Consider the following 115,343-nt stretch of genomic DNA (forward strand, 5'->3'; position numbering starts at 1 on the left):
ATTTTATCAAAGCTACGCTACTAGTAAATAATTAGAATCTATAACCATTAAGTTTGCTTCGCTTATTTTAGCTACCGATTAATCAGAAATAGAAAAGCTAGTACTACAATTAATAATGCAATAAAAACTGACATCCACCCGATCTTCACCCTTATTAATAAACGGTCAACAATAAAGAATGAGATGGCAGAAATAAGACCAAAAACTTGTAACATTGATCCGAAAACAACATGAAATAAAAAGGAAGCAATTTCACGAATTACCCCTTTTTTTGAAAGCTTCCTGCTAAACCAGTCACTAAATATGGATGTCATAACCCCGTAGGTAATAACAATCATAAAATTCATATAATATAAATTATAAAATAAATCCCCTTCAAAACCCGCTGGTATTGAAAAGATAAGGGAAAATATTAAACTACTAACAACGGCCGTTACTATTTTCCTCTTTAAAATAATCGATATTTCCCCTATTTTATCTTGTTTGCTCAAACATAGCACCCCTAAGAAAGATTAGTATTTAATATAAATATTCGATAATCCATCATCTATACCCTTTTTCATTAACGTGCCCCTTTATCTCCATAAGAGGTTTAACAAAAAAACATAAATCCTTCCTGGATCAACGGACTGATAGTAGTACAATAAAAAACTGGCTACAGGATTTTAAATCCTGTAGCGCCTCAGTAGAATATTATTTTATTCGCTTAATTTCTTAATTTGGCTTAACAGATCATTATAAACAGCGATTTCCTCCAATAAACCAATTTCCGAAAGTAATTCTGAACTTAATGTGCCTGCCTCTATATTTTCTAAATACAACTCAATACCACTTGCTAGTTCCATATTATGCTCTACCACTTGATTATGGATATCCTCTAACATAGCCGGTGCTTCAAGTATATTGAATTCTTCTAATTCATTTTGCATTTCTGTTAATAACTCTTCTAATTGAATTTTTGAATTTAAATCGTTTATTGCTGCTTCTGCTACAGTTGGTAATTCATTTGCAAATTGATTTACTTCATCGATGTAATCCGTAGCCTCCGTAACATAATTTAAAGAATTTGACACTTCCTCTATTGTCGAACAACTCGTCAGAAAAATAGTCATTGGTAAAATAAGCATTGATAATAATTTTTTCATTCTTTTTCCTCCATCCATTCCTCAGTATAAACAAAATATATATCCTAATCGACTCATACTGGCCAAGTATATTTCATACCATTATCAGTCATCCAATTTATTAATTTATGGAAGAATCACTCTACTCAATGTAAAAACAACATTTATCTTTAACAAAAGCTCTTTTAAGAATAATAACAAACCTACTGATATCTTCTAGTTTAACACACTAACCGATTACTCCATTTATTCTCGATCCAATCAAAAGCAAACATTCAACTATAACAAAACAATCTATTCCATGATTGTATATTTAATGTTAAAGAATTATTGCCCACACCCTTAATCAAACCAAATAATATACTGTCGTTAGCCTATAAAAAATTGAATTAGGAGTGTATATTAATGGAATATTATGATCGACAAATCCCCGGGCTTCCCAATCTTCCGTTTCCTATTCCAGGATGGCCTGGAACATCAACAGGATGGCCGAATACCAATACTGGAATGCCCGGCACAGGTGGTTCACCAACTGGGGGCACACCCCCACCTTCACAGAATACGATTAATATGTATCAATATCTTCTACAAAACCCGTCAAAAGGCCAAGAGGTTCTAACATCAGGTACATGGGTTGGTTCAGGAACTGGAACAACTTTTGGGGTGGGCTGTGATAGACGCTGGACAATTATGCTTTTAAATAATGGTCGTTATGTATTAATGTGGGTCCTATCAGCAAGTCCGTTTGGTAATACTACAGGAATCATTTTTCCTACTTTTACTTTTGCCTCTTTCCCTACATCTAGTATATTAGCTTATAGTTGCTAATTATTAATTATCTAGACATATGTAAATACCACGAATCTCTTAATATGACGGTAAAAAGTCAACTATCTGTCCACCGGATACTATAAGTAAATCACTTGCGGTGGATGGATATTTTCTCTCGAAGTATACATACCATCGCAATATAAGATTATCCAAACAACGAATGAACCCTAGAATCGCTTATTATCAAACTACTTAATCAAACCTAAAAACTTTCAGGTACAGAATTCTATTTATCGGACTAGTATTTGTAACGTAATGCATTTTATATGTATTTCTTTAATGATACTTTTACGAAAGATAAATGAAGGAAAGACTCCCTGTTTGACAGCTTATGAGACAATCTCCCGTTGAGATAAGTATGTTACGTATCAATGTTTTAGAAAGGCATCAAATATCAATTTTTCATAAACAGTGTCAAATAATTATAGACTTTCCTGATAGTTATTGGGATCTAAATTAAATTGTCACTGATGTTAGATAAAAAGCTAATTCATAGTATTTACATAGAAATTATTATATATTTAACAGAATAACTTATATAGGAGGAAATATACATGCAAACAATTCCTATTATTGTTTCTACAGAATGGTTATCAAGCCGACTTGATGACCCTAAATTAAGATTAATAGACGTAACTACTCTTATGAAACCCTTAGAAAATGGCAGTATCACACTCTCATCAGGTAAGGAATCATATGAACATGAACATATACCTGGGGCGGTGTATGCAGATTTAATAAATGAACTATCTGATTCCGCTTCTGATTTACCATTCACTGTTCCTGATAGAGATTATTTCATAGAAAAGGTTTCAGAATTAGGAATCGGCGATCAGGATACTTACACTGTAATCTATGACCGAGGAGCGGTTGTTGGGGCTCCATTTTTTGCTCCATATTGGGCATCTCGTTTAAGATGGCAGCTTAAATATGAGGGCTTAGACAATATTGCTATTTTGGATGGAGGTTTGCCAAAATGGATTGAAGAAGGTCGTCCTGTTACTACTGATCAGACATCCTATCCAAAAGCTTCGTTTACAAGCTATAGAAGAGATCATTTATTAGTTACAATGGATGAGGTTTTAAAATCTATAGATGATGATTCGGTTATTCTAATCAACAGTCTCTCTCCAGAGGATTTTCGCGGTGAAACTAACAGTTATCTGAGAAAAGGCCATATACCCGGCAGTGCCAATGTATTCTTCGGATGCCATACTGATTCAACAACAAAAAATGTTCTTTCTGATGAAGAATTGAAGGATAACTTTGCGGATATCGGTGTATTTGATTCCAATAAAAAAGTAATCACCTATTGCGGTGGCGGAATCGCTGCTACCTGGAATGCTTTAATACTAGAAAAATTAGGTGTGCAAAATGTCGCGGTGTATGATGGCTCCATGAATGAATGGGCCTCCAAGCCTGACCTACCATTAGTCACTGGAAGTAAAATGATAGATTAATTGATAATTAGAGATCCTCAAATCATTCGGTTTGGGGGTCTTCTATTATTTATTACAAGGTTGGGGAGTATCGGTGAATTATTGAGTGAATCGGCTGAATTATATAAGAATTCAGCTGGATTATCGGTTAAATTGAAATGTTAGGAAGGATTCTTACTCAAAGATAAAGAAATAAGTACGCAGAAAGATATTCTGAGGATGGGGTTGGGAAGTTGAATAAAGATGAGATTCTAATGAATAATGGTTCTGCAACTTCAAAAGCTACTTCTGCATATTTAGATAGGCATGGAGTTATAAAAAGAGAACTTTCTTGTTTTTCAGTCTCTCCAATCGCCATTGGCACACATTTAGGCAGTATGGATGAAACAGACTCTAGACTTTATCGAACTTCGATTGAATATGGATTGAAAAATGGTATCAATTTTGTAGATACAGCAATTAACTATCGAGGAATGAGATCAGAACGTGACATCGGCTTAGTTTTATCTCGTTTAATTGATAATGGAACAATAAATCGCGAGGAAATAGTGATTTCTACAAAAGCCGGAATTATCCCAGGAGATAATGATGCAGGGCTTGTACCTAAAGATTATTTACAGAAAATACTCCTAGATGCAGCAATAGTTGAAGAAGCCGATTTACATATCGTAGGAAATCAGCGACACGTTTTGGCTCCTTCCTATTATCAGTTCGCAATCGAACAAAGTAAGAAGCATCTCAGAATAAATACCATTGACATCCATTATATACATAATCCCGAACTCTCAATGGTGGTTTTAGGAGAAGAAGCTTTTTATCATCAGCTTGAATCACTTTTTTTATTTTATGAGGAACAAGTATCCAGGGGAAATATTCGTTATTACAGGTTTGCATCCTGGGTTGGATTATTATGTAATCCTAAAGAGAAAGGGTATGTATCATTGGAGAAAGTTATGCAAACTTTAGTAAAAGTTGTTGGAGTAAATCATCATTTCAAATTTCTACAATTCCCCTATAACAAAATCACTCACTATGCCAAAACAAGACGAAATCAACAAGTAAATCAAAAATTTCATACTGTTTTAGATGCCGCGAAGGAATTTGGGTTAACTACAGTGACCAGCCCTCCATTTAACTTAGGTAAATTAATTGATAGAGAATGTACTCCAGACGATTATTTACTCTCCATTTTGGGAGAGCAAAACATTAGCTCAGTAATGGTGGGAATGAAACATCCGAACCATGTGGTTAACAATCTTAGATTAATACAGATAAAACATTAAAAATAAAAATTAGTGAATTGAGTAGAAGGCATAAATCTGATTTATGCCTTCTTTTGTTCCAAATAATCAATGTTTTATTCTATTATTCTTTCAATAATAGTAGCATTCGCCATTCCTGCTCCCTCACAAATGGCCTGTAAACCATACCTACCCTCTATCCGTTCTAATTCATGCATTAATGTAATCATGACGCGAGCGCCACTAGCTCCTAATGGATGACCAAGTGCAATAGCTCCTCCATTAACATTTAATTTTTCTGGGTCAGCTCCAAACTCCTCCATCCAGCATAAAGGAACAGGTGCGAATGCTTCATTTACCTCATATAAATCCATATCATTAATGGTTAAACCGCTCTTTTTTAATACCATTTTAGTAGCCTCAATCGGACCTGTAAGCATTAAGGTTGGGTCAGAGCCTATTACTGTTCTGGAGATAATTTTAAAGCGCGGCTTTAATCCCAATTGGGTCGCTTTCTCTTTTGACATAATAAGAAGCGCTGCAGCACCATCACTCATTTGACTCGCGTTACCCGCATGAATGACTCCGTTTTCTTTGAAGACGGTTGGTAGTTTGGCCAGTTTCTCCATTGAGGATTCACGACGCGGTCCCTCATCCTGAGTGACTATAGTTTTAGTCCCGTCATCATTAACTACTTCTATTGGCATGATTTCTCGTTCAAAACGTCCTTCCTCCTGTGCCCGGATAGCCTTTTGATGACTTCTAATTGAAAATTCATCTAGCTGATTTCGGCTAAATCCCCATTTTTCAGCAATTCTCTCTGCAGATAACCCCTGGTTAATTAATTCATAACGCGAAGACAGTTCTTCACTTGGTTTTGCATGTAACCTATTTGACCCCATTGGCACTCGAGTCATACTTTCAACTCCACCTGCAATTACAATATCCATATCACCGCTTAAAATAGCCTGTGCAGCAAAATGAACCGCCTGTTGACTTGAGCCGCATTGACGATCAATCGTTGTGGCAGGTACATGGATTGGGAAATCGGCCATCAGTACAGCTGATCTTGCAATGTTTATGGCTTGTTCTTCAACCTGAGAAACACAACCAATAATAACATCTTCAACCAGACCACTTGAAATACCAGCTTTCTCGGTAAGTTTACGTAAAACTCCTGCAAGTAAATCATCCGGACGAACTGAACTAAATACTCCCTTTCTTTTCCCGACTGGAGTCCTGACTGCTTCCACAATAACCGCTTCTCTCATTAGAGGTTCCTCCTTTAAAATTCACCTTGAAAATCAAATAACTTTTTTTTAGATTCATAACTTAGTAGCTGCTGTTGAAGGTAATATGTCTAATGCTTTCTCATATTCCTGCTGCAAAGTTTTAATAATAGACTCTATTGGTTGAATATCTTTAATCGACCCTACTCCTTGGCCTGCAGACCAAATATCCTTCCAGGCTTTTGCTTCATTTTGTTGACGAACCACATTCATTTCGCTTTTCCCCGGTAGGTTAGCTGGATCCAAACCAGCTTTTTTGATACTTGGTGTGAGGTAATTTGCATTCACACCACTAAAGGTATTCGTATAAATAATATCGCTGGCATTCGATTCAATTAACATTTCTTTATACCCTTCTTTAGTAACCGCTTCCAAAGAAGCGATAAACCGAGTTCCCATATAAACAAAATCAGCACCCAGCACTTTTGCTGCAAGAATTTCTTGTCCGTTTGATATACAACCTGCCAAAATAATAATTCCATTCCAAAATTGTTTAACTTCAGCTATAAAGGCAAACGGATTCAACGTCCCTCCATGACCACCCGCGCCATTGCAAACAAGAATTAATCCATCTACTCCGGCCTCAGCTGCTTTTTTTGCATGCTTAATGCTTATAACATCAGAAAAAACCAGCCCGCCATATTCATGGACGATTTTAACTTCATTTACCGGTTTTCCAAGTGACGTAATTACGATAGGTGGTTGGTATTTCTTTATTAACGCTAAATCACTTTCATAACGATGATTAGTAGAATGAACAATTAAGTTTACTCCCCAGGGTGCTATTTTTTTGTTTCTATGTTCTTTCTGTAATCTTACATGTCCATCCTTTATTTCTTGAAACCATGCCTCCAATTGTTCCTCAGTTCGTGCATTTAAAGTTGGAAAAGTACCAATAACCCCGGCATTACAGCTTGCAAGTACCATTTCAGGAGTAGAAATAATAAACATTGGTGAAACAATAATCGGCAAAACGGATTGCTCCGCTAATTCTTTGACACTTTCTTTTCTCATTTGTTCTCCACCTCCAATTTTTTTATCATTTTTTGATTTTACAACTACAAATTTCTGTTTTGGAATAAATAGAATCCTGTTGTCTATTTGATTTTTGAGAAAAGATTATGTAGAGTTTTACTAAAATCTTTATATTGGCGGTCTAGTTTGGATGGTGTATAGGATGGTGAAAGTACACCTTAATTTATGATCAATTACATAAAAAGCCCAGATTCAATTCCCTAAACAAGATACACTCTATTTCAAATTAGATAAGTAAAAATCCCCTCCATCCATTTAACTTAATGTGTAATTTTTTCAATTAGAATCTTTATTCATTAGCTACTTAAAATCACTGCATATAATACTTTTTCATCAACAGTTAGATATTCCCTTTAAATTACCGATAAAATGATTGTGTTTCTGTTTTTTTAACCATCCATACACATGGTCCTGCCTTGATCAAACATGTTATTCATAAAAAATATAAAAAGAAGACTTCACTAGGAAAAATTATTCCTGGTGAAGTCTTCTGAATAGGGTGACAGATAGCGCTGACTATAAATGATTAAAACCAAGGCCTAATGTTTCCTGTTCAATCCCTTTTTCCTCTGAATCAGACCGTCCATAAATGCAAACACCAATCCATTCATTGCCCGTGCTTATTTTTTTATTTTTACCTCTTACTATGCCATAGGTTAAATCAACTTTTTTAAGTAAGTCACCTACTTGAATGGTCCCTCTGCCGACTCCTTGTACTGCCTCTAAAATGGTATGATATAACGTATTTCGTTCATTGTAGGATTCCGAATTTATAATTCCCTTTGTTTTTGCACTTGCTTCAATGACAGAGATGACTTTATTCAAGTCGATAGATCCTATACTTCCCACAGTATACCGGCAATTTTCCATGTTTAACTGCTTCTTTATCATTTCTCCCGCTTCATTGTTATGTAAGAGTACCAATAAAGAAGTTAACTTGCCCATCGTGAAATCGTGATCCTGTATGATCATCTTTAGCACCCCCTCAGTAAATAAAGCAATTGCCAAGTGAGAATAAATTGTCCTTAAACCATTTTAATAATCACAACTTAATATTTCGTTTATTAGTGCTTTTTATACTTATAAACAAACGAATTCTTGGGAGCTAACTAAATTGAACATCTTTATCCCATTACTATATATGTATTTTAATTCGAATCGATTTATTTATGTTTTTTTAATAGGAGGGATCTTTTTTCAAATTTTCATTTGCATCCCTTTAAATCATAAATACGTAAACTTAAGGTGTAATTCATTCTATACATGCAAAACAGACCGACTTGCTATGCAAATCAGTCTGCCTGTTGAAACCTAATTTTATTTTGCTATTTATTTAGAATCCTGACCCTTATATTTTCTTAACTGGACCAAAATGATCCTCTAAAGCAACCTGCAGTATGCCGATTGAACGTTCCAGCTCTTTTTTCATTAACTTTCGGTAAATTTCTAATTCTTCTTTCCCTTTATCCGTTAAATAATAAATAAAAACTTCTTGAACATTTTCTTGCGGATCGCCGAGTATTTCGGTTCTTTTTTTTACGAATCCGGCTTTATACAATTCTTTATAGGTTTTATAAATTTCCGTATGGGTTGGCGAATAGCCAAATGGTTTAAATTTTTCTCTTAAATCATTTAACACCATGGAACCATAGTCCCTTGGATGAGAAGCAATCTCCAGTAGATAAAGCTTTAAAAATGCTTTTTGTTTTAATAAGAATCCTCTGTTCATTCCCCTCACCTCTTACATTAGACATCACTTTTAATCTTATATTATCAAATTTTTTCTTTCTTGGTGGGTTTTGTGATTTTTTCTTGGTGGCTGGGTTTTTAGAAAAAAACTATGAAGATTTGGAACATAGTTTGTTTAGTTCTTATTAATAAAAACATATGTTATTTTCTCTCATAAAAAGTAATTTTAAATGTTACCGGAGTTATTATACTTTTAGTGTTAATTCATTGAAGTTTATTATCTTAAAGTTAGAATGAACCATTAAAAAAGCGGACCCGCATGCTTAAAGCATGTAGATCCGCATGTTTTTCGTGGACTGAATATAATTTCAATATATCAATGACCGTATATTATAGTCTTGTATCCCACTTATTACACCAAACGTTTTCATTTGGTGTACCATGGAATTCTGATTCACCCATGATCTTGTCAATAACCGCTTTAATTGTGATTTCAGTATCTTTGTATGCATTAATATAGCATTTTACCATTGGCACATCAGTTAAGTGTGTTGTGAAGTTCAATGATACGAATACGGTTGGAACTTCATGTACATACCAAGGGATCTCGTTTGCCATAGCCGTTTTCCATCTGATACGGTAGTTGTTTTCTGCACCATAACCGATGACATTGGCAAATACAAGAGCTGCATCTACTTCTTCACGATATTTTAATGTTGGGCCTTTAACACGAGTGTCACCTTCGTTAACGGTTACTTCAAAGCCTCTGCTTTCAAGCTCTTTCACAATATAGTTAAGAGTTTTGTCATCGCCTTCATAAATGCCGCCTTTTTCTCCTTCTAAGAAATACAGACGAATACGTTTATGTGTTTCTGGGCGAATTGGCAATTGATCCAATGTGTTTTTAACAAGCGTAATTCCTTTATCTGCAGCTTGTTTAGCACGCTCGATATGATCTTCACAGCCAATTACTTTTAAGTCTTCTTCATTGCGGAAGATGGAACCGTCTTTTTGCGCTTTGTGCAAGCCTAGTGTCGCTTTAAAGCCCAGGATTCTTTCTAATGCATCTTGAAGTCGTTCTTCTGTAATGATTCCATTTTTGTAACCATTTAACATGAAGTTGTAGTCTTCATCAATATCGTTGAAGAACAAGAACATATCACAGCCTGCTGCAATGGATTGCGGTACATATTCTTCACGTCTCATCGCTGCTGTCATACCAAGCATATGAGATGCATCAGTCAAGACTAGACCGTTGAAGCCTAATTTGCCTTTTAGGAGACCATTAATTAATTCTGGCGCTAACGTAGCTGGCAAGATATCACGGTCTTCTAATTCAGGTACTAATGCTTTTTGATATTCTGGCAAAGCAATATGACCGGCCATAATAGAGTGTACACCGTTCTCAATATGATTACGGTATACTTCACCGAAGGATTTTTCCCATTCGTCTACAGATAATTCATTTACGCCCATGACTAAATGCTGGTCGCGTTCTTCTGTTCCATCACCAGGCCAGTGCTTAATGCAAACACCAACATTACTTTCTGTTAACCCTTTAATGTATGAATTTGTGTGCTTGATAACCGGTTCAGCAGTTGTACCGTAAGCACGAGTATTTACGATTGTATTTCTCCAGTTTTTTAGGATATCCACACATGGGTCGAAGTTCCAGTTAACACCAACCGCATGCGCTTCACGACCACTTACATAACCGGCATCAAAGGATAATTGTTCATCACCAGAAGCTTCACACATAGCAGCTGAGGCCACATATGTACCATCGTTTACCGCACCATTACCGCCTGCATCACAGTTCGCTGCTACTAGTAATGGAATTTTGGAATCCTTTTGAAGTTCGTTGATAAGTGCTTGTACTTTATCGGATGTAGCCCCCATATAACGAGCCCCGCCGATATGGTATTTTTCAAGCAGTTCTTTGTTTGTGAATGTATTACCGCTGAATTTATCATCACCAAAGAAGAATAGGTTAATAAATAACTGACCGATCTTCTCTTCTGTAGTCATTCCAGCGATTGTATCTTTAACCCATTTAATATCTTCATCAGATAGATTATATGGCTTTGCTTTTAGATCAACCTTTGGCATTGGGATGTTTTTAGCAATTTTTTGAATCATCTGGACTTCCTCCAAACCTTATTTTAAGTTATCGTTGAATTCCTTAATCAATTGTTTTTGGTATTCTCCTGCAAAGCTGCCGTCTAAGAATTTAGCCAAAGCTTCGTTTTGAAAACGATCCCAAGAGAATTTCTCTTTACCAACAAGAATTGGGTAATAAAGAACGTCATTTACCTCAGCAGCAGATAAATCTCCAGGAGCATCACCGATCATCAATACACGAGTGTTTTCATAACCGAATTTTTTCAATTGCTCTATGCAGTAAGCTTTAGTACCAGCTTCTTGTCCAAGCATGACATCAACATGTACGTTTAGTTCATGTCTTGTCCATTCATCAAGTACAGCTGCACCATTTGCTGATGATACAATCGCTACATCTGCTACATTATTAGCAGCTGCTAAGCCTTCTTTAGCACCTTCAACAGGTTTATCATTTCCAGCTAGTTCTTCCTCAATCGTACGATTAACCGCATGGCTCCACTCTAAAGCTTTCTTTAATTGCTCATCATTTGTTTCAGCAATCGCTCTTTCAAGTGATGGATTGGAAAGTTCATTCGTTGTTTCAGCCCATTTTTTGAAAGAAGTGATATCAGGCATTTCAATGCCTTCTTTTTCTAAAGCTTCGAAAGTAGCGACAACCCCTTTAAAGCGGTTGATTCCTCTTGTTCTTGTGTAAAGGTTGATATCATTCCATACTTTTAGGAAACGATCTTTAATGTGATGAAGCTCCCATACATCTACTGCACGCGGTCCAAATGCTTCTTCGTGTTTTACACCCATCGTATCCATTGCGCAACCATCGGAATCAACGCATACTAAAAAGTCTTTTGTTTTAACAAATTCTTTGATGTTGTCCTTCATTTCTATACTCTCCTTCTATATGAATAAGCCGATACGAATTCTTACTTGGAAGATTCGCATCGACTTATTTTAATCATTAGCGATTATTTTTATTTACTGCTTCCCATAATCCAATTAGGTAAGTAGCACCTAATGCACGATCATATAAACCGTAACCAGGCTTACCAGTTTCGCCCCAGATCATACGACCGTGGTCAGGACGGATTGGTCCTTCATAGTTGAAGTCTTTCATTGCTTTAATCACTTCATACATATCAACAGAACCATACTCAGATGGGTGAGCACTTTCTTCGAATGACATTCCGCCTGTTAATTTAACGTTGCGGGCATGTACAAAGTTTACGCGGTCTTTCTTACCAAAGTAACGAAGCATTTCTGGGAAATCGTTATTTGGGTGAGAACCAAGTGAACCGCTGCACATTGTTAAACCGTTATATGGGCTGTCATATAGGTTAACGAATCTTTCTAGGTTTTCTTTGTTTGTGATGATACGTGGTAATCCAAAGATATCAAATGGCGGATCATCTGGGTGGATTGCCATTTTTACGCCAGCTTCTTCTGCAACTGGAATAATTTCTTTAATGAAATACTCAAGGTTTTCCCAAAGTTTTTCATGATCAACATTTTTGTAGTGATCAAATAATTGTTGCAGGTCTTCTTTTTTATAGCTGGAATCCCAACCTGGTAAAGAAAGTTCACCTGTTAGTGGATCCATTTTCTTAGCTACTTCTTCTTCGAAGATAAGAGCTGTAGAACCATCTGGAAGACGGTATTCTAAATCTGTACGTGTCCAGTCAAAGATTGGCATGAAGTTGTAGCACACAACTGGGATACCAGCTTTACCAAGGTTACGTAAAGTCGTTTTGTAGTTCTCGATATATTTGTCACGAGTTGGCAAACCAATTTTGATATCTTCATGAACCGGTACGCTCTCGATAACAGAGATGTGCATACCAGCATCTTCTACAGTCTTTTTCAATTCTTCGATTTTATCCATCGGCCAAGCTTCACCAACCGGGATATCATAAATAGCTGTTACAATTCCTTTCATACCTGGAATTTGACGGATGTATTCCAAAGGAATACTATCAGTTTTTCCATACCAACGGAATGACATTTCCATAGTAAGTTTCCTCCTAAAAATTATTGAAGATCTATATTAAAATAGTTCTTAGCGTTATTAAAGCAGATGTTTTCAATTAAGTTTTGCAGCAATGCCGGATCATTTGGAATTTCGCCAGATTCTACCCAAGTACCTATTAAGTTACATAGAATGCGGCGGAAGTATTCATGTCTGCTATAAGAGATAAAGCTACGTGAATCTGTCAGCATCCCTACAAAGTGACTTAATAATCCTTGATCAGCTAAAGCTGTCATTTGGCGAATCATGCCTGGTTTAGTGTCATTGAACCACCAACCAGAACCAAATTGGATTTTACCCGCGATTCCTTCTTCGTTTGTTTGGAAGTTTTGAATCGTTGTACCAATCAGTTCGTTATAAACAGGATTCAAATTATACACAATTGTTCTAGGCAGGGAATCCCTGATTTCTAACGCGTCTAGCAGCGCATTTAATGGTGCGGCTACTTCGCCTTGATCACTGATGGAGTCAAAGCCTGCATCAGGTCCTAATCTTTTGAACATTTTTGTGTTGTTATTGCGGATTGCACCAAAGTGAAGCTGCATTGCCCAGCCTCTTTCTGTGTAGGCCTTTGCAAGAGCAATCATGATGGCTGTCTTGAATTTATTTTCATCCTCTAGGCTTACAGCTTTACCGCTACGACCAGATTGATAAATTCCATCTAATTCGCTTTCATCGAATTCAGCAAATGGAACCTCTGATAGGCCATGGTCAGAAATTCTGCAGCCTTTTTCGTGGAAATATTGAACTCGATCCAATAGAGCCGCAATATAATCCGCATAAGTTGCTAATGATTTGTCAGCAACCTTTTCAAGAGTCTCCACGAATGGAACGAATGTAGCTTTATTGATTTCCAATCCTTTGTCAGGTCGGAATGAAGGAAGAACCTTCACTGGGAAATCAGGCAATTCAGCGATTTGCGCATGATACATAAGATCATCCGTCGGATCATCTGTCGTGCCAATTACTTTTACATTTGAGCGTTTGATGAGTTCGCGAACAGAAAAATCATCTTGCTGCAACAATTCATTACAACGGTTCCAAATGCTTTCCCATGTTTGTTCGTTTAATAATTCTTCAATACCGAAGTAGTTTTTTAACTCAATATGAGTCCAGTGATACAAAGCGTTTCCAACTGTATATGGAACAGTTTTAGCCCAAGCCTCAAACTTCTCCTTCGGATCGGCATCACCAGTAACATACTTTTCAGGAATCCCATGTGCTCTCATTGCTCTCCATTTATAATGGTCACCTTCGAGCCATAGTTCAGTTATATTTTTAAATTTACGATTCTCTGCAATATCCTTTGGGGATAAATGGCAGTGGTAATCATAAATAGGCATATTCTTAGCGTATTCATGATACAACTTCACAGCTGTTTCATTTTGCAATATAAAGTTTTCATGTATAAATGAACTCATCCGCTTTACCCTCCTTTATGTAGCAGGTCTTGATTATTTATTTTGAAGTGTTGCTAAATGGTCCATAAACTCTCTTGCAACTGCTTGGACAGAGCTGTAATCTCCATCTTTCACATTCTTCGTTAAGGCACTTCCGATACCTACTGCAAATGCACCAACTTCGATCCAGTCAGCCAAGTTATCCTTGCTAACACCGCCTGAAGGCATCATTTGAACATGTGGAAGTGGTCCGTGTACATCCTTAATGAAGGATTTGCCAAGAAGGCTTCCAGGGAACATTTTGATAACATCAGAACCGTATGTAACAGCCTCCATTACTTCAGTTACGGATCCGCAACCTGGTAAGTAAGGAACACAATAACGATTACACATTAATGAAATGTTTTTATCAAAGTGTGGACTCACGATATAGCGTGCACCCTTCATAATAGCAAGACGAGCTGTAGCTTCATCTAATACTGTTCCAGCACCAATGATCATGTTGTCATCATTCATGCTTGCAAGTTCAGCAATAACGTCACCTGCATCAGGTGTTGTAAATGTAATTTCTAAAGAACGAATACCGCCTGCATATGCTTGTTTAGCAATTTCAACAGCTTCTTCTTTTGTCTTACCGCGAACAACTGCTACAACATAGCCTTTGCGCATTTCATTTAATACTTCAAATTTTGGTAACATAACATTCACACTCCAGTTTTCGAGTCGATATCAACAAAACAAATAGCGATAGATTAATCGCTATTTGTTTTCAATTTTTTAGCCCTAATTAAACACCAGAATATGCAGAGAACGCACCATCAACTGGGATGATTACGCCATTAACAAAGCTGGATGCTTCATGGCTTGCAAGGTATAACATTGTTCCAACAAGCTCTTCCGCTTCACCAAAACGATCCATCGGCGTATTGCGAAGGATTTTCTCAGAACGCTCAGTGTAAGAGCCATCTTCGTTTTTCAACAATTTTTCATTTTGTGCTGTAACGAAGAATCCTGGAGCAATTGCATTAACACGGATTCCAACTTTAGACATGTGAACCGCTAACCATTGTGTAAAGTTACTTACTGCAGCTTTCGCACCGCTGTAAGCAGGAATTTTTGTTAATGGTGTGTATGCATTCATAGAAGATACATTGATGATTGTTGCACCTTTACGATTTACCATATCACTTGCAAATTCTTGAGAAGGTAATAAAGTACCTAAGAAATTCAAGTTGAATACGAATTGAACTCCTTCTGGATCTAAATCGAAGAAAGTGATTGTATCTTTCAATTGACCATTCAAATCTTCTGGGAATAAATATTCTTTAGTAGTAGTTCCAAGTGGATGGTTACCACCAGCACCGTTGATTAAGATATCGCAAAGACCTAATTTTTCTTTTACAACTGCGTGTGCAGCTTTTAGGCTTTCTTTGTCTAATACGTTTGCTTCAACACCAATCGCAATTCCGCCTTTTTGGCGAACTTCTTCAGCTTTCTTTTCAGCATTTTCTAAAGCGCGGTCAAGAATGGCAACTTTCGCTCCACATGCAGCCAAAGCATCAACAAATGCTCCGCAAAGGATTCCAGCGCCGCCTGTAACAACCGCAACTTTATCTGTTAAATCAACTTTAAAAGGTAAAGTAGTCATTTCGTCATACCTCCATATATTTGCATTGAAATTTTCATAAACACTATGTATACGTGTTATTGCATGCTTGTATACTAGCATACTTGACGAGTTATATCAATAATTTATTTTTCTAAATTTGAACATAACTCATACATTAAATGCCCATTACTTATCATGCTCTACCAGATTCAAAGTATGTACGTAATTCATTAAATACTCTTCCTTTTACATCCTTTTCTTCTTTTTACAAATTCCCCAATAACAAAAAAAGATAGCCCATTTAAGAGCTATCTCTTTACTAATTATTTTTTACGTCTTTCAGCAATATCAATTGCAAGTTGCTCTGTACGTTTCTTGTTTAATGGGTACAAGAACATTAGGATTAAGAAAATAACTGCATAGAACAACGCTGGTGCTAATGTACCAAGTGCATGAATTCCATTTAACGTACCTTCTGTTTGTGTTTCAAGTGCTGCATTGTAACCAACTGCAGCGATCAAGAAACCGCCAAGACCACCAGCAACGGCTTGACCTACTTTACGAGCGAAGGAGTAAACTGAATAAATCGTTGCATCTTCACGTAAACCAGTTAAGAACTCATGATAATCAATAACATCCGTTACAAACGCCCAAATAACAACGTTTAAGAATGCTGTACCAAACATACCAAGTGCTGCAATCCATACAAATGTCATTGCATCAATATCTTTCAGCATGAATAGTACGAAGTAAATGATAGCCGCAAATCCCATACCAATAGAAGCAATTTCTTTTTTACCGAAACGAGCAACTAATGGTTTAACCAACGGCATTGCTATAAATGCTGTAACTGTAGTCATAACACCAACAAGACTTAACGCTGCAGTGCTAGTGAAATAATCTTTAAATAGGTATACGTTCACTGCTCCCATAAGCATGCTGTTTGTCATGAATAATAAAGATGCAGTTAAAATCCAAATAAGTGGTTTGTTTTGACCGATCGCTTTAAGCGTTTTACGAAGATCCATTTTTTCTGCATCATTTGTTTCAGGAACGATACGTTCAGTTGTTAATTTGTAGCAACCGATGTAACAAGAAATTGCCAACACACCAAAGATACAAGCAGCCATAAACATACGATTTGCATCGATTTTGTTATCAACAAAGACAATCATTGGTCCGACTGCATTGATGATCAAGCTCGCAAGCATCATGCCAGCTGTTCTGTAAGTAGATAAAGAAGTACGTTCAACTGGATTATCTGTCATAACAGAAGCCATAGATCCGTAAGGAATATTAACTGTACTGTACAAAGTACCCCAAACGATATATGTTACGAACGCCCATGCCAAGTAGAAACCATCACCCATACCAGGAATCGTAACGAACATTAAAACCCCTGAGAAAACTAATGGGAATGACATTCTTAGTACCCATGGTCTAAATTTACCATTTTTAGTTGGTTTTCTAGTGTCAATAAAACGTCCCCAAGTTACGTCTGCTACTGCGTCCCATAAACGAGCAGCCATGAAGAGCGCACCAACTGTCGCTGCATTGATGCCAAAAATATCGGTATAGAATACCATTAAGTAAGCACTTACCAATAAGAAAAAGAAATCGTTTCCAAAGTCACCTAATAGATATCCAATTTTGTCCCTCATGCCGAAAGGACGAACATTAGGAGTAGGGTTTTCTTTTGGTGAGCCTTGTTTTTTCAAAGCTTCTGCACTCATTTAATTACCTCCAAATACTATAATAGTTATAAATGACGAAAATACCGCCAAGCAGGTTCAAACACTTACACTCCATACTTCCATCAATCTTTTGTAAACAGTAAAGGCTTCTTAACTGGTAGTATATACTTACTCCTAAATTTTATTTACATTTCATTTTGCTCATTATTTCACAAAGAAAAGTAAAATAAAATGCAGGAGGTAAAATTGTTCTAAAACTGATCATTAATATTTCGTGTAAAAATAAATTATAATTACTATTGCTCATTATTTCACAAACAAGAGTAAAATAAATGTTTGAAACTTCTTCTTGGTTCAAACTATGTTTCGTTCATTTACACTAGTATACTAGCATGCGCATGATCAGATTAAAAGACCTTTTTTTAATTTTTTAGGAGGTAAAATAAACCAAACAAGAATCCTCACTAATTTTTCTGTTTCCGTTTTCATACGGGAAGCTTTAAAAAGATACTGGCCGGACATATACGGAATTACGTTTTTCTAGATTGTAAAGCTTTAAATTACTCCTCACCCTCTTTTTATCCTCTTATCTTTGCTTAAATTAGAAGCAATAATTAGAAAAGCTAAACAACAGAGCCTCTGATTTAACAGGATTCAAAAAGCTAATAAGATGTACTAGCTAAAGTACAAGTGCAATTTCCATAAAGTGCAAATTGTTTGACTTGTCAGAAGGGAAGCGTAATATCAAATTATCATTTAAATTTGGAGGTGAAGGTTACTTTCACTCTATAGTAGCCAATACGTTCATGAAACATTTAGTCATATGCTCGCAAATCGTTGTTCTTTTTCTTTTTTATTATATCGGCGTATTCATACAAGAGCTGTTTAGCATTCCCATCCCTGCAAGTATCATCGGGTTATTATTACTGTTAGTTTGCTTGAAATTCAAAGTGATTCCAGTTGAATACATTAATCGCGGAGCTGGTTTTTTAATTGGTTTCTTACCTTTGTTATTTGTTCCAATCTGTATCGGTGTTATAAAGTATCCCGAGCTATTCTCCTCTAAAGGTTTCATCATTATGTTTGTCGTATTTATTAGTACAATCTTTACCCTGCTGATATCCGGAGGAACCAGTCAGATACTCGAAAATTCAGTGAACAAACGAAAGGATCAAAATAAATGGGGAAATTACTGATTGCCATTACAATTATTATTATAACTGTCATCATATTTCTTTTATTAAATAAACTCTATATCCGATTTTCCTATCCCTTTCTTTTGCCAATCTTAACAACAACCATTTTAATTGTTTGCATCCTTTCAGTTTTTAATATTTCTTATGATACATACATGATTGGCGGAGAATGGATTAATCAATTACTTGGTCCGGCAGTAGTTGCACTTGCTTTTCCGCTTTATAAACAATGGAGAATGTTAAAAGATCATATATTCGTCATTTTAGGAGGTGTCTTTCTTGGGGTATTGGCAGGAATGGTTAGTGGACTTCTATTTAGTAAGCTGGCTGGTATAGCCGAGGAGACTGCCGTTTCCATATTGCCAAAATCATTAACTACCCCGGTTGCTGTACAGATCTCCGAGGAATTAGGCGGGGTTCCAGCATTAACAGCTATTTTTGTCATGATAGCAGGTCTAACCGGAGCTATTTTAGGGCCGCTTATTTTAAATCTATTCCACATAACAAATCCCGTTAGTAAAGGGATTGCTTTGGGCAGCGCATCCCATGCAATTGGTACCTCAAAGGCATTTGAATTCGGTGAATTAACCTTTTCCATGAGTTCTATCTCCATGACATTAAGCGCTGTTTTTGGTTCCATTATAGGACCAATTATCATGAACCTCTTTATTAACTAGGGGTAAAAAAAGTCCGTTTTTGCTGAAACGGACTTTTCATATACTTTGCGCTACCTCTTTAATCCCGTAATTTTCGTTCTCAATTTGTTTCACCTTATCGCTGCATTCCTGTAATTGTTGATTCAGTTTGATAAGCTCCTTTTCATATTTACTTTTAATCTTATTCTCCGTTTCAATCATGAAATCAATATCCGTTAATTCCTTCTGTATTTGTTTAATCCCAATTCGATCAGCCCGTTTAAAGTCACTATCCGAATCTAAAATATCTCGGACTAAGCTCTCAAGAAGCTCATCCACTTTTTTCTCTTTACCAAGCTGATCAAGTGTCACTGACATATTCAGCAATTTATTAGTAAATTGTTTGATTAAACTGGTTTCCAATATTTCATTGCTTTTGGATGCAGCTAATTGGTTTAATTTTTTTTGGATGTGAATGTACTCAGTACGATGTTTTTCAAAACTTTGATTTATCTTCAACTCATTTATATCCATAAAAAGGAGTGTTGATTTAAGCTTGTACATTTCGATATTCAATCGTTCCTGAATATGTTTTTTTTGATTTGCAAATTCGTTTATCCGCTGCCGGGATTTATGGACAGATGAACTCATTTCGATATGTTTCATTTCTAATAAATCAGAATGATACTCCAATTGACGGTATTCCTCTACCCTTCTTTTCCATTCATTCAGGAATAAAACTGGACTGGATACAGAATTTTCATCGCATAAATACGCTAAAGTTATCTGCATTAGGATAAAAGGCATTAGCCTTTTTTTTATGGCATGATGCTGATAGTTTATTTGAAGGACTCTGCCTCCAAGGACATAGGGTGTAATAAAATATGGAGAAGTTAATAATTTTGTCGTAGGGGAAATATTTTCTTGATTGATTAATGGGATATTCATTGGAAGCTTTTCATTGTAGTTCATTAAAAGCTTTGTAAACATATCAAAAAATGAAGGAAGACTGATATTTGATACCTGAATAAGTAAAGTGGATAATTCTATTTCTTTAAAAACCTCAATTGACAAATAATTTGCAGGCAATTGTTGAAGAAGGATCCATTTTTCATCCTCTGAGAGCTGAATTATAAATTCATATATAGTGTTTAAAAAATCCTGCTGATCCTCAACTGAAAGATTTTGAAAGCGATATTCCACCTCATAAAATAGCTGTCTGAGCTGATAGTGAATAATGTGATGGATCCTTGTAAACTCAATTTGTTCCGTGTTTTGAAGGAATGATTTTTCCTGATTTATATATATTTGATATACTTTTTCAACAATTTCTTCACATTGATTATCCACATGGAAAGCTTCACTATAATAAACACCTTCTAGTTCAAGTGTTTTATTCATTTCCTGAAACAAACTGACCTGCAATGCCTCATCTGAGAGATGAATATATTCATCGGTTTTTTCAAGAAGACAGTTTACATAATCAGTGTTATGTTTCCTAGAAATGATTTTGTTAAAATTAAATGGGATTAGTTCTTTTAGATTTAAATTCGTTAATAAACTATAAATGATTCGTAAATCGGCTCCTTTCAACGAATAGATACTGTTAGATAATAAAGTTCCATCCATATAACTCACTCTCCCGACCTTAACAGATAGAAACATTTTAACATGGAAATAGTTGTTAATATACGTGTGAGTGTAAATCTTTTTCAATTTAATTAAGATTGATAAAAGTGTAATTCATAAAAAGCGGGACAAAGAATGGTTTAACTACACCATGAATAATCACTGCATAAAAAACAGCATCCATATCCCTAAAAGGTAAAATGGATGCTGCATTATTTTCGTTTCTAGTAAACTTCATCATTCATTTTCTTTGATTGTTCAGCACAAACCTCCATCGCTTTAATGACAGAACTTCTGAATCCTTGTGCCTCCAGTTCTGTGATGGCAGCAATCGTTGCACCACCTGGGGAGCAAACTTGATCCTTCAGTTCTGCTGGATGAATCCCTGTTTCCAAAGCGAGTTTTGCCGATCCCATAATGGTTTGTTCAGCCATTCGATAGGCTTTTTTACGATCTATCCCTAATTTCACAGCTGCATCTGCCATTGCTTCAATTAATACGAAAATATAGGCTGGAGAAGAACCGCATAAAGCAATAAACGCTTCGAAATCATCTTCTTTAAGAATTTCATATTCTCCAAACACACTAAATAACTGGCAGATTTCCTCTAACTCTTCTCCTGTGACATGGTCATTTGGACAAATAGCCGTCATCCCTGCATTCACCAGGACAGGAGTATTAGGCATAGACAATATAAATTTTGATTCTGCTCCAATCCAGTCATCCATTTGCTTTATTTTAACTCCGGCAGCAATCGAAATAAGAATCTTCTTATCAGTAACATATTCTCTTATTTCTTTAATAACTTCTTCATATTGGTTTGGATTAACTGCTAAAAAGATTATATCTGAATTTAGGACAACTTCTTTATTATCCAGAGTTGTATGAATCGGCCACTTTTCCGAAATAGCAACTTTTGATTCTTCTGAGCGCACAGATACCAACAATTGATCAGCGAGTTTTTGATTACTGTTAATCAAAGAACCAACCATCGCTTTTCCCATATTTCCACAGCCAATAAAACCTATTCTTTTATTCATGTTTCAACACCTATTCTTCCTCATTTGCCACTATTCTAACATAAAACAAGTAAAAAATAGAAAATTAGGATTAGCGCGCTCATTCCCATGTAGCTATGTATGGTCAGTAATCAGTTTCTTTTCATAATGACCCAGTGCTAACAGAGGAAAAATATAATTATAGCTTTCATAAATGATATAAAAACCACCCCGTAAACCGAGACCTGTTGGATACCTGTTTGCATTAGGATGGTATAACTCTTCATTTATTAAAAAGTTAACCCCTTTCTGAATGGTTGGTGAAGTTGCCCGCTTAACTGCTAAGAGAGCATCCAATGCCCAGGCTGTCTGGGATGGAGTACTGTAGGTCAATGGGATATAACGTTCTTTATCTGCACTCATACAGGATTCTCCCCATCCTCCATCTTTCAGCTGGATAGACTCCAGCCATCTGATTGCTTTTTGGATAGAAGGGTGCTCAGGCTTGATTCCGATTGCACATAGTCCAGTCACCGCTGCCCACGTTCCATAAATATAACAAACACCCCATTTTCCATACCAGCTACCATCTGATAATTGTTCTTTCAGAAGCCAGGCAGCTGCTCTTTTAATAAAGGAATGGTCATGTGTTAATCCAGCATAATTACCCATGAATTCTAAAACACGACCTGTCAGGTCTGCGGTAGAATCGTCAATGATGGCATCCTTTGCATTTTCGATTGGTAGATAAGCAAATAAAGAATTATAGGCATCTTTTTCAAAGGCTCCCCATCCTCCATCCTTATTTTGCATGCCCTTCAAATACGAGAAACCTTTTTTCCAAGCAAGATTTGCTTGTTGGTTCAATTTACTTTGCTTTGTTAATGCTCGTAAAACCGCACTTGTATCATCATTATCCGGTATATAATGATTGCTGTCAGAAAATCCCCATCCCCCAGGAATCACATCTGGAGCATGTACTGTCCAATCCCCTCTCGTGCTTTGTTGTTTTTTCAGCAAATACGCATTTGCTCGATCGATAACAGGATGGGTTGCCTTAACCCCCGCTTCTTGTAAGGAATAGCTTAATAAAGCTGTATCCCACACCAGGGAGGGTGAATTTTGCAAATGAAGGCCATAAGGTGTATCCGTTAAATAGCTCTTCATTCCTTCCACCGCCTTAAGAATAATCGCTGAGTTTCGTTTATACCCTAAGGCAAGTAAAGCATAAATCATATAACAGGTAGCCGAACTATAACTATACAGTGTCCCATTCTTCTCAATCCGGTCAATCATTAGCTTTTCTGCAGATTGATAGCCTGCTTTTTGCCAAGAGGATGGAGAAAAATTGAGGATCTTTAGTTGATTAATCAATTGTTCTGTCTGAAAAAAACGTTCCTCTCTAAACCATCCACCTTCTTGTCCATCAAGGAAACTCTTATCTATCCCCTTGTGTTCATACATAAATCGTTTATTAATGCAGATGGTCATAGGAGTTAAATGCACTCTAGCATAGTTACTGCATTGATACATGTTAAAAGGTACATGGGGCGGGAGCATAAAATAACTCATCGGAAATTTAAAAAAGCTTGGATAATTATACATTCCATTGACTGCGAGCATCATTTTAGTCATAAAGTGAGATTTTGATACTCCACCATGCTTAATTATAAATTGTTCAGCTCGCTTCATCTCCTCATCCATCCGAGTAAATTTGCCTGACACAAGCAGGGCTGTATAAGATTGAACGGTGGCAGATAAATTACCATCCTTCTCATCCGGATAGATACTCCAAGACCCATTATCATTTTGAGTGCGCAGCAGCCGTTTCACTAGTTGATGCATTAATTCTTCTTCATCTATTCCTAAGGTCCGTATAAGTAAGATCATAAAACAATCCGTTAATGAAGATCCTTCAAAGTTGAATGTCCATGAACCTGATTGATTTTGTGTTTTTTCCAGCCTTTCTAGCTTGGAGGCTATATACTTCTCAACGTTAGATTTTGTCATAACTATCTTATCACCCCAAAAAACTATTTGGATTTTCCTATCTCGCTAAAATTACTAAGGGGTATCACAATCGATTCATTTTTGATTGAAAAGTCTCGATAATATCTCATGCATCCTGCGTAGGCTGCTGCACTTTGTTCATCTATCTGATAACCTCTCATAAAAAGCGCTTTACTGGCTTGAATGATTTCAGTTTTCGTAATGGTCTGTAAGTATCCATCTGTCTCTTTAATCATTTTTATCAATTCTTTATATAGGGGTTGAGGGATAGATACCGCTTTACTTTTTACAGGCAGAGAAGTTGATTGAATGTCGACAATGATAAATCTGGGGAGTTTTCCTATTAAATGATGTTCTAAAAGATCCTTAAATCCATAATAAGTACCTACTGCTAACATACTGGTTTCAACCGAGAACGTAACGATATCAGGATGACGGTGTCCCAACTGCTCCCATATCTCATATGCATATGTTTTTGCTCCCTCAATCATATAGGGGTGAAAGTCGGGTAAAATAAAATTATTTGCAGCAGATTCTTGATCAGAAACGAAATCGCTTACTCTGACTCCTTCATTTCTGTGTGCATCCACCAGCTGACAGGCTGTATTTTCAGGTAAAGCTAACTCACAGGCAATTTGAGCATGTTTTGCATATTTAGCAACAGAAAGACTCATACAAGTGGCTTCCGTTATAAGGATGTTTTGTATCTTTTTCTCTAGTAACTTAGTCACTAATAATGCTGAGCATCTATCTATATAAGATCGGCTTGGTAAAGTGTTTTCTAATTTTAAGTAGATGTGCTGATTGTCCGAGTCCAATTTATCGAGCACGGTATTCCCCTCACCTAGTGATACCTTCTCCCATGCACGTTTGTTTGCTTGTACTGATACTACTAGATAGTACTTCCACATCGTCTGGTTCTCACCAACAATCCAATTATCCTTAAAAATGCTTTTACTTGTTTTGATTATTAACAGACCGCCGCATGTACAACAATTTTTATCCGTTTCCTCCATGAATAGCTCCTGGCAATCTACACAAATAAATTGAATTTCACTCATTCCTGCTCCTCTCGTTAATCAGTTAATCAACATATTAAGATGGAAAAGTTTACGTTTTTCATTTATGATGATGGTATTAATAAAAATATGGAGGCGATTAGATGATTGATGTATTTCATGGAACCTCTACTACCAATTATGAAAAAATTCTCGATAAAGGCCTTACACTACGGACCTCTTTCAGTCATGGAAAAAAGCATGGTGATGCTATTTATGCCACGACACGTAAACATTGGGCTAAAAAGTTTGGACCAAACATCATAGAGTTTCGCGTCAATACGGAACACTTCTTATTTATTGAAGATGAGGACTATGCTAAATTATATGATTCATTTACCAATGAATTCGTACAACCTTACGAAACGATAAGTGCATATATATACCATAAACAATTCGATAAAATTCGTAATTTATCTGGAGTTAATAACAGAACAAACATTAAATTATTTATTAGAGATACCGAATTTAAAATAGGCAGCTTGCTTCGCGAAATGCTCACCTCTAACGGCTACAAAGGTATTGTTATCTCATCAGAAGACAGTAAAGGTCCATTTTATGATCTGACAATTTATGACCTTAGCTGTATTAGCATGTAAACCACCTCCTTTTTACTTATTCGAGAAACCTCACCACTATCCTCATGGCGTTTTTTTAAAACTGTTTCCTGCTGAATAATAAGTTTATAGATACTAAATGGTTAAATAAGGTTAATTTCAAGAATATGTATATATTCTGCAAATTAAAGTTGTTATAATATTAACCAGAATACATAAACTTTCGAAAAAGATTGGAGGAGATTTGTTGGCTAAACAGCATTCACTAACTGAATACCTTATTCCAGGCAGTCTGTTAACTGGCCTTGGAATTGGACTATCCATTGGGTCTCCAGGTGTAGGGTGTCTTGTTGGTTTGGGCGGTGGCTTCCTATTAACGTCAATATGCAATATTTTTTTGGATGGACAATCCAAACTATTAGGGATAGAAGAACTCGAACAAAGAATCAGTAAACTTGAAGAGAACGCAAAAAAGAACGGATGAATGGTGAATAGTCGCACCATCTTCGTTCTTTTTTCTTTGTGATTATTTAAGTTTTAACCTTACTTGATTTAAATAATTTCCCCTTATATGATCATGTGATTCTTGTTCAAACAATTGATCATATACCTATTCGAAACTTTCCTTTTTCAACTCTCGGTTATACACTTCGAACAATTTTTCCACTGAAATACCATTTTTTTCATTCCTGTTATCTTACTTTCCGTGATTTCCAGATTACTTAGGTCACAATTCCTAATCTTTGATTCCTGGAGGTCACATCTTTCAAAGGATATCGGATTTTTGTCATCTCCAAGATTTGTGTCCATAAATTCGATTCCTGCAAGGGTAACTAATCTCATTTTAGAAAAGGATAGGTTTAAATCTGCAAAATAGGAGTGTTTTAAATTTATGTTTTGGAATTTTGACTGACTAAGATTACAGTTACTGAAATGAGTACTTCTCAAGTTACTGTTACTAAAAGAACTCTCTTCTAAGTTGACTTGGTACCATTCTGTATATGCCATATCACAATTTTCATATGGTTTATTTGAAATATCATGATTTTCTACCAAATTATCAGATTTTGTCAAACTCTCTTTCCTCTTTATGTAGCAAAACTCATCTTCCGACTTAAAGATCGTTTTATAGCCCAATTTCTCGTAAAAATGGTGATTATTAAGCTGTCTGCTGGATGTCTCAAGGTCCCATTGTCTTACGCTTGGAAATTTCTCCTCTATTAATTCCATTACTCTGGAACCGATTTTGAGATTCTGAAAATCTGGATCAACGTATATACGGTCTATTCTTCCATATGACTTACCGGTAATCGTCACGATAACTCCACCAACTATAGCCTCTTTATAGATGATTTTGTAATAGGATAATTCTTCGATCATATATTAAGTCATTTCAACTGAAGTATAGCCAGGAGGCTGGATATTGCAATCCACAATCTCTTGATCTATAAGCCATCTTTTTGCTTCTTCATCAAATGTTTTCTTCATTAGTTCTGTTAATTTTTCAGCGTCACAAAAGATTGCTTTTTCAATTGTTAACAAGTTGTAATCTCCTTTTTCAAAATTCGTATGGATAAACTGATGAATAGTTCTAAATTTTGTAACTATCAAGTGAATTCTACCATAATTTACAAGTTGCACGTCATTTATTTAGTTATTTGTTTAAGAATACAAACAATATAAACTGAAGTATTTATAGTCGGGTATAACCATCTCTATATTGCACAAAATGTAAAATAGAATATAACAAGGAGTCTAATATATGCAAAAAATTTTGTATCGTATAATATGGGTATTGATTTTATTAGGCATAAATCTTTGTGCCCTTCCCATTTCGATTTATTCGATCTTCGCAGTTGAAAAAGGGACAAACATTACCACAATGGACTATACTTTGGCAATTACCATTATGGTTATCAGTAATTTCATTACACTCCAGCTCTTCATTGCCATAAAAAAGAATCAAAAACAGAACGCAATTTATGGAATAATCATTGCTGTCACTCAAATAATTGCCTTCATTTTATTCATGCATTTGTATGAGATTGCAGGCATAATCATCTTTTTACTTTCACTCATTGCATCTGTTACCATGATCATAAAAACCTGGAGAAACAAAAACCCAGCCTTGATGTAAGGCTGGGTTAATTGTTTAAGCTTGTTGTAACACTGCTACAATTTCATTAATTTTTTTAGCTCCAAAGACTACTTGTTCATCATTAATAATCATGGCTGGAACACTCATTACTTTATATTTCTTTTTAATATCTTGGAAGTTGCTGATATCAATCATTTCTGCTTCGACATTTGGGTTTTCAATTGCAATTCTTTGAGCACCGACAACAACATCAGGGCAGTAGTGGCATGATAAAGATACCATAATCTTAATATTTGCTTTTTTATCGATTGCCTGAATAGACTGCTTGATTGAGGAATCTAACGCTTGTCCAGGACCTGCCAGGTTATAAATGGCCAAGATAAAGGAATTAAGCTCATGTCCTCCCGGTACACCATGGAACTTCACGCCACTGTAATTCCCTTTATGATCAAGCAACGAAACAACCGGGAATTTATCAGCATTGATTTTCGTTTCCATTTCAGTATTTTCGCCTTTTGGATAAACTTCCAGATGAAGTTTATCGCCAAGTTCAGCAACATCGATCAAGAAATCACGTAATTCTACAGATTTAGGCATACTTTCATCCACAATACTTACTAATGTTACATCATTCTCCATTTTGGCAAAAATACCTTTTAGTTGTCCTTTGATGGCATCGCTTAGTAAGCTGCTCTTACCACTTTTAGCTGTTTCTTTTGGTGCAGATTCTTTTTTCTCTGCCGGTTTTTCTTCTTTTGGCTCATCTACAATGCCAAGACGCTCTTTTTCTTCAGCAACATATTTCTGTACGTCTGTTCCGGCAATCGCCCCATCGGCAACAGCTGTAATAACTTGACGTAAAGATTTTGGACGAAGATCTCCAACAGCATATACACCTTTAATATTTGTTCTCATTTCTTCATCTGTAATAATGTAACCACGTTCATCCATTTCTACATGACCTTTAAAGATCTCTGTCTTAGGCTGATATCCCACGAAAACAAATACACCGAATGCGCCATCTTCTTCTTTCGCTGTGTATTCCCATTCTTCCTTCGTTACATTATTAATAAATCGGGCATGCTGAACCATCTCCACCCCTGAAACCTCAAGCAATTCCGTATTAAATTTAACTTCTATATGTTCGTTGGCAAAAACCTTATCTGCGATAGAAGGAGCACAAGTAAACTCAGGTTCACGAGCAATAATGGTAACCTTGCTGGCAAAACGGGTTAAATACATCGCTTCTTCAGCTGCGGCAAATCCTGCTCCAATGACAAACACTTCTAATCCTTCGAAGAATTCACCATCGCATGTTGAACAGTAGGCAACACCACGGCCCGTGAATTCTGCTTCTCCAGGGAATCCAAGTTTACGAGGACCTGCACCTGCTGCAATGATTACAGATCTTGCCTGATACTCGCCATTGATCGTTTTAATTATTTTAACTTCTCCGGATAGGTCAACATCCGTAACATCTGTTTTGGTAAATTTAACACCAAAATCTTCACATTGTTTTTTCATTTCTTCTATTAATAAAGGTCCAGTCGTCTTACGAACACCCGGATAGTTAACAATTTCATTTGTCGTTGCAGCTTGGCCACCCATATTTCCTTTTTCAATAATAAGAGTGTTTAATTTTCCACGTCCGGCATAAATACCCGCTGACAATCCAGCAGGACCTCCGCCAATGATAATTAAATCTAAAATTCCTTTTGTCAAAATACTCACCTAATTTAGTAAACTTTTTAATAAAAAAGGTACTTATCATTTTAAGTACCTCATTTGATCATCTGATAGAAAAAACATTCAAAAACTGGACAAGCAGCTGTCAGTCCTTAAGATAAAATTTGCACTCATCTTCCATTAAGAAAGATAAATGCAAATGATTAATAATTATATTTTACCTACTAGGTCCAGGCTTGGCTCAAGTGTTTCTTCACCAGGAGTCCATTTTGCTGGACATACTTTATCACCGTGTTCTGCAACAAACTGAGCAGCTTGTACTTTACGCACAACTTCTTCAGCATTACGGCCAATACCTAGGTCGTGAATTTCATATGCTTTAATTTCACCCTCAGGATTCACAATGAATGTTCCACGAAGCGCTTGACCAGCTTCTTCAATTAATACTTCAAATTGACGAGAAAGAACATGCGCCGGATCTGCAAGCATAGGATATTTAATTTTGCCGATTGTATCTGTAGCGTCTGCCCATGCTTTATGTACAAAATGAGAGTCCGTAGATACGGAGTACACTTCGCAGTTAATTTCTTTAAGGGCATCATAATTATCTTGCAGGTCAGCTAATTCAGTTGGGCACACAAAAGTGAAATCAGCTGGATAGAAGAAAAAGATTGACCATTTACCTTGAACATCTGAAAGACTTACTTCTTTAAACTCTCCATCATGGTAAGCCTGTACTGTAAAATCCTCTAATTTTTTATTAATAAGTGACATATCGTATATCCTCCTAAACAATATCATCATCTAAGTGATGTTTAATACTATATTATAATAATTATTAAAAAGAAATTTGTCAATTGCTTATTTATAATTATTATCATATTCCTTTAAAATTTTCCGCTCTTTCCATTAGGTAAACTCAATAAAAACTCTCTATATAAACGGTAATCAGGATCAAACATAATTACTGTCGATACAGTAAATTTATCAATTGAATTGTATTTTAATGATAAAACGTGAGGGAAATCACCGAATTATATTATATAAATATAATTTGTTTTGCTTTTTTCTTTCACTTGCTAGTATGCCCAAAAACGTTCATTTTTTTCATCTGTTTATGTTTCAATACAATCTATTTATCAAGGTACTTTTTATCTTCATTTGAAGGTTTTGTTTTATAAAAAGAAGAGCCACACTGGCTGTAATAGTCCCTTTGCAGCCAATAATCATCAACGAAAAAAACGTGTGATTAGTCACACGTCCTGTTGTTGATTATAAAATTTTCTCCATATACAACCGATCCTCACCGTCTCCGAATTCACCATACCTTAATTCATTTACAGTAAAACCGATGTTTTTATATAATTTAACAGCAGCCGTGTTTGCTTCGCTTACAGTTAAACTGACTTTATGAAAACCATCATCCCGCAAAATGCTCAGAACCTCATGTAAAAATTGTGTCCCCAATCCTTTCCCATGCTGATCTGACCGTACATAGTAGCCAAATATATAAGCTTTATCCGGCTGATTATAATCTCTCATACATTCACAAACCGCAACTGGTCGTTCATCCCCCTGTTGTCTATAAAGGATTAGTTTTCCGTATCTCGCCAAAGGAACCAGTGTTTGTTCATCTACCGCTCCCAACCCAGGAAATGCATCCTTTTCGAGCTCCATCATCATGTTCTGCTGTGCAGGCGTTAGGGATTCGGGTATTTCAATGTAATACATCGAATTCGTTTGTGTCATGATTTTTTCCTCTCTTCTACCTTTAGAAATTCTATATTTTTTAAGGGCCATGTTTGTTCCGGGATATTTTTATAGGGTAGCTGTGCGATGTTATTAGTGGCCGCGCCCGGTGCATCAACATAAATGACTTCACTTATCAACGGATCAAAAGCTGCCCTGAAATGATTTTTAGCTTTCAATATCAAATACCTGTACGCACTTGGTTCTATCCCAATATGACGAAAAAGTTCAGGATCATTAGCAGACATAGGTCTTCCAATTAGGAGAATATCTATATTTCCTACTCGAATCCAACAAGCACCCTTAACATCTACTTTCAAATCTTTATTAAATGGTCCACTATTATAAAATACACCATCAGTTAACCTGATAACAGTCGCTTGCACATTAACCGGTAATCCAAACTCAGGATAGATTTTCCCGCCAAGTGACAGTTGGACGGTTCCACCAACTCCCACACTCCTGCATATATCAATTGCCTTAGAATCCGTTAATGCTCCAAAAAGCGTTTTCTCTCTATTGTATTCTATACATTCTCTCAAAAGCTTCGTTGTATCTCCACTGCCACCGCTCAACGGATTATCAGAAATATCAGCTAATGCGATTGGTTTATTTTTCTTCATTGCTAACGCAAGCTGAAATGCTTCTTTAACATCAGGCAATTTGACGATAAATTCTTCCCTTAGTTTCCAAAATATTTTGGCCAAGTCACTGGCAGTACGTTCGGCCAACAACTGATTTTTAGCAATTACTATCACACTTGCACCTGCGCTCGGTACATCTGAATATGGAAATCCACCAAATACGGAAATGTTTAAAATACCATCTTCCTCTTCATAACGGTGAGCAAGCTTCATCATTTTTGCCATTGGACCTTCCATTGTCTTCATATTGATTGAGGGAAGCAGCATGGGAATTTTAACACATCTCGCTACATAATCTACACCAAGCGAAAGATGATTCATTAATGCATTCGCGGCATTTACTCCTTGCTCATACATATCAATATGCGGATAGGTTTTAAATCCAAAATGATAGGGTGTAATTCCAACGATGGCCGGACTAATATTGGCATGTAGATCCAGGGTCGTTGCAATCGGGATATCTACCCCAAGTTTTGCTCTAATCTTTAAAAGTAAATATTCTTCTGCATCATTAATTCCCTCAATGACCATTGCTCCATGCAGGGCAATCAATAATCCATCAAGCTTTCCTGCCGCTTCCATTAAACCCATAAGCTCTGTTTCAATTTCTTCGTATGTTTCATAGGTTACCGGACCCGAAGGAACAGCTGCTGCACAAAGAAGGGGGACTATCTCTACCTCTTCAAGTTTCCTCAGAACATCAATAAACCCGCCAACCTCTGTCCTTGTATTTGTATAAACGTCAAAAATTTGGTTCCCTTTAAAATAACCCTCATTCTTAAAATCCTGAATAGTCGTCTTAGTTCTAGAGAAACTATGGGATTCATGATAAAAAAAAGCTATTCCAATCCTCATTTGTTTCACAAGGGAATCCCTCCTATAGATAAGTCATATACACTGATTTCCATTCCGTCATACTATCCAAAGCATGATGGGATACTTCACGATGGCCATTCCCTGAATACTTCATCCCGCCAAACGCAACACCAATTTCAGCATTAGCAGTTCCGTTATTCACATAAACCAATCCACTTTCAATTTCAGCAGCAGCTCGGTTGGCAATAGACAAACTGCTTGTGAAAATGGATGTCGACAGTCCATATTTCGTATCATTATTAACCTCAATCGCCTCTTCATAGCTGTCCACTTCAATAAAGGCAAGAACAGGTCCAAATATTTCTTCTTTAGCAATCGTATGTTCCTTTTTCACATCACTGAAAATAGTTGGTTCAAAAAAACACCCTTCTTCGTTAGCTAATTTCTTTCCTCCACACTCCAATAAGGCTCCTTCTTCTGTTGCTATCCTTACGTATTTCTCAACCACCTTCATTTGCTGCTCATTTACCAAAGGACCTAAGTCAATATTTTCACTAAGACCATTACCTAGTTTCAATTCCTTCGTTAACTTTACGACCCTTTTCAATAAATCCTCTTTAATCGATTGTTCAACAATAACCCGGCTTGTCGCCGTACATTTTTGGCCAGTTGTTCCATATGCACCTTTAACAATACACTCTGCTGCATAATCTAAATTAGCGTCCTGTAGAACAATTGCTGCATTTTTCCCACCTAGCTCAAGGGAAACCCTTTTTAATTGTTTGGCACCTACCTGTGAAAGCAGCAAGCCTACTTCAGTAGAGCCTGTAAAAGAGATCACTTTGACATCTTCATGTTCAGCAAGCTGCATTCCCACCTGACTGCCGCTCCCTGTAATGAGATTTAAAACCCCATTTGGGAGACCAATTTCATGAAAGACTTGCATAAATATACCTGCTGAGAGTGCAACCTCAGAAGCTGGTTTCCACACAATCGTATTCCCACTGATTAAAGCAGCACAAATTTTATAAGCGGCAAGCGCTACCGGAAAATTCCATGGAGTGATACATGCAACTACACCAAGCGGCTCACGATTCATCGTAATCGTTCGATTGTTGTTGCCGGAAGCAATGGTTTCACCATACATTCTGCGACCTTCCCCAGCCATATAGCGGCATGTTTCTATGACGACATTCACTTCCCCGCGTGTTTCCGCCAGAACTTTCCCCATTTCTTTGGTCATAACTTCGGCTAATTGATCTCTTTTTCGTTCAAATAATTCTGCTGCCTTCCATAAAAATACAGCACGTTCCGGCGCGGGTGTTCGTCTCCAGCTTTTAAAGGCAAGGTGAGCATGCTGTACAGCCTGGTCTACCTGGCTTGAAGTTGCGATTGCATACATACCCACCGCTTCATTCGTTGCAGGATTCTTGCTTTCCCGATAATTCTGATTTAAATCGTGAGTCCAATGACCATTCATGTAAAGTAGCTGTTTTGTAAATTCTTTGGACATTTACTAAATACCCTCCTTTACCACGTCTCCAATAACGGTTTCGAGAATGGTTAACCCAGCATCCAATTCTTCTGTTGATATATTTAATGGCAGCATGAGCCTGATGGTTTGCCCGTTAACTCCGCAGTTCATGATTAGTAAATGCTTATCCAGGCATCTTGCTTTGATAAGCGGCACAATGGACTTTTTATCGGATTCATTGAATTCAATGCCAATCATCATACCGATTCCGCGGACTTCTTTTATTGGCTCGTATCCTAGCAAACTATTTTGCAGCCTATTAACAATTTGCTCACCGAGTTCTTTACTCCTCTTTACCAGATTCTCTTCTTCAATCACCTGTATACTTGCTAGGGCAGCTGCACATGAGATTGGGTTGCCTCCAAACGTGGAGCCATGCCCCCCTACAGGCCATTTATTATGTAAATCCCTATTTGCCACAATTGCACCAAGAGGCAGTCCGCCTGATAAAGCCTTTGCTAAAACGAGAATATCTGGAGTTACTCCCGAGTGTTCCGAAGCAAACATCCGCCCAGTTCTGCCAAATCCTGTTTGAACCTCATCAAATATTAATAAAATACCATGCTCATCAGCAATACTCCTTAATTCCTGTAAAAACAATGGAGGTGCGGGATAGTAACCGCCTTCCCCCAAAACCGGTTCAACAAGTATAGCAGCCACTCTCGATGGGTCAATATGTAAATCAAATAACGAACGTAATTGGTTAATACAATAATTTGTCAAATCAGCATTATCGATATTTTTTACTAAACCGGGATATGGATAAGGTGTATGGTAAACCTCTCCTACCAGCGGTTCGTAGTACTTTTTATATTTACTGCTTGATCCTGTTACAGTAGTAGCACCTAACGTACGTCCATGAAAGGACCCATTGAAAGCGATAATTCCCGGGCGGTCAGTAGCCGCACGTGCCAGCTTCAATGCTCCATCAATGGCTTCACCGCCTGAATTTGAGAAGAATACAGTATCTAAATTACCTGGCGTGATTTGTGCCAGCTTTTCAGCCAAGCCGATCACAGTCTCGTAATAGCCATAATTCAAACCAAAATGAACGAGTCGCTCCGCCTGTGTTTTTATAGCGTTAACGATTCTTTCATGAGAATGGCCGAGTGCATTAACTGCTACCCCTGAAACAAAATCAATATACTCTTCTCCATCCTTCGTCCAAAAACGTGCTCCCTTACCTCGATCTATAATTAATTCCGTCACTCTTGTGCTAACTGGAGATATATGTTTTCTCGCTTTCTCTGTTAATTCAGTAACTTTTTCAGAATGACTCATGATTTACTTCCCCCTCGAATACATAAATTGTTGCAGAGCAAGTTCTAATATATTTATGATTGCATCGATTTCTTCCCTGGAGACTGTTAAAGGCGGAGCAATTAACAAATGATCACCTTCATAGCCATTGATTGATCCACTTCCAGGATAAAAGACAGCTCCAATTTGCATGGCAATCCGATTAATCACTTCAGATGTTGAGCTAGAGGGAGGGAATGGGTCTCCTTTCGGACTGGAAGCAAATTCAATGCCTATCAAAAGGCCTTTACCCCTTATATCCCAAATGACAGGGTAACGTTCCTGAAGCAGTTTAAGTTGTTTAATTAAATATTCACCCTGCATAACTACGTTGGGAAGGATTTTATTGTGAGCTAATTTTTTCAGAACTGCCAATCCGGCAGCGACAGAGACCGGATGGCCACTGTATGTATATCCATGCGCAAATTTCCCCTTGCTGTTTTGAATAATCCCTTTAATTAATCGATCGTGAACAATCATACCGCCAAGAGGCGAATAGCCGGCTGATACTCCCTTGCCAAACGTAATAATATCCGGTATGAAATCAAAATGCTCTACAGCAAAATAGGTCCCTGTTCTCCCAAAACCCGTCATCACTTCATCTGCAATCAAAAGAATATTATAATCGTCACATAACTTTCTGACCTCTTTAAAATACGAGTCTGGCGGACTTACACTTCCCAATTGGCTCCCGACGATTGGCTCAGCTATGAAGCAAGAAATTTGTTCCGGACCTATCTCAATAATCAACTTTTCTATATCCTTAATGCATGACCAATTGTGTTGTTGATTGCAATCATCGAGCTTTCTTTGGTATGGGCATCGTTTACAATGAGGGGAATAAACATGTTTAAAATCAAGTAGATTTTGAGTGTATACCTGCCTTCTTTTAATATCGCCTCCAGCAGACAAGGATCCTAAAGTATTCCCATGATAAGATTGCCATCTGCCAATCACAATATGTTTTTCCGGATTTCCTGCACCTTTATGATATTGCTTTGCAAGTTTAATAGCACTTTCATTCGCCTCCGAGCCGCCACAGGTGAAATAAACCTTGTTTAATGGAACGGGAGCAATCTCCGCAATTCTCTCTGCCAGAAGATGCAATACCTCGGTTTCAAAACGCATCGAATGTACAAAGGCTGCTTTTTTTGCCTGTTCAGCCATCGCTTCAGCAATTTTCACATCCCCGTGACCTAAATTTGCGGCAACAGCACCGGAGCATGCATCAATATATTGCTTGCCATCCTGATCGTATAAATAAATCCCTTGCCCATGCGTTATGATTGGGTATTTATTCGTAAAATCACGATGAAATACATGGTCAGCCATTTGCGTCTCTCCATTTCATAGAGATGTTCTATCATTTTTCTACATACAAGATATGCTTAAAAAGCAAGTTCAAGACTTTTTTATGCTACATATCAAAGCCAACAAATTCACTGTTTAATTGAATTCTGAAATCCGCTTCCGTTTTTTCTTTAACAGTTTCCACTGTTATTCCTGGACCAGTTTCCACTAAAATAAGCCCCCTATCATCGACTGCAAATACGGCCAATTCAGTTATAATGAAATCCACTCTGCGCTCAGATGTAAGCGGATAATTAAGATTCTTAACGAGCTTCGGCTTCCCCGCTTTTGTTGTATGTAAGGTTGTTACGATAATTCTTTTAGAGCCCTCTAATAGATCCATCGCTCCTCCTACACCCAAAACCGCTTTTCCTGGAACTGCCCAATTTGCTATCCTGCCCATTTCATCCATTTGCAGAACACCCAAAATCGAGACATCAATATGGCCCCCACGTATCATCGCAAAAGATGATGCACTATCAAAATAAGATGCACCAGTCATGACAGTTACAGGAAGCTTTCCTGCATTCACCAAATTGGGATCTGGTTCATTTAATGGGGTAGGTCCCACCCCAAGAATCCCATTCTCTGTATGTAGAAATACGGATAGATGAGGAGCGATAAAATCTGCCACCAATGTTGGAATCCCAATCCCCAAGTTGACAATATCACCATTTCCAAGGAATCGTGCAGCACGTTTGGCAATCGTCTCTTTTGCACTCACAACGACTCCTCCTTTAACACTAAGTAATCAACATACAAATGAGGTGTGATAATTTCCTCAGGATCGAGTTCTCCCGCTTCTACTATTTCATCAACTTCAGCAATCACGATATTCCCGGCCGTCGCCATAGCAGGATTAAAATTCCGGGCAGACTTTATATAAATTAAATTACCAAGTTTGTCTGCTTTATAGGCCTTAATCAGTGAAAAATCAGCCTTCAAAGAATGTTGCAATATATATTTATTATCATTGAATTTTTTTTCTTCTTTCCCATTTGATAAGTCAGTGCCTACTCCAACGGGTGTATAGAATGCTGGTATTCCAGCTCCACCCGCACGAATCGCTTCTGCCAGTGTGCCCTGCGGCAGAAGTTCAATCTCAAGCTCTCCCCCCAAATAAGCCTCCACTACATCCGGGTTGGATGTGAAATAAGAACCTATCCCCTTTCTTACCTTCTTTTTTTGAACAAGCACTCCAAGTCCCCTGCCTGGCTCACCGAGATTATTGCTGATAATTTCAAGATTATTTATCCCTTTTCGGTCAAGAGCGTGTACCAATGTTATTGGACATCCCACCAATCCAAAGCCCCCAACCATGATACGGGCTCCGCTCTTTAGCAAGGATGCTGCTGCATCAGGTAAAAGTACCGGTTTCAACCTATTCACCTCTGTCCATTTCATTTTAATAAAAACGCCAAAGAATATAGCTTTTCTTTGACGTTGAATAACTGAAATCGCTTACATATATTTTGTCTATTTGAAATAGTTTCGCTTTAATAACCTTGGTACTTTCATCAATTCTTCAAAATGTACAGTGCCTGTTAATTGTTTTGTATTAATGAGCAATAAATGGTCCTCAATCTCCTCAGTCTGTTCATCCGTTAAATATTCCATTTGGCAATTGCCACAATGGATGGCTGGTGTTTCCTTTATTTCTAGTGATTGCGTTCCATCTGGCAGCTCCCAAAATACAGTGGTATTGGTCTCAATTGCCCCATCTTGTTCACACCATTGGCATTTCATACTTTTGAATCCTCTTGATCAGTTTTAGTTGTTTTTGTTTGTTGGGCCTTGAATTTCTTTTCTTTTAGAACGTCCCGTTTATCTCGTTGATCTTTAAGTGATGTATGCTCCGGGTTTTGTTGATAGGCGCTGCGCTTATTATATCTTTCTAAACCATCCGGTGTAATATTAAACTTTTCATCATCCATAATAGACAAGATACCTGTGCTGTTGTAATCTTCATATACATTTGGGTATGTTTGTTTGAAATATTCATCTGCACGGCCGGACACATAGTTCTCAGGTTCTGGATATGATGTAATCACACCTTCAAAATTACGTAAGATCACTTTATTTGAACTTTGAGAAATGATGTAGTTCGGCTGAAGCGGTATTTTCCCACCCCCGCCTGGTGCATCAACCACAAAAGTCGGCACAGCATATCCGCTTGTATGGCCGCGCAGTCCCTCCATAATTTCTAAGCCTTTACTAATAGGAGCTCTGAAATGTCCAATTCCTTCTGATAAATCACATTGGTAAATATAATAAGGACGAACTCTTATTTTGACTAAATCATGCATTAATTTTCTCATGATTGGGACACTGTCATTAATCCCAGCCAAAATAACCGCCTGATTGCCCACAGGTACTCCCGAATCAATAAGCAGCTCGCAGGCACGCTTTGATTCTTCTGTAATTTCGATCGATGTATTAAAATGTGTATTCAGCCAAACGGGATGGTACTTTTTAAGAATGGTACATAAATCTTTAGTGATTCTTTGCGGAAACACGACCGGGGCTCTAGTTCCAATACGAATAATTTCTACATGAGGAATGGCGCGTAAGTTTTTTAATATATATTCCAGTATACTGTCATTAATGAGAAGGCCATCACCACCAGAGATTAAAACATCCCGGACTGCCGGTGTTTGGCTGATGTAATTGATTGCTTTATCCAACTGCTTCTTCGGAACTCCCATACCAATCTGACCAGAAAACCTTCTTCTTGTGCAATAACGGCAGTACATGGAGCATTGATTTGTTACTAAAAATAAGACACGGTCCGGATAACGGTGAGTTAACCCTGGAACTGGGGAATCTTCATCTTCATGTAAGGGATCCTCTAAATCATACACCGTTTTGTGGAGCTCTTTTCCTATGGGAACGGATTGCATACGGATTGGACAGCGCTCATCATCAGGATCCATTAAAGAAGCGTAATAGGGCGTTATATTCAAGGGAATCGTTTTAGTTGAGATCCGTACACCTTCTTCCTCTTCTGGTGTAAGATTAATCACCTTTTTTAAATCATCAAGTGTTTTGATGGTGTGGGTTAACTGCCAAATCCAGTCATTCCACTGATCATCCGCTACATCCTTCCATAACTCGATTTCACTCCAATGGCGTTTAGGTTTGTATAAATTATAGTCCACTATTCTCCCTCCCATGGTACGTATTCCATAACATCTCGGCTATGTGAATGGATAATTATTCGAGCTTTGCTCAGAAAAACCATATCGGTGGCTTTATTGTCATTCGATTGGTAAATTGTACTCCATCTGAATGGTAAGCTCATTCTAAATCATTCAGCTCCTGAGCTGAGCGCTGAAAAGAAGTCTCCTACGGAATGAAGATTAACATTTAATTTTGATTTACAGATACAAAATCTAATATATGAGTGAATGAAAATATGGTGTATTTAACCCAATCTCAACCTATCACCTCTAACCTTACACTGTCAATGACAAAAAATTTTGACAATTTAAGTCGAAAGATTTTCATATTTTTTATGACAAACAAATAAAGCAGTTCAGCTAAAAACTGAACTGCTTCGACAAATTTTATAGTTGGTTAAGAGCTTCCTCAATCGGGGTATCACCTGATATTAGATCAAAAGAACGATTATAGCTTGCCTCATTCGTGAGGCAAGCCAAAATAGTTCGTGCCACATCCTCACGCGGTATCGTTCCAGCCTTTATTGTATCCCCAGTACGGATTTTCCCGTTTCCAGGTTCATTCAGCAATCCACCCGGCCTTATAATCGTATATGTTAATAGGCTGTTTTCCAGAATTCGATTTGCATAATGCTTGGCAACATAATAAGGTTTAATTTCATCGCTCCAGTTTTCGCGGTTGTTAGCCTGAAGGGCACTGACCAAAATAAATCGTTTGATTCCAGCCTTTTCAGCTGATTCCATCATTTTCACTGCACCATCAAGATCAATTAAAAGCGTTTTGTCATGACCTGTGCTTCCTCCTGACCCAGCTGTGAAGCATATCGCATCTGATCCTTCAATTGCCTTCGCCAGATTTTCTACGCTATCTTCTAAATTAGCAAGAACAGTCTGTATACCACTATTTTCAAATGATTTTACCTGCTCTTCTTTTCTGATCATCGCTTTTACATTGTGTTGTCCATCTTCCTTAATGAGGTGAACCAATTGATTGCCAATTTGTCCATTTGCACCAACTACTACTATATTCATAGAAACAATCACCGTCCTATCCATACATTCAGCCTTCATTTACTGCAAAATCATGATTTTGATCCAGACAATAATCAAGAATCCACTGCCATTTTCCAAAACCGGAGTCGATATTGATATGACCTTTATTCACAACCAAAAGTTGTATAATACCCAAGTCTTTATAAAATTGACTGTCTTCAACAGAGCAATAAGAATCGTTTGTGGATTGAATTTGCAGTGTATGATCAATAGACTGTATTAATTCTTTACCCTTAACTGGAAGGGGAAAAAACCTTTGGATGATTTCATGCTTTAAATAGGGAGAGGGCGGTGCCACTAAAATAACACGGTTAACCGATTTTTTTATCTTATGAGCATTTTTGAGAGCAAAATGAAGCCATAGGACACATCCTAAACTGTGAGCAACAACGGTTATATGGTCTGAGGTAATAGTTTGAAAGGTATCTTCCAATTTTTTTATCCACTTATCTTTATAAGGATCATCATATTCAGGAAGGGTCGGATAATAAACTGTTTCACCTGCATCCACCAGCTCATTATACAGCCAGGATTGCCAATGTTCAGGTCCGCTTCCGCCAAGTCCATGTATTATGAGAAAACTTCGGTCCATATTAACCCCTCCTTTTACCGATTTTATTCCATACTAAGTTTATCAGATTAATATATTTTATGTCTACTTTTATAGTAATCAAACTTTTTCCAAAAAATAAACCGGTACAGAGTGAATATCCTCTTTGTACCGGCTTTCGTTAATTTAATTGGTTATCCATGTGGTCACTTCATCAATAGATTTTCTTGAACCTTCTTTAGGATTCATATCTGGATATCCTAAATAGATAAACCCAGTTACAGCACCATCCTCAGAGAGATTAAAAGCCTTACTCATCCGTTTATCATGGCATTGTTTCCCGGTTCTCCATACGGCACCCAGTCCAAGAGCGTGAGCTGCCAGCAGGATATTTTGTGTAGCTGCATGGACAGCAGCGTATTCTTCTTCAATCAGAACCTTTTCATTCTTCACTGGTTCAACGGCAGTCACTATGATAACAGGAGCACGATAGGGATTCTTGCTTACTTTTTCTAATCTTTTTTTACTTTCTTCTGACTCAAGATCATCTAATTCAGATTTCAGGATATCCACTAACACATCACTGAGGATTTTTCTGCCATCCTCTTTCAAAACAAAAAACTTCCATGGTTCTGTACGATGATGACATGGTGCCCATGTTCCCGCTTCAATAATTTTATGTATGAGCTCATCAGGTATCGGCTCATTTTTAACCTTGCCAATACTTCTTCTTCCTTTAATGGCTTCAAATAGTTCCATAAACATTACCTCCCTATCTATTTCTCTCTATATTTTGTAAAATTTAGTTACTACTATACTATATATCCCTATGTTAGAAAGTACAAAAATTTCTTCTTCTCAAACAAAAAAGAGCAAACCAGTAACGGCTTGCTCTTAATCATTTATACATAATTATTCAAATTTATTTTTAATTTTATAATCTTTCTTTAAATCTTCCAACCATGTGCTGTACTCAGAAGATATCTTTTCGCTTAGAGCGGCTTCTTTAGCATCCTCTTTTGATTCTTCATAAGTGGATTCTTTAGCTTCTTTATGGCCTGTAGCTTTAATAATGTGGTAGCCATATTCTGATTTAACCACATCACTTACTTCATCAACTTCTAAAGCGAATGCTGCTTTTTCAAACTCTTCTACCATTTCTCCTTCAGAAATATAGCCGAGCTCTCCACCATTTTCAGCAGATGCTGTATCAGTGGAATTTTCTTTGGCGAGTTCAGCAAAATCCTCGCCGTCTTTGATTTTTTTCAATAATTCCTTTGCTTTGTCTTCGTCTTCAACAAGGATGTGGCTAACTTCAACTTGTTCAGATTGATCATAATTTGCTTTATTCTCTTCATAATAAGCTTTTACTTCATCCTCAGTGATTTCAATATCTTCCTGCATTAACTTTTCGATTTTAATATTTACCGCTATATCCTCTTTTAAATCATCAAGAGTTAAACTGCTAGCTTCAAGTGCTGATTTTAAAGCATCCTCTCCACCATAGCTTTCTATATATGCATCTACTTCTTTATTAATTTCACTATCATTAACTTTTATATTGCGCTCATCTGCTTCCTTTTCAATAACCTTCATCGTAACTAAGCTATCTACAGCAGAAGCTCCATACACATTGGCCATTGTGTCATATAATTCACTTTTAGTAATACGGTCGCCATTGACACTGCCTACTGTTTGAGATTTAGTATAAGCATATGCCCCGCCAGCTATAGCTGCAGTTAATACGGCAGCTGCTGCAATACCAGCAATCCATTTTTTATTTTTACGTTTTTTTGTTTGATCTGTTTTTATTTCAGTAGCTTTCTCTTCTGTATCTGAAGTATTCTTTGTCTCGTTGGTCATAATATAACTCCTATCGAAATAAAATTTATGTTGTCTGTTAACAATACTATAATCATATAATGTGTCAGGAATATGTCAAATATAAAATACCCACTGTCAAATATTGTTTAGTCAATGAAACAATGAATATTATTAGCATTACTATATGTAATATTATCTAATATAGTATATAAAAATATCATAAAGTGAAAATATAACCACTAGTTGAATTTGCACTGTATGTTTTCACTCCCTAAAGGATACTGGTCTACAAAAATAGATCTTCAACCATTAATTTTCTAACATAATAATATGTTCCAACCTTGTCCTAAAGTATGGTTAGACGATTAAAAATAAAAACTCCTTTTCAACTATATTTAAGCACTTTGTGTGAATTAGATTCATTTACGCATTAAAATGAAGATAATAGTAAAATAAAGGGGACTTTATAATGGCAGAGCATCAATTTATTTTAGAGGCTGTTTGGCCTGGATTACGAAACGATATAGGAGAAATACATACTAAAAACCTTCATACTAAAGTTTCGATACCGGAGGAAATGGATGGACCTGGAATCGGAACAAATCCTGATGAAATGTTACTTGGTGCTGCAGCAACCTGTTATATTATTACGCTGGCAGCCATGATGGAACGCAGCTATTTAGAAAAAGAAGGGTTAACCTTACAGTCAGCGGGAATTGTCGATGTAACAAATGGTGTGTTTACCTATAAAAAGATCATTCATCGGCCAACGATTATACTAAAGGACTCTGCAACAAAAGAAGATATCGGACTTGTCCAAAAACTAGCCCAAAAAGCTGAAGCATCCTGCATGGTCAGCCGTGCTCTCAAAGACAATGTAGACATAGAATTAGAAATCACGGTTAAGCGTATTTCTGAATAATGGTTATATACTCTAGAAGATTTTGAGTTTATTCAATCCTAATATCCGTAATAAACAAGAAACAACCTGAGCCCATATGAACTCAGGTTTGTTTATTGTTTATTTAGAGTTGATCTGGAGTACGATCAAGTCCCTTAACAATAGGAATCTCAGTTTTAGCCAACTCTTCTTCAAGGTTTATTCTGGGACTGACGCCTGAATTTTTACCTGCAAAGCTTTCAATTAACTCTTTCATGTCGATACCGGAGGATGCTTTTAATGACTCTTGTAAAGTTGCCATTAAATTCGTCGCATATCCGGTCACTTTATTGGCGCCGCCGCCTGTACCGCCGCTCCCTGTATCAACAATCGTAATTTTATCAATACTGCTCAGCGGTTTAGCCACTTCCCTTGCATATTCCGGAAGCATTTTTAACATCATATCCATAACAGCAGCCTGACCAAATTGCTCGAAGGCTTCTGCGATTTTTTGCTTTGCTTCCGCTTCCGCCAAACCTTTTAAACGAATGATATCCGCTTCGGAAACCCCTTGTGCTCTTTGTGCTTCCGCTTTTGCAAGACCATCTAAACGTACTCTCTCTGCTTCCGCTCTCGCCATTGCTTCGATGCGATATTGATTGGCATCGGCTTCAGTTAATTGCTTTGTTTTTTCCGCAGAAGCTGCTTGTTCAACTGCGTAGCGATCTGCATCCGCCTTTTTCTTCACTTCAGAATCATATTGCTTTTCACGGCGTAAAATTTCTTTTTCTTCTAATTCAATCAGCTTCTGCCGCTCAATGATTTTAATTTGCATCTCTTGTTCCGTAACATCTTGCTTAGAACGTGCAGTCTCCAAATCATATGCCTGATCGGCTTTTGCTTTAGCAATATCCTGTTCACGTCTGAATTCAGCAATTTTCAATTGATTTAATTTTTCTGCCTCTGCGATTTCAGTTGCACGTTCAAGTTCAGCTTTTTGCGCTTCCTTGGATGCTTCAGCCCGTTTGATCCGTGTTTCTTTATCGGCTTCGGCTGTTGCGATATCCGCATCCCTTTTCACCTGAGCTATTCTCGGTTTACCAAGCGATTCCAAATATCCATTTTTATCACGTACATCTTTAATTGTAAATGAAACGATAACCAATCCCATTTTCGCTAAATCCTGTGAGGCAACCCTCTGCACTTCCTGTGAAAATTTTTCACGGTTTTTATAGATTTCCTCAACTGTCATCGAACCAAGAATGGAGCGTAGATGCCCTTCCAGTACTTCTCTTGCTTCCTGTTCACGGTCATCCTTCGTTTTCCCTAAAAATTGTTCAGCAGCCGTTGCAATTTCAGAAATGGTATTACCTATTTTAATAATGGATACACCATCGGCCATTACCGGCACACCCTGTTCGGTATATACTTCCGGTGTTGAAACCTCTAATTTACTCGATAATAAGCTCAACGGCTCAGCTTGCTGGAATACTGGAAGAACGAAGGTCCCTCCTCCGCGTACAATTTTGATTCGATTTCCGGATTCATCAATATGTACATTTTTACTGCCTAAGTAACTGCCCGTGACAATCAATGCTTCATCAGGACCAGCTGTTCTATATTTTGTAACAAAAACTCCTATAAGGGCTAATAAAATAAATACCACTGCACCAACAATACCGTAGATTAATGTCATACTACTCCCACTCTCCTATCCCAGTTCATTTAATTCTTCATGTGGACTGACATGCAGAACACCATTTTGGATATCAATGATTAATACCTTTGTCTCAGATGGTATCGCTTCTTGGTCAAAACTTACGGCCGGCTTTGAAAACGTTCCGCTTTTACTTGTTATTAATACTTCACCATACCCATTAACAGGTACTGATGTTATCACTTTTCCCAACCGTCCCTTTAGTTCATCCTCGGTTATCGTTAAAGATTCATGAGCTGCCGACAAGGGGACTAAAACGAATAGATTAATAATAGAGACAAGTATAAAAGCAATTGCGAAGGAAATAAAAAAAATGGGAAGTGCCCGCAATGAGGTTAAAGAAACAAGCACATACCCTGATCCGCTTGCAATGGTCAAAAAGCTTAGTATAAGGGTTGGGTTTAAAAAGTCAGGGAGGTCTAATCCGGCAAACAGATCATTAAATAATATGAAGAAAAACGTAAGGATACCGGATATAATCAGTGAATATAAGAAAAAATCAGCTAATTCCACCCCTAAAAATTCCATACTAATCAACCCTTTATCAGTTATTTTTCGCTATTCAATGAATCCTTTAATCTTTGTAATTCTGATTCAACTAATTTTTCGGTTTCCATCTTTTTAAACTCATTATCAATTTCAAGATGATTACTTTTAAGCTCTTTACTGACTTCCGCTTCTGCTTCATATTCCATTACTTTTTGTTCCATTCGTTCAAATCCAGCTTTGGCCGAATTTCGACTTTCTGTATGGAAAGAACGATTTACTGAAGTTTGCACTTTAGCAGAAAGCGCTCTTGCCTTTAATGTATCTCTGCGCATCACAAGTTCCTGATAATCAGCTTTCATTTCTCGCAGTCGATTTTGCAAATCCTTGACATTTTGTTTAGCCTGTTCATGCAAATTCTCCAATGAGGCAAGCTCAATCCCGAGCTGAAGTTTGTTTTCTAAAGCTTGTTTTGCAAGCGTCTCTTTACCAGCTTGAATGGCTTCCATTGCCTGAGTATTACGTTTTTCAATCAGTAATTTTAAATCGGTGATTTTTCTGTGGGTTAATTTCTCCTCAGCCATGACCTTTGCAGTTGTCTTCTCTGCTTCTTCAATTTCTTGATTCATTTCTCTTAGGTATTGGTCGGCCATTTTAATGGGATCTTCTGCTTTTTCAATGAGTGCATACAATTCTGAACTGACCACCGTCTTCATTCGTTTAAAAAACTCAAACATCTTATCAACCTCCTAGGATAATCTTACCATTTTATACGGTTGAATATCACTGAAAGTTTCAATTATTTTACAATATTATAATAATTCAAAAAAATTTATTAATGAAATACGATAGTTATTCACACCATGAATAATCTAATCATGCTTTTTGCTCAATCTTTTACTCCGCAATAGCCTTTATAGTAAGCTTAAAAAATAACAACATAGTTATTCTGAAAGGAGATTTTCATTGAATATAGAAAAACCAGAATCAATCGATGCAATTATAAGTGACTTAAATAATGAAATAAGCTACTCTTTAACTACTCTTTCACCGTTTAAAAAAACACCGGAAGAGTTAAAGGCGGCCAGCCAATTGGCTACATTAAGAGATTCAGATATAATGGCTATTTCGTCAATGGCTCGTATATTGATTTCTCAAAGTCAACACCAAACAGATCAAGAAATAGCATCCAAACTAATAAAAGAACTATCCAATTCTCATCCGAATCGTTTCATCAAAAAAATATGCAAAAAGATGGCAAAGCAAAAGTGGGGTGAAAAACATGAGACAGAATGACCTTCATCATTTATGGGAGAAAATTAAGCCAATCACATCAGATCCCATTATCCAAAAACAATTCTGGAGCATTCTTGTCAAACTAATTAAAAACGAACGAAATCTTCAAAACCAACTCCCCATTCAGAAGGAAGAAGTGTAAAAAAGGTTTCCAGAAAACCTGGAAACCTTCTAAGTACCTATTTCTTTTCTTGCACGCGGATTGTGTACGGTGACAGAGAAGCAGAACCTTGAGCATCTTTTAATTTTATATAATAGGTACCTTTTTTAAGACTGATATTTAAAACTTCTGTATCATTTCCAGCATATCGGTCAGAGCCGGCGATTTTTTTGCCATTTTGATAAACCTCAAAGGCTCCATCCAATTCTCTGCCGCCACTTAAAGTGATTTGACCGCTGAAGGCTTTATCCACTTTAAGCTTGTACCAATCTTCATCATTTTTCTTTGTATTAAATGCGTTAAATCGGCCTGTTTTCTCCCATTTTCCCTTCGATTTCTTAAAGCTGATTGGTTTTGATGGTTTATTTTTCTTAATAACAGTCCCGGCATCTTCATCTTTGTGATTCACTTGACTGAGCTTAAACGTATATTGAGTTAAAGAGAATGGTAAATATTCCCCATCACCCATAATCGCGATAAAATACGCTTTACCCTTTTGGAAATAATGTGAGCCATATGCACCTGCAGGATCATAATAGGAATCTATATATTTAATCGTATCTAAATCCGCATCATCTACATTCTTGTTATTATTTTTATCTTCCATTACGGCAATATACGAATAAACATCACCTTTAACTAGCGCAGGGAGTCCTGGTGTGCTTGGTTTATTATTATCCACCGTTAATGCATAGTTACCAGATGCTTTGGCTGTGTATCTAAACAGATCCGTATCCGATAATTTTGCGTAATCTCCTTTAACAGTAGTACCAGGAAGAGTCTTTACGTTTTTCATAGAATCGTTGTTCTCGTATTTATCAGCAGGCTTACCTACCAATCTTGATTCAAAGAAATATTTATCCGTAGAATAGGAATCAGACATCCAATCCATCTCAATCTTCATATAATAGGTTTTTCCAGCTTCAAGTGAGGCATAAAACGTATTAAGCTTTTTGCCGGTAAATGGATCATAATTATCAGCAACTGCTTCTAGTAAACGGATTTCATTTCCGTCTTCACCTTCAGATTCAACGACCTGATAAATGGAGTACGAATGTTTAGCTGTACCTAAATCAAAGGCATGGATTCCTGCTGATGTTACATTGACTTTATACCAATCTTCATCATAGCGTGACTGTAAATAACCCGATTTTTCACTTGTTAATTTATACGGAATGGCCATTTCATTCAGCATTTCAATTACTTCATCGTCGCCTTCTTCTTCCCAATATTCTTCATCATCACCAACATATTCTTCTTCTTCGTCATACTCTTCATCACGATCATAAATGGAATGAATTCCATCCTCGTCCGCTGGCATTTTGACTAGGCTGGCCTTGAAAATATAGGGATCACCGTTTTGTCTGATTGCACCAGTTATCTTGGTAGCCGATGATTCGAATCCTTCTGAAAGGATAAAAAAGTCAAAGAAACTTTCGGAATATCCTTCATATTTGTTAGAAATTTTAATGGTATAGGTTGTTTTAGGCTCAGCAGTGAATACATCCTGTTCACTTTCTCCGATGGTGCCGCTGTTAATTTCCTGTTCAAGAATATTAACATGCGTTGGCTCTTCTTCTGAGTTACCATCCTCTATGTCTCCATCTGCTTCCTTACTCATACCCTCACCTTCAGTAATTTCCTCCTTTTCTTCCAACTCCTCTTCATCTCTAATGTCTGTCAAAGCATAGACAAACATGCTGACGTCTGCACCAGGTGTACCATTTACAGAAAGCTTAATGTTTTCCTCTTTTTCACCCGTTGTAAATTGAAAATAATCATCATCTCCATTTTCGCCAACAAGATGCATTTTTTTACCGGTAGTATCATATGACAATTTTGGTATTATAATCGGGTTTTCTTTACCGGATTCATCTTTTGAAACAGTTACTTTTTTGAATACTAATTCATATTCAGATAATTTGCTTCCGGCCACATCGTAATTTCCGCTAATATCTTTAACACCAACGGTCAAAGTACCATCGTATGGTGCTTTAAAGTAATAACCCTCTGTTTTACCTTCAGTGACATCATCGATTTTTTTCGTGCTTGATTTATCCTTTCCATACATATTCACAAGTAATTGGGAATCAAACACTTTAGATCCCATTAAATTGATTTGATATGTTTCACCTTTTTTTACGGTATGCTTAATCCAGTGCTGTTCCAAAGGTTTCATAAATGTTTTTTTCACCGTATAGCTGCTGCCAACCGTTTTAGCACTTTTCATAATTGTATCCTTATTCCACACGGCAGTAGTTAAGGATGGAATTTTTTTAATATCAAAGCTTAAAGCAGATGATGGGTTGATTAGTCCATATCCATATTTCTTATCGTAGCCCTTCGTACTCAAATCGGTAGCTGTTTTCTTCAAGATGTATTCTACCTGTTCCGGTTTTAATTTAGGATATTTAGATAATAATAAAGAAACCGTACCAGTCACCATTGGAGCTGCCATCGATGTGCCGCTAAATGAAGCAAAAGTCGATTTTTTCTCATAATCATAGATTGGTGCATAAACATTATCCCCAGGTGCTACCAAATCTGTCGATACACCATAGGATGACCAGGATGTCAGTGTTTTGCTTTTATTCACAGCACCGACACTAATGACTCCTTCATATGCAGCCGGGTAACCTTTCATATCAGATCCTTCATTACCAGCCGCAGCAACAATCACAATTCCAGCCGCTTTCGCTTTTTTGATTGCGGCTTCAAGAACCGGTGAACTGAATGGGCCACCTAAGCTTAAATTAATTACCTTCGCTTTCTTTTTAATCGCATATAAAACACCTTCTGCGATATTGTAATCATACGCACCCCATTCTCTATTAAATACATCAATAGATAAAACCGAGGCATTTGGATTTATGCCATATCCGCCAATTCCATTATTCTTCTCAGCTGCAATTATGCCGGCTACATGTGTGCCATGATCCTCCGGCAATGAGGCGTTAACTGGATTATGGACATTATAGCTTGATACAATTTTGTTTTTTAATTCAGGATGATTTTTATCAATTCCCGTATCAATCACAGCCACCAATACTTTATTTTTCCCTGCTTTTTTCTGTGCAGCAGGTAAGTTTAACAGCTTGTTATAATATTGTTGACTGATCTTAGGATCGGTTTTGACAGAAGAAGTTTTATACTTTACGCTCGGCGAAATCGATGTGACCGAATTAGATTTACTTAATTCCGTGTAAGCTTGTTTAGCTGCGGATGCTGTTTTAAATTTTACAACTGAATAACCAAGGTTCCCGCCAGACTTCATCACTTTCCCCTTATATTTGGTCAGGGTTTTCTTAGATAACGATCCACTATGCTTAATAACCAAGGTGTCTGCCTGAATATATTCGTCATATTTCTTCGTTGTTGGTTTGTAAATTTTTTCGGAACTGCGGATTTCATCTCCCTTTTGGTTTATTGAACTCACCTTTGCCGCAGCAAATACCCCACTTGTACCCGACGTGAGCAGCAATGCGGTAGCGGCTATGACAGCTACTATCTTTTTCATTCTTTCTCCCCTTTTTGTCTTCACTGATTTTTAAATTGAAGACTATTACCATTTCGTTACATTTATGTAAATAACCTGCTGTTAATTATGAAAAAGATTCGACAAAATTCTTTCTCTGCTATTTTGAAATCGGCAAAAAAACTGTTCAGCATTTATGCCAAACAGCCAGTTATAATTTAAGGTGATTTTATTAATTAAACTGGGACCAAGGTAATATTTATATATTGCATCAGAAAAAATAAGCAATACAGCAGAAGTGCAGCATCATAGACGATGACTGCACTTCTTTTAATTTATCAATTGCTTCTCCGGTTCAACGCTCGTTCAATCTTCTGCCGATCCACATCTTCCACCCAATCCTTATGTTGTTCATATAGCGGGCGCAGTCGTTCAGCGTCTATAGCAATAACCTCACACCCACGGTCATCATAGACAAATAAAATAAGGTCTTTAGTGATGTTCACTAAGAAGACATCCGGATAATGAATGGCGTCCCCTCCGAATCTTGGCTTTAGAGGAAAATCTTCGTGAGTTGCTGCTTTTAATAATTCAGTTATGCGTATGTCCTTTGTTTTACACAATAAGGAAAATTGCTGCGTTTCATATTCTTCTTCATCTAACTCAAAAGGATATGGACATGTTCTCACCTGAATATGATTTAAAGAATTTCTATACTTTAGAAAAGGTTCATATACCTTCAACTTTCTCGTATGCTTTACATTAGTTTTATACGTGTACATATTCGTTACAAGGAATACGTCATCATATTGCTCAAATAATTGATTAAAGATCGTATCAAGTTGCTTGTACACTAGCCTAAATCTTTCACAATTTAGTTCACCATTTTCTTTGAACTGATAATTAGTACCACCGAGCGTAAAGTGGATTCCTATGTCCCATTGATTATATATACTTGGCATTAATTCGATAGATGGAAATTTCTCCTTCAGATAGTCTATTACTTTCAAAGATTGATTCTCTCTTTCTATTATTAAGTGTATTCGCTGATCTTACTAATTAAATAGAATTATTAATTCGGGTCTATTATGCCAGAGAAAAAAGTTTACTCACCTGTTAATCCGGTTCCTTTTACATATTGAGATGGTGTCATAGATGTAATCCGTTTAAAAATTCTACTGAAGTAATTTACATCATTAAAACCAACTAGGTAAGCAACATCAGTGATTGACATAATTCCATTTGATAAATATAACTTGGCTGCTTCGATTCTTTTTAAATTGATGAAATCAGTAATACTTTGTCCGGTCTCCATTTTAAATTTTTTTGATAAATGTGATGGATTCACATGAATAGACTCTGCTATTTCATTAAGCATCAAAGGGCTTTCCAAATTGAAATTAATATATTGCACAGCGTTTTTGACGATTGGACTAAACTTTCGTGTTGAGAACTCATTAACGAGTTCACAATATGCATCAAGCATACTCCTAATAAGCTTGTGTAAATATGGTAGATTATCTGCTCTTTCAATCAGAATAGCATATTTTTCTGATACATCATGTAAATAAACCGGATGAACTCCGCCTTTTTCAGCAGCAATTCTAAATAACGTATTCTGAACAAATGTTAGGTTTTTCGACGATCGAATTGGATTTTCCGGAACTCTATTTTTTAGATGTACATCAGTTAAACCCGTTAATTGCTTTAATGCTCCTTCCTTATCCCCTCTTGCAATAGCATCTATAACCCTTTTTTCTATTTTATAACGGTGTTCAATAATCTTTTCACGATCTTCTTCTTCATCCTGAATAGGTTTTACTGGATTACTTTGTTTATTAAAAGTCGGTGTAACCAGCTGTGATGACGAAATATAGTTGTGAGGACACAAATTTACTAATAACTCTCCAATACTTCTTATTTCTTCCTGACTTAGGATTGATAAAGTCTCGTAGAAATCTTGATATTGCTTTCTGTCACTAATGGGTAAACTTTGAGAGGAGATAATTTGGCTGATAAATAAATCTGAAGGTAAATCAGACAAAAAAGGGCCAACCATCACTGTGCCTGCATATTGATCATCTTTCCATATTCCAGCAAAAATACATTCCAATTTAGCCGAATTAATATAATGTAAATATTCATTTTTTTTGCTCGCCTTTAACAATTCCGTGATTGATTTATTTTCCTCTTCGTTATTTGCCAATCCACTTGGTATCTGGTGTTTAGCCATTAGGATAATTTTATTTCCATCCAGGTCAAGCAGTTTTACATCCAATTTAACAATTGAACTGACCAGATTACATAGCTGAGCGTATACTTTTATCTGTTCCTGATTCAATCTAATCATCCTTTAAAATTCACTTTTTTATTTTCATTATACAATGAAAACGCCATCACGAACTAAAAATAATACTAAAAAAACAAAAATTGTACGATATTTTTCTAAAATTAATACCTATAATGAAATTAATTCAGTAAACACTATATATGAAGACAATCTGTTCTTATATCCTGATTGTTTACTGAATTAATTTATAAACAGGGAGTTCAATACATGAGAAAAGTAATTAATCTGAATGACGCATGGAAATTCATTAAAGAAAACGTACAAGATGCAATGAACCAAGTTTATGATGATGCTAATTGGGAGTCCGTAAACGTCCCTCATACGTGGAATGCGATTGATGGCGCAAATGGATTTGATTTTTATAAAGGAGCATGCTGGTACAGAAAAGAATTTACTGTAGATACTATAAATGCCGGCAATAAAGTGTATATCGAATTTAATGGAAGCAATAGTGTAACAGACGTTTATGTTAATGGACAACACCTTGGCCAACATCGTGGCGGTTACTCTATTTTCAGATTCGATATTACAGATGTTGTTACTTTCGGAGGTAAAAATACGATTGCCGTAAAAGTCGACAATACAGTTGTTGAAGATGTATATCCTCAAATGGCTGACTTCACTTTCTTTGGCGGAATTTACCGTGATGTTAATTTAGTTATTGCTAGCCATGTTCATTTTGATTTAATGGATCATGGTTCCCAAGGTGTTTATATCGTTCAAGACGAAGTGACGAAGGAACAAGCATCCATTACCCTAAAAACTAGACTTACAAATGATCATGAAGAAGAGAAAAAAGTTCGTTTATGGGCTGATATGCTTGATGCAGAAGGTAAGACAGCTGCTTATGGAGCAAAAGAGATTGTTCTTCCAGCAGGACAAACTACTGTTGTTGAATTGCCAATCAAAATCGAAAAACCAATCCTTTGGAATGGCCGTAAAAATGCCTATATGTATGAAGCTAACCTATCTTTAACAAGCTATAACGATGTAATTGATGAACTTTCCATTCCATTTGGTGTCCGTTACTTTAAAGTGGACCCTGAAAAAGGCTTCTTCTTAAATGGAGAACACCTTCGTCTGAATGGGGTTTCCCGTCACCAGGATCGTAAAGATATGGGCTGGGCAATCACTAAAAAAGAGCACAAAGAAGATATGGAATTTATCAAAGAAGTGGGCGCTACTTCCATTCGTTTGGCCCACTACCAACACGATCAATATTTCTATGATTTATGTGACCGTGAAGGTATGGTTGTTTGGGCCGAGATTCCGTTTATCTCTATCATGTCCAAGACTGAGCTTGAGGGTATAAACGCTAAACAACAAATGGTTGAGTTAATCAGACAAAATTACAACCACCCTTCCATTATGTTCTGGGGTGTTCAAAATGAGATTCAAATTGGCGGTAACAGACCAGAAGTAAGAAAACTTGTTAAAGAACTTAATGAGTTAACGAAAAAAGAAGATCCAACACGTTTAACTACACAGGCCAACGTTATGTTTGTTCCTGATACAGATGAATACAACTATATCACCGACACGATTGGTTACAATAAATATTACGGATGGTATCAAGGTAAGGCAGAAGATTTTGCTGAGTGGATTGATGCTTATCATGCAACGAACCCACAAGTTAGCCTTGGTATCTCTGAGTACGGTGCAGAAGGTATTATCCAGTACCATACAAACGATCCAAAAGTAAAAGATTACACAGAAGAATACCATACTCTATATCATGAAACTGTATGGAATATATTCGCTGACCGCCCATTCCTTTGGTCAACATATGTATGGAATATGTTTGATTTCGGAGCCAACATTCGTGATGAAGGCGGTGTAAAAGGCAGAAATAATAAAGGTTTAATGACTTACGACCGTAAAATTAAAAAAGATGCATTCTATATGTACAAAGCAAATTGGTCTGATGAAAAATTCGTGCATATTACAAGCAAACGATTTGTAGACCGTGCAGACGAAAAAATTACAGTTAAAGTGTATTCTAACTGCGAGGATGTAACGTTAGTAGTAAACGGGACTACCTATACAGCAGAACGTAACCGCGCTGCCTTTACCTTTAATGATGTGGCACTGGAAGACGGCATGAATACTGTAAAGGCAATCGGTACATCCGAAGGAAATACATTCGAAGATACTGCTCACTTCAATAAAGTGGATGAGCCAAATCCAAGCTACCTAGTTCCAGAAAGTGATGCTGGCGGAGTGGTTGCTAACTGGTTTGACATGCCTGATTTAGATGAAGACATGGAAATTGAAGAACTTGTTATCACTGATGATGTATATTCTACTCGCAATACACTCGGTGAGTTATATAAAAATGAAGAAACTAAGAAAGTATTAGAGAAGTATTTAAAAGGATTCAATGAGGATAATCCAATGTTCGGTATGGCAGAAGGTATGTCAATTGATATGCTGGCATCCATGGCGGATGATATATTTACTGAAAAAATGATGTATGCCATTAACAAAGAGTTAATTAAAATTAAAAAAGCTTAATTTAAAAAATGGAAATAGCGATCTGGGTTTATACCCGGTCGCTATCTTTCCTATATTCTTAGTCAAATAAAGAAGGTGCACGTATTGAAATCAATCATGTTATTTGGTGAAATGCTGTTGCGTTTAACACCAACCAATCATCAAATGTTAATTCAGGCAAGCCAGCTGGATATGATGTATGGTGGTTCTGAAGCAAATATTGCTGTCGCTCTCAGTCATTGGGGTGAAAAAACCTCCTATGCTACTTGCTTACCAGATAATAACCTTGGACTTGCCGCTGTCACACAGTTAAGAAAATATGGTGTAAACACTAATCATATCGTCTATAAAGGCAAGAAAATGGGCTTATATTTTGTTGAACAAGGTCATTCCATCAGACCTACAGAAGTCACTTATGATCGCCAAAACTCCGCTTTTGTTGAAGCTTTGCCAAATGATTATGATTTTGAAGCGATGCTTTCCGAAGTTAAATGGCTCCATGTCAGCGGAATTAGTTTAGGTGCAAGTAAAAATGCACGTGAAACGACTATGGAATTGGTCAAGGCGGCAAAACAAAAAGGCATTAAAATCAGCTTTGACTTTAACTATCGTGCAAAATTATGGACATTAGATGAAGCAAGAAAAGCTTACATCGAAATCCTGCCATATATTGATGTTATTATCGGAAGTTACCTGGACGTTCTAACAATCAGACAGGAAAAAAGAGAAGTTAACACATTCGAAGAAAAAATCGCTTTATTAAAAGAGTTTCAAAAAGAGTATCAGTTTGACCAAATTTACACAACTGAAAGAAATATTCTTGGTAACAATGTACAAGAATTACGATGTGCCATTATAACTGAAACAGAGCACTTCACAGTTGGTCCGGTTAAAGTAAATGTTCTTGATCGAATCGGTACGGGCGATTCATTTGTAGCTGGCGTATTATATGGAATCAACAATCAATACAGTCCTCAAGAAATCATTAATTTTGCCCTATCATCATTCGCCTTAAAACATACCATTATCGGCGATTTTCAAATTGCCAGCAAGGCGGATGTTCAACAATTTGATGTTGAAAATGAAAAAGTAGTTATCAAACGCTAATGAAAGCAGGTGCTAAAAAAGCACCTGTTTTTCATTTTCTCCCCTCTTCTGCTCCCTTTCAATAAAAAGCAATTCTCGAAAAACAAGTTTGAAGATTATGCAATTATGGAGATAGGTATATATATTCTATTAACAGCTTATATAGATTTACAGAAAGTGAGTCGATTGTTCATGCCATCTGAAGTACTAACAACTGATTTTTATATTTTAATAGCAGCGATCCTATTAATCCTCGGAATTCTGTCTACCAAATTCTCAGCAAAATTAGGAGTCCCTTCACTCGTCTTTTTTATACTGGTCGGAATGGCCATGGGAAATGATACCTTCGGCGTAATTAATTTTTCGAATGCAGGATTAGCACAAACGATTGGTGTTCTGGCCTTGATTATTATTTTGTTTGAAGGTGGAATACAAACTAAATGGAAATCATTGCGGCCAATTATTCTCCCTTCCCTTTCACTGGCAACCATTGGTGTTTTGATAACCTCTGCAATAGTTACGATAGCAGCTCATTATATTCTTAATGTTGATTGGCTGATAGCTATGTTATTCGGTTCAATTGTTGGATCAACGGATGCAGCAGCAGTATTTGCTGTATTAAAAGGACAAAACATACAAGACCATTCAGGTAAAACATTAGAGGCTGAATCTGGTTCCAATGACCCGATGGCAATCTTTTTAACCGTGTCCTGTATTGAAATGATTACCTCTTCTGAAGTAAATGTGGTTAATCTAATTGGATCTTTTATTGTCCAGATGGGACTTGGTTTACTGCTTGGATGGATATTCGGGAAAATAGCCGTTGCTGTGCTTAATCGGATCAATTTGGAATCAACTGGCCTTTACCCTGTTTTCGCTGTTACATTCGCTTTATTAACATACGGTATTACTGCGAATCTAAACGGAAGTGGATTACTGGCCGTCTATGTAATGGCTATTATCATTGGAAACTCTGAGGTCGCCTATGAAAAAGCTACACAATTCTTTGCCGAAGGATTTGCCTGGATGATGCAAATTTTAATGTTCATTATATTAGGCTTACTTGTTAATCCCGACGATTTATTTTCACTTGAAATTATCTTAAAAGGCTTATTGCTTTCTGTTATTTTAATCCTGATTGCAAGGCCGGCAGCTGTATTCATTTCTACTATTAAAATGAATTTCAATTTTAAAGAGAGAGTATTTTTATCCTGGGCTGGCTTAAAAGGCTCCGTACCAATTGTCCTGGCGACATTTCCCTTACTTGCAAACATTGGAGACAGCCACCTGATTTTTAATGTTGTCTTCTTTGTTGTATTAACAAGTTGTTTAATACAAGGATCCACCATATCCTTCGTGGCTGGCAAACTTGGATTAGCCGAGCCTGCCAGTGAAACCCCTAAGCATTCACTTGAAATTGTCTCACTGGGTAAGGCCAATGCTGAAATGGTGAAATATCAAATGGAACCGGACTCTTTCTTGATTGGGAAAACACTAATTGAAATACCATTCCCTGACCATACATTGGTCAATGCAATCATAAGAGATGACAAATTGGTTACCCCTACCGGTGACACAGTGATCAAAGAAGGCGATTTTCTCTATGTATTGACACCTAAGTTAAAAAAACGCAGCGTAAAACAGTTACTGCGAAAGAAAAATACTGATAATGAAGAATAATAGTAAGATTAGAAGTTAGTATCCTATTTCAAAACTATGATAGCTTAAAGAACAAAATCTCATCAAAAAATGCCTCCTATCTCAAGGATAGGAGGCATTTTTATTAGACAGTCACTACTTTTATTTCGTTTTTGATCACTTCTGCTTTAAATGTTCTCTTGTCTGGGTGATTGAAGACACAATCCGCAATTCCATCCTCAAGTTGTTCCTGAATAACTCGACGTAATGGACGTGCTCCAAAAGCAGGATTATATCCAAGCTCAGCCAGTTTTTCTTTTACTTCATCTGTTATGGTCAGTTTAAATCCTTCATGATCAAGCATTTCATATAGTTCAGCAAGCATAATATCTACAATTTCAAGTAAGTTTTCTTTTGTTAATGATTTAAACTCAATGATGCTATCAAAACGGTTTAAAAATTCAGGCTTGAAGTAGCTGCCAAGAGATTGAAGAATAGATACTTCTTCCTCTACTCCTCCTGCTCCAAAACCAACTTTCTTAACTTTCTCACCGACTCCTGCATTACTTGTCATGATAATCACTGTGTCTTTAAAGTTTACTGTGCGTCCCTGACTGTCTGTTAAACGTCCATCTTCAAGGATTTGCAAGAACATGTGCATCACATCTGGATGAGCTTTTTCAATTTCATCCAAAAGAATGATGCTATATGGTTTACGGCGAACCTTTTCGGTTAATTGTCCGGCTTCTTCATGTCCGACATATCCCGGAGGAGAACCGATTAATTTAGACACACTGTGTTTCTCCATATATTCACTCATATCTAAACGAATCATAGAGTCTTTTGTGCCAAACAATTCTTCTGCCAATGCTTTTGATAGCTCAGTCTTCCCAACTCCAGTCGGACCTACAAATAAGAATGATCCAATTGGGCGATTTTTGGCTTTTAAGCCGGCACGGCTCCGACGAACAGCTTTCGCCACTTTTTGAACGGCCTCATCCTGACCGATTACTTTATTTTTAAGTTCCTCTTGAAGCTTATTCATTCGAACAGCTTCATCCTCTTGTAGCTTACCTACTGGTATACCTGTTTTCTGTTCGATGATTTTCTGGATATCTTCTACAGTTACCTTCGGCTTTTCACCAGTTCCTGTTTTAAGCATATTTTCAAGTTTTTCTTCTTCGTCTCGAAGTTTGGCAGCCTGTTCATAGGCTTCTGTTTTTAATGCCTGTTCTTTTTCTTTGTGAATTTGCGCCAATCTTTCTTTTACTGATTCTTCACCTTGATTTTCAATTGTCAAATTCAATTTAGAACCAGCTTCATCCATTAAGTCAATGGCTTTATCCGGCAAGAAACGATCTTGAATATAGCGGTGTGACAGTTCTACCGCTGCTTCTAATACTTCATCACTAAATTCAACGGAATGGTAGGATTCATATCTTTCTCTTAATCCTTTTAGAATATCTAACGCTTCTGCAGTTGTAGGCTCATTAACCATTACTGGTTGGAAACGTCTTTCAAGTGCCCCATCTTTTTCAATTTGACGATACTCATTTAATGTTGTTGCACCTACTAATTGTAACTCTCCACGCGCAAGCGCTGGTTTCAGAATATTCCCTGCATCCATGGAGCCTTCTGCAGATCCGGCACCTACAAGCTGATGAATTTCGTCAATAAACAGAATCACATTTTTTCTTGTTTGCAATTCTTGAATAAGCTGCTTCATCCGTTCCTCAAATTGCCCACGAATACCAGTATTGGATACTAAGGAAGCAACATCAAGCAGATATACTTCTTTATCCTTTAGTTTTAAGGGAACATTCCCTTCCGCAATTTTAAGCGCAAGTCCTTCAGCAATCGCTGTTTTACCAACCCCTGGTTCACCGATCAGGACTGGATTATTTTTCGTACGTCTGTTCAATATCTCAATTACACGTTTAACCTCTTCTTCACGTCCAATCACTGGATCAATGAGTCCTGCTTTTGCATTATAAGTTAAGTTACGACCGTATTGATCAAGTAATCCTCCACCATTAGGCGGCTGTGTTTGTGTTCTGACCTGTTTATGCTGGTTGTGATTTGTCTGGTCCATTGAGCCAGACATATCTGACATAAATGAATCTCCGTTACCCTGGTTGAAAAATGATTCTAATGTAAATGGCTTAAATGGATGTAAATTCATTCCTCCCATTTGAGCTCCTAATTTATTGCGTTCCTCTTTATAGCATGAAGAACACAAATGATGATTTTCCTGATGTCCATTCACCCTTAATTGCATCTGTACAGTTGCTTGGTTTTGTTGGCATTTTTCGCAAACCATAGATGTATCCTCCTTATAATTCTAAATTTATTTTATCGTTTTACAGTTACTAAACTCATTTGAAACTGGTCAATTTGACTTTGACTATCTTTGACCTTAATTACATTATACTCTGACCTTTTTTGACTTTCAACTATTTTATACCCCTTTGTTTATTTTTTAATCATAAAAAAAGGAAGCGCCTGATACAGCGCTTCTTAGATAAACAAATAATTAATTAGTCACGGCTTCCTTTATATCATCATATCGCAAAGTTGCCTGTGCAGCTGCCAGCCTTGCCAATGGAACACGATAAGGCGAACAGCTTACATAGTCTAAACCGGCTTTATAACAGAAGTCGATTGATATTTTTTCTCCGCCATGCTCCCCGCATATGCCAGTTTTTAATTCAGGTTTTGTTTGTCTGCCCAATTTCACTCCCATTTCGACCAGCTTACCTACACCATCTTGGTCTAACACTGCAAAAGGGTTTTCAGGCAGGACTTTTTCTTCTATATATGTTTGTAAAAACTTCCCTTCCGCATCATCACGGCTGTATCCAAAAGTTGTTTGGGTTAAATCGTTAGTACCGAATGAGAAGAAGTCTGCCTCTTTGGCAATTTGATCAGCAGTAAGTGCTGCCCTTGGGATTTCAATCATAGTACCAATCGTGTACTGGAACTTTTTGTCCGTTTCTGCCTCTACCTGAATCGCTGTATCCATCACCAATTGTCGCATTTGTTTCAATTCATTCACATGTCCAACAAGCGGAATCATGATCTCAGGCTGAACCGGAATACCGCGCTCCATTAAGTTAGCAATCGCATAGAAAATAGCTTTTGCCTGCATGCCGTATATTTCTGGATGAATCATGCCTAATCGGCAACCGCGATGTCCAAGCATAGGATTAAATTCATCCAATTGACGAACCTTTTTTAACAGTTGCTCTTTTTTCATTAATTCCTTTGAATCAGGATCAGTAATTTGAAGCTTCGTCACTTCGATGATTAATTCTTCTTTATCAGGTAAGAATTCATGTAATGGTGGATCTAATAAGCGAATAGTAACCGGATTTCCCTGCATGGCTTCAAAAATGCCTTCAAAATCCTCTTGCTGCATTGGCAATAAATATTCTAATGCTTTATTTCTTTCCGCAATGGTCTCAGAAAGAATCATTTGTTGGACAAACGGTACACGTTTTGCATCCATGAACATATGCTCTGTTCGACATAGTCCGATTCCGCCAGCCCCAAATTCGAGAGCCTTTCTTGCATCCTCTGGATTGTCGGCATTTGCACGTACCCCTAGTTTTCTAGTTTCATCCGCCCATGATAATAAAGTTAAAAATTCATCCGATAATTCTGGATCAATCATTGGAATCTCTCCAAGCATGATTTCACCTGTAGATCCATCTATCGTAATGGTATCATGATGGTTCACTACTGTATCGCCAACTCTGAATTGCTTTTCTTTTAAATCAATCTTTAATGGCTCACAGCCGCAGATACATGGCTTTCCCATACCTCTCGCTACCACGGCAGCATGGCTTGTCATTCCCCCACGGGTTGTAACAATTGCCTGGGCAGCAACTATTCCATGAATATCATCAGGTGTCGTCTCAGGACGGACAAGAATGACCTTTTGGCCGTCATTGCCCAATCTTTCTGCTTCATTCGCATCAAATACTACTTGGCCTGTAGCAGATCCTGGTGATGCTGGAAGGCCTTTAGCCAGTTGTTTTCGTTCATAAGTGTCATCAATTCGGGAGTGGAGTAGCTGATCCAATTGCTCCGGATCTACTCTTAACAGCGCTGTTTTTTTATCGATAATCCCTTCCTGCACCATTTCTACAGCAATTCTAATGGCTGCCTGTGCAGTACGTTTACCGGATCTCGTTTGAAGAATGTATAATTGTCCACGCTCAACCGTAAATTCTATATCCTGCAAATCCAAATAGTGTTTTTCAAGCTGCTTGCATGTATTTACGAATTGTTCAAAAACATCTGGCATATCATTTTCCAAGGTATGTATAGGCTGTGGTGTCCTGATTCCCGCAACTACATCTTCTCCCTGAGCATTAATTAAATATTCCCCATATAAAACATGCTCTCCGGTGGATGGGTTTCGGGTAAATGCCACTCCTGTTCCGGAATCTTCACCCATATTCCCAAAAACCATGCTTTGAATATTAACTGCTGTTCCTAAATGTCCAGGAATTTTATTTAAACGTCTGTACACTTTTGCACGCTGATTATTCCAAGAATCAAATACCGCTTTAACAGCTAAAAACATTTGCTCACGAGGGTCTTCGGGGAAACTTTGTTTCGTGTGCTTTCTAACAATATTTTTATAACCTTCTATAACTGTTTTCCAATCTTCGGCGGTTAATTCAGGATCATTTTGATACCCTTTTTGTTCACGTATATCTTCCAGCAATTGCTCAAAATAAAATCCATCAACTCCCAAAACCACATCGCTGAACATTTGAATGAAACGACGATAAGAGTCATAAGCAAACCTTGGATTTCCTGTTAACTCTGCCATGCCAACAACCGTTTTATCATTCATACCGAGATTTAAGACAGTATCCATCATACCCGGCATTGAAAAGACGGATCCTGATCTAACAGAAACTAAGAGGGGATCAGTTGGGTCGCCAAGCTTTTTACCAGTGCTCTGTTCAAGATTTTGGAGTGCCTCGAGAATTTGCTCTTCCATCTCTTCAGTAATTTGTTTTTCATTTTCATAATAAGAGTTACAGGCTTCTGTACTGATGGTGAATCCAAATGGTACAGGTAAACCGATATTCGTCATTTCAGCTAAATTAGCTCCTTTACCACCCAATAAATCTTTCATATTACTATTTCCTTCGTTAAAAAGATAAACATATTTAGTCATCATACATAGCTCCTCTCACCTTTTAAAATATCCAAAATAATACTCGCTGTTTCTTCAATAGCTTTATTGGAAACATTAATGATCGGACAGCCGACTCTTTTCATAATTTTCTCGGCATAATCCAATTCCTCTAATATTCGCTCATAACTGGCATAGTTAGACTGAGAGGTTAAACCTAATGATTTTAATCTTTCTTTACGGATTGCATTTAACTGGTCTGGAGTTATAATCAGACCAACACATTTACTCTTTTTAATTTTGAATAACTCATCAGGCGGTGAAACTTCTGGAACTAAAGGCACATTGGCTACCTTGTACCCTTTGTGTGCTAAATACATCGATAATGGAGTTTTTGAAGTCCTTGAGACTCCTATTATCACAATATCTGCATTTAAAAGACCCCTTGCATCTTTACCATCATCGTACTTGACGGCAAATTCAACTGCTTCAACCTTACGAAAATAGTCTTCATCCAATTGTCTGGTTAATCCTGAAAGATGATTGGCTGGCTTATGGAATTTTTCCTCAAATGCATTTAATAATGGAGATAACAGATCAACTGCTACTACATTCGCTTCTTTAGCCCGCAAATCCACATGCTCTTTTAAGGAAGGAATAACAAGGGTGTACGCAATAATGGAGGAGTCCTGTTTTGCTAAATTGATAATTTCATCAATATCTTCTTCACTTTTTACATATGAATTTCTTCTAATATCTACTTGTCCGCCATTAAACTGTGTGGCAACCGCCTTTACGACAAATTCTGCTGTTTCTCCTACCGAATCAGATATAACGTATACAATTTCCCTCTTGTTCATCAGCCAATTCCCTTCTATCCATAAATTAGTTATGTATTCGTAATATATAAGCAATGACTGTTATTTTTCTGTTCATCTCCCTCTCTAAATCAACCTCAATTAATTTTTTCGTTAACTTAATAGTATCACCACTTTTTTAAAATTCAAACTAATATGTTATACTTTTTACCAATTAGTATAACATAATTTACTTCTTGAAAATCATCTATTATATATAAATATATCTCAATTTTATGTATTTTCAAAAAAATAAACTATACAATTCATTACACAATAGTAAAATAAAAGATAAAGCGGAAAGGAGGTATCTATGAACGGCCTAACAAAGCGAATAATTGTAATATCTTTTGATTGCTTATCTGCATTGGATTTTCCTAAATTAACTAATTTAACGCACTTCAGGGATATAATTGAGAGAGGATCTTATGCAAACCATGTTCAAACCATCTACCCCTCTTTAACCTATCCTTGTCATACCTCCATCATCACAGGTAATTATCCGAAAAGACATGGGATTATCAACAATACGCTTATTCAGCCCGGCCGGAAATCTCCTGATTGGCAATGGTACAGATCTTCTATTAAAGGCACTACTTTATATGATCAGGCAAAAAAGGCCAACCTAACAACCGCTTCCCTTTTATGGCCTGTCACTGGCCGTGCGAACATCGATTACAATTTGCCGGAAATTTTTCCAAACAGACCCTGGCAAACTCAACTGCTTGTCTCACTCTTCAGCGGCAGTCCTCTCTACCAATGGCAGCTGAATAAAAAATTCGGCCATCTGAGGCAGGGACTGAGTCAACCACATTTAGATGACTTTGTGCTGGCCTCTTGCCTTGAAACAATCAAAACGAAGCAGCCACATTTACTTCTTGTTCATTTCACAGATTTGGATTCAAAGCGACATGACCATGGATTTGATTCCAGCGAAGCTAATGAAGCACTGACAAGGCATAATGAACGTCTTGGCCAAATTATTACCACATTGAAAGAAATACAATTATATGAAGAAACAACAGTGATTGTCCTTGGGGATCACAGTGCATTAGATGAAAATAAAGCGATACAAGTAAACACCCTATTTAAACGGGAAAATTTTATACATATTAACAAACAAGGAAAATTGATCAATTGGAAGGCTTATTGTAAATCCTGTGATGGATCAGCATATATTTACGTAAAAGATAAAGAAGATATCGGTACCTACAAGCGAGTTCAGTCATTATTGACTAAATTAATGGAGAACAAAGACAACGGGATTGAACAAATCCTGACTGGTACTGAAGCAGAAAATTTAGGGGCAGACCCAGCTTGTGCCTTCATGCTTGAAGCAAGAAAAGGGTTCTATTTCACGGAATCTTATGAAGGCGATTTCATTAAGCATATAAGCGCAGAAGATGTGAAGCGTGAACCCAAATATACATTGGCCACACATGGATATTCTCCTCAAAAACCAGATTACAGCACCGTATTTATAGCAGCAGGCAAAGGAGTCACAAGCGGACAAATCATTCCAAACATGCACCTTGTCGATATAGGTCCTACATTAGCTGCTATGCTGGGTCTCTCCCTGGGAGAAACAGATGGAAAGGTGATAGAAGCGTTTATCCAGCCAAAAGAATAAAGGAGGTAAGGTATGAGTTCACTAACAAAGCAGGAGAAAAGCTGGGCTTTTTATGACTGGGCAAATTCAGCCTATTCAATTGTAATCGTGACAGCCATCTTTCCTATTTATTTCAAAGCAGCCGCAGATGCAGCGAATATATCGAATGCTACGTCAACTGCTTATTGGGGTTATGCCAATTCTATTGGTACATTATTAATCTCTATTTTGGCACCGCTCTTGGGTACAATTGCAGATTTTAAAGGATTTAAGAAACGTTTCTTTATTTTCTTTTTTTCACTGGGGATACTCTTCACTTTCATGCTAGCAATCGTACCTTTTGATCAATGGATCATTTTATTGATTTGCTACATCATCACTTCCATTGGTTTTGCAGGCGCAAATATTTTTTATGATGCCTTTTTAGTAGATGTGACCGATGATAATAAAATGAGTAAACTCTCTGCTCACGGATATGCATTGGGGTATATAGGAAGTACCATTCCATTTATCATTGGGATTGCCCTCACCCTGCTCTCTCAACAAAAAATCATTCCACTCTCCATTACAGCAGCAATGCAAGCAGCCTTTATAATCACAGCACTATGGTGGGGATTATTTACGATTCCGCTGCTAAGAAATGTACAACAAACATATTATATTGAACGGGTTAGAAACCCAATCAGGATGAGTTTTAAACGCCTGTTTGCTACGTTCCAAAATATCAGAGCCTATCGTCATTTATTTATTTTCCTGATTGCTTATTTTTTTTATATTGATGGTGTGCATACGATTATTACGATGTCGACTGCCTATGGAACTGATTTAGGCTTTAGCTCGACTACCTTGTTAATTGTTTTATTTGTCACGCAAGTCATAGCCGCTCCATTCTCTTTGCTATATGCCAGACTGGCAGCTAAATACAATGAAAAAATCATGATTTTAGTAGGTATAGCAATCTACACATTTATTTGTATCTACGCTTATTTTATTACGTCAGCGCTTGATTTTTGGATATTGGCTATCCTGGTAGGTACGTCACAGGGTGGGATTCAAGCTTTAAGCCGCTCCTATTACGCTAAACTTGTGCCAAAAGAGTCTTCAAATGAATTTTTTGGCTTTTATAATATCTTTGGAAAATTTGCTGCTATTACCGGTCCATTTTTAATGGGAATCACAACGCAAATTACCGGCAATACAAATATTGGTGTGCTTAGTTTAGTGGTCCTATTTATCATTGGCGGGCTCTTCATGCTCCGTGTGCCAAATACTGCCCAGCATGCCCCTACTGTTACGGCAAAATTATAAATATGTTAACAAATATAATCTGTTTATTGGTAAGGTCTACTCTTGTGAATATGATATATGAACGAGGTGAAGACAATAGCTTATGTAACGGCAGGAATGATAAGAGCGTTTATACCTTTTTTAATTTTGACTAGTATATCAATTGTTCTTTATTACGGCTCTGGACCGGTTCATGAGGTAAGAAGTACGTTTATTGTGGGTATAATCAGTGCTCTAGTTGCAGGTTTTTCAGTTATATACAGTATTGATGGCTGGTCGTTGAAGAAGCAGAGTATAATTCACTTTGGTTTTATGCTTTTGACCATTTTTCCATGTCTTATTTTCAGTGGATGGTTTGAAATAAAATCTTTAATGGATATTGCAGCCTTATTGGGTATCTTTTTGATATGGGGAATTACTTTATGGAGTATCTTCTACCTCATTTTTGGTATTCTAATCAAACGGTAAACCATAAAGAGATTTACAGAATGCTTTAACAAACAAAAAGAAACACTTTCTCGAAATGCTGAAAGTGTTTCTTTGTTTTCAAATAATTTTTAGATTAATGCCTTACTTTTGAATATGGACTTCTCTATACGACTAACTAAAAATTACATCGACTCAAATTTTCATTTCCAAAGAAATTGGACAATGGTCACTACCCATAATTGACGTGTGGATTTCTGCTTCGGTAATTAGATTAGCGATTGATTCAGACACAATAAAGTAGTCAATCCGCCACCCAATATTACGTTCGCGGACTTTGCTCATATAAGACCACCAGCTATACACTTCTGTTTTATCAGGATAGAGATAACGGAAGGAATCAACAAAACCGCTAGATAATAAAGCTGTCATCTTACCTCGTTCCTCATCTGTGAAGCCAGAATTCCCTTTATTTGATTTGGGGTTTCGTAAATCTTCGGGTTTATGAGCAACATTTAAATCTCCCGTTAAAATCACTGCTTTCTCTTTATTCAATTCATGTAAGTAAGCATAAAGTAAATCTTCCCAAACCAAACGGTACCCAAGCCTTGCCAGGTCACGCTGTGAATTTGGTGTATACACATTTACAATGAAAAATTGATCAAATTCCAATGTAATGGCTCTGCCTTCCACATCATACTCATCATTCCCAATCCCGTATTTAACGGATAATGGTTTTTGACGAGTAAAAATTGCCGTGCCTGAGTATCCTTTTTTTACAGCGTAATTCCAGTATTGATAATAGCCATCCAGCTCCAGATTAATCTGGCCCTCCTGCAGTTTAGTTTCCTGCAAACAAAATATATCAGCGTTTAATTCTTTAAAAGTATCCAAAAAACCTTTTCCAACGCAAGCTCTTATCCCATTCACATTCCAAGAAACAAATTTCATAACTTCAATTTTCCCCCTGCTAAATATCTCTATCTAATTCATATAAAATTCATTATAACAAATCGAGTAGATAAAATGCGGTTTGGGCACCTTATATTTAAAGGAGACGTGATTAACGATGGCCAAACGCAGAAAAATTTTAGTACCTGAATCCAGGGAACAATTAGATCAGCTGAAAGCAAAAGTGGCGCAAGCCGACCACCCGGACAGAGCAAAATATGAAGTAGCTAAAGATCTTGGCATTCCCCTCAATGAAGGATATAATGGTCGCATTGCTGCAGCAGATGCAGGAAAAATCGGCGGTAAACTAGGTGGAAGCATGGTGAAGGAATTAACCAAATTGGCAAAGGAAAATATATTGAGGCAATAAAAAAAGCCTCTCAGGCTTCAAAAAAAGTTAAGTGAAGAATTATAAAAGCTGAAATTTATAGAGCTACAGAGTTTTTCAACTATTTTGTTAACCCCCGAAGATACAAGTTGATTGCTCGTTAACTCAATTACAGCTAATCCTGTTTTCCAAAATTACCGTTTCACTCTCAAATGATTTAATTTACTTTACTGTACTCAGACGCAACCGGAAGATCGCCAATTGCTATTGGTAAGGCCCTTACTTGTAATAATACAGCTGATTTCAACAACGCTGTCATAGAGTAAACTTCCTGATTGCTCCTTTATTCATTGACAGCTTGTTGTAATGCCTTTCTACCCATCAATTCAATGATAATACAAGCAAACCTTCTTTTTAATTTGGCAACGTTCCTACTCTTTCCAGTTTTTATTTGCCATCTTCAATATCGGTAAACCATAATCCCTTCACAGCCAATTTATTCCTCATACATTTTTATAAAATCTTCTATCAATTCCGGTGTGTAACTCGCTGCTTTCATATAATTCTACAAATTCAGCAGCCATATTCTTAACTGTCAAGGTTTTCATCAGATTATTCTGTGCAAGTAGCATTAGGAATGATACATTCATAACTTCTTCCGTTTCTTTCTGTAATAAACAAACTTGCGTTTGATGAGCCATTAGAATAGCATCTGTTGATTCTTTCAATTTTTGGTGAGCTAGGCTATAATCTCCGTGCTTCGCTGCAGCAATTGCTTCCACCGCACAGCTTCGACCGTCTCCACCATGGAGAATTAACCTGAATTTTTCTACTTCATTCATCATTTTCCCTCCATTTAGATAGATTTGATATTTTATAATATTGCAGTCCTCATCTCTGATTCTCCTGCTTTATCTTATGCTATCCATATTTTCATATCTTTTAATACGTATCAGATTGGAATTTCCAATCAATATTCCATAGTCGAAAAATCATTCATAACGTTGATAAAACAATACCCTTTTTAAAGGCTTACTAACCAGAAATTTCAAATGCAATAAATCTCATAATCATCAGCATTCACAATTAGTATTTTCATATAATATAGTACCTTCGTTTGAGTTATTTATATCTGACGATCCTAAGATTTTTATGATAGGATAATCATCCAATTAATACTGGGAACATCTGATCTTGAGTCTATATCACTCTCTGTAAACCCTGTTCAGTTTCGGAGGTATACACATGGTTAATATGAAATATCTAGAGGAGTCAGATACCATTATTTATTTTTCAGAAATAAAAAAGGGAAGGCCTCAGCCCTCCCTGTTATCATCTGTGTTAATCTCTATAATAGTAAACTAGCTCCCTCAGGTTACTGAATTCGGTCTGGATCTATGTATATGTTTTCTCTCTTCTTTGGTAGAAGTAACTCAACTATAGCTATTCATCTCTAGAAATTTCCTTCTAATTTAGGACTATTTCTTTTTAAAAAGCAGGAATAATTGAGGAGTATTAGCCGTTACAAAAATCATCATAAAACCTTGAAAAACATATTTCCAAGGCTTTGGTGACTCCCTTATTTAGATTTCTGCTTTCTCATTTTCCGTTCTTGATACTTCGCTTCAGCACGATTATACAGCTCTTTTTCAAGCTCGGTTTCAGGCAGTACTTTAGGAACTGAAGAGGGCCTTCCATCTTTATCAATCGCAATCATGGTCAAGAATGCCTCAGACGTTAGTCTTCTCTCTCCAGTCATCAGATTCTCTCCTTCAACCCTTACATACACCACCATTGAGGTATTGTGTGACCAAGTAACAAACGCCTCCAAACAGATAGCCTGCCCAGATTTAATAGGAGCATGAAAATCGAACGAATCACTTGAAGCTGTAACCACTGGTTTTCTACAATGACGCATCGCAGCAATTCCTGCAATTTTATCAACATACGCCATTACCTTACCACCAAAAATCGAATTGTACTGATTTGTATCAGCAGGTAAAACTAAATCAGTCAAATAAGCTTTTGAATTACTTGGTACTTTGCCTTCATCCAACATGGCGCTCGACCCCTAACCCAGTATATTCTATTTATCCCAATATACTACACATAGAAAAAGACTGCCAAATGACAGTCTTTTCGTTTAGCTTACTTAATTTCTCATAAAGCGTTTTGCTTACAAACACCAATAAAATGTCTTAACAATTGATCCATGCTGGCATCATGTTTACGCAATTCTTCTGGATGAAATTGTGTTGCCATAATTGAATCATCAATTCCTTCAAACGCTTCTATTAATCCATCTTCAGCCTTCGCGACTGGTTTTAAGCCTTTACCTAACTCTTTTATGCCCTGATGATGAAAACTATTCACATCCATTTTATCCTTTTTGACAATACTATATAGTTGGCTATCCTGTTCTAAAAAAACTGTATGAACTGGCTCAGGCCGCTCTACATTTGATAGATGCTCCAAATCATCAGAATTATCATCTTCTTTATCTTCTTCAACATGCTGGTAGAGACTTCCACCTGCTGCTACATTAATTAAATGTGAACCCCTGCATATTCCAAATAACGGTTTCCCTTGCTTGCGTGCTTCTTCAATGATTTGGAAATGTGATTGATCTAGCCCCTTATGTGTGTCTCCTAAATCCTCACTTGGTGGTTCATTGTAAAATATCGGATTCACATCAATACCACCCGTTAATAAAATCCCATCAACCATCGAAACCCAAATCTTAGCGAGTTCCTCATTACCCAATGGAAAAATCAATGGAATTCCACCTGTTTTTTTTATTGCTTCTGAATAACTTAAAAATACAGTTGTTGTATTGTTTCCTTCTATTTTTAATATATTACTTGTTAACCCAATAATCGGTTTATCATTTTTCATATCTAAATTCCTCCCTTAATCTCTCACTTCTATTCCCATTAAATATTATTTTTACTCTAGAAATATTTGTAATTTATTCAACTAACAAAAATAGCAGCCCAATGATGAGCTGCTATCGTATTAAATATTAGTGTATGTTTTTCTTTTCAAAGTTACCGCCCATAACATCAGAAACGTTCTGAATCGCTATAAAGGCATTTTCATCAATATCATGTACAACATCTTTTAATTTAGCCAATTCCAGACGTGTCATTACGCAATAAACCATTTGCGTATCTTCCTTTAGGTAGCCACCCTTTGCATAAATAAACGTGGTCGATCTTCCAAGGCGATCCTGAATAGCCTCTGAAATTTCTGCATATTCGTTGGAAATAATCGTTACAGATCTAGATTCATTTAAACCTTCTACTACGATATCCATAACCTTAGCGGCCATATAATACGCGAAAATAGAATACATTGCAGAATCCCATTCAAATACGAAACCTGCAGCTATAAAGATGAAAACATTTATGAACATAATGATTTGTCCAACTGGTAATCTTAATTTCTTAGATAATAAAATCGCTATGATTTCTGTACCGTCAAGGGCACCGCCAACACGAATGACAATCCCAACTCCAAGTCCAAGAATCAATCCTCCAAATAACACAGCCAGGATTTTCTCATCTGTAAATGGCTCAATATGATGCAACATTGCTGTACTAACAGAAAGGACAGCAATACCATAAATAGAGGAAATCGCAAAAGTTTTACCAATTTGTTTGTATCCAATATAAAGGAATGGCAAGTTAATAATAAAGATGAATAGTCCCAACTGTAATTTGGTTATATGTGAAAGCATAATGGATATCCCAGTTATTCCACCATCAATGACACTGTTTGGTACCAAGAAGAGTTCCAATGCAACAGCCATCATGACTGCACCAAGTGTAATGAAGAAAAATCTTGTTAGTATTTTTAATATAGATGCTTTTTTATGTGTTTTTGGCAAAACTATTCCTTCTTTCTTTATAAATATTTATTATTTTGATTGATAATCAGTAAATTTTTGAAGAATAGAATTTAATATCTTCAGTTCGTGTTCATCCAGTAAAGCTGCATACTTTTTTAAAATTTCTCGGGAGTTCTCTCTTGCCTTCTGAAGAACTTGAACCCCCTCTTCGGTAAGTGTTACTGCGACAAACCTTCTATCCTTCTCATCTTGAACTCTTGAAACAAATCCATGCTGCACCAGCCTTTCAAGCATGACGGTGATCGCGCTTGGTTTCACATTGAGGATTTTCGCTAAATGTTTAACGTTTGTCACTTTTTCTTTTTCAATTTTATTTAACAAATGAAATTGCGATCCGGTAATCCCCAAATCCTGATGCTGCGTAATCTCCGACATGATTGTTCTAATTGTTGAAATCAATATACTTTCAAATTCTTCTATTTGATTTTCTTTACCATCCATCCTATATTGTCCTCTCTTACATCGAGAATAATTTTAATTTTTTTGCTTAATTATTATACCATATTATAATTAAATAGTTTAACTATCTTATATATACACTTTCCAAATTAGTATCCACCAAACAAAAAAATGCAAAAAAAAACCGTGGTTACCCACGATTTTCTTTAAAAACTTATTATTTATACGCATGTATCTGGCTTTCTTCTTTGACTTCCTTTATCCAATTGAATGGATCTTCTACTTTACCATTTTGTATCCCTGTGATGGTATCATATAATTTTTGCGTTAACGTTCCTATTTTCCCTTTGTTGATGGTTAAAATTTCATTATCCCATAATAATTCACCAATTGGCGAAACTACTGCTGCTGTTCCTGTCCCAAAGGCTTCTTCCAATTTCCCATTTTTATTAGCCTCAATAATCTCCTGCATAGAAACTCGACGTTCTGTAACTGGGATGTTCCAATGTTGTAATAGCTGAATAATTGATTGACGAGTCACACCATCCAATACACTGCCGTTTAATGCAGGCGTGACAACCTCACCATTTATTTTAAAGAAGACGTTCATGCTTCCGACTTCTTCGATATACTTTTTCTCAATTCCATCAAGCCAAAGCACCTGTGAACAGCCAAGTGCTTCTGCCAATTCCTGTGCTTTAAGACTGGATGAATAATTACCGCCTGTTTTGGCCATCCCTGTACCGCCCTTTACAGATCGTACGTAATCTTTCTCAACACCAATTCGAACGGGATTGATTCCCTCTTTATAATACGCTCCCACTGGTGACAAAATGATTATGAACTGATAATGCTTGGACGGTGCAACACCCAAATAAGGTTCTGTTGCAATAATAAACGGCCGTACGTATAAAGAAGTACCTTCCCGGTCCGGAATCCATTCACGATCAATATCGATTAGGATTTCCAATGCCTTGATAACAAACGACTCATCTATATGGGGGATGCATAAACGATCATTAGATTTGTTCATCCGTTCAAAATTCTTTTCTGGTCTAAACAGAAAAACCCGATTATCGTGAGTACGATATGCTTTTAGCCCTTCAAAAACCGTTTGTCCATAGTGAAAAGTCATACAGGAAGGCTCTAGTGTAATAGGTTGATAGGGAATAATCCTCGGATCATGCCACCCACCCAATTCTTCATCATAATCCATAATAAACATATGATCCGTAAAAATTCTTCCGAAGCCAAGTGTTTCAGGATTGGGCTTTTCTTTTTTATAATTGGTTTTTGTGATAGAAATTAGTTGAGTATCCATGTGATGTCCCCTTTAAATTGTCAGAATAATTAATAAAATTAATTGTACTCCTCAAATAGGGAACCTGCAAGTAGCAAACTTAAAATTAATAAAAAAACTCCAATTCATCGACTATTTCTCATTAAAGTTTAGTACTAGAGCTCATAATAATATATGGATGTATACGACCCGTACCATCTTTCCCTAACTTTTCAATTTGCCAGCTATGATAATTAGCTTCATTAACATTAATCATTTGAAATGCATCAGCTTGATTGGAGCTGGATATTACATATTCCTCATGTGAGTTCGACTTTCTTTTAATATGGAAGAGATAGAGAGGTTGTTTAATTAAATTCTTTAATCCCAATAATTCTTCCATTTTTCTTTCAAAGGCATCCAATTTTTTCAATGTATGCTTACTATTATCACAAGCAGCATCCTCGTCACCCAAATCATGTACCACTGTCTTATGTTCGCCAAATTGATATACCAATCGGGTAACACAAGTCGGGCTATCCGGCACAATTTGTGCAGTAGTATTATAAATGAAGTTTTTGTAATCGAATGATAGCAAGAGATCTTCAATTTTTTTAACTCTTTGCTTAGAAACCGTAAAGTTCTTAACGCCTATATATGAAACATACTTCTCACCCTGCCAACTTACATGCCCTTCACTTGTGATGGTTGCCTGATAAATCGGGGATTTGCCAAGACATGATGTCCGCGAGATGGAAAATTCTTTAAACAACTTTATACTTCCTCCTATTAGTACAAACTGATTCTTTAGAGTGCTAGATATCTATATATTTATCACTGCGCTCACTTTTCAAACATTTTCCAAATTATAATAGGTCTACCATATATACTATGAAAGACCAATACCATTTATAATAAGCCAACTGACACATTAATTAAAGACCAAAAGTATCTATTTAAGGCTGGCTGCTACAAGTATAATATGAGTTAAATTTCCTAAATTAATATAGTTTTAAAAAAATATAACATACCTCTTTAGATGTTAGTTATCATTTTGCGGGAGAGTGTATTTTACATGGTGAAGAAATTGAAAAGAGAACAAGCTGATCTTTCTTGACAATATCGAGGAATGTTTCTGTATGGATTTCTGCCAATAAATTAAAATCAATCACTAAGCTACTATAACATATCTGTAAAAATTGATGTTTCAGATAAATATGCTAACTTTAATTTTACGAAAATTAGAAACAGCAATCTTTCTTTTGGACAAATTTTATCTGAAAGAAGTGCTGGCTCATAAGCAGAAAACAAACTATAAGAAAGCCCGACTTTTATTCAATAACACATTTACTTATACAGGTTCCGCAATAAGGATAATTCGATGATGTGTTACATCAAAGTACCCATCCGCCTGAATAATCTGGTGGATTATATATCATACATCCAATTAATGATCCAACTCAAAACTCGGTACTTTCCAGGGAATGGCTTTTAGATATAAAAGTACCAACATCATAAAACGTTGGATTGGATAGGCTTCTTGACTATAAACAACAGTCATATCATTCTTCCGGACTTCTTTCAGTGCTATTTCATCGTATTTTCCCCTTTAACAGATGATTTTATAAATCATTCTGTCAAAATGGGAGACCGCGGCATAGATTTCTCCGTTATTATTGTTCATATTCCAAATTTCGCATAATTATCCACCATCAATATCCATATTATATATATTTTATCATAATATAGAAAATAATTCGTGAACTTTTCCCGAGATTAAAAGTCACTCATTTTGTATATCCTATACTTGATGTCCTCATAAGGGACATCAGAACGTATCCTACTGATGGGGTGATAAGCAATGAGTTATCGGAATCATTTAGATCCACACTCTTCTCTTTTTCACCATAACTGGACAAGGCGGAAGCGCTCAAAATCACAGGTTAATGGACATACTGCAATGTCCCAGACCAATATCATTTTGAGGAGCAATGCGAAAGCTCACCGCTGGTAAGGATGCCTTCAAGAAAAAAGACGCCGTAATTGGCGTCTTTTTTTCATTTACAGTTCATCAAATCCATTAGTATCTGTTGTTTTTGTATATTGTCTTGATTTCTGCTCAAAGAAATCCGTCTTACCTAAATCCACTTCCTGATACGCAACAATCCACCTTAAGGGATTTTTGTTCGGAACCTCTGGAAACGGAGATCTTCCATACCCCAACTGATTGCAACGCTTATTAGCCATAAACTGGATATATTGTTCGAGCTCAGCCATCGTAATTCCCTCGATTTTATTTCCTATAACTTTATGACCCCATTCAATCTCAAGCTCTGCTGCAGTTCTGAAGGTTTCAATCGCAAAATTTTTCAATTCTTCTGTATTTGTTTCGGGATGTTCAGTCAATATTACTTTAAAAATCTTCTCAAACAGCCCAACATGGATCTGTTCGTCTCGATTTATATAATTAATCATCGTCGAAGTTGCCACCATCTTTTGATTTCTGGCCAAATTATAAAAGAAAGCAAAGCCTGAGTAAAAGAAGAGCCCTTCCAGGATTACATCATAGATAATCGATTTAAGTAGATTTTCGATTGTTGGGTTTTCTGTGAAATCCCGATAGCCATCTGTAATAAAATCATTTCGTTTACGCAAAATCTCTTCAGTTCTCCAATATTCAAAAACTTCATCTTGCTTGCTTTTCTGGACAATACTTGACAATACATAGGAGTAGGAATGGTTATGAATGACTTCTTGCTGCGCCAGCATAATCATCAATGCATTCAGAGATGAATCGGTCAGATAGTCGGCGACTTTACTGGCATAGTCAGACTGGATACTATCAAGCAATGCCAACAAGCCTATAATTTTTAGAAAGGATTCTTGTTCAATTTCTGAAAGATTTGGAAATTGTTTCGCATCATTCACCATATTAATTTCAAAAGGCGTCCAAAAATTAGATAGCATTACTTTATATTTAGGATATGCCCATGGATAGCGCACATCATCCCAATTTAAAATATTTGAATTTCTGCCATTAATAATACCCGTTGAACTATTCGGTGCTTCCCGATCGACTAATTTACGTTTTTCCACTATTGTTTTTGTATCCATTATATTTCCCCCATCCTTATTGGCAGCTTTCGCATTCTTCTATAACAGCGCTTGAAGTAGAACGTACATAGTATGTTGTTTTTAATCCGGTCTCCCATGCAAGCAGATGCAAGTCTAATAAATCACGTGCTTTAATATCATTACGGACATACAAATTAAACGAGATTCCTTGGTCGATATGTTTTTGACGACGTGCATTTTGGAGAATGCTCCATTTTTGGTCAATTAAATAAACGGATTTATAATACCACATTGTCTCCAGATTCAAGTCAGGTGCAGTCACTGGAATACGGTAATTCTTCTTCTCTTCGGAATATTCCCTTCTGAAAATTGGATCAATTCCGGATGTAGAACCGGCAATAATCGCAGTTGAAGAATTTGGTGCTACGGCCATAAGATAGCCATTTCGAATTCCGGATGTATGCACTCTATTTTTCAATTGACTCCAAGCATCTGAATCATAGCCTCTTTGGTCAAAATAAGATCCGGTCTCCCAATCAGATCCTTCAAAAAATGGGTAAGCACCTTTTTCACCAGCTAAATCCACACTTGATTTAATCGTTAAATAAGCGATTTTTTCGTATAATCGGTCACAGTATTCAACGGCTTTCTCTGATTCCCAGGCAATGCCCTCAAGCGCTAATAAATGATGCCAGCCAAATGTCCCAAGTCCTATAGCACGATAATTTTTATTCGTTATATTTGCCTGAATGACCGGGATATTATTTAAATCAATGACATTATCAAGCATTCTCACCTGTATCTTAATTAAGCGTCCAAGGACATCTTCCTTTACAGCTTTGGCAAGGGAGATAGACGAAAGATTACATACAACAAAGTCACCCGGTGTTTTTTCAATAATAATTTTCCCATCCTCGGTTCTTTGTTCAATAACTTTGGTAGCACTTTGATTTTGCATAATTTCCGTACATAAATTACTGCAATATATCATTCCTTTATGGCGATTAGCATTAGAGCGGTTGACCGTATCCCGATAAAACATATAAGGTGTTCCTGTTTCAAGCTGAGAAATCATGATCGCCTTAAACACTTCAATGGCAGGTATTTCTTTTTTGGAAAGCTGCGGATGATTGATACATTCAGTATATTTTTGTCTGAATTGGCCATCCCCTGCTTCTTCATCAAAATAATCTTCAAGAGAATATCCCATTACTTTTCTTACTTCATGCGGATCAAATAAATACCAGGTACCCCGCTCCTTGACCATTTCCATAAATAAATCCGGAATGCAAACACCAGTAAATAAATCATGCGTTCGAAAACGTTCATCCCCATTATTTAAACGCGCTTCGAGGAAGGCAAATATATCCTTATGCCAAACATCCAGATAAACTGCAATGGCACCCTGTCTTTGGCCCAGTTGGTCCACACTGACGGCGGTATTATTTAATTGCTTCATCCATGGTATAACTCCTGAGGAAACACCCTTAAATCCTTTAATATCACTGCCTCGCGCTCTAATTTTCCCTAAATAAACACCTATTCCTCCGCCATTTTTAGATAGATTGGCAATATCGGTGTTTGAATCATAGATACCTTGCAAACTATCATCAACAGTATCGATAAAACAACTGGATAATTGGCCATAGCTTTTCCCAGCATTAGCAAGCGTAGGAGTTGCCACCGTCATATATAGATTGGATAAGGCCCAATATGCTTCTCTTATTAATTTGATTCGCTGTTCTTTAGGCTCATTCATCATTAATGTCATGGCAATAATCATAAACCGTTCCTGAGGAAGTTCATATAAGCTTCCATGATGAGATTTGGCTAAATAGCGATCTGCCAGCGTCCGAATGCCAATATACGTAAACAACTGATCTTTTGATGAATCGATGACTGCTTCGAGTTCATTGATTTCGTCTTCCGTATATTCATTTAACAATGCTGGATTATAAATCCCCATATCAGTCAATAGTTCAACAAGCTGATGAAAGCTCCCATATTTGTGTGTTAAATCATATCCCCGGCTTTTTGAAGCTTTATCATATAACTGGTCTAAATAAATAGTTGCCGCCACAAATGTCCAATCAGGCTCATCAGCAGAGATACGCTCTACGGCGCTTAGTACCAGTAAATTCACCAACTCTTTCTTGCTATAGTCAGACTTATACTCAAGTGCTGTCTTGATTTTTTCTAAGTATTCCTCTGCTGAATAAATAGATGTATAGGAACTAACACATTCCTTTATGTATGTTTCTATGCTTTTTAAATTTATGACTTCCAGACTTGCATAGTTTGATTCGTAAGATACTGCCATACTAATTTCCCCCTTATTGTTTGCCGATAAATCGATTAAAAACGTCTGTTCCCTCCACGCAAAAAATCCCATTGCCTAAAAATAAGCAATGGGAAAAGAAATAATAACAAGATTGAACTGTTCAATATTGCTATTTCATCCGTTCCACCCTCATTGCTCCCGATAAAGGCAAACCAGTGAAAAAGGCAGGTCTCCTGACTCATGCTTCGCTTTACTCTAAGTCCTTCCCATAGATTTCTCTACAGTGGTTTACTTATTTCATCAGCATTTACAGTTGCGGGTACAGTTCCGGATTTTAACCGGATTCCCTATTAAGTCGTAATACGACACCTTAAACACGTTAAAATCAATATATAGTATTTTAATTTAAAAACAATAACAACATATAGAATTATAAATCTTATATGTGAAAATAGCAACTAAAATTCCGACAATTTATTTAGGCAATTGCTGGAGAAATTGATTGATAAATGCTTCGGATTCCAATCGAATTCCAATGTATGGCGGATGAACACGTTTATTGGCTTCAAGAGGAACCCCCAACCACAATACTTTTTGGTCAAAGATGACAAATGTGAAGCTTGGCCCATTCTGAAGATGGATATCCGGATCCAAATAGGAATGGGAATCTGGAGAATACATCATCAGTCTTGTTCTTGAGTTCCTCGTCTTCACTCTTTGAACAAAATCCGATGATAACACACTGGAATTTGGCAAGGAAAGGATAATGGAAGATTGGGCTTTTTTTAAATCCTGATAGAACCCTTCCAAATTTCTTGCATAAATCCATTGTAATTTTGGATGATGGTTGGCAATCCATTTGCCTATTTGATCCATATTGACCATTTGATTCCGTTTCATTTGATATTGAACGAGCTGATGAAGAGTTTTTGTATGCGAAACTTTTGATTCTATAAACTCCACATCGCTGACATGAATCAGTTTCCCTTTTGTTCTGGTAATTGCAACATTTAACAGCCGTTCACTTTCCCTGCCCGTTAAAAGCATCCCTGCCCGATTTTGCGGATAACTATCTACACTATCAAATACCATTACTTCCCGTTCACTTCCCTGGAAACGATGGACAGTGGCAGCCAATATATCATGCAGGCCGTTCTCTTCCTCATATAGATCTTTAATTAATGTTTCCATCAATTGTGCCTGCGCACGATAAGGGGTTGCATAACCGATTGATTTACTCCCATTGCTGTAGGCTTCATGAATAACCTGAAAGGATAACAATAGATTCATCAAATTCATTCTAGAACCAGAGGAAGTGCCCGTAAAGCAGTGTTCCCCTGTGAAGCTCGTATTTAACAGTACGGAAGCACGATCTACAAAAGGTGTCTTTGAAACGATATCTTTTTTATTTATATGAACACTTGGATGATCGCCAACCAGTGAATTATAAACATATTGGTTCGTAAAAGCGGAGATATCCGGATGCATTCTCCTCTGTTCCTTTAATAAAAACAAATGAGTATGAAGTTTTCCCCCACGTGCAATATCAGCAACACCGGCACGATGGAAGATGTCCTCCTTCAGCCAGCGGTCTACAAGCTCTCCCCTCGAAACCGCAATAGGAGGTAATTGCTTAAAATCCCCACAAATAATACAACGCTTGGCAAGTGCGCCGGCAAAGGCAATTTGCGGGATAAAGGCCATACTGGCTTCATCAATGATAACTAGATCATACTCTTGTTCAAAAATACTCGGGTCCATTGCTGCTTTCGCCAAGGTAGTCCCAACAATGAAGGCATTTTTGACTAAATGAATTTCTTTTTGCCTTATTTTCTCTAAGATTCTGCCCAGTTTTTTTTCAAGGTCAAGAAGCTGCTCCGAGTCACGTACGCTAAAAGACAGAGACAGATCTTTTTTTAGCAGTTTCTTTTCTTCATTAATCGAATCCCTTTCCTTCACTAAATGTCCATCATGACTTTCCAATAATTTAGCCGGCAATATATCCCCATGCATCAGAAGACCCTCACCAGTTTGAGAGCCGTAACGTAAAATATCTCCTTCATGAAAACGATCCGCTCGTTTAACAAATGCCGTAATTTCGGCAAGCAGGACATCCACAGCCTGATTACTGTGAGAGAGAACTAATATACGTTTCTTTTTAAAATATTTATTGGCTGCCGTTCGTGCTAAAGTATACGTTTTTCCTGTACCAGGCGGTCCCCAAACATATGTGACCGGGTTATATTTTGATCTGGCATATAATTCGCGTACCGCGCTTTTACTTGTTTTGTCCGTTCGTTTATCAGGCATGGAAGGCTCCATGATCCGTTTAACCCGACTTCTTTTCCGCTTACTTTTCCTGATATCATCCAGTCTTTCAATCAGCTGATCTAAAAGTTCCCATGGGTCATGATAAATCGTAGCCTCTTCAATCAATTCACCTATTGATTGTTCAAGAGACAGAAGCAAACTATTGCCCTCAGAGGATAGGATTCTGGCATCAAACCGACTCCCGCCCCATTCCAGCTTAGCAATCGTTCCAACAGGTATACGCAAAATACTGGATGACTCAAAATAGTACGTAAAAGAATCACCTGACATAATCTTATTGCCATTCATCAGGTGATAGCGGGTACTTCCATATTTTTTTAAATACTGAATCTCTTCTTCAAGTGCTTCCTGCCATTCTTCAATATACTCTTGTGTTGAATTCATTCTTTGTGCCCCTCAAATCATAAACCTAAATTATCTCTAATTTGATAACTATACCATACAAACTAAAACTAGAATAGTCGATGGCACATACTCACCTAACCGAAACATGCATCCAGACACCGTATTGTTTCTCGTATTAAGGGGTGCACAGTTATGACATTTTGTTTATGATTTTTTTGTAAAGAGTTGCTTAAGTGATTCAAAAAAACCTGTCTTTTTTTCTGTCTCCTCAGTATTAGTTTCTTCCTGTGCCGGTTCTTCTAATGTAATGTTATCGTTATTAATTGCATGATCATAGGCCAATACCAAACCATTAGGTGAATTATAGTCTTTATTGGTCACGATTTTAAATTGAATCCCATGTTCATCTGCTGCTTTAACGAATTTCGATAGATGGGAATAATTAATGTGGCCATTTAAATAAAGCTTAGCGCCCTTATTTTTTTTCAATAGGTCAATAAATCCATGTGGGATTTGTTTTTGAAAAACCTGAGCCTGTGTTAATGCGACAACCACACGTTCACGTAAGCTCCCAAGAAATACTTTCCGTTCAGCAGGCTTTATTTCTTTAACGCCATGTATCCCTTCCTGTAAGTAATCATCTACTGTTTTCTTATTCATTTTATTTCCTCCTTGCATACTAATTAACATATGTAAATCGTTCTTAACTTGAGCTTATGTATTAGTTTGGTTAAATGCCTTCTCAACGATTCCCTATTCGGAAAACCTGATTATTATCTTTACTATTTTTTGATTGATCTGCCTGCATTATGTATTTTAAAGCTCGCTATTTGTGTACCATTATTGATATGTCCAATCGACACTCTGGATATGAATATATAAAAAGGCACCTGTTAAAAACAGGTGCCTTGTTCGAAAAAATTGAGGCGAGTCACCACACTCCACATAGTGTGTACCATAAGGTATGTGCTCGACTTACACAATTCAGCTCATCGCATATATTAATATAACATCATGCCAGAAATTTTGCAAGTAAAATTTACGATAATGCTTCTGTTAATGCTGGAACTACCTGTTTCTTACGGGAAACAACCCCTTTTAGAACAGCTGTATTATTTACCAATGTTACATGGAAAGCTTTTTCAACAGCTGCAGCTTTATCACCAATAGCAAGGGCAACAGAATCATTTGTTAGGATATCTGTTACAACTAATAGAAATAAATCCAGACCCTTTTCATTAATAGCTGCCTGCATAGCTGCTTCGAGTTCAGCTTGCTTCGCCATTACATCGTTTGTATCAACTGCATTCACTTGTGCAATTTCCACTTTTGATGTGCCCATGGAGAACTCTTTAGCATCCAAAGAAATTAATTCTGCAATAGTTTTCTTGCTTAAATCTGCTCCAGCTTTTAACATTTCCAATCCGTATTCTTCTGCATTAACACCAGCTATTTCAGCCAATTCTTTTGCAGCAGCAACATCTTGCTCCGTGCAAGTTGGAGATTTAAATAATAAAGAATCAGAAATAATAGCGGATAACATTAAGCCAGCTACTTCTTTTTTGATTTGAATTCCGTTTTCTTTGTATAGCTTATTTAAAATGGTTGCTGTACATCCAACCGGCTCAGCACGGTAATACAATGGATCAGCTGTTTCGAAATTTGCAATACGGTGGTGATCAATAACCTCTAATACTCGAACCTGATCGATATCATCCGCACTTTGCTGTCTTTCATTGTGGTCTACAAGAATAACTTCCTGTGTTTCTTCCGCAACCTTCTCAACCAAACGGGGAGCTGCCACTTTAAATGTATCAAGTGCATATTGTGTTTCACCATTAATCGCACCAAGTCGAATCGGTTCTGCTTCAACACCCAACTCTTTTTTTAATTCAGCATAAGCGATTGCTGAACAAATTGTGTCAGTATCTGGATTTTTATGTCCAAAAATCAATACTTTACTCATTTACAAAAACTCCCTTAATATAATATGTACTCCATTTACCAGCGCAAATGGAAACTTCTTCGACCATTATACCTGAATGCACAAAAATTTTTAAGTTTTTGGAGCAATTTCATTTGAAAACAGGAAATTAATTTTACCGTCCTTCCATTCAATCGCCGCGTCAAATGATTTTTCTCCTTTTTTAAACCCTTTTATGACATTGGTTTTCCCATCTTTTAATAATTTCTGCATATTGGTTTGGGAAATCTTTTTTCCAAGGATTTTTTTCGAAAATGTAAATTTACACTGGTTTTGCTTATAATTCGCACATCCATAAAATTCACCCTTATCGACTATATCCCCTTTACACAGCGGACAGGCGCCTACCTTTTTCCCTGTTGTAAACTTAGAAGAGGTACGTTCAATCGTTTCAACCTTTAATCCTGTAAAATCCCAGGTTTCAAAGCCTTTTACAGCATCCTCAATAATCTTCCCCGTTAATTTCTTTGTCTGCTCCATAAATTGAGCAGCTGATGCTTTCCCTTGCCCGATTTCGGCCAAGCGCTGCTCCCATTTAGCTGTCATTTCAGGTGAAGCCAATATCTCGTCGCCTATCGCTCTGATCAACACTTTCGCTTTATCAGTCGCAAATACTTGATTCTTTTTAACATCTATATATTTTCTATCCTTCAGCATCGTAATAATTCCCGCTCTTGTTGCCTCCGTTCCCAGTCCTTCTGATTTCATTAGCACTTTTTCGAGTTCTTCATTATCAAGATGCTTACCGGCCGTTTTCATTAACGTAATTAATTGTCCCTCGGTATATCGTTTAGGCGGTTGCGTTTTTCCTTCTTTTACTTTAACGCTTTTCACTTTACCTTCATCATCTTTTTGGACATTCGGAAGGATGGTATCTTCATCCTTTTCTTGCTGGAAAATAATTTGTCGCCAGCCTTCTCGTATTTGCTGCTTTCCTTTTGAAATGAACTCTGCTCTTCCATCAACTAATGTTATGAGGGTTGTATAGTCAAATATGGCTGATTCATAGTGAGCAGCAATCAAACGACGCACAATTAAATCATAGATATTCCTTTCTTCTCCTGAAAGCTTGGCTGGATTCGTCACCTGTTCAGTAGGAATAATCGCATAGTGATCCGATACTTTCTTTTCATTAACAAACCTAGAGTTATTGATAATGGATTCGTTTGGAACGGGTATGAATGATTTATATTCCTCGAACTGAGCAAGTTTCGATAGGATCTCCGGGAATGTTTCCGCCTCTCCTTTAGTCACGTAGTTTGAATCACTCCGCGGATAAGAGACAATTCCCTTTTGATACAGTTTTTGCGTGATATCCAGCGTTTGTTTTGGTGAGTACTTATACATTTTATTGGCGGTTGCCTGTAAGGCCGATAAATTAAATAATAAGGGCGGCTGGAATTCTTTACGCTCCGTCTTCATTTCTATAATTTTCGCATCTTTATTTTTACAAAAAGCTGCAATATTTTGAGCCATCTCCTGCTTATCCAGTCTGGACTCCTGATCCTTTTCCCATTTTCCTTCATAAGTCTGCCCATTTATATCAAACGTAGCAATGACTTCCCAAAATGGCTTAGATTCAAATTTTTCAATCTCCAATTCCCGTTTCACTATTAAAGCTAGTGTAGGTGTCTGTACTCTTCCTGCAGAGAATACATCATTCATCCCTTTTTGTTTAAGCAGCAAGGAATAGGCTCTTGATGCATTCATGCCAACAAGCCAATCTGCACACGATCTTGTATAGGCTTCATGATAGAGAGGTATGGTTTCCTGGCTGTCACGGAGGCTGTTAAATCCTTCTAATATGGATTTTTTCGTTAAAGAAGAGATCCATAAACGCTTCATCGGTTTACGAACGCCGCTCACCGCAATAATATTGCGTACGATTAATTCACCCTCCCTCCCAGCATCACCTGCATGAATAATTGATTCGACATCTGGTCGCTTCAATAATTGCTTGATAATGTTAAATTGCTTCGTTTTTGATTTTGTTACTTCATATGTAAATTTATCAGGGATTATTGGCAATGTGGCAATAGCCCATCTTTTCCACTCCGGTTTATATTTCTCCGGTGAGGATAATTCGGTTAAATGTCCGATGGCCCATGAACATAATGCCCCTTCCGGAAATACTTCATTAGGAGCAATCTCTAAATACCCGTCCCTTTTTTTGAAAGAGAATGGAGATGCCAGTGTAACTCCTTGATCCGGTTTCTCCGCAATAATCAATGGGATTCCCATTTTCAGGTCAAACTCCTTCTATGAAAATTTGTTCATTACTTTAGCTTAAGAATCTAATTAAAAAAGTCCACTTGCTAATAGTATCATTTTTATTATTTTTTTAAAGATACTTCTATTTTACTACAAGGTTTCTGAAAAGTTTAAACTGGTAATTGATGGATAACTTTAATTGATTAGAGTATATTTAAAAAGCATATATATCTTCGTAACTCATTTACTATTAACTTTTTACCGAAATTTAGGCTATTTTATAGATAAAAGTTTTGAGGACATTACTAATAGATCAGATTAAATAAAGGAGGTATTTGTATGGAGACTGAGCATCTTCCTCAAATAAAGAAGGCATTGCTTAACTCATGGTCTTTAAAATCAAGCTCTAAATGGTCTTCGGACACCAATGACTCTCAGTATAATTACTTAAAACAAGCAGTATTCCACTATTTAAATGCATAAAAAAGAGGCTCCGAAAAGTCTTACAAACGACTCAACGGACAGCCTCCTCCTTCTACATACTATTGAACGAACTTGCCATTAAGTTGCAGGCAGTTCATCTCCATTATATTCATCTTTAATTTCTCCGACGATTTCTTCTAGTATGTCTTCCATCGTGACCAAGCCGGCTATAGTGCCTTTTTCATCTACAACGATTGCCATGTGCATCCGACTCTGCTGCATTTTTAATAATACATCCTTGATATGAGTAGTTGATTTCAAACGCGGCATATCATGAATAAAATCCTGAATTGGTCTTTCACGTCCAGCTGCTATATTTGTTAGCATTTCTTTTGTGTTAATAAATCCAACCAGAAGATCTTTATCGCTATTTTCCGTAACAGGGTAGCGGGTATATTCATAGCGATCAAGCGTTTCAAGAATTTCTTCAAGAGACATTTGCTTATCCAAAGTGACAATTTGATTTCTTGGAATCATAATATCTTTTAAAATACGTTCATCAAATGCAAAGATGTTCTCTAGATAAGCCAGTTCAGTTTGATTAATTTCTCCACTCTCATAACTTTGAGTGACAATTAGTTTCAATTCTTCCTCCGAATGGACTGTATCATGTCCAGCAGGCTGTACACCAAAAATTCGAAGGATATATTGTGCAGAACCATTTAATGCATTAATAAAAGGTTTTGTAACTCTTCCGAACCAATATAGTGGCGGCGATAAAAGCAAGGATAATCTTTCTGCAAATTGGATAGCCAATGTTTTAGGAGCAAGTTCACCTATAACAACATGTAAGAACGTAACGATGCTAAGAGCGATTACATAGGACAGGACAGTAGATACTGATTCTGATATTCCCCATTCATCAAATACAGGATGGAGCATTTTTTCGACTGTTGGTTCCCCCAACGCACCTAATATTAATCCTGTAACCGTAATACCCAACTGACATGCTGACAGGTAATAGTCTAGATTTTCTGCAACTTTTTTGGCAAGAACCGCCTTTTTGTTGCCTTCAGAAATCAATTGTTCAATTCTGGACATCCTTACTTTCAAAATGGCAAATTCAGCACCAACAAAGAATGCAGTGAGCCCAATAAATATAGCTACTAAAAATAAATTTAATGCGATTGATCCGTCCAATTATTTCCCCCTTAAAGGGGGATTCACCTCCAAGAATAGTAAAAAAATTTGTTGTTCCAATAATTCCTTTTGATTATTTCTTAACCTTTTGAGTAAACAATACTTGTTTAATTTGGTGGTTATCCATTTCCTTGACAGTCCATAGATGCTTACCATGCTCCAATGAATCTCCATTTTGAACAGTATCAATTTTTTGATATTGGATCCAGCCTCCGACTGTATCTATATCTTCACTGTCCTCAAACTCGAGACCAAACAATTCCTCCATCTCACTCAAAAGGACTCGTCCATTAATCATATATTGGTTTTCTCCGACTTTACGGATATCGGCCACTTCATCAGCGTCAAACTCATCGCGGATCTCTCCTACAATTTCTTCCAGAACATCTTCCATCGTAAGAATACCTGAAGTGCCTCCGTATTCATCAATGACTAAAGCCATGTGTACCCGTTCCTGTTGCATTTTCAACAGTGCATCCTGTATATGGGTGGCTTCAAGAACATAAGGCAAGTCTCTAACAAATTCTTCAAGTTTACGTTCTCTTTTGGCAGCAATATGGGTCAGCATTTTTTTCACATTCACTACACCGACAATCTTGTCTTTATCCCCATCTTCAACAACCGGATAACGTGTGTAGTTATGTTCATCAATAATACTCACGATTTCATCATAATTCATATTCAAATCAAGTGTAACCAATTCAGTTCTTGGAACCATTATATCCTTGGCTACACGTTCATCAAACGAAAACACGTTTTCCATGTATTCCAATTCCGTTTGATCAATTTCCCCGCCCTGGTAGCTTTGGGTCATAATAATCTTTAGTTCTTCCTCAGAATATGCCTCTTCATGTCCAGCAGGTTTGACTCCAAATGCACGAAGAATGACCCTCGATGTCCCATTTAAAGCTTTAATGAATGGTGACAGCACTCTGCCAAACCAATATAAAGGCGGCGCAAGCATTAGTGTGAGTTTTTCGGCAAATTGGATCGCAAGCGTTTTTGGTGCCATTTCCCCCACTACAACATGCAAGAAAGTAACCAGTATAAATGCAATCGCATAGGACAATGCTGATGCAACAGCATCAGACACATTAAAAAGATTAAACAAAGGATACAATAGACCTTCCACCGCTGGTTTACCCAGTGCACCAAGTCCTAAAGTGGTTACGGTAATACCAAGCTGACAGGCAGAAAGATAGTAATCGAGGTCACTTGCTACTTTTTTCGCAAGCACTGCTTTTTTGTTTCCTTCTGAAATTAATTGATCAATACGGGACATCCGAATTTTCACTACCGCAAACTCAGATGCTACAAAGAACCCTGAGGCTCCTATTAGTACAACAAGTAAAACAAGATTGATTATCGTGGTTATGTCCAATTATTTCCCTCTTAAGAGGGATTCACCTCCAAATTATTTTTAAAAATTTTTACTAGTTTCATAGTTTTTTACGTTTTGTTATTAGTTTTGGTTACATCCTTATAATCTCTAAATACTCTTCTGCATGCAAAAGACCAAACCGAGAATGTTATATGCTCTCAAATTGGGTGAAAATATAATTAAAAGTAGAAATTAATCGTTATCCTTCCTTACCATGGTAGGACACGATTCAAGAAGAGTTAAGCGGAAGATCCTTCTCTATTGAAAAACATCTTTAAAAGGAGTCTGTTGCATTGGATTATCATTCTAAGCCTTTCACCTTCTATCAAGTAAGCCTCCTTGAATAATATAGTTAGAAAAAACTATAACATAAAACTAATGATAATATAAAATGAAACCACTTATGAATATAATAAACCTCATCTAAAAGTTCAAAAAACTTTCACATATTTTATTAAAATAACATCCTTTGAGTACTAAACAATCCTAATAAAAAGGCAATAAACCTTTATTTGTTTATAATTTAGATAATCCTATAAAAATATCCATTTCAAAATTATTATTGGGTTTATAGTTTTTTGTATACGTAAATGCAAATATATAACTCTACAGAATCTTTAGCAGCACTCTAAAAATATTTTTATACTGTGTAGATGTAAACTCTAGGTCTAAACAATCCACCCTTATATATAGTATTCTTATCAGTCGGTTTAATTTCGAAGTTTTTTTAAAAATAAAGGATTTACTTGTGTTACTACCGAATTAAACAATAATATACCTGAAGTCAATGTATATATTTTATATAAGCGAGGTTGAAGATGGAGACTAACGAAAAAGAATTACTTCTTAAGCAAATAAATGATTTAACCGAGAAAGTCAGGGAGTTGGAAGCTAAGGACCGTAAAGTTTCAGTCCCGATGATCGCTTCCATCATACCCGACACCTTACTTGTTCCTTTAACTTTTGATGTTTCAGTAGCCTACTTTGATCAGGTTATTCAAATCATATTAAATTATGTAAACAACTCAGAAATCGATTCCATTGTACTTGATTTTTCCGGTTTCGTTCTAAAAGATTGTGATAATTTAGAACTGATGGGTGAGAATATAGGAAACTTAATATCCTCCTTAAAAGTGATGGGAATACAAGTCCTTGTTGTAGGATTATCACCAGAATTTGTAAAAGACTTAGTCTCTTCCCAATTACCTTTTACCAATTCACTACATGCATTCTCAACCTTTAAAACAGCACTGGAATGTTTAATGAAAGAAAAGGGTCTTATTATGGTAAAGGAATCACTGAAATAGATCGAGATTTCAGTGATATGGAATTTAACACCCTATAACATTTTCCGTAATAAACAAAATCATATTTATTAATTTAGAATATTAATTGGTTAATAAAGTTGACCTTTAGTAATAAAATTATTATAATTATAAAGTATCTTACATAAGTCCCAGTAGCTCAGCAGGATAGAGCAACAGTTTCCTAAACTGTAGGTCGGAGGTTCGAATCCTCTCTGGGACGTACGAAAAGCCTTGATTTATCAAGGCTTTTTTTTGTGTGTAAAGTAGCTGTCTAACGTTTGCCGATAATCTGCCGAAAACAATAGGTGAGATTATACATTTTGAAATATTTCTAGTGGTGTCCCAATGTCGGTTGGTCGGGCAGCCCCCCAACTTATTACTTTTATGCTTACATATATAAGTAGGTACATTTCCTTCAAATTTCTCGCTATTATAAAAAACAAAGTTCATATTCATCACTTTTATTTACATCCTTCTTGAAGAAATTCTGGAAATAGGACCATGCTGCATGAATTTTTCGTTATTTAATTTAGCAGAACATAAATTTACATATTTGAATACGATGGTGTATGACTAAAACCACAAATTAAGTTGGTGATTCAAATAGAAACCAAAACACAGATTACAACAGGTGCAATGTGGGTAGGCGCGTTTGGCAGAATTGTAACTGCTATTGGGAATACACCACCTATATCACTCGATAATAAAGCCTCATCTGATATCAATTTAATTGGTTACAATCTTCAGCTTGCGGCTACGACAGTCCTGGTTGACACTGAGAGCGTCCTGACACTAAATAAAGTTGGTAATATAATTCAGGCGGGCGGCTTGTCTGCGGAAGTGGCCGGTTATATCCTTCCATTTAGTGATTCAAATGCACAACAAACCGTATTCAATATAGGAAATGAAGGACAAGCATTGGGCACGGTTTTGTCTTTTATGTATTCATTGGAAAGAATCACCAAACTTGCTAATCTATATAATGCATTCGGAGGTTTGTTACAAACCATTGGGATTAATATGTTAGTAATAGCGGGATTTTTACCATCAACCAGTCTTAAGAGACAGCAATTCAATTCCATAGGCAGCTGGATACAAGCTATTGGTGCTATCATCCAAGCAATCGCTCAAACAATAAGTGAGTCGGATCTTTCCAAATTTCAAACCGTTAATTCAGTTGTATACTATAAATAGATAAAATTGCATTTCTTTATAAATAGAGGCGTTCCAAAAAGTCATGTTGACGATTTATTGGAACTCCTTTTTTATTTGGTGGAATATTACAATTCATATATTAATCATTTGAAAAAAGACATCTGTAATCACAATGGCATCCAGATTATATACTCTTGGAACTTCTTTAATCTTTGGGCATATATTGTTTTAACTTACTTTATAGATCAAAGGGGAAAAGATATGGCAAACACTATAAAACAATATGGGCATGCTCTTCAATTAGCCGGCGGTAACTTAGTCTATATATCAAATAAAATCTATCCACAGTTTGCTGATAATGGTTTAATCATAAACCCAGAACAATACTATATAGATTTAAAAAATGCAGTAAATGTTGCACAGACTAGCGTTCTTTGTTTAGAAAATACAATTCCTCCCTCATTTTTAGTCATTGAACATACTCAACTAGTATCATCCTTCCAAGGGATTCTAAATTGCCTAAACAACGTATTTAACACTGATAGTATGGATCATTTATTTGAATTAAATGAAATAGAACTTGAGAAAGATTTTTCATCATTAAAAAGAATTCAAGAGGATTTAAATCAAACTACATTAAAAGTTATGGAGAAAATCAGGCTACAATCAAGTAGGTGATTAGAGTTGATTAAAAAGGACTCAGAAAATCAATTTATCGAATCTTTGCCTGTTGAATTTGGAGATAAGGTTGATTTATTTGGCCAAATGATTGTCACAATAGGTAACCTTCTTACAGTTCTCGGCATCAGCTTTGAGGCAAGCGAAGTTGAGGAAATTGAAGAAGAAGAGCAATTAGAAAATACGGCAGATTCTTCTCTTCCCCCTGACCAGGCCAATGAATCCAACTTAGGTTTTATCCTTGCATTAATTGGAGCAAGTACTATAACAATTGGTGATTTAGTATCTATTGGCGGTACTTTTCTGGATATAAAACAATCAGAATTAAATGAAAAGAATGAGCAAACATACAGGGAAGAACAAAACAAACAATTTAAAAAAATCGAGAACCAGATTACCCTATTGCAAAATGATGTGAATGCTTTATTTTCGTTAGTTAATTCATTAAAAAATGAAGTTAGTCATATACAAAATTTTTTATATGCTAGATATAATTAAATGTATTTCCACACGTTTCTTTATCTCAATGGGATATATCCTATATCCTCACAATCGAATCAGCTATATACTTATCTTTATAATTTCAGATAGTACCATACAATAAGCTCCACATGTTTTTGAGCATAGTTGTGAGTAAATTGCAATTAATAGTCTGTATGCATATATCCATAAATAATTTTTATATTTCTCATTAATAAAAACGTCCTATAAATGCCTAGGACGTTCCTATTCATTATGCTTCTGCTGACTTTCGTTTCGTAAGAACGAATATAAAATATAGTTGGCAAAGCGATTAAATCTTTTTTGCTTGATGACCACACCCTATGAATACTTTGTAGTTATTCGTTACTCTATTGCTTCACGTTTAATCACCGATTTAATCGCTTTTTCAATTTCAGCGTAGCCCGTACATCGACATATATTCCTTATATAGAAAAAGGCCAATCCATTCATGAATGGCACCCATTTTGTTAAAAATAAACTTATTTTATAATCGCTAACTTAAAACCTACGGAAAAATTTATAATAATTCCCTTTTAACTAACACTCATGATCAAAGCCAAATAGCTTGAAAGGACAAAGAAGATACTAAGCACTAATGTGATCATTGATGAAGCTTTTTTAATAAACGCATAAAATAGCAAGGCTAAAAATAGAAAAGCAATAGTAATAAGTAAGATACTGATTGAATTTACACTCATCTGAACATCCATTCCTGAATAATACTGACCTTGATAAAAGAGTTCGAATAGAAAAGATAATCCTTCATGTTCCAATGTACCTGCACTTGGCGGTGATTGCTGGCTCATTGCAGCAGTTGCCGAAAAAATCAGTAGTGCTACTATACTTTCGGCTTTCACCCAGGGAACTGGATTAAAGGTTTCGTCCTCCCTTAACCTCCGTCGAATGAGTATGCCATTAACGAAAGCGTAGGCAAGCAGCACCATAATAAGAATATGTTTTATCAATAAAAATTGTCCATAATCAACCATCCAAGAATTTGGATATTGCGATAGATCTATAACAAATGTCATAAGGACTATTCCTGAAGCAGCTGTCACTAGGACACAACTAATTGCGATTGGGGTAAACCATCGCAAAAACTGCAGCCAATTCTCTTGATTTTTTGAGAACCAACTTATAACAAATAGAATACCAACCCAGACCGTTACAGCAGTAACATGCACAAAATGAGTTAAAAAACCGATGATCTGTTCCGATGTACTTGCATGACTGGACCAAGCAAGGCCCATAATCAAAAGAATGGTTAAAATACATCCAATCCAAGAGTATTTAGAATCTTCTCTTTGGTGAAATTTAGCAATAAACAGGAGTAAAATTAACATCACAATAGTTGTAAAAATCCATGCCTTGCCAATTTCGAACGTTAATAATACCGTTTGTATTCTCCCCTGCCAGTCTACTCTTTGCTGTAAGTTCAAGATTCGAATGAGTACGGGTGAAAAAGAAAATAATCCAACACCAATGGCAGCTAAGATCATATATTTCTTTCCTACAGATATGCTAGGCCGATGATGGTTTGGAACAATGGATAGAATAAAACTGCCCATTAATATGGAAAGACAAAGATATAGGGCAACTTCGCTAAAAATTACAGAGGACATTGTTTATTTTTTTCTCCTTAATGCAATAAAGGTGATTATAATAGTGACTATTAAAACACCGATAATAATAGGAACGAGATTGGATGATATATCATTTTCTGTTTGATCATTAGCAACATTTTCATTCGAATCCTGTTCATTTAAACCATCTTGATTTCCTTCATGATTTTCTACATTTTTACTCACTTGTTCTTCCTCATCGTTATTAGCTAGTGGAGATTCAGTCTCAGTAATTTTCACCTCGAATGAAAACTCCCCTTCCATTTGATGGCCATCTGCACTAATAATATTCCAATCAACAACATAATTTCCATTTATCAAACTAACAGGAATTGTTCCTGTAATTTCAGTGTCCGTGATCGTAATATTTTCAACTGAAACAGCTTGTTCCTTGGAATCCAATAGTTTAAAAGTACTGCCTTGTTCAATTTTCCCACTAAATATTAATGTTATTTCACGTAACTCTTCTGAAATAACTTCTCCGTCACTAGGTGTAGAACTCTCTAAATGAGAATGCGCAAAAGCATCAGGTACAAAAGAAACCATTAACAGTACTGCGATGATTAGTATAATTTTCTTCAAAACATTTCCCCCTGTTCGTAATTTCTTGAAATCAATTCTAATTATTGCAAAGTTTACATGTATCCCAAATAATAAGATAAGCGTATTCAGACTTATTTGTAAATTATAGATTACAATAGGTTTGATAATTTAAGGAACCCCTCACTATAATATAGGAAATAAAGAAAACAAAGAAGTCATTTACCTTTATTTAGAAGTCACACAATTAACAAGGAGATTATAAACTATGAAATATATTTGCCCCGTATGCGGTCATAAAGGGCTTGATGAACCCGCTTATTATGATTCCAAACAGTTACAAGTGGGTTCTTTTGAAATATGTTCTTGTTGCCGGTTCGAATATGGTGTTGATGATGATGTGGAATTGGAAAGCGGAGAATTTTTACCCGTAAGAGATGTACACAATATCTATCGTACAGTGTGGCTGAATTTAGACGCACATGTCGCCTCACCTTATTACTTATTACTATCCAACTTACTGCCAAGAGAACGGGAAAGTGAAGCCAGAACATTTAGAAAAGCAATTAAAGAATATAGGTATAAACACATTTGGAAGACCGATACATGAAGTATAAAGTTAACCATATTGATTTTGCTTAAACAAAAAAAACAGGAACACTGTTCCTGTTTTTTAAGTACAAGCTGCTATCAATCCATATAGCGATATTCCCTTAAACTATTTAATATTGAAATTTCCTGAATTATTTTCTCTCCAATATTGGTTTCTCTAACCTTTTTCCGTTTTAATTCTTTATCTACCAATCTTTTTATTGATAAAACATCTGTCCCGTTAAGTAAGACATCTTCCTTTGAATTAAAATGCTTATGGGCGACCAATTGCATACCGTAAGAATTATATAGCAATGTATATCCTGCTATGCCTGTAGTTGATTGGTATGCTTTGGAGAAACCTCCATCAATTACGATCATTTTTCCATTTGCCTTAACTGGATTTTCTCCCTCTATTTCTTTAACTGGTGTATGGCCATTTATGATATGACCTGTGTCAGGATCCAGATCAAAATCAGCTAGTATTTTGCGACAAATTTCTTCATTCTCGCGTAAATGATAGTATGGATTCTTTCTTTCTTTATGGGTTGACTTGTCCTTAATAAAGTACCTCTCAAAAGTTGTCATTTCTCTTTTTCCAAAGAGTGACGAATATTCTCCCGTCCATAAATACCAGACCATATCCGTCGCAAGATCACCCGACTCTTCAGGATGTGCAAAAGAATAACGTAAATATTGCTCAAAAACATCAAGTAACTCACGACCTGAATAGGTGTTATTATCGACGGTCATCTTCTCCATATTTCCTTCTTCATCTAAAGGAATACACCCATGTATTAATAGGTTCCCGTTATATTTTAAATAAAGGCTTCCTTTCTTCATAAGGAAATTCATATGTCTCGCGAGCTTTTCTGAATTCTGAACTGAGAATAATAACTTTTCCATAACCTGCTGTTCTTCCTCTAATAACTGTTCAGGCTGTTCGGGATTAACCGTGGCAAAGCAAGTGTTTTCAAGAGGGTAAGTCTCCCCATAAATCGTTATTTCATTTTTATCATAATCAATTTTCTCTAATAAAAGCCTATCTGACATATTAAAGCACGGACGTCTCTTTATTATAGGCATTTCGAGTTTGAATTGAATCATCGCAATTGCTTGATGAATTTTCGTTATTTGTAATTTTTCATGACTAGATAGTTTCTGATCTGAATGTACCTTTGGTCTGAAAGCCGGATTGTCATCATAGTATTTCTCAGCCAGAGTTAACAAAGGCCTCAAATTGATTCCATACACATCTTCAATAATATCGAGATTGTCATACCTTGCACAAATACGAATAATATTAGCAAGACAAACCAATGAACCAGAATAAGCACCTAGCCAAAGTACATCGTGGTTACCCCACTGAATATCAACCGAATGATAATTGATTAGAGTTTCCATGATTTTATCAGGTTCAGGTCCACGGTCATATATATCGCCAACAACATGAAGATGATCGACAACCAATCTCTGAGTTGTATAGGCAAGACCTGTTATGAGTTTATCAGCTTGGCCTAAGGAGATGATTTGCTCAACAATTTCATTATAATATTTTTCCTTATTTGCTTGATTCGTTTTGTACAGCAGTTCTTCGATAATAAATTCAAACTGCTTTGGCAATGCTTTTCTTAATTTCGAACGGGTATATTTGGATGAAGCATGAGAAATAAGTCTCATCATCCGCTCAATAATAACGATATACCATTGATTCAATTCTTCTTTATTATCAAATTGATTTTTAATTAACTTTAATTTCTCTTCAGGATAATAAACTAATGTCGCAAATTCATTAATTTCTTTTTCTAATAAAACATCTTGAAACAAGTCTTTGATTTTTTGTTTTACATTCCCGGAACCGTTTCTCAGTACATGTTGAAAAGCTTGATACTCCCCATGTAAATCACTGACAAAATGTTCTGTCCCCTTCGGTAGGTTAAGGATGGCTTCCAAATTAATAATTTCTGTTACTACTTTTTCTTCACAATCATATTTTTGGACGAGTAAGTCCAGGTATTTTGAATTCAAATATAAGTATCCCCTTTCGATATTTCTATCAATCTAATCGATTGGATCTAATTAATAAAAGGGGAAAGCGAATGCATTTGTAAATTCCCCGAATTAGCGAATATAGTAATTTAATTATAATTTATTTAACCAATAGTTGAATACAGATTTTTTAAATTTCTAATAGTAAAACCGTCACTGGTTTGCAATAATAACTTTGACCGGGATAAGTTTTTTAAGAATGAATAATTCTATTTCACTATTGGTAAAAATCATGCTCAATTCATTAACCATTCTCTTATCTGTAATGATATTAACTATTGCAAAAGTAATAAAAAATATCATACCTGATATTCTTTTTAAAGGGAGAGCTTGTTGCCGTTACACCTCTATGATAAAGTATATAATAATTATTTGAAAATTGAAAATTATGGAGGCTGAGTAGATGGTAAACAATCTGTTGCAGGTACTTAATATCTTGAAATCTAAGGAGTGGGTGGACCTCACTCATACATTTGGACCAGATTCCCCTCATTTCTTTATGTTTGATGACGCACAGATTGATACTTTATTTACTCATGAAGACGGATTCATGGCACAGCGTTATTCGTTCGCTGGTCAATATGGAACCCATATTGATCCTCCCATTCATTTCGTGCCAGACACCCGGTATTTGGACGAATTGGAACTAAAGGAGCTTGTGTTGCCCTTGATTGTGATTGACAAATCAAAAGAGGCGGCGAAGAATCCTGATTTCACACTCACCATCCATGATATTTTAGATTTTGAAACAGAACACGGAACAATTGAGGCAAATACATTTGTGGCTTTGCGCACCGACTGGAGCAAGCGCTGGCCAGACAAAGAGGCCTTCTCCAACAAAGATGAGGAAGGCCATAATCATATCCCTGGCTGGGGCTATGAAGCGTTGAAATTTTTGTTTGAAGAACGAAGAATCAAAGCTATTGGCCATGAAACCTTTGACACCGATTCAGCTATTGACTTCCGTAAAAATGGGGAACTTAGAGGCGAATATTATGTACTTTCTCAGGATACGTATCAAATTGAACTCATGAAAAACCTGGACAAGTTGCCTCCTAAAGGAGCTATCATCTTTAATATCGTACCGAAACCTGAAAAAGCGTCAGGCTTCCCAGTACGTTCGTTCTCTATTTTGCCTTGATAGGACAAATATAAAAAAGGAGTTGCTATGCACCTCCTTTCTTCTTGAGCAATTTTTAGTAAATAAATCTTATATAGTGTCTCTGGAATAATTGAATCGTTCTGCCTTCTCCCTGAAACGTATGATGTCAGCAAAGCTTGATTTTGTAATCTTGAAGTCGTGCGAAATAAAAATTCTTCAAACAAACAACAACTCATAAATCTCATTTAAATGCTTGGATCGTTCTTCGTCCTGCTCTTGGTTTGAATAAGCAATGGCATTTTGTAAAACCCTATTTAGGTAGTGACTTTCACCCACTGATAAATCTCTGACAAACTGTTCTCCGCTGTCGTAATTTCCGTCAGAAATCATATTATAAATATGCTTGCCAACTTTGCTGTCCTCCGTATGTGCTGATAAAATTTCCTTCACATATCCTAATGACTGGTTCATAAAGTACACTCCTTAATGAATAGTAGTTATTCCTTTATTCTTTACAGGAGAGAACAAATCATACCAGCATTTACCGATTCATCCTTAGATTTATAAAGCAACCGCAATAAAAAAGCCTAAACCATATCCTTGATGGTTTAGACTTCTCCCCTACCTATCCACTATTAGTTATTAGATACTCTCTCTTGAATCATTTCTCTCAATTTAGCCTTTAGAAATTTACCAACGGAGGTTTTCGGGATTTCATCCATAAAGATGATTTCATCTGGAATCCACCATTTTGCAAATTGCGGCTTAAGGAAGCTTTGAATCTCTTCTTCGGTAACCTTTCCATGAAATTCAGGCTTAAGAACTACACAACCGACCGGTCTTTCCTGCCATTCGGGATGCGGTATGGCTACGACACTTGCTTCAAATATCGCCTCATGAGCCATTAAGGCGTTTTCCAGATCAACAGATGAAATCCATTCACCTCCGCTCTTAATTAAATCCTTTGTTCGATCGACCAGCTTGATTGTGCCCTCTTCATCTACAGTTGCTATATCTCCAGTCAACAGCCATCCGTCTTTAAATGCCTCAGCAGTCCGTTCATCACGATAATATTCATCTGCAATCCAGTTGCCCCGTAACATCAGCTCACCCATATCCAATCCGTTCCAGTTCACTTCTCCTTCAGAGCCGACCACTTTCATTTCCAGGCCTGGTACAAGCAAGCCTTGCTTAGCTCTAATATCGAGCAGCTCTTCTTCCGGTAAGTCTAACTGATAGCTTTTCAGACGTGATACAGTTGCCAATGGTGCCGTTTCTGTCATTCCATAAGCATGTAGGAATGGTATTTTATATTTAATTTCAAATTGCTTAATCAATCCTTTTGGTGCAGCCGAGCCACCGCATAAAATAAATTCCAATGTGCTGGTATCATATGTACCTTTTTCAAGCTCCTGCAGGAGACCTAACCAAATTGTCGGCACACCAGCTGTTTTTGTCACACCTTCTGATTGGATAAATTCGGCTAATAATTTAGGATTAAATTGAGGTCCAGGCAGAACCTGAGTTGCTCCAAACCAGGTGGCCGCAAATGGCAATCCCCAGGCATTCACATGAAACATTGGCACAACAGGCATGACCACATCACGTTCAGAAACAGCTGTTGTATCTGCTAGGCCGAGTGCGAAGCTATGCAGCACAATCCCCCGGTGCGAATACAATACACCTTTTGGATTCCCAGTTGTTGCTGATGTATAGCACATTCCTGCTATTTCATTTTCATCTAAATCATTTATAAATGGAGTTTTCGGGTTGCCGACTGCTAGAAGTTCTTCATATGAATATGCGGGTTTAAGACTTGTTGAGGGTATTTCTGTCTGATCCGTCATAATGATATAGGCCTTGACGGTTGTCAGCGCTGGGGCGATTTTTTCTATTAGGGGTACAATATCTTCATCAATCAATAGTACCTTGTCTTCTGCATGATTAATAATATAGGTAATATGTTCTGCGGATAAACGAATATTAATGGTATGGACAACAGCTCCAATGCCAGGTACTGCAAAATATGCTTCGAGATGGCGATGGTGATTCCACGCCAGCGTACCGACTTTATCACCTCTTGATACATTCATTTTCTGGAGTACATCCGCCAGCCTTCTTGTCCTTTCACCGATCTCTTTGTACGTTAATCGCTGCACCTTATCATGAGTCCTTGATACCACTTCTTTCTTCGGAAATACTTTTTCAGCTCTTTCCAGCAAAGAATGTACAGTTAATGGCACGTGCATCATCATTATTACCCCTTCCTCCTATTAATTGAATATAGTACTCTTAAATCTCACCTGACCTTGAGTCCAATGCTAATTCACTTTCCCCCATTAAAGTCCAAGGTTCTTAGCAATGATCGTCTTCATAATTTCATTTGTACCGGCATAAATACTGGCAACCGGGGTATCCCTGAATCGTCTGGCAATCTTGTATTCTTCCATGTAGCCATATCCACCGTGTAGCTGCATGCATTCAACCGAGATGCGTTTAGACATATCTGTTAATTTCCACTTGGCCATTGAGACTTCTGCTACTATATTCTTCCCGGCTATATGATCTGCAATTAATTGATCAAGAAATACTCTTCCCATTTTTATGTCGGATGCGATTTCAGCCAGCTTAAACTTCGTATTTTGAAAATCACTGATTGATTTTCCGAATGCTTTCCTTGACTTAACATAATCGAGCGTCATCTGAAGCATATCCTCAGCAGCAACCTGAGCTGAAATAGCTACGATTAACCGTTCCTGCTGGAGCTTATCCATCATATACATAAAGCCTTTCCCTGCTTCTCCCAACAAATTTCCCTTTGGTACGATACAATCCTCAAATAGGAGCTCCGCTGTATCCTGGCAATGCATACCCACTTTTTCTAGTTTACGTCCTCTTGAGAAGCCTTCCATATCTCTTTCGACAACAAGCAGGCTTATTCCTTTATGCTTGGGTATAGCATGTAAATCCGTTTTACAAGCTACAATGATGAGGTCTGCGTGGATTCCGTTCGTAATGAAGGTCTTCTGTCCATTTAAAATATAATGGTCCTCTTTTAATTCTGCGTATGTAGATAAGGAAGCAAGATCAGAGCCTGCACCTGGTTCTGTCATGGCAATAGCTGTGATGATTTCCCCGCTGACACATTTGGGAAGCCATTTCTCCTTTTGTTCTTTCGTACCATAGGCGTTAATATACGGCACAACAATATCATTATGGAGACCAATCCCGATTGTACCGGAACCAAGGCGCTCGAGTTCTTCATTAATGACAACTGATATACCCCAATCCGTTTCCAAGCCGCCATATTGCTCTGGTAAATCCGGGCATAAATATCCCTCTTGACCAAACTTGGACCAAAATTCTCTTGGAATCAGTTTCTCTTTCTCCCACTGGTCATAGTATGGATACGCCTCTTTTTTTAGAAACTTTCTAAAGGATTTTCTAAATATGTCATGCTCTTCATTTAAATAAGGATGCATCTTTTATTTCCTCCTATATGTATGTAAGCGCTTAAATAATTTCTTATGCTTTTTATATTAGCGACCAATATGTATAAAGTCACGAACATTTTTATAATTTTCTAAAAATACGTAACAGTCCCAGTCAATTGATGAATAGACTGATTATAAGCTAATCATTTTAAATAATAAAAAAGAGGCCTAAGCCTCTTTTCATACTTTTATTGAACGTAGGCAATAATGCCTTCCTCGTCATCTAATTCAAGTTCAATAGCTGCAGCAAATGGATCCATATTCAGCTCATGCTCAATATAAAAACGCAGTGCTTCAATCATGTTTGCGGTGATTAGAATTTGGGATCTTCCATTAACATGTGCTTCTGCGGAGAACCCATATTTATCGTCATACAATAATTCAATTTCAACTTGTTCAGGATTGACTTGCTTTTTAGCTGCGATATAAACACAAAGTGAATTAATAATCTCATTCTCTGAAATTTTTATTGTCTCCACGTTCCGTCAACCTCTTTTCGTGGACGGTTACTACGTGTAAAGATTTTTTTGATTAAAGCAACAATCAGCAAAATTGCAAGTACATTCAATAATAAACCAAGTACGGATCCCATGGCACCCATATTAGCTAGCAAACCGCCGAATAATAAACCGGCAATACCGCCAAGCATCATACTTTTCATGAATCCACCTTTATTAAATGAATTTGTTTTAGTTGCTTTGGCATTGCTGTTTGTTGTTGATTTTTGCTTATTAACTGTTGAATTGTTTTGGTTGAAATTAGATTGGTTATTATTTGAATTGAACGATTTTTTACCTGAACGGTATGATTTTGCACTAACCTCGTGTGAAGTTCCTACAAACGCATGTTCAGCCACCGGTGCAAATACAAAGGTAACCAACATAAAAGCAGTTAACATTTTCTTTAACAAAGTAATTCCTCCTGTAATTCTAGTAGTCAGGCTTAGTTTCCCATATTTGTATTTACGAATCAAGTTTTAAGAAGTTTCATTGTTTTTCATTTTTCTTCAAAATTTATATAGATTTTTATAAAATTTGTAAGCTTATCATTCAATTCAAATAAAATATGTAAAAATTGGACCCTTTTTACTATTCCTACAATTCAAAACGTTATAATATATACACTATGAATATATTGAATCAGGAAGGGAACGTCTGTATATGTATCAATCTATGTTTACGATTGCTATCACCATCACGATTATGACGGTTTTTTTAGTTATTATCCTATCAAAGCGTAACCCTTTCATCGTATTTAAGATTTTATGGGATAGCCGAAAGAACAAAAAATCATGGATTCATTTTGCATTACTTGGGACTATACTTTTAATCAATAAACTGGAATTGCAAATAGAGAGCAATTTTATTCATATCGGGGACTATTCTCATATTATTCAGCAGTATGAAGGGCAATTACTGGCTAATTTCCAAAACCTATTGTATAATATTTGGTTAACAGAAATCACAACTTTTTTCTACATCATTATATTTGTCACTTTGATTTCAACATCATTTGTCCTCTATTTCATCCAACAAAACAAGCAATTATTCTATACATTTATTTATGCCGTTGGGCTGAATTATCTTATTGCCATACCCTTTTATCTTTTTTTACCTGTTAATGAGGTATGGTATGTCCATTCTCAGGTACACTTTTTAATCCCGGAAGTTTATCCGGACTTTGAGACTCAATATCGGAATGTATCAGGATTGAATAACTGTTTCCCAAGCCTGCATAACTCGATTTCACTGACTTTATTATTCTTAAGCTATAAGTCGAACAATAAGCCTTTTAAATGGTTTATGACTGGCAGTGTGGGAATAATCATGTTCTCCACTATTTATCTTGGCATACACTGGCTGACAGATATGGCTGCAGGAGTACTTCTTGCTATTACAGCCTTTACGATGGCCAATTTGATCTCTATATTGGTAAGTAAGTCTGCGCGAATGGAAGGGAAAATGACACCCAACCTGCTTTTCATCAAAAATAAAACCGTATCTTCAAAGATTAAATCCGAAAAGCAAGCGAACTAATGTTGAATTATCAACCTAATAGGACTTTAAAGACTTATTCGAAGAGACACCTAAAATTTCCGCTTCTTTATCAGGAAAAGAAAAATCATAGATTAAATCTTATTAAAAAGGAACCATATAAAAGCGGCATCGTTGTTGACGATGCCGTTCAAAATTATTAATGGTTTTCATATAAAGTTCCAAAGAGATTCATTAGAATAACCACTTGCTATGCTGAATAAATTCAAAAAAAATATAAAGCGAATACACAATTATTTATTTCAATAAATCTCCTCATTCAATCTCTATCTTTTACAAATGGACGGGTATTCTTTCAAACTCTAATAGAAATTAAATTCCCTTCACTTTTCCACCATCGACTAATAATACTTGTCCGGTTACATACGTATTGAGCATTGATAACAGAAATACTGCATAGTTAGCAAATTCCTCTGGTTCTCCGTATCGGCCAAGCGGAATTTGCTTTTGTGCATTTTCTTTTACTTCATCTATGGATAACCCTTGACGCTCGGCTGTTTTTTCATCCAAATAGGTTATCCTACCTGTGGATATAACACCAGGTGCAATCGTATTTATTAAGATATGGTCCTGAGCAAATTCAGATGCTAATGTTTTCGTTAAACCGGTAATACCAAGGCGGAATGTATTGGATAACAGCAATCCCTGAATTGGTTCCTTAACAGAAATAGAAGCCATATTAAGAATCCTTCCACCCTGATCTTTCATATAAGGATACACTTCTCGAATCATTCGAACATAGCTTAATAAATTCAATTCAAACGAGTTTTGCCAGTCCTCATCAGATAATTCCATAAATGTCCCTGCCGGCGGTCCTCCTGCATTATTGAGTAGAATATCAATTGTTCCAAACTCTTGCACCGTTTTCCTTACCAAGTCCTTAATTTGTTCAGGCCTTGTAATGTCAACTTCACAATAGACAACCCTGCTTTTTTTGTTTAAAGGGATTAGTTCATTTGCCACTTTTTCTAACTTGTTTGCATGTCTGCCAGTTATCATCACATTTGCGCCCTCTTCCACTAACTTTTGCGCAATAGCTTTTCCTAAACCTTGACTAGATGCAACCACTAACGCGTTTTTTCCTGCTAATTTAAGATCCAATCGTTCAACCTCCATTCTTATTCGGATATCTAATTTTTACATTTCGACCAATTGTTTGTCAAAATACAGTATGAATGGGTATAGAAGGGTATAATATCTTATTTCATCCTGATACTAAGGGATGACGTTAAGCAGGAGGCAATGGTACTACTATGAGAAATTCTTGGGAATGTATTGTTATAGGTGGAGGTATTGCCGGCACTCAGGCGGCAATACAAATGGGCAGAAGCCAAATTAATTGTTTAGTTATTGATTCTAAGGAAGCAGGACGGTCTAATTTATGTAAGGATTATCGAAATATCATCGGATGGCCTGAAGGCGTCAGTGGTGAAGAATTACGAAAAAAAGGACAGCAGCAAGCATCTGAAACAGGAGTTACATTCATCAAATCTGATGTGAAGCAAATATCTAAAAGAGATGATGAATTTTTGGTAACGACTGATAACGAAACGTATCAAACCAAGACTATTTTACTGGCTACAGGCGTTACCGATCGGATACCTGATATCCCCAATATAAGAGAGTGCTTGGGCAGCACCATTTATATATGCACAGATTGTGATGGCTACGAAGCGATGGATAAAAAAATTATTGTGATGGGTGCTGGTGATCCAGGTGCCAATCTTGCAGTATCTTTATTAAATTGGACGGATGTTATAACCTATATCAATCATGAGAAAACACCTGTCTCAGCGGACATTCTATCTAAACTTAACCAACATCATATTACGTACTTAGAAGAGGAAATAGAATCTGTGTCAAAAGAATCAGAGGACTTTTTTACAGGCGTCCATTTAAAAAATGGTGAATCCCTGCAAGCTGATCGAGCTTTTATCGGCTTTGGCGGCAATAAAGTTCATACAGAATTGGCCAGTCAAATTGGTGTTCATATAGAGAATAACAGACATATTAAAGTGGATGCACGAACAAAAGAAACCAATGTTAAAAATGTATGGGCAGCGGGAGATATTGTATCGCACTCCGAACAGGCCACGATTGCCATGGGGGATGCGACACAGGCGGCCATTTGGATCAATAAGCGATTAATGGAATACAAACGAAAAGCATTGTTGTAGACCAGTATATTGGTTATTTTAGAAAGAGAGAGCGGATATTAAACCCCGCTCTCTCTTTGTTTTGTTTATTTAAAGATAATGGTTGCCAAAGTTTTCAGTACTTTGTAGGATTCTCGTATAGTTGCATTACGTTTATTTGGTTATATGGTAAAATTAGGTTATCCATTTTAAAAGGAGGGCGTAAATGGTCAAGCATCCCATCGAAAACAAAAAAACATTATTTGAATTTAGTTTTAATATAGTATCTTTAATCCTACTTATAATCATTTTTGTATACATAATGATTAGATGGTCAGATATACCCAATAGTATTCCTATGACATTCGATTCGAACGGTCATGTTTCACATTGGGGGGAGAAAAAAAGCATTTTAGCTCTTCCGTTCTTCGGATTATTAATTTGGTTTATATTCAATTTCATTGAAAAGGATCCGCATAATATTAACCTACCTTTGTATCGAAATGACGATAAATCGAAAGAGTTAAAATACAATAGAATTCTCGTAAATGCAATTAAAAATGGCATTGTAATTTGTTTTGTCATAGCTAACTGGAGAATTATCCTATCGGTTTTGTAATAAGCAGAGACACAAAAAGAGGACCCAATCTTAAAGGTCCTCGTCTAATCCATTAAAAGCATCACTCTCTTTAAACATAGCCTTATTTAAAAATATATCTCGTATGCGCTTGATATACATCATCTTTTTTAAGTGTGACCGGAGGGAAATCAGGTTGGTTAATAGCATCTGGGAATCCCTGTGTTTCCAAACATATAGCCATATGATGATGCGGACGGACACCCCTGATTTTATAATCCCCTTCCGATTGATTGCAAGTATAAATAACAACGGCTGGTTGGTCCGTTTCCACTAATAATTTACGTCCACTCTCAGGATCGTATAATTCTATTTCTCTATTAAAATTGGAATCCAAAACGAACGGATGGTCAAAGCCATTGCCTGCTAACTCATTTTGTTTGTAGCCACTATCGACACCTTGAGAAATCGGCTTGCTATTCGTAAAATCAAACGGTGTTCCCTCGACAGGAATTAATCGACCAGTCGGAATAGAATCTTCCTTAAGCTCAATATATCGACTGCTTTCGAGCTGTAATTCGTGATTTTTGATTGTTTTGCTCAAGTCACCACTTAAATTAAAATATGTATGATTCGTTAAATTGATGATCGTATCTTCATCGGTGGTAGCTTTATAGCGAATATCAAGCTGATTGTTTTCATTTACTAAATAAGTCGTTGTAACCTCTACCTTGCCAGGGAATCCTTCTTCTCCTGCTTTACTTGTATAGCTGAATTCAACCCCAACAGCATCCTTTTCTTCTACTACTTTATAATCCCAAAGAACATGGCTAAACCCCTTAACCCCTCCATGCAGGTGGTTATCCCCCTCGTTTTTAGTGATCTGGTAGGACTTCCCGTTAAGAGTGAACTGACTATTTGCGATTCGTCCTGCAATTCTGCCGACAACCGCTCCAAAATAAGGTGAATGATTCTCGTAATCTTCCATACAATCAAACCCCAATACGACATTCTCCATATTTCCCTCACGGTCAGGAGCAATAATATCTGTAATCACACAACCATAATTTATAAAACGAACGGTAAATCCTGATTTATTAGTAATTGAAAATTGCACAACTTCCTGATTCTCAATTTCACCAAATACCTTCTGTTCAATTTGCATGTACTTTCTCTCCTTATCATATAGAGGTGTAACCTAATTTTATATTTTGTATGTATTCCTTCACAACAAACGTGATTGAAAACGCTATTATTAGTCTATTTAAGAAGATATAAATTGTGCAAATAAACAGGCATTAGAAAATATATAAATCTCTAATACCTGCTCCTTTTTTATTGATTATCTATTAATCGTTTCAATCTCCCGTTTAACTGGCATTAATAAGGTCCGCGAATATAATCATGTACTTCATTCATATAAAACGTTTGCAGCCTATCTAACTCTTCTTTTGAAAAGGATTTAGTTTGAATCGCCTTTAAATTTTGGTCAACTTGTTGCGCATTTTTAAAACCAGGTATTGCACATGTAATTTCTTCATGGTCCAGAATCCATCGTAAAGCTGAATTAGCCATGGTACCTCTTCCATCCGCAATCCAGGAAAGCTGATTGCTAAGCTCAACTCCTTTTGAAAACTCAAGTCCTGCAAATGTTTCACCAACATTAAATTTTTCTCCATTTGCATTAAAGCTACGGTGATCATTTTCTTCAAATTTTGTTTGGGTGCTGAATTTTCCTGTTAGCAAACCACTGGCCAGTGGTACGCGGGCTAATATACCAACCCCCTGTTTTTTAGCTGTCGGGAAGAGTTCTTCAAGCGGTTTTTGCCGGAATATATTGAAAATGACCTGTAATGCTCTGACACCTGGAATGGTAAGACAGAATAAACCTTCTTCAACAGTCTCTACGCTCACGCCATAATGGCGAATTTTCCCTTCCTGCTGAAGCTTATCCAGCACAGTAAATACATCCGTATTCTTTAAAATATGTAAGGGCGGACAATGAATTTGATATAGGTCAATCCGTTCGCGGCCAAGCCTTTTGAGACTGCCCTCACAATATGCCCGAATTGCCTCTTCCGAATATGTATCTGGATCATGAATATCACCGGCTCGACAAAATTTCGTAGCAATATGGATCGTATCCTCTTTGCCTTTCGTCGCTTCCCTTAACAGTTCTTCGCTTCTACCACTTCCGTATACATCCGCCGTATCAAAGAAGTTAACTCCATTCTCCATAGCGCGATTTAAACCAAGAAGAGCATCCTGGGTATCAGCCTTTCCCCAATCACCGCCAATTCCCCATGTCCCAAAACTAATCTCACTTACAGATAAATCGGTATTGCCAAGTCTGCGATAATTCACTTTCCAAACACCTCTTTTTGTTAAAATAAACTTACGATGATTTATTTTTATTATACACGTCAAACCCTACAGCTAGCAACAATACCAGTCCTTTAATTGTCTGTTGATAATCCACGCCTAAGCCAATTAACGACATACCATTGTTTAATACACCCATTACCAAACCACCAACGACAGCGCCTATAACAGTCCCTATACCGCCATATGCGGATGCCCCGCCAATAAAGACCGCAGCGATCGCATCCAATTCAAAAGAGTTACCCGCTTTAGGAGTTGCTGCATTCAACCGAGCTGCAAATAATAATCCTGATAAGGCAGATAATACACCCATGTTTACAAATACCCAGAAGGTAAGCCATTTTGTTTTAATACCTGATAATTTTGCTGCTTTTTCATTACCGCCAAGCGCATATAAATGTCGACCAGGGACTGTTTTATTTGTAAAGAATGAGTAAGCAACAATTAATACAACTAAAATCACCAAAATATTAGGAATACCTTCATATGAAGCTAGGAAATAAGCAAATATATTCATTACTGCTACTATAAATACCAGTTTTAAAGCAAATAACCACATTGGAAGTACTTCAAAATTGTAAGACTGTTGTTTTTTACGCTTTCTAAATTCACTCCATAATAGTACGAGAGAGATTAAAACTCCGACAATCATAGTCAGTAAATCTAATTCTCCTGTTTTATTCAGCCCCGGTATAAACCCTGTACTCATTTGGCGGAAGGACTCAGGAAACGGAGCAATGGATTGCCCATTGAGAACAAGCATAGTAAGTCCGCGGAAAATCAGCATCCCTGCGAGTGTAACGATAAATGCTGGGATTTTAAGGAATGCAACCCAAAATCCATGCCAAGCTCCTATTAAAGCTCCTATAATAAGACAAAGAATGACAGATAACCAAACCGGCATGTTCATTTCAATCATAAATATCGCTGACATAGCTCCAACAAAGGCTACAATCGAACCAACGGAAAGATCGATATGCCCCAATATAATGACCAACAACATCCCGATTGCTAAAACAAGAATATAACTATTTTGCAGAATAAGATTTGTAATATTAAGAGGTTTTAGTAATATGCCATCCGTTAATACTTGAAATAGCACCATGATAAAGATCAGAGCCAATACCATTCCATACTGTCTTATATTATTTTTCAATAAACTAGTCAGTGTTTTCACAGCTGTTCCACCCCTGTTCTGGTCATGTATTTCATAATTTTTTCTTGTGAAGCTTCATTCCGGTCAAATTCTGCGGTAAATGTGCCCTCACGCATGACATAAATTCTGTCGCATATTCCTAATATCTCAGGCAGTTCTGATGAAATGACCAATATTCCCATTCCTTTGTCGGCCAATTCATTAATAATAGAATAAATTTCATACTTTGCCCCAACGTCAATCCCACGTGTTGGTTCATCCAAAATCAAGATTTCCGGTTCAGCAAAAATCCACTTGCTTAACACGACTTTTTGTTGATTTCCTCCACTTAGATTCATTGCTTTTTGTAAGATACTTGGGCTCTTTATATTCATTTTTTTGCGATATTGCTCTGCTTCAATAATTTCCTGATTATCATTTACAACTAGTTTTTGAGATATTTTACCCAGATTTGCCAATGTGATATTCGTTTTAATATCTTCTTCCAATACAAGTCCATATGATTTACGGTCTTCAGTTACGTAAGCAATGCCATTATCGATTGCTTGTGTAATATTTTTCAGCTTCAGTTCTTTTCCCTTTTTAATTATTTGGCCTGAGATTTTTTTACCATAAGCCTTTCCAAACAAACTCATCGCCAGCTCGGTTCTCCCAGCTCCCATTAATCCGGCTATGCCAATAATTTCACCGCTTTTTATTTGGAAACTTACATCATCAACCACGTTACGATCGGAATTGTTTTCATCCTGAACCGTCCAGTTTTTCACTTCTAATATGGTTTCTCCGATATTTGGTGTGTGTTCAGGATACCGATTCGTTAAGTCACGTCCTACCATCCCCTTAATGATTCGGTCCTCCGTAACACCTTTTTTCATATCAAGAGTTTCGATAGTTTTACCATCACGAAGGATGGTTATCGAATCGGCCACCTTTGCAATCTCATTTAATTTATGAGAGATTATTATGGAGGTCATTCCTTGTTTCTTAAATTCAAGCATTAAATTTAAGAGATTTTCACTATCATTCTCATTTAAAGCTGCAGTTGGTTCATCTAATATAAGTAATTTCACTTTCTTGGATAATGCCTTTGCTATTTCAACTAATTGTTGCTTTCCTACACCCAGTTGATTAACCGGTGTATTCGGTGATTCATTTAACCCAACAATTTTCAGTAAGTCTAATGTTTTTACAATTGTTTCATTAAAATTTATGATTCCATGTTTTGTTTGTTCATTGCCTATAAATATATTTTCAGAGATAGATAGATAAGGGATTAAAGCCAATTCTTGATGGATAATTACAATGCCTAGATTTTCACTTTGCTTAATATTTTTAAATTCACACACTTCTCCATTAAATAAGATATCTCCTGAATAAGTACCATGTGGGTACACTCCACTCAATACTTTCATTAAAGTAGATTTACCAGCTCCATTTTCTCCGCAAAGGGCGTGGATTTCGCCTTCTTTAATTTTTAAATTCACATGGTCAAGAGCTTTTACCCCAGGGAATGTCTTCGTGATATTTTTCATTTCTAATAAAATTGATGACACGCCATTCACCTCAACTGTATAAATTTAGATGCTGTTTAACCGTTTACATTACAATCAAACAGCATCCGCCATCCATTCTGTTAATTGCTTAGCTCTTCTTCTGTGTAATATCCGCTATCGACTAAAATTTCTTTATAATTTTCTTTATCTACTATTACTGGTTCTAAAAGATAAGATGGTACAACCTTGTTTCCATTGTCATATGTTTCAGTGTCATTTACTTCTGCTTCCTTGCCTTTTAGAACTGCATCTGTCATTTCAACTGCTTTTTTAGCCAATGCTCTCGTATCTTTAAAGATGGAAGAGGTTTGTTCACCGGCAATGATTGATTTTACTGATGCCAAATCAGCATCTTGTCCGGTAATAATCGGTAATGGTTTGCTATCCGATCCATAACCAACCCCTTTTAAAGAAGAAATAATACCAATAGCTAATGCATCATTTGGCGATAAGACTGCATCTACACGATCAGATGAATATTGTGAACTTAGTAAGTTGTCCATACGAGTTTGCGCTGTTGCGCCATCCCAGCGTAAAGTAGCAATTTGCTTCATATCTGTTTGTTTACTTTTAACAACCAATTTCCCAGAATCTATGTATGGTTTTAGAACAGACATTGCACCATCATAGAAAAAGTATGCGTTGTTATCGTCTGGAGATCCGCCAAACAATTCAATATTAAATGGTCCTTTGCCGTCCTTAAGACCAAGTTTTTCTTCAATATAAGAGCCTTGTAAAACACCAACTTTGTAGTTATCAAATGTGGCATAATAACTCACATTATCTGTCCCTTTAATTAAGCGGTCATAGGATATAACCTTAATATCCTGGTCAGCTGCTTTTTGAAGAACTTCTGTCAATGATTCCCCATCAATAGAGGCGACTACTAAAATATCTACTCCTTTAGTAATCATATTTTCAATTTGGGCAATTTGATTTTCAATGACATCTTCGCCATATTGAAGATCTGTTTTGTAGCCTAGCTTTTCAAACTCTTCGACCATATTTTCTCCATCAAATACCCAACGCTCTGATGACTTTGTCGGCATAGCGATTCCAACAAACCCTTTTTCATCACCGCTGGATTTTTCATCGCTGCCACATGCTGCTAAAGGTAAGTACCAGTGCAAACATCATCATTGCAGTAACAAATTTTCTCATGTTTTGAACCTCTCCCTTTTGATAAAAATAAAGGTTTCTAATTTATGCTAGCCCCATAAAGCTTGGAATATAGAAACCTTTGAAAAAAACGAGACCCACTATTTCTTTTATTTGCTTAATTCTTCTTCTGTGTAATATCCGCTATCTACTAAAATTTCTTTGTAATTCTCTTTATCAACTGAAACCGGTTCCAATAGATAAGAAGGTACAACCTTATTTCCATTGTCATATGTTTCAGTATCATTTACTTCCGCTTCCTTACCTTTTAGAACTGCATCAGCCATCTCCACTGCTTTTTTAGCTAATGCTCTCGTATCTTTAAAGATGGTTGAGGTTTGCTCACCGGCAATAATAGATTTTACTGATGCCAACTCAGCATCCTGTCCAGTAATTATTGGTAATGGTTTACTTCCAGTTCCATAACCAACCCCTTTAAGAGAAGAAATAATACCGATACTGATTCCATCAAATGGAGATAAAACGGCATCTACACGATCAGTTGAATATTGTGAACTTAGCAAGTTGTCCATACGAGATTGTGCAGTTGCGCCATCCCAACGCAAAGTAGCAATTTGCTTCATATCTGTTTGTTTGCTTTTAACAACCAATTTCCCTGAGTCTATGTATGGCTTTAAGACAGACATTGCACCATCATAGAAAAAGTATGCATTGTTATCATCTGGAGACCCGCCAAACAACTCAATATTAAAAGGTCCTTTGCCGTCCTTAAGTCCTAGCTTGTCTTCAATGTAGGAGGCTTGTAGAACACCAACCTTGAAGTTATCAAATGTGGCATAATAACTCACATTATCTGTCCCTTTGATTAATCGGTCATAGGAAATAACTTTAATATCTTGATCAGCCGCTTTTTGAAGGACTTCTGTTAAAGATTCCCCATCAATAGAGGCAACTA

Annotated in this window: 101 protein-coding genes, 1 tRNA gene, 1 pseudogene and 1 riboswitch (1 of these 104 cut by a window edge); of the genes and pseudogenes, 30 read left to right on the plus strand and 73 right to left on the minus strand. The window is 36.7% G+C overall.

The features are described 5' to 3' along the window. Nucleotides 1–71: 71 nt before the first annotated feature. Complete coding sequence (locus tag AC4G3N_RS00770; protein WP_066103690.1) at nt 72–491, minus strand: hypothetical protein; 420 nt, start codon at nt 489–491, stop codon at nt 72–74. A gap of 207 nt (nt 492–698) precedes the next feature. Beyond that, nucleotides 699–1,145 carry a DUF6376 family protein gene (locus AC4G3N_RS00775; protein WP_066103687.1) on the minus strand — a complete coding sequence of 149 codons (447 nt, stop codon included), beginning with the start codon at nt 1,143–1,145 and terminating at the stop codon, nt 699–701. 384 nt (nt 1,146–1,529) lie between these two features. Here AC4G3N_RS00775 and AC4G3N_RS00780 point away from each other — a divergent pair, with 384 nt between their 5' ends. The 3 genes from AC4G3N_RS00780 to AC4G3N_RS00790 all read left to right on the plus strand — a co-directional run bounded on the left by AC4G3N_RS00780 (nt 1,530) and on the right by AC4G3N_RS00790 (nt 4,677). Beyond that, nucleotides 1,530–1,952: a hypothetical protein gene (locus AC4G3N_RS00780; RefSeq protein ID WP_066103686.1), complete on the plus strand. Its 423-nt coding sequence runs from the start codon at nt 1,530–1,532 to the stop codon at nt 1,950–1,952. Between the two features lie 557 nt (nt 1,953–2,509). Further along, nucleotides 2,510–3,415, plus strand: coding sequence for a sulfurtransferase (locus tag AC4G3N_RS00785; RefSeq protein WP_066103684.1), 906 nt, complete (start codon nt 2,510–2,512; stop codon nt 3,413–3,415). A 212-nt stretch (nt 3,416–3,627) separates the two neighbouring features. Then, nucleotides 3,628–4,677, plus strand: coding sequence for an aldo/keto reductase (locus tag AC4G3N_RS00790; RefSeq protein ID WP_491089554.1), 1,050 nt, complete (start codon nt 3,628–3,630; stop codon nt 4,675–4,677). A 74-nt stretch (nt 4,678–4,751) separates the two neighbouring features. Here the strand turns inward: AC4G3N_RS00790 and AC4G3N_RS00795 are convergent, their stop codons facing one another. The 11 genes from AC4G3N_RS00795 to AC4G3N_RS00845 form a co-directional block, all read right to left on the minus strand. Further along, a complete protein-coding gene (locus AC4G3N_RS00795; RefSeq protein ID WP_066103680.1) occupies nt 4,752–5,906 on the minus strand; it encodes a thiolase family protein in 1,155 nt (384 codons plus the stop codon). Nucleotides 5,907–5,960: 54 nt separating this feature from the next. Then, nucleotides 5,961–6,938: an NAD(P)H-dependent flavin oxidoreductase gene (locus tag AC4G3N_RS00800; protein WP_066103678.1), complete on the minus strand. Its 978-nt coding sequence runs from the start codon at nt 6,936–6,938 to the stop codon at nt 5,961–5,963. 537 nt (nt 6,939–7,475) lie between these two features. Continuing rightward, a complete protein-coding gene (locus AC4G3N_RS00805; RefSeq protein ID WP_066103676.1) occupies nt 7,476–7,931 on the minus strand; it encodes a HutP family protein in 456 nt (151 codons plus the stop codon). A 376-nt stretch (nt 7,932–8,307) separates the two neighbouring features. Continuing rightward, nucleotides 8,308–8,688: a helix-turn-helix domain-containing protein gene (locus tag AC4G3N_RS00810; RefSeq protein WP_066103674.1), complete on the minus strand. Its 381-nt coding sequence runs from the start codon at nt 8,686–8,688 to the stop codon at nt 8,308–8,310. 350 nt (nt 8,689–9,038) lie between these two features. Next, complete coding sequence (locus AC4G3N_RS00815) at nt 9,039–10,787, minus strand: glycoside hydrolase family 3 protein (protein ID WP_225983567.1); 1,749 nt, start codon at nt 10,785–10,787, stop codon at nt 9,039–9,041. Between the two features lie 18 nt (nt 10,788–10,805). Beyond that, the gene (locus AC4G3N_RS00820; protein WP_491089555.1) at nt 10,806–11,648 is read right to left on the minus strand and encodes an HAD family hydrolase; all 843 of its coding nucleotides are present in this window, start codon (nt 11,646–11,648) and stop codon (nt 10,806–10,808) included. Nucleotides 11,649–11,724: 76 nt separating this feature from the next. Then, nucleotides 11,725–12,771 carry a mannonate dehydratase gene (gene uxuA, locus AC4G3N_RS00825; protein WP_066103670.1) on the minus strand — a complete coding sequence of 349 codons (1,047 nt, stop codon included), beginning with the start codon at nt 12,769–12,771 and terminating at the stop codon, nt 11,725–11,727. A gap of 20 nt (nt 12,772–12,791) precedes the next feature. Continuing rightward, complete coding sequence (uxaC, locus tag AC4G3N_RS00830; protein ID WP_066103668.1) at nt 12,792–14,210, minus strand: glucuronate isomerase; 1,419 nt, start codon at nt 14,208–14,210, stop codon at nt 12,792–12,794. Nucleotides 14,211–14,243: 33 nt separating this feature from the next. After that, nucleotides 14,244–14,888: a bifunctional 2-keto-4-hydroxyglutarate aldolase/2-keto-3-deoxy-6-phosphogluconate aldolase gene (locus AC4G3N_RS00835; protein ID WP_066103666.1), complete on the minus strand. Its 645-nt coding sequence runs from the start codon at nt 14,886–14,888 to the stop codon at nt 14,244–14,246. An 88-nt stretch (nt 14,889–14,976) separates the two neighbouring features. Further along, nucleotides 14,977–15,837 carry an SDR family oxidoreductase gene (locus tag AC4G3N_RS00840; protein WP_066103664.1) on the minus strand — a complete coding sequence of 287 codons (861 nt, stop codon included), beginning with the start codon at nt 15,835–15,837 and terminating at the stop codon, nt 14,977–14,979. 284 nt (nt 15,838–16,121) lie between these two features. Beyond that, complete coding sequence (locus AC4G3N_RS00845) at nt 16,122–17,531, minus strand: MFS transporter (RefSeq protein ID WP_066103662.1); 1,410 nt, start codon at nt 17,529–17,531, stop codon at nt 16,122–16,124. Nucleotides 17,532–18,298: 767 nt separating this feature from the next. Between AC4G3N_RS00845 and AC4G3N_RS00850 the strand changes: the two genes are divergently transcribed. Both AC4G3N_RS00850 and AC4G3N_RS00855 read left to right on the plus strand, forming a co-directional pair. Further along, nucleotides 18,299–18,688, plus strand: coding sequence for a CidA/LrgA family protein (locus AC4G3N_RS00850; RefSeq protein ID WP_139891896.1), 390 nt, complete (start codon nt 18,299–18,301; stop codon nt 18,686–18,688). Further along, nucleotides 18,673–19,365, plus strand: coding sequence for an LrgB family protein (locus AC4G3N_RS00855; protein ID WP_491089556.1), 693 nt, complete (start codon nt 18,673–18,675; stop codon nt 19,363–19,365). The genes AC4G3N_RS00850 and AC4G3N_RS00855 overlap by 16 nt, the downstream gene beginning before the upstream one ends. A gap of 36 nt (nt 19,366–19,401) precedes the next feature. Here AC4G3N_RS00855 and AC4G3N_RS00860 read toward each other — a convergent pair whose 3' ends face one another. The 4 genes from AC4G3N_RS00860 to AC4G3N_RS00875 all read right to left on the minus strand — a co-directional run bounded on the left by AC4G3N_RS00860 (nt 19,402) and on the right by AC4G3N_RS00875 (nt 25,021). After that, entirely contained in the window at nt 19,402–20,952 is a 1,551-nt protein-coding gene (locus AC4G3N_RS00860; protein ID WP_148629746.1) for a hypothetical protein, read from the minus strand. A gap of 224 nt (nt 20,953–21,176) precedes the next feature. Then, on the minus strand, nt 21,177–21,992 hold the full coding sequence (gene proC, locus AC4G3N_RS00865) for a pyrroline-5-carboxylate reductase (protein WP_491089557.1): 816 nt from the start codon (nt 21,990–21,992) through the stop codon (nt 21,177–21,179). A 93-nt stretch (nt 21,993–22,085) separates the two neighbouring features. After that, the gene (gene shc, locus AC4G3N_RS00870) at nt 22,086–23,960 is read right to left on the minus strand and encodes a squalene--hopene cyclase (protein WP_491089558.1); all 1,875 of its coding nucleotides are present in this window, start codon (nt 23,958–23,960) and stop codon (nt 22,086–22,088) included. Between the two features lie 23 nt (nt 23,961–23,983). Continuing rightward, nucleotides 23,984–25,021, minus strand: a complete 1,038-nt coding sequence (locus AC4G3N_RS00875) for a threonine synthase (protein ID WP_491089559.1) — start codon at nt 25,019–25,021, stop codon at nt 23,984–23,986. Between the two features lie 101 nt (nt 25,022–25,122). Between AC4G3N_RS00875 and AC4G3N_RS00880 the strand changes: the two genes are divergently transcribed. Continuing rightward, a complete protein-coding gene (locus AC4G3N_RS00880) occupies nt 25,123–25,617 on the plus strand; it encodes a hypothetical protein (protein ID WP_066103647.1) in 495 nt (164 codons plus the stop codon). 205 nt (nt 25,618–25,822) lie between these two features. Further along, nucleotides 25,823–26,059: a hypothetical protein gene (locus tag AC4G3N_RS00885; RefSeq protein WP_066103644.1), complete on the plus strand. Its 237-nt coding sequence runs from the start codon at nt 25,823–25,825 to the stop codon at nt 26,057–26,059. A gap of 126 nt (nt 26,060–26,185) precedes the next feature. Here the strand turns inward: AC4G3N_RS00885 and AC4G3N_RS00890 are convergent. Next, nucleotides 26,186–27,063: pseudogene (locus tag AC4G3N_RS00890) on the minus strand (GNAT family N-acetyltransferase). Between the two features lie 274 nt (nt 27,064–27,337). On the opposite strand from AC4G3N_RS00890, the gene AC4G3N_RS00895 reads away from it, so the two are divergent. Further along, nucleotides 27,338–27,712, plus strand: coding sequence for a hypothetical protein (locus AC4G3N_RS00895; protein ID WP_139891888.1), 375 nt, complete (start codon nt 27,338–27,340; stop codon nt 27,710–27,712). Nucleotides 27,713–27,727: 15 nt separating this feature from the next. On the opposite strand, the gene AC4G3N_RS00900 is transcribed toward AC4G3N_RS00895, so the two are convergent. From AC4G3N_RS00900 to AC4G3N_RS00970, 15 genes are all read right to left on the minus strand, one after another. After that, complete coding sequence (locus tag AC4G3N_RS00900) at nt 27,728–29,395, minus strand: FAD-dependent oxidoreductase (protein WP_140461497.1); 1,668 nt, start codon at nt 29,393–29,395, stop codon at nt 27,728–27,730. 174 nt (nt 29,396–29,569) lie between these two features. Further along, nucleotides 29,570–30,133 carry an alkyl hydroperoxide reductase subunit C gene (gene ahpC, locus AC4G3N_RS00905; RefSeq protein WP_066103636.1) on the minus strand — a complete coding sequence of 188 codons (564 nt, stop codon included), beginning with the start codon at nt 30,131–30,133 and terminating at the stop codon, nt 29,570–29,572. A 498-nt stretch (nt 30,134–30,631) separates the two neighbouring features. Further along, complete coding sequence (locus tag AC4G3N_RS00910) at nt 30,632–31,108, minus strand: GNAT family N-acetyltransferase (protein ID WP_066103634.1); 477 nt, start codon at nt 31,106–31,108, stop codon at nt 30,632–30,634. Further along, nucleotides 31,105–32,607 carry a M81 family metallopeptidase gene (locus AC4G3N_RS00915; protein WP_262365991.1) on the minus strand — a complete coding sequence of 501 codons (1,503 nt, stop codon included), beginning with the start codon at nt 32,605–32,607 and terminating at the stop codon, nt 31,105–31,107. The genes AC4G3N_RS00910 and AC4G3N_RS00915 overlap by 4 nt, the downstream gene beginning before the upstream one ends. Before the next feature lie 22 nt (nt 32,608–32,629). Next, entirely contained in the window at nt 32,630–34,081 is a 1,452-nt protein-coding gene (locus AC4G3N_RS00920; protein WP_140461499.1) for an aldehyde dehydrogenase family protein, read from the minus strand. 3 nt (nt 34,082–34,084) lie between these two features. Continuing rightward, the gene (locus tag AC4G3N_RS00925) at nt 34,085–35,383 is read right to left on the minus strand and encodes an aminotransferase class III-fold pyridoxal phosphate-dependent enzyme (RefSeq protein ID WP_140461500.1); all 1,299 of its coding nucleotides are present in this window, start codon (nt 35,381–35,383) and stop codon (nt 34,085–34,087) included. A gap of 3 nt (nt 35,384–35,386) precedes the next feature. Further along, a complete protein-coding gene (locus AC4G3N_RS00930) occupies nt 35,387–36,733 on the minus strand; it encodes an aminotransferase family protein (protein WP_491089560.1) in 1,347 nt (448 codons plus the stop codon). 85 nt (nt 36,734–36,818) lie between these two features. After that, the gene (locus tag AC4G3N_RS00935) at nt 36,819–37,475 is read right to left on the minus strand and encodes a 3-oxoacid CoA-transferase subunit B (RefSeq protein WP_066103624.1); all 657 of its coding nucleotides are present in this window, start codon (nt 37,473–37,475) and stop codon (nt 36,819–36,821) included. Further along, a complete protein-coding gene (locus AC4G3N_RS00940; protein ID WP_077248016.1) occupies nt 37,472–38,155 on the minus strand; it encodes a CoA transferase subunit A in 684 nt (227 codons plus the stop codon). The genes AC4G3N_RS00935 and AC4G3N_RS00940 overlap by 4 nt, the downstream gene beginning before the upstream one ends. Before the next feature lie 72 nt (nt 38,156–38,227). Then, a complete protein-coding gene (locus AC4G3N_RS00945; RefSeq protein ID WP_066103622.1) occupies nt 38,228–38,497 on the minus strand; it encodes a YokU family protein in 270 nt (89 codons plus the stop codon). Next, nucleotides 38,494–39,909: a lysine 2,3-aminomutase gene (gene kamA / locus AC4G3N_RS00950; protein WP_491089561.1), complete on the minus strand. Its 1,416-nt coding sequence runs from the start codon at nt 39,907–39,909 to the stop codon at nt 38,494–38,496. Before kamA ends, AC4G3N_RS00945 begins: the two co-directional genes overlap by 4 nt. 408 nt (nt 39,910–40,317) lie before the next feature. Further along, a complete protein-coding gene (locus AC4G3N_RS00955; protein ID WP_491089874.1) occupies nt 40,318–40,962 on the minus strand; it encodes an SDR family oxidoreductase in 645 nt (214 codons plus the stop codon). Between the two features lie 28 nt (nt 40,963–40,990). After that, nucleotides 40,991–41,575 (minus strand): RBBP9/YdeN family alpha/beta hydrolase, encoded by a 585-nt coding sequence (locus AC4G3N_RS00960; protein WP_066103618.1) that lies wholly within the window; start codon nt 41,573–41,575, stop codon nt 40,991–40,993. Between the two features lie 144 nt (nt 41,576–41,719). Next, entirely contained in the window at nt 41,720–42,292 is a 573-nt protein-coding gene (locus AC4G3N_RS00965) for a nitroreductase family protein (protein ID WP_066103616.1), read from the minus strand. 153 nt (nt 42,293–42,445) lie between these two features. Then, a complete protein-coding gene (locus tag AC4G3N_RS00970; RefSeq protein ID WP_077248015.1) occupies nt 42,446–43,396 on the minus strand; it encodes a peptidylprolyl isomerase in 951 nt (316 codons plus the stop codon). Nucleotides 43,397–43,826: 430 nt separating this feature from the next. Here AC4G3N_RS00970 and AC4G3N_RS00975 point away from each other — a divergent pair, with 430 nt between their 5' ends. After that, the gene (locus AC4G3N_RS00975) at nt 43,827–44,279 is read left to right on the plus strand and encodes an OsmC family protein (RefSeq protein WP_066103613.1); all 453 of its coding nucleotides are present in this window, start codon (nt 43,827–43,829) and stop codon (nt 44,277–44,279) included. Nucleotides 44,280–44,382: 103 nt separating this feature from the next. On the opposite strand, the gene floT is transcribed toward AC4G3N_RS00975, so the two are convergent. From floT to AC4G3N_RS00990, 3 genes are read right to left on the minus strand one after another with little or no spacing between them, the layout of a single operon-like run. After that, nucleotides 44,383–45,933, minus strand: coding sequence for a flotillin lipid rafts scaffold protein FloT (floT, locus tag AC4G3N_RS00980; RefSeq protein ID WP_066103610.1), 1,551 nt, complete (start codon nt 45,931–45,933; stop codon nt 44,383–44,385). Nucleotides 45,934–45,948: 15 nt separating this feature from the next. Beyond that, nucleotides 45,949–46,482: an NfeD family protein gene (locus AC4G3N_RS00985; protein ID WP_066103608.1), complete on the minus strand. Its 534-nt coding sequence runs from the start codon at nt 46,480–46,482 to the stop codon at nt 45,949–45,951. Nucleotides 46,483–46,502: 20 nt separating this feature from the next. Next, nucleotides 46,503–47,177 (minus strand): PspA/IM30 family protein, encoded by a 675-nt coding sequence (locus AC4G3N_RS00990; RefSeq protein ID WP_490558022.1) that lies wholly within the window; start codon nt 47,175–47,177, stop codon nt 46,503–46,505. A gap of 229 nt (nt 47,178–47,406) precedes the next feature. On the opposite strand from AC4G3N_RS00990, the gene AC4G3N_RS00995 reads away from it, so the two are divergent. Together AC4G3N_RS00995 and AC4G3N_RS01000 are read left to right on the plus strand one after the other, a co-directional pair. Then, entirely contained in the window at nt 47,407–47,736 is a 330-nt protein-coding gene (locus AC4G3N_RS00995) for a hypothetical protein (protein WP_066103604.1), read from the plus strand. Then, nucleotides 47,723–47,878 (plus strand): hypothetical protein, encoded by a 156-nt coding sequence (locus AC4G3N_RS01000; RefSeq protein WP_175354253.1) that lies wholly within the window; start codon nt 47,723–47,725, stop codon nt 47,876–47,878. Before AC4G3N_RS00995 ends, AC4G3N_RS01000 begins: the two co-directional genes overlap by 14 nt. A 37-nt stretch (nt 47,879–47,915) precedes the next feature. Here AC4G3N_RS01000 and AC4G3N_RS01005 read toward each other — a convergent pair whose 3' ends face one another. From AC4G3N_RS01005 to AC4G3N_RS01015, 3 genes are all read right to left on the minus strand, one after another. Then, nucleotides 47,916–51,413: a S8 family peptidase gene (locus tag AC4G3N_RS01005; protein WP_491089562.1), complete on the minus strand. Its 3,498-nt coding sequence runs from the start codon at nt 51,411–51,413 to the stop codon at nt 47,916–47,918. A gap of 296 nt (nt 51,414–51,709) precedes the next feature. Continuing rightward, on the minus strand, nt 51,710–52,381 hold the full coding sequence (locus tag AC4G3N_RS01010) for a DUF3885 domain-containing protein (RefSeq protein ID WP_491089563.1): 672 nt from the start codon (nt 52,379–52,381) through the stop codon (nt 51,710–51,712). A gap of 95 nt (nt 52,382–52,476) precedes the next feature. Next, nucleotides 52,477–53,712, minus strand: coding sequence for a helix-turn-helix domain-containing protein (locus AC4G3N_RS01015; RefSeq protein ID WP_491089564.1), 1,236 nt, complete (start codon nt 53,710–53,712; stop codon nt 52,477–52,479). 216 nt (nt 53,713–53,928) lie between these two features. Between AC4G3N_RS01015 and AC4G3N_RS01020 the strand changes: the two genes are divergently transcribed. From AC4G3N_RS01020 to AC4G3N_RS01030, 3 genes are all read left to right on the plus strand, one after another. Beyond that, nucleotides 53,929–56,235: a glycoside hydrolase family 2 protein gene (locus tag AC4G3N_RS01020; protein WP_491089565.1), complete on the plus strand. Its 2,307-nt coding sequence runs from the start codon at nt 53,929–53,931 to the stop codon at nt 56,233–56,235. Between the two features lie 84 nt (nt 56,236–56,319). Further along, nucleotides 56,320–57,321: a PfkB family carbohydrate kinase gene (locus AC4G3N_RS01025; RefSeq protein WP_491089566.1), complete on the plus strand. Its 1,002-nt coding sequence runs from the start codon at nt 56,320–56,322 to the stop codon at nt 57,319–57,321. A 171-nt stretch (nt 57,322–57,492) separates the two neighbouring features. Beyond that, entirely contained in the window at nt 57,493–58,980 is a 1,488-nt protein-coding gene (locus AC4G3N_RS01030) for a potassium/proton antiporter (protein ID WP_140461673.1), read from the plus strand. 103 nt (nt 58,981–59,083) lie between these two features. Here AC4G3N_RS01030 and AC4G3N_RS01035 read toward each other — a convergent pair whose 3' ends face one another. The 3 genes from AC4G3N_RS01035 to AC4G3N_RS01045 all read right to left on the minus strand — a co-directional run bounded on the left by AC4G3N_RS01035 (nt 59,084) and on the right by AC4G3N_RS01045 (nt 64,953). Then, a complete protein-coding gene (locus tag AC4G3N_RS01035) occupies nt 59,084–61,258 on the minus strand; it encodes an ATP-dependent Clp protease ATP-binding subunit (protein WP_066103592.1) in 2,175 nt (724 codons plus the stop codon). Between the two features lie 213 nt (nt 61,259–61,471). Continuing rightward, nucleotides 61,472–64,135 (minus strand): pyruvate, phosphate dikinase, encoded by a 2,664-nt coding sequence (gene ppdK, locus AC4G3N_RS01040; RefSeq protein ID WP_066103591.1) that lies wholly within the window; start codon nt 64,133–64,135, stop codon nt 61,472–61,474. Then, nucleotides 64,135–64,953, minus strand: a complete 819-nt coding sequence (locus AC4G3N_RS01045; protein WP_066103589.1) for a pyruvate, water dikinase regulatory protein — start codon at nt 64,951–64,953, stop codon at nt 64,135–64,137. The genes ppdK and AC4G3N_RS01045 overlap by 1 nt, the downstream gene beginning before the upstream one ends. Nucleotides 64,954–65,263: 310 nt before the next feature. Here AC4G3N_RS01045 and AC4G3N_RS01050 point away from each other — a divergent pair, with 310 nt between their 5' ends. Genes AC4G3N_RS01050 through AC4G3N_RS01060 form a run of 3 tightly spaced genes read left to right on the plus strand, consistent with a single transcriptional unit; the run spans nt 65,264 to nt 68,314 of the window. Continuing rightward, nucleotides 65,264–66,580: an alkaline phosphatase family protein gene (locus AC4G3N_RS01050; protein WP_066103587.1), complete on the plus strand. Its 1,317-nt coding sequence runs from the start codon at nt 65,264–65,266 to the stop codon at nt 66,578–66,580. A gap of 12 nt (nt 66,581–66,592) precedes the next feature. Then, on the plus strand, nt 66,593–67,867 hold the full coding sequence (locus AC4G3N_RS01055; RefSeq protein ID WP_491089567.1) for an MFS transporter: 1,275 nt from the start codon (nt 66,593–66,595) through the stop codon (nt 67,865–67,867). 57 nt (nt 67,868–67,924) lie between these two features. Beyond that, entirely contained in the window at nt 67,925–68,314 is a 390-nt protein-coding gene (locus AC4G3N_RS01060) for a DUF3021 family protein (protein WP_066103583.1), read from the plus strand. A gap of 153 nt (nt 68,315–68,467) precedes the next feature. Here the strand turns inward: AC4G3N_RS01060 and AC4G3N_RS01065 are convergent, their stop codons facing one another. Continuing rightward, nucleotides 68,468–69,223 carry an exodeoxyribonuclease III gene (locus tag AC4G3N_RS01065; RefSeq protein WP_139891883.1) on the minus strand — a complete coding sequence of 252 codons (756 nt, stop codon included), beginning with the start codon at nt 69,221–69,223 and terminating at the stop codon, nt 68,468–68,470. A 118-nt stretch (nt 69,224–69,341) separates the two neighbouring features. Between AC4G3N_RS01065 and AC4G3N_RS01070 the strand changes: the two genes are divergently transcribed. Continuing rightward, on the plus strand, nt 69,342–69,593 hold the full coding sequence (locus tag AC4G3N_RS01070; RefSeq protein WP_066103579.1) for an alpha/beta-type small acid-soluble spore protein: 252 nt from the start codon (nt 69,342–69,344) through the stop codon (nt 69,591–69,593). A 461-nt stretch (nt 69,594–70,054) separates the two neighbouring features. Here AC4G3N_RS01070 and AC4G3N_RS01075 read toward each other — a convergent pair whose 3' ends face one another. From AC4G3N_RS01075 to AC4G3N_RS01105, 7 genes are all read right to left on the minus strand, one after another. Continuing rightward, nucleotides 70,055–70,396, minus strand: a complete 342-nt coding sequence (locus AC4G3N_RS01075; RefSeq protein ID WP_491089568.1) for a PTS sugar transporter subunit IIA — start codon at nt 70,394–70,396, stop codon at nt 70,055–70,057. A 734-nt stretch (nt 70,397–71,130) separates the two neighbouring features. After that, the gene (locus tag AC4G3N_RS01080) at nt 71,131–71,610 is read right to left on the minus strand and encodes an acyl-CoA thioesterase (RefSeq protein ID WP_066103576.1); all 480 of its coding nucleotides are present in this window, start codon (nt 71,608–71,610) and stop codon (nt 71,131–71,133) included. A 101-nt stretch (nt 71,611–71,711) separates the two neighbouring features. After that, entirely contained in the window at nt 71,712–72,446 is a 735-nt protein-coding gene (locus AC4G3N_RS01085) for a gamma-glutamyl-gamma-aminobutyrate hydrolase family protein (RefSeq protein ID WP_066103574.1), read from the minus strand. Between the two features lie 127 nt (nt 72,447–72,573). Next, nucleotides 72,574–73,440 carry a YitT family protein gene (locus AC4G3N_RS01090; RefSeq protein ID WP_066103573.1) on the minus strand — a complete coding sequence of 289 codons (867 nt, stop codon included), beginning with the start codon at nt 73,438–73,440 and terminating at the stop codon, nt 72,574–72,576. A gap of 30 nt (nt 73,441–73,470) precedes the next feature. Beyond that, nucleotides 73,471–73,902: a MarR family winged helix-turn-helix transcriptional regulator gene (locus tag AC4G3N_RS01095; protein WP_066103571.1), complete on the minus strand. Its 432-nt coding sequence runs from the start codon at nt 73,900–73,902 to the stop codon at nt 73,471–73,473. Nucleotides 73,903–74,077: 175 nt separating this feature from the next. After that, entirely contained in the window at nt 74,078–75,181 is a 1,104-nt protein-coding gene (locus AC4G3N_RS01100; protein WP_491089569.1) for a branched-chain amino acid aminotransferase, read from the minus strand. Nucleotides 75,182–75,302: 121 nt separating this feature from the next. Further along, nucleotides 75,303–75,911 (minus strand): DUF6438 domain-containing protein, encoded by a 609-nt coding sequence (locus AC4G3N_RS01105; RefSeq protein ID WP_491089570.1) that lies wholly within the window; start codon nt 75,909–75,911, stop codon nt 75,303–75,305. A gap of 1,089 nt (nt 75,912–77,000) precedes the next feature. Here AC4G3N_RS01105 and AC4G3N_RS01110 point away from each other — a divergent pair. Next, entirely contained in the window at nt 77,001–77,153 is a 153-nt protein-coding gene (locus AC4G3N_RS01110) for a YpzG family protein (RefSeq protein WP_077248014.1), read from the plus strand. A gap of 47 nt (nt 77,154–77,200) precedes the next feature. On the opposite strand, the gene AC4G3N_RS01115 is transcribed toward AC4G3N_RS01110, so the two are convergent. The 6 genes from AC4G3N_RS01115 to AC4G3N_RS01140 all read right to left on the minus strand — a co-directional run bounded on the left by AC4G3N_RS01115 (nt 77,201) and on the right by AC4G3N_RS01140 (nt 87,390). Beyond that, nucleotides 77,201–78,253: a ribonucleotide-diphosphate reductase subunit beta gene (locus AC4G3N_RS01115; RefSeq protein WP_491089571.1), complete on the minus strand. Its 1,053-nt coding sequence runs from the start codon at nt 78,251–78,253 to the stop codon at nt 77,201–77,203. Nucleotides 78,254–78,269: 16 nt separating this feature from the next. Continuing rightward, the gene (locus AC4G3N_RS01120; RefSeq protein ID WP_491089572.1) at nt 78,270–80,534 is read right to left on the minus strand and encodes a ribonucleoside-diphosphate reductase subunit alpha; all 2,265 of its coding nucleotides are present in this window, start codon (nt 80,532–80,534) and stop codon (nt 78,270–78,272) included. Between the two features lie 167 nt (nt 80,535–80,701). Continuing rightward, a riboswitch (cobalamin riboswitch) is annotated at nt 80,702–80,883 on the minus strand. Between the two features lie 86 nt (nt 80,884–80,969). Continuing rightward, nucleotides 80,970–83,210, minus strand: coding sequence for a DEAD/DEAH box helicase (locus AC4G3N_RS01125; RefSeq protein WP_491089573.1), 2,241 nt, complete (start codon nt 83,208–83,210; stop codon nt 80,970–80,972). A 165-nt stretch (nt 83,211–83,375) separates the two neighbouring features. After that, the gene (locus AC4G3N_RS01130) at nt 83,376–83,831 is read right to left on the minus strand and encodes a YueI family protein (protein ID WP_491089574.1); all 456 of its coding nucleotides are present in this window, start codon (nt 83,829–83,831) and stop codon (nt 83,376–83,378) included. Between the two features lie 379 nt (nt 83,832–84,210). Further along, complete coding sequence (locus AC4G3N_RS01135) at nt 84,211–85,137, minus strand: manganese-dependent inorganic pyrophosphatase (protein ID WP_066103560.1); 927 nt, start codon at nt 85,135–85,137, stop codon at nt 84,211–84,213. A gap of 90 nt (nt 85,138–85,227) precedes the next feature. After that, on the minus strand, nt 85,228–87,390 hold the full coding sequence (locus AC4G3N_RS01140; protein ID WP_066104290.1) for a DNA topoisomerase III: 2,163 nt from the start codon (nt 87,388–87,390) through the stop codon (nt 85,228–85,230). 315 nt (nt 87,391–87,705) lie between these two features. Here AC4G3N_RS01140 and AC4G3N_RS01145 point away from each other — a divergent pair, with 315 nt between their 5' ends. Continuing rightward, complete coding sequence (locus AC4G3N_RS01145; RefSeq protein WP_175354252.1) at nt 87,706–87,849, plus strand: hypothetical protein; 144 nt, start codon at nt 87,706–87,708, stop codon at nt 87,847–87,849. A 78-nt stretch (nt 87,850–87,927) separates the two neighbouring features. On the opposite strand, the gene AC4G3N_RS01150 is transcribed toward AC4G3N_RS01145, so the two are convergent. Beyond that, entirely contained in the window at nt 87,928–88,989 is a 1,062-nt protein-coding gene (locus tag AC4G3N_RS01150) for a hemolysin family protein (protein WP_140461511.1), read from the minus strand. 73 nt (nt 88,990–89,062) lie between these two features. Beyond that, a complete protein-coding gene (locus AC4G3N_RS01155) occupies nt 89,063–90,370 on the minus strand; it encodes a hemolysin family protein (RefSeq protein ID WP_140461512.1) in 1,308 nt (435 codons plus the stop codon). 818 nt (nt 90,371–91,188) lie between these two features. Here AC4G3N_RS01155 and AC4G3N_RS01160 point away from each other — a divergent pair. The 5 genes from AC4G3N_RS01160 (at nt 91,189) to AC4G3N_RS01180 (ending at nt 94,008) form a co-directional block, all read left to right on the plus strand. Continuing rightward, nucleotides 91,189–91,677, plus strand: a complete 489-nt coding sequence (locus AC4G3N_RS01160; RefSeq protein WP_066103554.1) for an STAS domain-containing protein — start codon at nt 91,189–91,191, stop codon at nt 91,675–91,677. A gap of 146 nt (nt 91,678–91,823) precedes the next feature. Next, nucleotides 91,824–91,897: transfer RNA gene (locus AC4G3N_RS01165), tRNA-Arg, on the plus strand. 374 nt (nt 91,898–92,271) lie between these two features. Then, the gene (locus AC4G3N_RS01170; protein ID WP_066103552.1) at nt 92,272–92,871 is read left to right on the plus strand and encodes a DUF6944 family repetitive protein; all 600 of its coding nucleotides are present in this window, start codon (nt 92,272–92,274) and stop codon (nt 92,869–92,871) included. A gap of 222 nt (nt 92,872–93,093) precedes the next feature. Beyond that, a complete protein-coding gene (locus tag AC4G3N_RS01175; protein ID WP_066103550.1) occupies nt 93,094–93,510 on the plus strand; it encodes a hypothetical protein in 417 nt (138 codons plus the stop codon). A gap of 6 nt (nt 93,511–93,516) precedes the next feature. Beyond that, entirely contained in the window at nt 93,517–94,008 is a 492-nt protein-coding gene (locus AC4G3N_RS01180; RefSeq protein WP_140461513.1) for a hypothetical protein, read from the plus strand. A 539-nt stretch (nt 94,009–94,547) separates the two neighbouring features. Here AC4G3N_RS01180 and AC4G3N_RS01185 read toward each other — a convergent pair. Both AC4G3N_RS01185 and AC4G3N_RS01190 read right to left on the minus strand, forming a co-directional pair. Next, complete coding sequence (locus tag AC4G3N_RS01185) at nt 94,548–95,636, minus strand: copper resistance D family protein (protein ID WP_139891878.1); 1,089 nt, start codon at nt 95,634–95,636, stop codon at nt 94,548–94,550. 3 nt (nt 95,637–95,639) lie between these two features. Continuing rightward, entirely contained in the window at nt 95,640–96,218 is a 579-nt protein-coding gene (locus tag AC4G3N_RS01190) for a copper resistance CopC family protein (RefSeq protein ID WP_491089575.1), read from the minus strand. A 226-nt stretch (nt 96,219–96,444) separates the two neighbouring features. Here AC4G3N_RS01190 and AC4G3N_RS01195 point away from each other — a divergent pair, with 226 nt between their 5' ends. Further along, nucleotides 96,445–96,786: a hypothetical protein gene (locus tag AC4G3N_RS01195; protein ID WP_491089576.1), complete on the plus strand. Its 342-nt coding sequence runs from the start codon at nt 96,445–96,447 to the stop codon at nt 96,784–96,786. 80 nt (nt 96,787–96,866) lie between these two features. Here the strand turns inward: AC4G3N_RS01195 and fbp are convergent, their stop codons facing one another. After that, the gene (gene fbp, locus AC4G3N_RS01200; protein ID WP_066103543.1) at nt 96,867–98,795 is read right to left on the minus strand and encodes a fructose-1,6-bisphosphatase; all 1,929 of its coding nucleotides are present in this window, start codon (nt 98,793–98,795) and stop codon (nt 96,867–96,869) included. Between the two features lie 424 nt (nt 98,796–99,219). Here fbp and AC4G3N_RS01205 point away from each other — a divergent pair, with 424 nt between their 5' ends. Continuing rightward, nucleotides 99,220–99,957 (plus strand): cyclase family protein, encoded by a 738-nt coding sequence (locus tag AC4G3N_RS01205; RefSeq protein WP_139891876.1) that lies wholly within the window; start codon nt 99,220–99,222, stop codon nt 99,955–99,957. A 177-nt stretch (nt 99,958–100,134) separates the two neighbouring features. On the opposite strand, the gene AC4G3N_RS01210 is transcribed toward AC4G3N_RS01205, so the two are convergent. The 5 genes from AC4G3N_RS01210 to AC4G3N_RS01230 all read right to left on the minus strand — a co-directional run bounded on the left by AC4G3N_RS01210 (nt 100,135) and on the right by AC4G3N_RS01230 (nt 104,322). Next, nucleotides 100,135–100,389 carry a sigma-G-dependent sporulation-specific acid-soluble spore protein CsgA gene (locus AC4G3N_RS01210; RefSeq protein WP_066103540.1) on the minus strand — a complete coding sequence of 85 codons (255 nt, stop codon included), beginning with the start codon at nt 100,387–100,389 and terminating at the stop codon, nt 100,135–100,137. Between the two features lie 164 nt (nt 100,390–100,553). Next, the gene (locus AC4G3N_RS01215) at nt 100,554–102,173 is read right to left on the minus strand and encodes a long-chain fatty acid--CoA ligase (RefSeq protein WP_066103538.1); all 1,620 of its coding nucleotides are present in this window, start codon (nt 102,171–102,173) and stop codon (nt 100,554–100,556) included. 84 nt (nt 102,174–102,257) lie between these two features. Continuing rightward, complete coding sequence (locus AC4G3N_RS01220) at nt 102,258–103,400, minus strand: acyl-CoA dehydrogenase family protein (protein ID WP_491089577.1); 1,143 nt, start codon at nt 103,398–103,400, stop codon at nt 102,258–102,260. A 200-nt stretch (nt 103,401–103,600) separates the two neighbouring features. Continuing rightward, nucleotides 103,601–103,891 carry a YxcD family protein gene (locus AC4G3N_RS01225; RefSeq protein ID WP_066103535.1) on the minus strand — a complete coding sequence of 97 codons (291 nt, stop codon included), beginning with the start codon at nt 103,889–103,891 and terminating at the stop codon, nt 103,601–103,603. Beyond that, nucleotides 103,879–104,322, minus strand: coding sequence for a hypothetical protein (locus AC4G3N_RS01230; protein WP_225983572.1), 444 nt, complete (start codon nt 104,320–104,322; stop codon nt 103,879–103,881). The genes AC4G3N_RS01225 and AC4G3N_RS01230 overlap by 13 nt, the downstream gene beginning before the upstream one ends. Before the next feature lie 250 nt (nt 104,323–104,572). Here AC4G3N_RS01230 and AC4G3N_RS01235 point away from each other — a divergent pair, with 250 nt between their 5' ends. Continuing rightward, complete coding sequence (locus AC4G3N_RS01235) at nt 104,573–105,448, plus strand: phosphatase PAP2 family protein (protein WP_066103533.1); 876 nt, start codon at nt 104,573–104,575, stop codon at nt 105,446–105,448. Between the two features lie 330 nt (nt 105,449–105,778). On the opposite strand, the gene AC4G3N_RS01240 is transcribed toward AC4G3N_RS01235, so the two are convergent. After that, nucleotides 105,779–106,567 (minus strand): SDR family oxidoreductase, encoded by a 789-nt coding sequence (locus tag AC4G3N_RS01240; RefSeq protein ID WP_066103531.1) that lies wholly within the window; start codon nt 106,565–106,567, stop codon nt 105,779–105,781. A gap of 152 nt (nt 106,568–106,719) precedes the next feature. On the opposite strand from AC4G3N_RS01240, the gene AC4G3N_RS01245 reads away from it, so the two are divergent. Further along, complete coding sequence (locus AC4G3N_RS01245; RefSeq protein WP_490551508.1) at nt 106,720–107,643, plus strand: NAD(P)/FAD-dependent oxidoreductase; 924 nt, start codon at nt 106,720–106,722, stop codon at nt 107,641–107,643. A 184-nt stretch (nt 107,644–107,827) separates the two neighbouring features. Continuing rightward, nucleotides 107,828–108,220, plus strand: coding sequence for a DUF1648 domain-containing protein (locus AC4G3N_RS01250; RefSeq protein WP_490551507.1), 393 nt, complete (start codon nt 107,828–107,830; stop codon nt 108,218–108,220). Between the two features lie 82 nt (nt 108,221–108,302). Here the strand turns inward: AC4G3N_RS01250 and AC4G3N_RS01255 are convergent, their stop codons facing one another. The 6 genes from AC4G3N_RS01255 to chvE (AC4G3N_RS01280) all read right to left on the minus strand — a co-directional run. Further along, nucleotides 108,303–109,343 (minus strand): aldose epimerase family protein, encoded by a 1,041-nt coding sequence (locus AC4G3N_RS01255; protein WP_491089578.1) that lies wholly within the window; start codon nt 109,341–109,343, stop codon nt 108,303–108,305. A gap of 215 nt (nt 109,344–109,558) precedes the next feature. Beyond that, entirely contained in the window at nt 109,559–110,542 is a 984-nt protein-coding gene (locus AC4G3N_RS01260; RefSeq protein WP_066103523.1) for an aldo/keto reductase, read from the minus strand. A 31-nt stretch (nt 110,543–110,573) separates the two neighbouring features. Next, on the minus strand, nt 110,574–111,737 hold the full coding sequence (gene mmsB, locus AC4G3N_RS01265; protein WP_066103520.1) for a multiple monosaccharide ABC transporter permease: 1,164 nt from the start codon (nt 111,735–111,737) through the stop codon (nt 110,574–110,576). Then, the gene (gene mmsA / locus AC4G3N_RS01270; RefSeq protein ID WP_491089579.1) at nt 111,734–113,269 is read right to left on the minus strand and encodes a multiple monosaccharide ABC transporter ATP-binding protein; all 1,536 of its coding nucleotides are present in this window, start codon (nt 113,267–113,269) and stop codon (nt 111,734–111,736) included. The genes mmsB and mmsA overlap by 4 nt, the downstream gene beginning before the upstream one ends. Nucleotides 113,270–113,349: 80 nt before the next feature. After that, nucleotides 113,350–114,399 (minus strand): multiple monosaccharide ABC transporter substrate-binding protein, encoded by a 1,050-nt coding sequence (chvE, locus tag AC4G3N_RS01275; protein WP_491089580.1) that lies wholly within the window; start codon nt 114,397–114,399, stop codon nt 113,350–113,352. 138 nt (nt 114,400–114,537) lie between these two features. Then, a protein-coding gene (gene chvE / locus AC4G3N_RS01280) for a multiple monosaccharide ABC transporter substrate-binding protein (RefSeq protein WP_066103512.1) crosses the window boundary here: on the minus strand, nt 114,538–115,343 show its 3' portion. The gene runs 274 nt beyond the window's last position; the window shows 806 of its 1,080 coding nt (coding positions 275–1,080); its start codon lies off the right edge, out of view; it ends in the stop codon at nt 114,538–114,540.

It is taken from the genome of Bacillus sp. z50, assembly GCF_058313585.1.

Coding starts and splice junctions, on each gene's coding strand:
- AC4G3N_RS00955 (WP_491089874.1), bottom strand. CDS start 40,962: ATGAATATAGTAGTAGTTGGTGCAAATGGACAAATTGGCAATCAATTG.
- AC4G3N_RS01245 (WP_490551508.1), top strand. CDS start 106,720: ATGAGAAATTCTTGGGAATGTATTGTTATAGGTGGAGGTATTGCCGGC.
- AC4G3N_RS01055 (WP_491089567.1), top strand. CDS start 66,593: ATGAGTTCACTAACAAAGCAGGAGAAAAGCTGGGCTTTTTATGACTGG.
- uxuA (WP_066103670.1), bottom strand. CDS start 12,771: ATGGAAATGTCATTCCGTTGGTATGGAAAAACTGATAGTATTCCTTTG.
- floT (WP_066103610.1), bottom strand. CDS start 45,933: ATGACATTAATCTACGGTATTGTTGGTGCAGTGGTATTTATTTTATTA.
- AC4G3N_RS01100 (WP_491089569.1), bottom strand. CDS start 75,181: ATGGATACTCAACTAATTTCTATCACAAAAACCAATTATAAAAAAGAA.
- AC4G3N_RS00920 (WP_140461499.1), bottom strand. CDS start 34,081: ATGTCCAAAGAATTTACAAAACAGCTACTTTACATGAATGGTCATTGG.
- AC4G3N_RS00780 (WP_066103686.1), top strand. CDS start 1,530: ATGGAATATTATGATCGACAAATCCCCGGGCTTCCCAATCTTCCGTTT.
- AC4G3N_RS01205 (WP_139891876.1), top strand. CDS start 99,220: ATGGTAAACAATCTGTTGCAGGTACTTAATATCTTGAAATCTAAGGAG.
- AC4G3N_RS01075 (WP_491089568.1), bottom strand. CDS start 70,396: ATGATGAATGAAGTAGAAAAATTCAGGTTAATTCTCCATGGTGGAGAC.
- AC4G3N_RS00910 (WP_066103634.1), bottom strand. CDS start 31,108: ATGACACAAACGAATTCGATGTATTACATTGAAATACCCGAATCCCTA.
- AC4G3N_RS01060 (WP_066103583.1), top strand. CDS start 67,925: ATGAACGAGGTGAAGACAATAGCTTATGTAACGGCAGGAATGATAAGA.
- AC4G3N_RS00775 (WP_066103687.1), bottom strand. CDS start 1,145: ATGAAAAAATTATTATCAATGCTTATTTTACCAATGACTATTTTTCTG.
- AC4G3N_RS00940 (WP_077248016.1), bottom strand. CDS start 38,155: ATGAAATGGACAGAGGTGAATAGGTTGAAACCGGTACTTTTACCTGAT.
- AC4G3N_RS01145 (WP_175354252.1), top strand. CDS start 87,706: ATGGAGACTGAGCATCTTCCTCAAATAAAGAAGGCATTGCTTAACTCA.
- AC4G3N_RS01000 (WP_175354253.1), top strand. CDS start 47,723: ATGAGACAGAATGACCTTCATCATTTATGGGAGAAAATTAAGCCAATC.
- AC4G3N_RS00785 (WP_066103684.1), top strand. CDS start 2,510: ATGCAAACAATTCCTATTATTGTTTCTACAGAATGGTTATCAAGCCGA.
- AC4G3N_RS00990 (WP_490558022.1), bottom strand. CDS start 47,177: ATGTTTGAGTTTTTTAAACGAATGAAGACGGTGGTCAGTTCAGAATTG.
- AC4G3N_RS00815 (WP_225983567.1), bottom strand. CDS start 10,787: ATGATTCAAAAAATTGCTAAAAACATCCCAATGCCAAAGGTTGATCTA.
- AC4G3N_RS00795 (WP_066103680.1), bottom strand. CDS start 5,906: ATGAGAGAAGCGGTTATTGTGGAAGCAGTCAGGACTCCAGTCGGGAAA.
- AC4G3N_RS01135 (WP_066103560.1), bottom strand. CDS start 85,137: ATGAGTAAAGTATTGATTTTTGGACATAAAAATCCAGATACTGACACA.
- AC4G3N_RS01080 (WP_066103576.1), bottom strand. CDS start 71,610: ATGTTGGATGAAGGCAAAGTACCAAGTAATTCAAAAGCTTATTTGACT.
- AC4G3N_RS01215 (WP_066103538.1), bottom strand. CDS start 102,173: ATGATGATGCACGTGCCATTAACTGTACATTCTTTGCTGGAAAGAGCT.
- AC4G3N_RS00970 (WP_077248015.1), bottom strand. CDS start 43,396: ATGACCAACGAGACAAAGAATACTTCAGATACAGAAGAGAAAGCTACT.
- AC4G3N_RS00820 (WP_491089555.1), bottom strand. CDS start 11,648: ATGAAGGACAACATCAAAGAATTTGTTAAAACAAAAGACTTTTTAGTA.
- AC4G3N_RS00810 (WP_066103674.1), bottom strand. CDS start 8,688: ATGAACAGAGGATTCTTATTAAAACAAAAAGCATTTTTAAAGCTTTAT.
- AC4G3N_RS00925 (WP_140461500.1), bottom strand. CDS start 35,383: ATGAGTCATTCTGAAAAAGTTACTGAATTAACAGAGAAAGCGAGAAAA.
- AC4G3N_RS01185 (WP_139891878.1), bottom strand. CDS start 95,636: ATGTCCTCTGTAATTTTTAGCGAAGTTGCCCTATATCTTTGTCTTTCC.
- ppdK (WP_066103591.1), bottom strand. CDS start 64,135: ATGACTAAATATGTTTATCTTTTTAACGAAGGAAATAGTAATATGAAA.
- AC4G3N_RS01120 (WP_491089572.1), bottom strand. CDS start 80,534: ATGGCAGTATCTTACGAATCAAACTATGCAAGTCTGGAAGTCATAAAT.
- AC4G3N_RS01070 (WP_066103579.1), top strand. CDS start 69,342: ATGGCCAAACGCAGAAAAATTTTAGTACCTGAATCCAGGGAACAATTA.
- shc (WP_491089558.1), bottom strand. CDS start 23,960: ATGACAAAATCTAACGTTGAGAAGTATATAGCCTCCAAGCTAGAAAGG.
- AC4G3N_RS01020 (WP_491089565.1), top strand. CDS start 53,929: ATGAGAAAAGTAATTAATCTGAATGACGCATGGAAATTCATTAAAGAA.
- AC4G3N_RS00855 (WP_491089556.1), top strand. CDS start 18,673: ATGGGGAAATTACTGATTGCCATTACAATTATTATTATAACTGTCATC.
- AC4G3N_RS00850 (WP_139891896.1), top strand. CDS start 18,299: ATGAAACATTTAGTCATATGCTCGCAAATCGTTGTTCTTTTTCTTTTT.
- AC4G3N_RS00835 (WP_066103666.1), bottom strand. CDS start 14,888: ATGTTACCAAAATTTGAAGTATTAAATGAAATGCGCAAAGGCTATGTT.
- AC4G3N_RS00875 (WP_491089559.1), bottom strand. CDS start 25,021: ATGAGTGAAATTCAATTTATTTGTGTAGATTGCCAGGAGCTATTCATG.
- AC4G3N_RS01065 (WP_139891883.1), bottom strand. CDS start 69,223: ATGAAATTTGTTTCTTGGAATGTGAATGGGATAAGAGCTTGCGTTGGA.
- AC4G3N_RS00880 (WP_066103647.1), top strand. CDS start 25,123: ATGATTGATGTATTTCATGGAACCTCTACTACCAATTATGAAAAAATT.
- AC4G3N_RS01235 (WP_066103533.1), top strand. CDS start 104,573: ATGTATCAATCTATGTTTACGATTGCTATCACCATCACGATTATGACG.
- AC4G3N_RS01050 (WP_066103587.1), top strand. CDS start 65,264: ATGAACGGCCTAACAAAGCGAATAATTGTAATATCTTTTGATTGCTTA.
- AC4G3N_RS00975 (WP_066103613.1), top strand. CDS start 43,827: ATGGCAGAGCATCAATTTATTTTAGAGGCTGTTTGGCCTGGATTACGA.
- AC4G3N_RS00805 (WP_066103676.1), bottom strand. CDS start 7,931: ATGATCATACAGGATCACGATTTCACGATGGGCAAGTTAACTTCTTTA.
- AC4G3N_RS01085 (WP_066103574.1), bottom strand. CDS start 72,446: ATGAAAAATGATAAACCGATTATTGGGTTAACAAGTAATATATTAAAA.
- AC4G3N_RS01250 (WP_490551507.1), top strand. CDS start 107,828: ATGGTCAAGCATCCCATCGAAAACAAAAAAACATTATTTGAATTTAGT.
- AC4G3N_RS00845 (WP_066103662.1), bottom strand. CDS start 17,531: ATGAGTGCAGAAGCTTTGAAAAAACAAGGCTCACCAAAAGAAAACCCT.
- AC4G3N_RS00840 (WP_066103664.1), bottom strand. CDS start 15,837: ATGACTACTTTACCTTTTAAAGTTGATTTAACAGATAAAGTTGCGGTT.
- AC4G3N_RS00895 (WP_139891888.1), top strand. CDS start 27,338: ATGCAAAAAATTTTGTATCGTATAATATGGGTATTGATTTTATTAGGC.
- uxaC (WP_066103668.1), bottom strand. CDS start 14,210: ATGAGTTCATTTATACATGAAAACTTTATATTGCAAAATGAAACAGCT.
- AC4G3N_RS00915 (WP_262365991.1), bottom strand. CDS start 32,607: ATGAGGATTGGAATAGCTTTTTTTTATCATGAATCCCATAGTTTCTCT.
- AC4G3N_RS01045 (WP_066103589.1), bottom strand. CDS start 64,953: ATGAACAAGAGGGAAATTGTATACGTTATATCTGATTCGGTAGGAGAA.
- AC4G3N_RS00860 (WP_148629746.1), bottom strand. CDS start 20,952: ATGGATGGAACTTTATTATCTAACAGTATCTATTCGTTGAAAGGAGCC.
- AC4G3N_RS01095 (WP_066103571.1), bottom strand. CDS start 73,902: ATGGATGGTAAAGAAAATCAAATAGAAGAATTTGAAAGTATATTGATT.
- AC4G3N_RS01255 (WP_491089578.1), bottom strand. CDS start 109,343: ATGCAAATTGAACAGAAGGTATTTGGTGAAATTGAGAATCAGGAAGTT.
- AC4G3N_RS01115 (WP_491089571.1), bottom strand. CDS start 78,253: ATGGATACAAAAACAATAGTGGAAAAACGTAAATTAGTCGATCGGGAA.
- AC4G3N_RS01220 (WP_491089577.1), bottom strand. CDS start 103,400: ATGCATCCTTATTTAAATGAAGAGCATGACATATTTAGAAAATCCTTT.
- AC4G3N_RS01175 (WP_066103550.1), top strand. CDS start 93,094: ATGGCAAACACTATAAAACAATATGGGCATGCTCTTCAATTAGCCGGC.
- AC4G3N_RS01110 (WP_077248014.1), top strand. CDS start 77,001: ATGAGTTATCGGAATCATTTAGATCCACACTCTTCTCTTTTTCACCAT.
- AC4G3N_RS01130 (WP_491089574.1), bottom strand. CDS start 83,831: ATGAATAAGAAAACAGTAGATGATTACTTACAGGAAGGGATACATGGC.
- AC4G3N_RS00945 (WP_066103622.1), bottom strand. CDS start 38,497: ATGAAATGCCAATGGTGTGAACAAGATGGGGCAATTGAGACCAATACC.
- AC4G3N_RS01210 (WP_066103540.1), bottom strand. CDS start 100,389: ATGAACCAGTCATTAGGATATGTGAAGGAAATTTTATCAGCACATACG.
- proC (WP_491089557.1), bottom strand. CDS start 21,992: ATGAATAAAAGAATAGGTTTTATTGGCTGTGGAAATATGGGAAAAGCG.
- AC4G3N_RS01125 (WP_491089573.1), bottom strand. CDS start 83,210: ATGAATTCAACACAAGAGTATATTGAAGAATGGCAGGAAGCACTTGAA.
- AC4G3N_RS01030 (WP_140461673.1), top strand. CDS start 57,493: ATGCCATCTGAAGTACTAACAACTGATTTTTATATTTTAATAGCAGCG.
- AC4G3N_RS00985 (WP_066103608.1), bottom strand. CDS start 46,482: ATGGAATTTTTAGGGGTGGAATTAGCTGATTTTTTCTTATATTCACTG.
- AC4G3N_RS01005 (WP_491089562.1), bottom strand. CDS start 51,413: ATGAAAAAGATAGTAGCTGTCATAGCCGCTACCGCATTGCTGCTCACG.
- AC4G3N_RS01160 (WP_066103554.1), top strand. CDS start 91,189: ATGGAGACTAACGAAAAAGAATTACTTCTTAAGCAAATAAATGATTTA.
- AC4G3N_RS01195 (WP_491089576.1), top strand. CDS start 96,445: ATGAAATATATTTGCCCCGTATGCGGTCATAAAGGGCTTGATGAACCC.
- AC4G3N_RS01035 (WP_066103592.1), bottom strand. CDS start 61,258: ATGGTTTGCGAAAAATGCCAACAAAACCAAGCAACTGTACAGATGCAA.
- AC4G3N_RS00965 (WP_066103616.1), bottom strand. CDS start 42,292: ATGGAACTATTTGAAGCCATTAAAGGAAGAAGAAGTATTGGCAAGGTT.
- ahpC (WP_066103636.1), bottom strand. CDS start 30,133: ATGTCACTTATTAATAAAAAATTAGAGGATTTTACAGTACAGGCTTAC.
- AC4G3N_RS00800 (WP_066103678.1), bottom strand. CDS start 6,938: ATGAGAAAAGAAAGTGTCAAAGAATTAGCGGAGCAATCCGTTTTGCCG.
- AC4G3N_RS00960 (WP_066103618.1), bottom strand. CDS start 41,575: ATGGACCGAAGTTTTCTCATAATACATGGACTTGGCGGAAGCGGACCT.
- AC4G3N_RS00930 (WP_491089560.1), bottom strand. CDS start 36,733: ATGGCTGACCATGTATTTCATCGTGATTTTACGAATAAATACCCAATC.